The 113,202-nt window shown below is 65.0% G+C and carries 102 protein-coding genes (1 of these 102 only partly in view); 47 read left to right on the forward strand and 55 right to left on the reverse strand.

What is annotated here, in order from left to right; all coding sequences use genetic code 11:
• Positions 1 to 283: 283 nt before the first annotated feature.
• From cysN to QOL82_RS12000, 3 genes are read right to left on the reverse strand one after another with little or no spacing between them, the layout of a single operon-like run.
• Positions 284 to 2,194: a sulfate adenylyltransferase subunit CysN gene (gene cysN / locus QOL82_RS11990; protein WP_283442674.1), complete on the reverse strand. Its 1,911-nt coding sequence runs from the start codon at positions 2,192 to 2,194 to the stop codon at positions 284 to 286.
• 11 nt (positions 2,195 to 2,205) lie between these two features.
• Positions 2,206 to 3,105: a sulfate adenylyltransferase subunit CysD gene (cysD, locus tag QOL82_RS11995; protein ID WP_283442506.1), complete on the reverse strand. Its 900-nt coding sequence runs from the start codon at positions 3,103 to 3,105 to the stop codon at positions 2,206 to 2,208.
• Positions 3,106 to 3,152: 47 nt separating this feature from the next.
• The gene (locus tag QOL82_RS12000; RefSeq protein WP_283442507.1) at positions 3,153 to 3,935 is read right to left on the reverse strand and encodes a sulfite exporter TauE/SafE family protein; all 783 of its coding nucleotides are present in this window, start codon (positions 3,933 to 3,935) and stop codon (positions 3,153 to 3,155) included.
• 544 nt (positions 3,936 to 4,479) lie between these two features.
• On the opposite strand from QOL82_RS12000, the gene QOL82_RS12005 reads away from it, so the two are divergent.
• The 3 genes from QOL82_RS12005 to QOL82_RS12015 are packed head-to-tail and all read left to right on the forward strand — an operon-like array spanning position 4,480 to position 7,395.
• Complete coding sequence (locus tag QOL82_RS12005) at positions 4,480 to 5,586, forward strand: 2-deoxy-scyllo-inosose synthase (protein WP_283442508.1); 1,107 nt, start codon at positions 4,480 to 4,482, stop codon at positions 5,584 to 5,586.
• A 54-nt stretch (positions 5,587 to 5,640) separates the two neighbouring features.
• Positions 5,641 to 6,558, forward strand: a complete 918-nt coding sequence (locus QOL82_RS12010; RefSeq protein ID WP_283442509.1) for a sugar phosphate isomerase/epimerase family protein — start codon at positions 5,641 to 5,643, stop codon at positions 6,556 to 6,558.
• A gap of 9 nt (positions 6,559 to 6,567) precedes the next feature.
• Positions 6,568 to 7,395: a hypothetical protein gene (locus QOL82_RS12015; RefSeq protein WP_283442510.1), complete on the forward strand. Its 828-nt coding sequence runs from the start codon at positions 6,568 to 6,570 to the stop codon at positions 7,393 to 7,395.
• Positions 7,396 to 7,470: 75 nt separating this feature from the next.
• Here QOL82_RS12015 and QOL82_RS12020 read toward each other — a convergent pair whose 3' ends face one another.
• Positions 7,471 to 9,891, reverse strand: a complete 2,421-nt coding sequence (locus tag QOL82_RS12020) for a bifunctional diguanylate cyclase/phosphodiesterase (protein WP_283442511.1) — start codon at positions 9,889 to 9,891, stop codon at positions 7,471 to 7,473.
• Between the two features lie 436 nt (positions 9,892 to 10,327).
• Here QOL82_RS12020 and QOL82_RS12025 point away from each other — a divergent pair, with 436 nt between their 5' ends.
• The 5 genes from QOL82_RS12025 to QOL82_RS12045 are packed head-to-tail and all read left to right on the forward strand — an operon-like array spanning position 10,328 to position 15,900.
• A complete protein-coding gene (locus tag QOL82_RS12025; RefSeq protein ID WP_283442512.1) occupies positions 10,328 to 11,938 on the forward strand; it encodes an ABC transporter substrate-binding protein in 1,611 nt (536 codons plus the stop codon).
• Positions 11,939 to 11,986: 48 nt separating this feature from the next.
• A complete protein-coding gene (locus QOL82_RS12030) occupies positions 11,987 to 12,940 on the forward strand; it encodes an ABC transporter permease (RefSeq protein WP_283442513.1) in 954 nt (317 codons plus the stop codon).
• Positions 12,941 to 12,953: 13 nt separating this feature from the next.
• The gene (locus QOL82_RS12035) at positions 12,954 to 13,844 is read left to right on the forward strand and encodes an ABC transporter permease (RefSeq protein WP_283442514.1); all 891 of its coding nucleotides are present in this window, start codon (positions 12,954 to 12,956) and stop codon (positions 13,842 to 13,844) included.
• On the forward strand, positions 13,841 to 14,923 hold the full coding sequence (locus QOL82_RS12040; RefSeq protein ID WP_283442515.1) for an ABC transporter ATP-binding protein: 1,083 nt from the start codon (positions 13,841 to 13,843) through the stop codon (positions 14,921 to 14,923). Before QOL82_RS12035 ends, QOL82_RS12040 begins: the two co-directional genes overlap by 4 nt.
• Complete coding sequence (locus tag QOL82_RS12045) at positions 14,920 to 15,900, forward strand: ABC transporter ATP-binding protein (RefSeq protein WP_283442516.1); 981 nt, start codon at positions 14,920 to 14,922, stop codon at positions 15,898 to 15,900. Before QOL82_RS12040 ends, QOL82_RS12045 begins: the two co-directional genes overlap by 4 nt.
• Before the next feature lie 39 nt (positions 15,901 to 15,939).
• Here QOL82_RS12045 and QOL82_RS12050 read toward each other — a convergent pair whose 3' ends face one another.
• Positions 15,940 to 16,644: an SDR family NAD(P)-dependent oxidoreductase gene (locus QOL82_RS12050; RefSeq protein WP_283442517.1), complete on the reverse strand. Its 705-nt coding sequence runs from the start codon at positions 16,642 to 16,644 to the stop codon at positions 15,940 to 15,942.
• 352 nt (positions 16,645 to 16,996) lie between these two features.
• Here QOL82_RS12050 and QOL82_RS12055 point away from each other — a divergent pair, with 352 nt between their 5' ends.
• Complete coding sequence (locus QOL82_RS12055; protein ID WP_283442518.1) at positions 16,997 to 18,697, forward strand: methyl-accepting chemotaxis protein; 1,701 nt, start codon at positions 16,997 to 16,999, stop codon at positions 18,695 to 18,697.
• Between the two features lie 55 nt (positions 18,698 to 18,752).
• Here QOL82_RS12055 and QOL82_RS12060 read toward each other — a convergent pair whose 3' ends face one another.
• Positions 18,753 to 19,451, reverse strand: coding sequence for a hypothetical protein (locus QOL82_RS12060; RefSeq protein ID WP_283442519.1), 699 nt, complete (start codon positions 19,449 to 19,451; stop codon positions 18,753 to 18,755).
• Positions 19,452 to 19,634: 183 nt separating this feature from the next.
• Between QOL82_RS12060 and QOL82_RS12065 the strand changes: the two genes are divergently transcribed.
• The 4 genes from QOL82_RS12065 to QOL82_RS12080 all read left to right on the forward strand — a co-directional run bounded on the left by QOL82_RS12065 (position 19,635) and on the right by QOL82_RS12080 (position 23,717).
• Positions 19,635 to 19,970, forward strand: a complete 336-nt coding sequence (locus QOL82_RS12065; RefSeq protein ID WP_283442520.1) for an ArsR/SmtB family transcription factor — start codon at positions 19,635 to 19,637, stop codon at positions 19,968 to 19,970.
• Positions 19,967 to 21,031 (forward strand): ACR3 family arsenite efflux transporter, encoded by a 1,065-nt coding sequence (arsB, locus tag QOL82_RS12070; protein ID WP_283442521.1) that lies wholly within the window; start codon positions 19,967 to 19,969, stop codon positions 21,029 to 21,031. The genes QOL82_RS12065 and arsB overlap by 4 nt, the downstream gene beginning before the upstream one ends.
• Positions 21,032 to 21,056: 25 nt before the next feature.
• A complete protein-coding gene (gene arsH / locus QOL82_RS12075) occupies positions 21,057 to 21,773 on the forward strand; it encodes an arsenical resistance protein ArsH (RefSeq protein ID WP_283442522.1) in 717 nt (238 codons plus the stop codon).
• Positions 21,774 to 22,046: 273 nt separating this feature from the next.
• Positions 22,047 to 23,717: an L-lactate permease gene (locus QOL82_RS12080; protein ID WP_283442523.1), complete on the forward strand. Its 1,671-nt coding sequence runs from the start codon at positions 22,047 to 22,049 to the stop codon at positions 23,715 to 23,717.
• Positions 23,718 to 24,036: 319 nt separating this feature from the next.
• Here QOL82_RS12080 and QOL82_RS12085 read toward each other — a convergent pair whose 3' ends face one another.
• Positions 24,037 to 26,592: a serine/threonine-protein kinase gene (locus QOL82_RS12085; protein ID WP_283442524.1), complete on the reverse strand. Its 2,556-nt coding sequence runs from the start codon at positions 26,590 to 26,592 to the stop codon at positions 24,037 to 24,039.
• Positions 26,593 to 26,793: 201 nt separating this feature from the next.
• Between QOL82_RS12085 and QOL82_RS12090 the strand changes: the two genes are divergently transcribed.
• Entirely contained in the window at positions 26,794 to 27,681 is an 888-nt protein-coding gene (locus tag QOL82_RS12090; protein WP_283442525.1) for an apurinic/apyrimidinic endonuclease family protein, read from the forward strand.
• 81 nt (positions 27,682 to 27,762) lie between these two features.
• Positions 27,763 to 28,179: a secondary thiamine-phosphate synthase enzyme YjbQ gene (locus tag QOL82_RS12095; RefSeq protein WP_283442526.1), complete on the forward strand. Its 417-nt coding sequence runs from the start codon at positions 27,763 to 27,765 to the stop codon at positions 28,177 to 28,179.
• A 47-nt stretch (positions 28,180 to 28,226) separates the two neighbouring features.
• On the opposite strand, the gene QOL82_RS12100 is transcribed toward QOL82_RS12095, so the two are convergent.
• Both QOL82_RS12100 and QOL82_RS12105 read right to left on the reverse strand, forming a co-directional pair.
• Positions 28,227 to 28,835, reverse strand: coding sequence for a c-type cytochrome (locus QOL82_RS12100; protein ID WP_430438475.1), 609 nt, complete (start codon positions 28,833 to 28,835; stop codon positions 28,227 to 28,229).
• Between the two features lie 25 nt (positions 28,836 to 28,860).
• Positions 28,861 to 30,549, reverse strand: a complete 1,689-nt coding sequence (locus QOL82_RS12105) for a pyrroloquinoline quinone-dependent dehydrogenase (RefSeq protein WP_430438476.1) — start codon at positions 30,547 to 30,549, stop codon at positions 28,861 to 28,863.
• Positions 30,550 to 30,757: 208 nt separating this feature from the next.
• Here QOL82_RS12105 and QOL82_RS12110 point away from each other — a divergent pair, with 208 nt between their 5' ends.
• The gene (locus QOL82_RS12110; RefSeq protein WP_283442528.1) at positions 30,758 to 31,435 is read left to right on the forward strand and encodes an ankyrin repeat domain-containing protein; all 678 of its coding nucleotides are present in this window, start codon (positions 30,758 to 30,760) and stop codon (positions 31,433 to 31,435) included.
• 13 nt (positions 31,436 to 31,448) lie between these two features.
• Here QOL82_RS12110 and QOL82_RS12115 read toward each other — a convergent pair whose 3' ends face one another.
• From QOL82_RS12115 to QOL82_RS12140, 6 genes are all read right to left on the reverse strand, one after another.
• Positions 31,449 to 32,270, reverse strand: a complete 822-nt coding sequence (locus tag QOL82_RS12115; RefSeq protein WP_283442676.1) for an alpha/beta hydrolase — start codon at positions 32,268 to 32,270, stop codon at positions 31,449 to 31,451.
• Positions 32,271 to 32,302: 32 nt separating this feature from the next.
• Entirely contained in the window at positions 32,303 to 33,019 is a 717-nt protein-coding gene (locus QOL82_RS12120) for an ABC transporter ATP-binding protein (RefSeq protein ID WP_283442529.1), read from the reverse strand.
• Positions 33,009 to 33,749 (reverse strand): ABC transporter ATP-binding protein, encoded by a 741-nt coding sequence (locus QOL82_RS12125; RefSeq protein WP_283442530.1) that lies wholly within the window; start codon positions 33,747 to 33,749, stop codon positions 33,009 to 33,011. Before QOL82_RS12125 ends, QOL82_RS12120 begins: the two co-directional genes overlap by 11 nt.
• A complete protein-coding gene (locus QOL82_RS12130) occupies positions 33,746 to 34,744 on the reverse strand; it encodes a branched-chain amino acid ABC transporter permease (protein WP_283442531.1) in 999 nt (332 codons plus the stop codon). The genes QOL82_RS12125 and QOL82_RS12130 overlap by 4 nt, the downstream gene beginning before the upstream one ends.
• A complete protein-coding gene (locus tag QOL82_RS12135) occupies positions 34,741 to 35,601 on the reverse strand; it encodes a branched-chain amino acid ABC transporter permease (protein ID WP_283442532.1) in 861 nt (286 codons plus the stop codon). Before QOL82_RS12135 ends, QOL82_RS12130 begins: the two co-directional genes overlap by 4 nt.
• A gap of 69 nt (positions 35,602 to 35,670) precedes the next feature.
• Entirely contained in the window at positions 35,671 to 36,912 is a 1,242-nt protein-coding gene (locus QOL82_RS12140; protein ID WP_283442533.1) for an ABC transporter substrate-binding protein, read from the reverse strand.
• A gap of 240 nt (positions 36,913 to 37,152) precedes the next feature.
• On the opposite strand from QOL82_RS12140, the gene QOL82_RS12145 reads away from it, so the two are divergent.
• Positions 37,153 to 37,839: a GntR family transcriptional regulator gene (locus tag QOL82_RS12145; protein ID WP_283442534.1), complete on the forward strand. Its 687-nt coding sequence runs from the start codon at positions 37,153 to 37,155 to the stop codon at positions 37,837 to 37,839.
• A gap of 45 nt (positions 37,840 to 37,884) precedes the next feature.
• Positions 37,885 to 39,411 (forward strand): aldehyde dehydrogenase, encoded by a 1,527-nt coding sequence (locus QOL82_RS12150; RefSeq protein WP_283442535.1) that lies wholly within the window; start codon positions 37,885 to 37,887, stop codon positions 39,409 to 39,411.
• Positions 39,412 to 39,591: 180 nt separating this feature from the next.
• Here the strand turns inward: QOL82_RS12150 and QOL82_RS12155 are convergent, their stop codons facing one another.
• Positions 39,592 to 39,777 carry a hypothetical protein gene (locus QOL82_RS12155; RefSeq protein ID WP_283442536.1) on the reverse strand — a complete coding sequence of 62 codons (186 nt, stop codon included), beginning with the start codon at positions 39,775 to 39,777 and terminating at the stop codon, positions 39,592 to 39,594.
• Between QOL82_RS12155 and QOL82_RS12160 the strand changes: the two genes are divergently transcribed.
• Complete coding sequence (locus QOL82_RS12160; protein WP_283442537.1) at positions 39,764 to 40,567, forward strand: alpha/beta fold hydrolase; 804 nt, start codon at positions 39,764 to 39,766, stop codon at positions 40,565 to 40,567. The genes QOL82_RS12155 and QOL82_RS12160 overlap by 14 nt on opposite strands.
• Before the next feature lie 209 nt (positions 40,568 to 40,776).
• Here the strand turns inward: QOL82_RS12160 and QOL82_RS12165 are convergent, their stop codons facing one another.
• The 3 genes from QOL82_RS12165 to QOL82_RS12175 form a co-directional block, all read right to left on the reverse strand.
• Positions 40,777 to 41,064, reverse strand: coding sequence for an antibiotic biosynthesis monooxygenase family protein (locus QOL82_RS12165; protein WP_283442538.1), 288 nt, complete (start codon positions 41,062 to 41,064; stop codon positions 40,777 to 40,779).
• Positions 41,065 to 41,211: 147 nt separating this feature from the next.
• Positions 41,212 to 42,006, reverse strand: a complete 795-nt coding sequence (locus tag QOL82_RS12170; RefSeq protein ID WP_283442539.1) for an ornithine carbamoyltransferase — start codon at positions 42,004 to 42,006, stop codon at positions 41,212 to 41,214.
• A 42-nt stretch (positions 42,007 to 42,048) separates the two neighbouring features.
• Positions 42,049 to 42,342, reverse strand: coding sequence for a YciI family protein (locus tag QOL82_RS12175; protein WP_283442540.1), 294 nt, complete (start codon positions 42,340 to 42,342; stop codon positions 42,049 to 42,051).
• A gap of 131 nt (positions 42,343 to 42,473) precedes the next feature.
• Here QOL82_RS12175 and QOL82_RS12180 point away from each other — a divergent pair, with 131 nt between their 5' ends.
• Positions 42,474 to 43,199 carry an HAD hydrolase-like protein gene (locus tag QOL82_RS12180; protein ID WP_283442541.1) on the forward strand — a complete coding sequence of 242 codons (726 nt, stop codon included), beginning with the start codon at positions 42,474 to 42,476 and terminating at the stop codon, positions 43,197 to 43,199.
• 34 nt (positions 43,200 to 43,233) lie between these two features.
• Here the strand turns inward: QOL82_RS12180 and QOL82_RS12185 are convergent, their stop codons facing one another.
• Complete coding sequence (locus QOL82_RS12185) at positions 43,234 to 44,058, reverse strand: helix-turn-helix transcriptional regulator (RefSeq protein ID WP_283442542.1); 825 nt, start codon at positions 44,056 to 44,058, stop codon at positions 43,234 to 43,236.
• 126 nt (positions 44,059 to 44,184) lie between these two features.
• Here QOL82_RS12185 and QOL82_RS12190 point away from each other — a divergent pair, with 126 nt between their 5' ends.
• A complete protein-coding gene (locus QOL82_RS12190; RefSeq protein WP_283442543.1) occupies positions 44,185 to 44,910 on the forward strand; it encodes a class I SAM-dependent methyltransferase in 726 nt (241 codons plus the stop codon).
• A 210-nt stretch (positions 44,911 to 45,120) separates the two neighbouring features.
• On the opposite strand, the gene QOL82_RS12195 is transcribed toward QOL82_RS12190, so the two are convergent.
• Positions 45,121 to 45,531 (reverse strand): hypothetical protein, encoded by a 411-nt coding sequence (locus QOL82_RS12195; protein WP_283442544.1) that lies wholly within the window; start codon positions 45,529 to 45,531, stop codon positions 45,121 to 45,123.
• Between the two features lie 211 nt (positions 45,532 to 45,742).
• Positions 45,743 to 46,210 (reverse strand): hypothetical protein, encoded by a 468-nt coding sequence (locus QOL82_RS12200; protein ID WP_283442545.1) that lies wholly within the window; start codon positions 46,208 to 46,210, stop codon positions 45,743 to 45,745.
• 459 nt (positions 46,211 to 46,669) lie between these two features.
• Here QOL82_RS12200 and QOL82_RS12205 point away from each other — a divergent pair, with 459 nt between their 5' ends.
• Positions 46,670 to 47,383, forward strand: coding sequence for a hypothetical protein (locus QOL82_RS12205; RefSeq protein WP_283442546.1), 714 nt, complete (start codon positions 46,670 to 46,672; stop codon positions 47,381 to 47,383).
• 200 nt (positions 47,384 to 47,583) lie between these two features.
• A complete protein-coding gene (locus QOL82_RS12210; RefSeq protein ID WP_283442547.1) occupies positions 47,584 to 47,931 on the forward strand; it encodes a hypothetical protein in 348 nt (115 codons plus the stop codon).
• A 42-nt stretch (positions 47,932 to 47,973) separates the two neighbouring features.
• Here QOL82_RS12210 and QOL82_RS12215 read toward each other — a convergent pair whose 3' ends face one another.
• Positions 47,974 to 48,165: a YjfB family protein gene (locus tag QOL82_RS12215; RefSeq protein WP_283442548.1), complete on the reverse strand. Its 192-nt coding sequence runs from the start codon at positions 48,163 to 48,165 to the stop codon at positions 47,974 to 47,976.
• A 103-nt stretch (positions 48,166 to 48,268) separates the two neighbouring features.
• Positions 48,269 to 48,694 carry a hypothetical protein gene (locus QOL82_RS12220; protein WP_283442549.1) on the reverse strand — a complete coding sequence of 142 codons (426 nt, stop codon included), beginning with the start codon at positions 48,692 to 48,694 and terminating at the stop codon, positions 48,269 to 48,271.
• A 199-nt stretch (positions 48,695 to 48,893) separates the two neighbouring features.
• Here QOL82_RS12220 and QOL82_RS12225 point away from each other — a divergent pair, with 199 nt between their 5' ends.
• The gene (locus QOL82_RS12225) at positions 48,894 to 49,049 is read left to right on the forward strand and encodes a hypothetical protein (RefSeq protein WP_283442550.1); all 156 of its coding nucleotides are present in this window, start codon (positions 48,894 to 48,896) and stop codon (positions 49,047 to 49,049) included.
• A gap of 312 nt (positions 49,050 to 49,361) precedes the next feature.
• Here the strand turns inward: QOL82_RS12225 and QOL82_RS12230 are convergent, their stop codons facing one another.
• On the reverse strand, positions 49,362 to 49,544 hold the full coding sequence (locus QOL82_RS12230; protein ID WP_283442551.1) for a hypothetical protein: 183 nt from the start codon (positions 49,542 to 49,544) through the stop codon (positions 49,362 to 49,364).
• On the opposite strand from QOL82_RS12230, the gene QOL82_RS12235 reads away from it, so the two are divergent.
• Complete coding sequence (locus QOL82_RS12235; protein ID WP_283442552.1) at positions 49,543 to 49,782, forward strand: hypothetical protein; 240 nt, start codon at positions 49,543 to 49,545, stop codon at positions 49,780 to 49,782. The genes QOL82_RS12230 and QOL82_RS12235 overlap by 2 nt on opposite strands.
• Before the next feature lie 61 nt (positions 49,783 to 49,843).
• The gene (locus tag QOL82_RS12240) at positions 49,844 to 51,826 is read left to right on the forward strand and encodes a PhoX family protein (protein ID WP_283442553.1); all 1,983 of its coding nucleotides are present in this window, start codon (positions 49,844 to 49,846) and stop codon (positions 51,824 to 51,826) included.
• Between the two features lie 103 nt (positions 51,827 to 51,929).
• Here the strand turns inward: QOL82_RS12240 and QOL82_RS12245 are convergent, their stop codons facing one another.
• From QOL82_RS12245 to QOL82_RS12255, 3 genes are all read right to left on the reverse strand, one after another.
• A complete protein-coding gene (locus tag QOL82_RS12245; RefSeq protein ID WP_283442554.1) occupies positions 51,930 to 53,066 on the reverse strand; it encodes a hypothetical protein in 1,137 nt (378 codons plus the stop codon).
• Between the two features lie 7 nt (positions 53,067 to 53,073).
• The gene (locus QOL82_RS12250) at positions 53,074 to 53,649 is read right to left on the reverse strand and encodes a DUF4337 domain-containing protein (RefSeq protein ID WP_283442555.1); all 576 of its coding nucleotides are present in this window, start codon (positions 53,647 to 53,649) and stop codon (positions 53,074 to 53,076) included.
• Between the two features lie 126 nt (positions 53,650 to 53,775).
• Positions 53,776 to 55,149 (reverse strand): glycerophosphodiester phosphodiesterase family protein, encoded by a 1,374-nt coding sequence (locus QOL82_RS12255; RefSeq protein WP_283442556.1) that lies wholly within the window; start codon positions 55,147 to 55,149, stop codon positions 53,776 to 53,778.
• Positions 55,150 to 55,462: 313 nt separating this feature from the next.
• On the opposite strand from QOL82_RS12255, the gene QOL82_RS12260 reads away from it, so the two are divergent.
• From QOL82_RS12260 to QOL82_RS12275, 4 genes are all read left to right on the forward strand, one after another.
• Positions 55,463 to 56,683, forward strand: coding sequence for an MFS transporter (locus QOL82_RS12260; RefSeq protein WP_283442557.1), 1,221 nt, complete (start codon positions 55,463 to 55,465; stop codon positions 56,681 to 56,683).
• A 230-nt stretch (positions 56,684 to 56,913) separates the two neighbouring features.
• Positions 56,914 to 58,149, forward strand: coding sequence for an AI-2E family transporter (locus QOL82_RS12265; RefSeq protein WP_283442558.1), 1,236 nt, complete (start codon positions 56,914 to 56,916; stop codon positions 58,147 to 58,149).
• Positions 58,150 to 58,238: 89 nt separating this feature from the next.
• Complete coding sequence (locus QOL82_RS12270) at positions 58,239 to 59,213, forward strand: Bug family tripartite tricarboxylate transporter substrate binding protein (protein WP_283442559.1); 975 nt, start codon at positions 58,239 to 58,241, stop codon at positions 59,211 to 59,213.
• Between the two features lie 31 nt (positions 59,214 to 59,244).
• The gene (locus QOL82_RS12275; protein ID WP_283442560.1) at positions 59,245 to 60,609 is read left to right on the forward strand and encodes an FAD-dependent oxidoreductase; all 1,365 of its coding nucleotides are present in this window, start codon (positions 59,245 to 59,247) and stop codon (positions 60,607 to 60,609) included.
• A gap of 34 nt (positions 60,610 to 60,643) precedes the next feature.
• Here the strand turns inward: QOL82_RS12275 and QOL82_RS12280 are convergent, their stop codons facing one another.
• From QOL82_RS12280 to QOL82_RS12290, 3 genes are all read right to left on the reverse strand, one after another.
• Positions 60,644 to 60,970, reverse strand: coding sequence for a hypothetical protein (locus QOL82_RS12280; protein ID WP_283442561.1), 327 nt, complete (start codon positions 60,968 to 60,970; stop codon positions 60,644 to 60,646).
• A gap of 200 nt (positions 60,971 to 61,170) precedes the next feature.
• Entirely contained in the window at positions 61,171 to 61,440 is a 270-nt protein-coding gene (locus tag QOL82_RS12285; protein WP_283442562.1) for a hypothetical protein, read from the reverse strand.
• A 183-nt stretch (positions 61,441 to 61,623) separates the two neighbouring features.
• Positions 61,624 to 62,046 carry a PACE efflux transporter gene (locus QOL82_RS12290; RefSeq protein WP_283442563.1) on the reverse strand — a complete coding sequence of 141 codons (423 nt, stop codon included), beginning with the start codon at positions 62,044 to 62,046 and terminating at the stop codon, positions 61,624 to 61,626.
• Between the two features lie 236 nt (positions 62,047 to 62,282).
• Between QOL82_RS12290 and gstA the strand changes: the two genes are divergently transcribed.
• A complete protein-coding gene (gene gstA, locus QOL82_RS12295; protein WP_283442564.1) occupies positions 62,283 to 62,891 on the forward strand; it encodes a glutathione transferase GstA in 609 nt (202 codons plus the stop codon).
• 251 nt (positions 62,892 to 63,142) lie between these two features.
• Here gstA and QOL82_RS12300 read toward each other — a convergent pair whose 3' ends face one another.
• Positions 63,143 to 65,845: a DUF6351 family protein gene (locus QOL82_RS12300; protein ID WP_283442565.1), complete on the reverse strand. Its 2,703-nt coding sequence runs from the start codon at positions 65,843 to 65,845 to the stop codon at positions 63,143 to 63,145.
• Positions 65,846 to 65,948: 103 nt separating this feature from the next.
• A complete protein-coding gene (locus QOL82_RS12305) occupies positions 65,949 to 66,527 on the reverse strand; it encodes an NnrU family protein (RefSeq protein WP_283442566.1) in 579 nt (192 codons plus the stop codon).
• A 177-nt stretch (positions 66,528 to 66,704) separates the two neighbouring features.
• On the opposite strand from QOL82_RS12305, the gene QOL82_RS12310 reads away from it, so the two are divergent.
• Both QOL82_RS12310 and arsC read left to right on the forward strand, forming a co-directional pair.
• A complete protein-coding gene (locus tag QOL82_RS12310) occupies positions 66,705 to 67,211 on the forward strand; it encodes a C40 family peptidase (protein ID WP_283442567.1) in 507 nt (168 codons plus the stop codon).
• 40 nt (positions 67,212 to 67,251) lie between these two features.
• Entirely contained in the window at positions 67,252 to 67,692 is a 441-nt protein-coding gene (arsC, locus tag QOL82_RS12315) for an arsenate reductase (glutaredoxin) (protein WP_283442568.1), read from the forward strand.
• Positions 67,693 to 67,728: 36 nt separating this feature from the next.
• On the opposite strand, the gene QOL82_RS12320 is transcribed toward arsC, so the two are convergent.
• Both QOL82_RS12320 and QOL82_RS12325 read right to left on the reverse strand, forming a co-directional pair.
• Positions 67,729 to 68,421: an SOS response-associated peptidase gene (locus QOL82_RS12320; RefSeq protein WP_283442569.1), complete on the reverse strand. Its 693-nt coding sequence runs from the start codon at positions 68,419 to 68,421 to the stop codon at positions 67,729 to 67,731.
• A 52-nt stretch (positions 68,422 to 68,473) separates the two neighbouring features.
• Positions 68,474 to 68,731: a hypothetical protein gene (locus QOL82_RS12325; RefSeq protein WP_283442570.1), complete on the reverse strand. Its 258-nt coding sequence runs from the start codon at positions 68,729 to 68,731 to the stop codon at positions 68,474 to 68,476.
• Positions 68,732 to 68,937: 206 nt separating this feature from the next.
• Between QOL82_RS12325 and QOL82_RS12330 the strand changes: the two genes are divergently transcribed.
• The 5 genes from QOL82_RS12330 to QOL82_RS12350 all read left to right on the forward strand — a co-directional run bounded on the left by QOL82_RS12330 (position 68,938) and on the right by QOL82_RS12350 (position 73,416).
• Positions 68,938 to 69,270, forward strand: a complete 333-nt coding sequence (locus tag QOL82_RS12330) for a hypothetical protein (RefSeq protein WP_283442571.1) — start codon at positions 68,938 to 68,940, stop codon at positions 69,268 to 69,270.
• 78 nt (positions 69,271 to 69,348) lie between these two features.
• The gene (locus QOL82_RS12335; protein WP_283442572.1) at positions 69,349 to 69,927 is read left to right on the forward strand and encodes a TetR/AcrR family transcriptional regulator; all 579 of its coding nucleotides are present in this window, start codon (positions 69,349 to 69,351) and stop codon (positions 69,925 to 69,927) included.
• A 133-nt stretch (positions 69,928 to 70,060) separates the two neighbouring features.
• The gene (locus QOL82_RS12340; RefSeq protein WP_283442573.1) at positions 70,061 to 71,458 is read left to right on the forward strand and encodes an MFS transporter; all 1,398 of its coding nucleotides are present in this window, start codon (positions 70,061 to 70,063) and stop codon (positions 71,456 to 71,458) included.
• A gap of 175 nt (positions 71,459 to 71,633) precedes the next feature.
• Positions 71,634 to 71,921: a hypothetical protein gene (locus tag QOL82_RS12345; protein WP_283442574.1), complete on the forward strand. Its 288-nt coding sequence runs from the start codon at positions 71,634 to 71,636 to the stop codon at positions 71,919 to 71,921.
• A 718-nt stretch (positions 71,922 to 72,639) separates the two neighbouring features.
• A complete protein-coding gene (locus tag QOL82_RS12350; RefSeq protein ID WP_283442575.1) occupies positions 72,640 to 73,416 on the forward strand; it encodes an SDR family NAD(P)-dependent oxidoreductase in 777 nt (258 codons plus the stop codon).
• A 79-nt stretch (positions 73,417 to 73,495) separates the two neighbouring features.
• Here the strand turns inward: QOL82_RS12350 and QOL82_RS12355 are convergent, their stop codons facing one another.
• Positions 73,496 to 75,448: a diguanylate cyclase gene (locus QOL82_RS12355; protein ID WP_283442576.1), complete on the reverse strand. Its 1,953-nt coding sequence runs from the start codon at positions 75,446 to 75,448 to the stop codon at positions 73,496 to 73,498.
• 365 nt (positions 75,449 to 75,813) lie between these two features.
• Between QOL82_RS12355 and QOL82_RS12360 the strand changes: the two genes are divergently transcribed.
• The 4 genes from QOL82_RS12360 to QOL82_RS12375 all read left to right on the forward strand — a co-directional run bounded on the left by QOL82_RS12360 (position 75,814) and on the right by QOL82_RS12375 (position 83,637).
• On the forward strand, positions 75,814 to 79,788 hold the full coding sequence (locus tag QOL82_RS12360) for a YDG domain-containing protein (RefSeq protein WP_283442577.1): 3,975 nt from the start codon (positions 75,814 to 75,816) through the stop codon (positions 79,786 to 79,788).
• A 328-nt stretch (positions 79,789 to 80,116) separates the two neighbouring features.
• Entirely contained in the window at positions 80,117 to 81,817 is a 1,701-nt protein-coding gene (locus QOL82_RS12365; RefSeq protein WP_283442578.1) for a ShlB/FhaC/HecB family hemolysin secretion/activation protein, read from the forward strand.
• A 553-nt stretch (positions 81,818 to 82,370) separates the two neighbouring features.
• The gene (locus QOL82_RS12370) at positions 82,371 to 82,739 is read left to right on the forward strand and encodes a nuclear transport factor 2 family protein (RefSeq protein WP_283442579.1); all 369 of its coding nucleotides are present in this window, start codon (positions 82,371 to 82,373) and stop codon (positions 82,737 to 82,739) included.
• Positions 82,740 to 82,779: 40 nt separating this feature from the next.
• Positions 82,780 to 83,637, forward strand: coding sequence for a helix-turn-helix domain-containing protein (locus tag QOL82_RS12375; protein WP_283442580.1), 858 nt, complete (start codon positions 82,780 to 82,782; stop codon positions 83,635 to 83,637).
• Between the two features lie 75 nt (positions 83,638 to 83,712).
• On the opposite strand, the gene QOL82_RS12380 is transcribed toward QOL82_RS12375, so the two are convergent.
• From QOL82_RS12380 to QOL82_RS12410, 7 genes are all read right to left on the reverse strand, one after another.
• Positions 83,713 to 84,543 carry a phytanoyl-CoA dioxygenase family protein gene (locus tag QOL82_RS12380; protein WP_283442581.1) on the reverse strand — a complete coding sequence of 277 codons (831 nt, stop codon included), beginning with the start codon at positions 84,541 to 84,543 and terminating at the stop codon, positions 83,713 to 83,715.
• Between the two features lie 124 nt (positions 84,544 to 84,667).
• Positions 84,668 to 86,041 carry a beta-barrel domain-containing protein gene (locus tag QOL82_RS12385; RefSeq protein ID WP_283442582.1) on the reverse strand — a complete coding sequence of 458 codons (1,374 nt, stop codon included), beginning with the start codon at positions 86,039 to 86,041 and terminating at the stop codon, positions 84,668 to 84,670.
• Positions 86,007 to 88,646: an FHA domain-containing protein gene (locus tag QOL82_RS12390; RefSeq protein ID WP_283442583.1), complete on the reverse strand. Its 2,640-nt coding sequence runs from the start codon at positions 88,644 to 88,646 to the stop codon at positions 86,007 to 86,009. Before QOL82_RS12390 ends, QOL82_RS12385 begins: the two co-directional genes overlap by 35 nt.
• A 12-nt stretch (positions 88,647 to 88,658) precedes the next feature.
• On the reverse strand, positions 88,659 to 90,092 hold the full coding sequence (locus QOL82_RS12395; RefSeq protein WP_283442584.1) for an efflux transporter outer membrane subunit: 1,434 nt from the start codon (positions 90,090 to 90,092) through the stop codon (positions 88,659 to 88,661).
• Positions 90,089 to 92,032, reverse strand: coding sequence for an HD domain-containing phosphohydrolase (locus QOL82_RS12400; protein WP_283442585.1), 1,944 nt, complete (start codon positions 92,030 to 92,032; stop codon positions 90,089 to 90,091). Before QOL82_RS12400 ends, QOL82_RS12395 begins: the two co-directional genes overlap by 4 nt.
• An 18-nt stretch (positions 92,033 to 92,050) precedes the next feature.
• Positions 92,051 to 92,476, reverse strand: a complete 426-nt coding sequence (locus tag QOL82_RS12405) for a DUF4399 domain-containing protein (RefSeq protein ID WP_283442586.1) — start codon at positions 92,474 to 92,476, stop codon at positions 92,051 to 92,053.
• A 56-nt stretch (positions 92,477 to 92,532) separates the two neighbouring features.
• Positions 92,533 to 92,964, reverse strand: a complete 432-nt coding sequence (locus QOL82_RS12410; protein WP_283442587.1) for a DUF4399 domain-containing protein — start codon at positions 92,962 to 92,964, stop codon at positions 92,533 to 92,535.
• Between the two features lie 160 nt (positions 92,965 to 93,124).
• On the opposite strand from QOL82_RS12410, the gene QOL82_RS12415 reads away from it, so the two are divergent.
• Positions 93,125 to 94,954, forward strand: a complete 1,830-nt coding sequence (locus QOL82_RS12415; RefSeq protein WP_283442588.1) for an SUMF1/EgtB/PvdO family nonheme iron enzyme — start codon at positions 93,125 to 93,127, stop codon at positions 94,952 to 94,954.
• A gap of 94 nt (positions 94,955 to 95,048) precedes the next feature.
• Here the strand turns inward: QOL82_RS12415 and QOL82_RS12420 are convergent, their stop codons facing one another.
• Positions 95,049 to 97,088, reverse strand: coding sequence for a serine/threonine-protein kinase (locus QOL82_RS12420; RefSeq protein WP_283442589.1), 2,040 nt, complete (start codon positions 97,086 to 97,088; stop codon positions 95,049 to 95,051).
• Between the two features lie 449 nt (positions 97,089 to 97,537).
• Between QOL82_RS12420 and QOL82_RS12425 the strand changes: the two genes are divergently transcribed.
• Positions 97,538 to 97,774, forward strand: coding sequence for a hypothetical protein (locus QOL82_RS12425; protein WP_283442590.1), 237 nt, complete (start codon positions 97,538 to 97,540; stop codon positions 97,772 to 97,774).
• 84 nt (positions 97,775 to 97,858) lie between these two features.
• Here QOL82_RS12425 and QOL82_RS12430 read toward each other — a convergent pair whose 3' ends face one another.
• The 6 genes from QOL82_RS12430 to gtdA form a co-directional block, all read right to left on the reverse strand.
• On the reverse strand, positions 97,859 to 98,494 hold the full coding sequence (locus QOL82_RS12430; protein WP_283442591.1) for an FMN-binding negative transcriptional regulator: 636 nt from the start codon (positions 98,492 to 98,494) through the stop codon (positions 97,859 to 97,861).
• Positions 98,445 to 98,813 carry a hypothetical protein gene (locus QOL82_RS12435; RefSeq protein ID WP_283442592.1) on the reverse strand — a complete coding sequence of 123 codons (369 nt, stop codon included), beginning with the start codon at positions 98,811 to 98,813 and terminating at the stop codon, positions 98,445 to 98,447. The genes QOL82_RS12430 and QOL82_RS12435 overlap by 50 nt, the downstream gene beginning before the upstream one ends.
• Positions 98,814 to 98,994: 181 nt before the next feature.
• Positions 98,995 to 99,312: a non-heme iron oxygenase ferredoxin subunit gene (locus QOL82_RS12440; RefSeq protein WP_283442593.1), complete on the reverse strand. Its 318-nt coding sequence runs from the start codon at positions 99,310 to 99,312 to the stop codon at positions 98,995 to 98,997.
• Between the two features lie 7 nt (positions 99,313 to 99,319).
• The gene (locus QOL82_RS12445; protein ID WP_283442594.1) at positions 99,320 to 99,790 is read right to left on the reverse strand and encodes an aromatic-ring-hydroxylating dioxygenase subunit beta; all 471 of its coding nucleotides are present in this window, start codon (positions 99,788 to 99,790) and stop codon (positions 99,320 to 99,322) included.
• Between the two features lie 2 nt (positions 99,791 to 99,792).
• Positions 99,793 to 101,058: an aromatic ring-hydroxylating dioxygenase subunit alpha gene (locus QOL82_RS12450; protein WP_283442595.1), complete on the reverse strand. Its 1,266-nt coding sequence runs from the start codon at positions 101,056 to 101,058 to the stop codon at positions 99,793 to 99,795.
• A 135-nt stretch (positions 101,059 to 101,193) separates the two neighbouring features.
• The gene (gtdA, locus tag QOL82_RS12455) at positions 101,194 to 102,240 is read right to left on the reverse strand and encodes a gentisate 1,2-dioxygenase (RefSeq protein WP_283442596.1); all 1,047 of its coding nucleotides are present in this window, start codon (positions 102,238 to 102,240) and stop codon (positions 101,194 to 101,196) included.
• A 277-nt stretch (positions 102,241 to 102,517) separates the two neighbouring features.
• On the opposite strand from gtdA, the gene QOL82_RS12460 reads away from it, so the two are divergent.
• A complete protein-coding gene (locus tag QOL82_RS12460; RefSeq protein WP_283442677.1) occupies positions 102,518 to 103,471 on the forward strand; it encodes a LysR family transcriptional regulator in 954 nt (317 codons plus the stop codon).
• 201 nt (positions 103,472 to 103,672) lie between these two features.
• Here QOL82_RS12460 and QOL82_RS12465 read toward each other — a convergent pair whose 3' ends face one another.
• Positions 103,673 to 104,458: a dioxygenase family protein gene (locus tag QOL82_RS12465; protein ID WP_283442597.1), complete on the reverse strand. Its 786-nt coding sequence runs from the start codon at positions 104,456 to 104,458 to the stop codon at positions 103,673 to 103,675.
• Between the two features lie 161 nt (positions 104,459 to 104,619).
• On the opposite strand from QOL82_RS12465, the gene QOL82_RS12470 reads away from it, so the two are divergent.
• On the forward strand, positions 104,620 to 105,534 hold the full coding sequence (locus QOL82_RS12470) for a LysR family transcriptional regulator (RefSeq protein WP_283442598.1): 915 nt from the start codon (positions 104,620 to 104,622) through the stop codon (positions 105,532 to 105,534).
• 361 nt (positions 105,535 to 105,895) lie between these two features.
• Complete coding sequence (locus tag QOL82_RS12475; protein ID WP_283442599.1) at positions 105,896 to 107,704, forward strand: tannase/feruloyl esterase family alpha/beta hydrolase; 1,809 nt, start codon at positions 105,896 to 105,898, stop codon at positions 107,702 to 107,704.
• Positions 107,705 to 108,191: 487 nt separating this feature from the next.
• On the opposite strand, the gene QOL82_RS12480 is transcribed toward QOL82_RS12475, so the two are convergent.
• The 4 genes from QOL82_RS12480 to QOL82_RS12495 form a co-directional block, all read right to left on the reverse strand.
• Positions 108,192 to 109,400 carry an ABC transporter substrate-binding protein gene (locus QOL82_RS12480; RefSeq protein ID WP_283442600.1) on the reverse strand — a complete coding sequence of 403 codons (1,209 nt, stop codon included), beginning with the start codon at positions 109,398 to 109,400 and terminating at the stop codon, positions 108,192 to 108,194.
• A gap of 567 nt (positions 109,401 to 109,967) precedes the next feature.
• On the reverse strand, positions 109,968 to 112,409 hold the full coding sequence (locus tag QOL82_RS12485; RefSeq protein WP_283442601.1) for an AAA family ATPase: 2,442 nt from the start codon (positions 112,407 to 112,409) through the stop codon (positions 109,968 to 109,970).
• Positions 112,406 to 112,993, reverse strand: coding sequence for a hypothetical protein (locus QOL82_RS12490; RefSeq protein WP_283442602.1), 588 nt, complete (start codon positions 112,991 to 112,993; stop codon positions 112,406 to 112,408). The genes QOL82_RS12485 and QOL82_RS12490 overlap by 4 nt, the downstream gene beginning before the upstream one ends.
• Positions 112,990 to 113,202, reverse strand: partial view of an SIR2 family protein gene (locus QOL82_RS12495; protein ID WP_283442603.1) — the 3' end only. Its footprint extends 1,476 nt past the window's final position; 213 of the gene's 1,689 nt are visible here — the last part of the coding sequence; its start codon lies off the right edge, out of view; its stop codon occupies positions 112,990 to 112,992. Before QOL82_RS12495 ends, QOL82_RS12490 begins: the two co-directional genes overlap by 4 nt.

The raw sequence follows: 113,202 nt of genomic DNA on the forward strand, positions 1-113,202 counted from the left end.
ACCATCAACTACTTGTTGAATTACTTTAAGCTGATCCAGCGCGCGCATCGTCATCGTGATACTCCCAGCTTTGTTCATCGCGATCTCCCTGTGAGAAGCAAGAATGCGCTGCCTCAGGGAAAACCGGACATTTCAACTTTGCTAAAAGCGGACACTACTACTTTGCCGTAATAGCCAAATTGTCCATAATGTTCGTTATGTAAAATAAAAAATCAAGTCAAGCAATCGGACGGCAACCGGGCAAATCAGCCGGGCGCCGTCAGGAACGCAACGCCTGCGCTCCTTACTTGGCGGCGGCATTGTCACTGGCGGTCTGCCGTCCGACGACAAATGCGTACAGACGTTCCACTGCGTCCTCGACCGATGCATCCTGCATGCCGACGCGTATGTCCGGTGACTCGGGAGCCACATAGGGCGAGTCCAGCCCGGTGAAATTCCGGATTTGACCAGCCCTGGCTTTCTTGTAGAGGCCCTTGGGGTCGCGCGCCTCGCAGACCTCCAGCGGGGTGTCGATGTAGACCTCGTAGAATTCGCCCGGGCTGAAACGGCCGCGCGCCGCGTCGCGGTCGGCGCGGAACGGCGAGATTAGGGTCGTTATGACGATCAGCCCGGCATCGACCATCATCCGCCCTACTTCCGCCACCCGCCGGACATTCTCGATGCGATCCGCCTCGGTGAATCCGAGGTCGCGATTGAGGCCTCCGCGCAGGTTGTCGCCGTCGAGCAGGTATGTCCGATAGCCTTCATGGTGCAGCCGTTGCTCAAGCAGGTTGGCGATCGTCGATTTGCCCGAACCGGACAATCCCGTGAACCAGAGCAGGCACGGCTTCTGCGCATTGAGGGCCGCCCTCGCGGCCTTGTCGACCGTAAAGCGCTGGGGATGTACGTGCTGGGCGCGTCCCAGGCCGAAGCTGATCATGCCTGCCCCGACCGTAGCATTGGTCAGGCGATCGATCAGGATAAAGCAGCCGGTCGCCGCGTTTTCTTCGTAGGGGTCGAAGCTCAGCGGCTGGTCGGTGCCGATATTGCACAGGCCGACCGCATTGAGTTCCAGCCGGGTAGCCGGGACGCTGGCCATGGTGTTGATGTCGATGCGGTGCTTAATGCGCGTAACCCTGGCATTGACCGTGCGACGCCCGGACTTCAGCCAGTACGGCCGCGACGGATACAGGGGATCGTCGCTCATCCACACGACCCTGGCTTCGAACTGGTCGGCGACCGTCGCCGGTGCGTCCAGCGCACTCAAGAAATCGCCGCGGGAAACGTCGACCTCGTCGCCCAATACGACCGTCACTGCGTCGCCCGCGAATGCGGCGGGCATGTCGCCGCCTTTTCTGACGATGCGTTTGATGAACGTCTCGGCGCCGGATGGCTGTATGCGCACCCGGTCGCCCGGGCGCATGCAGCCGGACGCCACGGTGCCGGCGAAGCCGCGGAAGTCGGGCGACGGCCGGTTGACCCACTGCACGGGAAAGCGCAGCGGCAGCATGCGCAACCTTTCGTCGTGGACCGGGACGGTCTCCAGCCAATCGAGCAGCGTCGGCCCCTGATACCAGTGCATGCTAGCCGAGCGGGTATGGACATTGTCGCCGTCGAGCGCGCTAAGGGGTATGGCTGCCAGGCTGTCGAACCCGAGATGGGCCGCGAAACCGGCGTATTGGCTGGCGATATCCCTGAACAGTTCATGACTGTAGCCGGCGAGGTCCATCTTGTTGACCGCCAAAACGATGTTCCTGATGCCGACCAGCGACACCAGGAAGCTATGGCGGCGCGTCTGCTTCAGCATGCCCTTGGTGGCGTCGATCAGTACGACGGCGGCGTCCGCAGTGGATGCCCCGGTGATCATGTTGCGTGTGTACTGCTCGTGCCCCGGCGTGTCGGCCGCAATGAATGTCCGGCGCTTCGTGGCAAAGAATCGGTAGGCGACATCGATCGTGATGCCCTGCTCCCGTTCCGCCGCAAGCCCATCCACCAGCAGCGCGAAGTCCAGCCTGCTTCCCTGCGTGCCGATGCGGCTCGAGTCAGCCGCCAGGACGGCGAGCTGGTCCTCCTTCAATGTCGATGCGTCGTACAGCAGGCGTCCGAGCAAGGTGCTCTTGCCATCGTCCACGCTGCCGCAGGTGATGAAACGCAGCAGCCCGCCGCCATGGGCCGACGCTTCCGGCGCTTCTGCGGCGCCCTGCACCGCGTCCATCCGCTTGTTCATCAGAAATAGCCCTCCTGTTTTTTCCGTTCCATCGACGCCGCCGCATCGCTGTCGATGAGCCGCCCTCCCCGCTCGGACGTCCTGGCCAGGCGCATTTCATGAATGACATCCGGCAGCGTGGCTGCATCGGACAGGACGGCCCCGGTCAGCGGATAGCAGCCCAGCGTCCTGAAGCGCACGTTTTTCATCTGCGGCGCTTCGTGGAGGCGCAGCGGCATGCGCTCATCGTCGACAACGATAAGCTGTCCGTCACGCTCCACGACCGGCCTCGGCGCTGAAAAATACAGGGGCACGGTCGGTATGCGTTCCGCCCCGATGTAATGCCAGATGTCCAGCTCGGTCCAGTTCGACAGCGGGAAGACGCGGATGCTTTCACCCCGGTGCTTGCGGGCGTTATAGAGATTCCATAACTCTGGCCTCTGCTGCTTCGGGTCCCAGCGATGCTCGGCATTGCGGAACGAGAAAATCCGTTCCTTGGCCCGCGACTTTTCTTCATCGCGCCGCGCGCCGCCAAAAGCAAGGTCGAATCTGTAAAGCGCCAGCGCCTGCCTCAGCGCCTCCGTCTTCATGACGGCAGTGTGCACGCTGGAACCGTGCGTGAATGGATTGATCCCTCTTGCGACGCCATCGGCATTCGAATACACGATCATGCGCAGCCGATGCGCGGCTGCGATGGCGTCGCGAAAGGCGATCATTTCCCGGAACTTCCATCCGGTGTCGACATGCAGAAGCGGAAATGGCAAGGGAGCAGGATAGAAGGCCTTGATCGCGAGATGGAGCATGACCGAGCTGTCCTTGCCGATCGAGTACAGCATGACCGGTTTTTCCGCCTCGGCATAAGCCTCGCGCAGGATATCGATGCTCTGCGCCTCCAGCGCATCCAGATGCTTGTCTGACATCGGCTTGCCCTCCATGGCAATCAGCGCTGTGGCTGGCGACGACATTTTCATCCCTGACCCAGGCTGTAAAGCAGTCTCAGCGCGATGATGGCGAGCACGGTGGCCAGTGCGACGCGCAGGATGTATTGCGGCAGGCGCGACGACAGGCCGGCGCCGATCAGCACGCCCGGCAGCGAACCGCACAGCAGCCAGCCCAGCAGCACGAAGTCGACGTGCCCGACCAGGACATGTCCGGCGCCTGCGAGCGCGGTCAGCGGGATGGCATGGGCAATGTCGGTTGCGATCAGGCGTGCCGGCGTCAGCCTGAATGGATAAAGGCAGGCGAGCACGACCGCGCCGACCGCGCCGGCGCCGATGGATGTATAGGTCACCATCAGCCCCAGCGCGGCGCCGAGCAGCACCGTGAGGAATGCCTGCGTACGCAGGAAACGCTCAATATCGCCGCCTATGCGGTCCGACATGAAACGATGCAGCCGCGACTGAAACACGATGCCCACGGTGGTCAGGAGCAAAGCGGCGGCGACTGCCGCCTTCAGGGTGTTTTCCTGGAAGCGATGCTGACCCATGCCGAGGCTGAGGAGCGCGAGCAGGGTGGCGGGTATGCTCCCCCACCATAGCCGTTTCAGGACCTGCCATTCGATTAGACCGGCATGGTGGTGCAGGCGCATCGCGCCGATTTTCGTCAGCGCCGCAAAGCATAGATCCGTGCTTATGACCGTGGCGGGCGCGACGCCGAAAACCAGCATCAGCAGCGGCGTCATCAGCGAACCGGCGCCCACGCCGGTCAGGCCTATCAGTATCCCGGTAGCGAATCCAGCGATTAGTAGCAATGGCTGTCTCCTTGAATGAAACGATTGCTTTACGAGTGCAAAACCGTCGAATCGCGAGGCCGGTTCAACCAGGATTTGCCCTGGCAACGCCGCCATAAGGACCTGCCGGGTAACGCAAAACCTGACGGTTTGGCATTTCAACGCCGCCGCGCCGCGCTTTCTGAGGCGGACGGATCGAGGCCAATGTGGAATTGCGGCCCATGATCATTTAGCCTGGACGAACACCGGGGTCAGGATAAGTCGTTGATTTTATGTGGAACTGATTTCGCTGCGGCGCCGGCCCATTGGACTCGGCGCAGAAAGTAAACAGCGTAAGTTACGGTTCGGCTTCCAAAATTCCCGAAATTTTAAAAAGTTAGTTTTTTAAAAGAATTATTAACAACTGTAAGGTCGATTAGCGGACGTCAGTACTATTCCAGCCAGCAAAAAAACACGCATTCCTCTTTACCCTTAATGCTCTTCCCGGGAGATTTGCATGCGCTTGCACGCCCACTGCTCTGAGCTTCGGCCTGGGGTTGTAACGACGCTCAGCACCGAATTAAAGGTGCCGTCGCCGCTGCTGATAGGCCACGACATCCTCGCCTCCCTTCCAGCGGCGTTGGGCCTGCATGCCTTCGATCACCTGTTCATCTACATCGACCAGGGCATCATGCAGCACCATGGCGCGGAGTTGCACGCGGTCTGCGTCGCCGCGTTTGGCGACAAGGTGAGACTGGATGTTCTGCCGCAAGGCGAAGCCTGCAAGACCTTCTGGATGCTGGAAGCGCTGCTGGAGCAATTGATTGCCGCAGGCGCATCCAAACGCTCGGTCGTGCTGGCCATGGGCGGAGGCGCCGCCTGCAACCTGGTCGGGCTGGCGGCCGGCATGCTGTACCGGGGAATCCGCCACATCGAGGTGCCGACGACCATGACGGGACAGACCGACTCATGCCTGAGCAACAAGCAGGCAATCAACAGCAGGCAGGGCAAGAACCACTTCGGCATTTATCATGCGCCGCTGATGATCTGGGTGGATACGAAATACCTGCTGAGCGAGCCGGCCCGCCTGAAGCGCAGCGGCCTCGTCGAGGGGATCAAGAACGGCTTTATCTTCAACCCGACATTCCTCGATTACCTTGCAGGCAAGCTGAAGCCGGAGCTAACCTACAGCGCCGGCGAACTGCATGAACTGGTGCTGAACATCATCCGGTCCAAGCTCGAAATCCTGAAGGCCGACCCTTCTGAAAGAGAATTTGGCATTGTGCTGGAATATGGGCATACCTTCGGCCATGGCATCGAGTGGTTGGCGAAAAAGCATGGCGTCTCGCTGATACATGGAGAGGCGGTGTCCTTCGGCATGTGTATCGCCGCGCGGCTTAGTCGAAGGCTGGGCCTGATTTCGGATGACACCGTGGCGCTGCATCACCACATGATTACTGAAAAGCTGGGCGTGACGACGGAATTTCCGGCAAGCGTCACCACGGACGGATTGATCGATGCAATGGTCTCCGACAACAAGAAAACCGGGAAGCAGATCCGCTTCGTGCTGCTGGAAAAAGTGGGCGCATGTTTCAATCCCGAAGGCGATTACCTGATCGGCGTCGACCTGAACATCGTGCGCAGCGTGCTCGATGACTATATCGCCTCCGAGCGTAGCCGGGCCTGCGCATAATCGCATGTCGGCGGCGCTTACGCTTAAGGCGGGCATCTTCAGCGGAGCATAGCCATGTACACGGTATTGAATGTGACAGACGACCTGACGCATTGCGGGCACATCGGGCACGTGGTCAATGACTTTTCCCGGATGTGCGAGCTTGCGGCAACGCACGGTTTCGATGCGGTGAATGTCGACTTCCGTGCCGACAGCCACATGTCGACGTCGACCAGGCGGTCCATTCTCCGCGATCATGGCTTGCGGCTGGCGGCGTTCGGGCTGCCGGTTCCGCTCTACAGCGAGCATGGCGACGCGGCTTTCAAGGCTGGGCTGCTCGACTTCGCCCAACAGGCGCAATGGGCCAGCCTGCTCGGCTGCGGCGTGGTGAATGCCTACCTGCCTCCCTATTCCAACTGCATCGGATTCGACAAGCATTTTCAGTTGCTCGCAAAACGGCTTTCGATGCTGAAGCCGATACTCGAATGCTACGACCTGCGGCTCGCGCTGGAATTTATCGGTCCGACGGAAACGCGCAGGCATGCGCGCCATGACTTCATCCATACGATGGACGGCGTGCGATGCCTGATCGCAGCGTCAAATCTGCATGGACATGCTGGATTCAAGCTCGACATCCATCACTGGCAGTACAGTGGCGCCAGCCTGCTGGACCTGCGACACCTCGATCCGGACTACTTCCTGTACGTGGAACTCAACGATGCGCTGACGGGCTACGACCTGTTCTCGATGCCGGAATTCCGGCGTACCCTGCCGCTGGAAACGGGCGTCACCGACGTCGCCGGCTTCATGCAGGTGCTGCGGGAGAAAGACTACGCAGGGCCTGTCGCGGTCGAGCCCTGGAGCGAAGCGATCAAGGCATTGCCTATCTCCGACGCGATACGCGCAGTCAAGGACGCCCTCGACAGGTCGCTTGCCTGCGAAGGCTGCCTCCCCGCAAACGCTTCCCGCGGCGCGAGCGCGCGACCGGCTTGAGGACCACACATGCTCGTGACCGACAAGTTCGTATTTGTCCACATGCACAAATGCGGAGGCACATTTATCAACATGTTCATCAAAACGTTTTTCCCGTCAGCGAAGGAAATTGGATACCACTACCCGATCGGCCTGCTGCCTGCGCAGTACCGGCATTTGCCGGTGCTTGGAACGGTCCGCAATCCGTGGGAGTTCTATGTGTCATATTACGTGTTCCAGCAGACGGTGCTGCGCCGCGCCCGCGCCGCGATGCCGGCGGCCGCCACCCGGGAAGGCGCCAGTGCTGACGCCGGCGATGTCGATCCCCTGAACGGCGTGGACGCGCTGTTTTCCTATCTGTCCGACGATGGCGCACTCGACTTTGCCGCCACGATCAATCGCTTCCTGGATTTGTCCATTTCGGACACGTTGCTGCAGGGCGCCTTGGCCCGCATGCCGACAAGATATGGCCAACGTGGCCCGGATACCCCGACGCAGCAATCCGGCTTTCGCGGCATGGACCTGCTGCGGGACGAGCTTGCCGATATTTCCGGGAGCGGCCTAGGCTTCTACACTTTCTTATTCAGGCGAATGATGGGCGAAGACGATGTCTATGTCGTGCCGACCACACGGCTGCGTACGGGGCTGCTCGAATTCCTACGCAGGGCGTCGGTCCCGATCACGTCGGAGATGGAACAGTACGCGATGGAGCACCGCCCGGAAAACAGGAGCGAGCATGCGCACTACGCCACGTATTATTCCGACGGGTTGAAGCAGCGGGTGGCCGACCAGGATTCGCTGTTGATCCGGCGCCATGGTTTCCAGTTCGAGCCAGCGCCCCGAAATGCGGGCTGTTGAGCACGGAATCCGCAATTCAACTGGCGTCCGACGCATTCCGGTGCGCCCAGTTGCACGGAGAATCTGCAGAGCCGGTCAGAATGTCTCCGGCGCCCTGCTCCCCCGCCGCGTCCGCAGGAATGCCGGCAGATGGTCGGGCGCGAATGGGCGGCTCACCAGGTAGCCCTGCATCTCGTCGCAACCGGCGCGGGCCAGGAAGGCGACCTGCTGCTCCGTTTCCACGCCTTCGGCGATCACGTTCAGGTGCAGGCTGTGTCCCAGCGCAATGACGCCGCGGACGATGGCCCGGTCCTCGGCGTCGGTTTCCAGGTCGCGCGTGAATGACTGGTCGATCTTCAGGTCGTTGATTGGGAACTGCTTCAGGTAGCTCAGGCTGGAATAGCCGGTGCCGAAGTCGTCGATGGAAATGTGCACGCCGAGGCGCCGCAGCTCTTCCATGGTCTGGATGCCGGCCTCGACGTCGGTCATCAGCGTGCTCTCGGTGATCTCCAGCTTGATGCTGTCCGGCTCCAGCGCATTGCGCGCCAGCGCTTCGGACACCAGGTGGACCAGGTTGCCGCTGTCGAACTGCTGCGCCGACACATTGATGCTGACGCGCAGCCGCGGCAGTCCCTGGTCCCGCCAGCGGCGGGCCTGGCTGCAGGCTTCCATCAGCACCCAGTCGCCTATCTGGCCCATCAGCCCGCTCGCCTCGGCGGCCGGAAGGAACAGGCCCGGCGACACCAGCCCGCGGCTGGGATGGCGCCAGCGCAGCAGCGCTTCGAGCCCCACTACCGCGCCGCCGGCAAGCGCAACCTGCGGCTGGTAGACCAGCTCGAACTGCCGCAGCGCGCAGGCCTGCTGCAGCTCGCGCTCCAGCATGACACGCTCCGCCGCGGCCGCATTGGCGCCGGTATGGAAGAACTCGATCCGGTTGCCGCCCTTCGCCTTGGCCTGGTGCATGGCGAACATGCTGTGTCCCAGCAGTGTGTCGGCGTCGCGGCCGTCCCTGGGGGAAAACGAAATGCCGATGCTGCTGGTGACCACGAGCCGCGTGTTCTCGATCTCGACCGGCTCGGCAATCGCCTGCCCGGCCTGGGCCGCCAGGGTCTCGGTCTGGAACAGCTTCTGGTCCTGGTTTTCCAGGACGATCACGAATTCGTCCTTGGCCAGGTGTCCCAGCATGCCATGCGTGCCGACGCATGACGCTAGCCGCGTCGCCATGGTCCGCAGCACTGCGTCGCCTGCCGCATAGCCTAGGGTCTCGTTGATGACCTTGAAGCGGTCGAGGTCGATGGTCAGGATGGCAAGCTGGCGGCTGTCCGCGCCGGAGCGCGAAGCCAGCTGGCCGAGCATCGCCCTGACCAGCGCGCGGTTGGGCAGCCCGGTCAGCGCATGGTGGGTTGCCTGGTGCTCGAGCTGCGCTTCGCGCTCGCCCAGGTTGTGGATCAGCCCGGCCAGCGTGCGGCTCAGCACCATGACTTCGCGGTAACCCTGGTCCAGCGGGATGCGCAGGCCACGCTCGCCCTTGCCGATCAGCTCGGCCGTTCGGGTAATCGCATTGAGCGGGCGGGAAATCCGGTTGGCGACGAACCAGCCGATCAGCATGAACAGGCCCGCGATCAGCGCCCCGGACAGGAAGACCTGGCGCCGCAGGCTGGTCACCGGCGCGAAGGCGGCGTCGACTTCCTGCCGTTCGAGGACGACCCAGGCCAGGCCGGGATAGCTTTGATAGCCGCTGCTGCGGCCATAGCCGGTCAGGTAATGGCGGCCGTCCGGCCAGCGCTCGGTCAGGTAGCCGGATTCGCCGAGCCGCGCGCGGCGCACGCTTTCGAGCGGCAGCGTCGCATCCTGCACGCCGGGCGGCCCCATCAGCGCGATGTCTTCGGCGCCGACGATCACCGCCTCGTAGGCCTGCGCGGACACCATGCGCCTTGCCAGCTGCGTGATCCAGCGCCAGTCGATGTGCGTGCCGAGCACGCCGGTGAAGTTGCCGTCACGGTCGCGCACCGGCGTCGCGATATCCAGGAAGCGCAGGGGTTCCGCATTGCCCGCATTGAGTTTCTGCTCCAGCATGACCGCGCGATGCAGGTCGCCGACGAAGGCCGCCTTCGACGCGGCGCTGAACCAGGGGCGCTGCGACACGTCCTGCTGTTCGAGGATGCCGCCGGTCGCCGCCAGCACCCTGCCCGCCGGGTCGGCATAGCCTATCCAGGCAAATCCTTCCCGGGCCGCCAACAACTCGTCGAGCCGCGACCGGACCGCGGCCGGCTGCCCGGTCAGGTCGAACGCGCTGAGCGATGCCGCGTACAGCGCGATGTCCTGGTAGCGCTCGTACATGGCCCGGTCCAGCATGCCGGCCAGCTCGGCGGACGCCTGCGCCAGATGCTCGCCGATCCGTTGCTGGAGTTCCCGCGTCGCCGTCCGCTCAACGACGGCGCCGAGGGCGACGGTGATGGAAAGCGCAAGCGCGGTGGCGAAAAATGATTGCAGCGTACGTAGGCTGGTATTGCGCATCCGGTTATCCGATTATTTACGCAGTTCATATTTGTTTCCAAAGATACTAGATTCCGCGAAACTTATTTCCCGGAGGGACTCCCAATTCGCAGGACGATTGCTCACAATCAATGGCTGGAAACCAACAGGAATCGCCGCCCGATCGCGGGTGGTATTTTTGGTATCAACGGCCATTTGCCGGGGCCGGGATAAATGCAGCGCCCATACGACCCTGTTCCTTCAGGCCCTCGGGCTGGAAGGCGCTCCACGACGGTGCGTCAAACATCGCGCGCCGTCCGTCGCGGCATGCGGCCGGACTCCATGCAGCGAACGGCATCCGGCCATTGCCATTAAAAACCATTTGTAAACAATCACTTGCAAAAAAGCGCCATCCAACAATTCCGGATGGCACGATCCGTGCTGAGGTGACTGCGGTTTTCCTTACTCGGAGATATACATGCACCTCACGTCCACCGCGCTGCTACGCGGCCTGATGGCAATCCCTTTTGCGCTTTCACTGCAGGCTGCAGCGCAGGCCGAAACGGTCGCCCGTTACGGCATCTCGATGGCGGACATCCCGCTGACCACCGGCCAGCCGGACCGCGGCGCCGGCGCCTACCAGTTCACCGGGCATACCATCTATGACCCGCTGATCGCCTGGGAAGCGAATATCGGCAGCCGTCCCGGCAAGCTGGTGCCCGGCCTGGCCACCGAGTGGAAGCCGGACGCGAAGGACAACAAGAAATGGCTGTTCACGCTGCGCAAGGGCGTGAAGTTCCATGACGGCTCGGACCTCAGCGCCGATGCGGTGGTCTGGAACCTGGACAAGGTGCTGAACGACAAGGCGCCGCAGTTCGACGCCAAGCAGAGCGCGCAGGTACGTTCGCGCATCCCGTCGATCGCCAGCTACCGCAAGGTCGACGACAGCACGGTCGAGATCACGACCAAGGACATCGATGCGCTGTTCCCCTACCAGCTTCCGTGGTTCCTGATCTCCAGCCCGGCGCAGTGGGAAAAGCTGGGCCGCGACTGGAACAAGGTTGCCAGCCAGCCGTCGGGCACCGGTCCGTTCAGGCTCGACAAGCTGGTGCCGCGCGAGCGCGCCGAGCTGGTGAAGAATGCCGGCTACTGGGACAAGAACCGGCTGGCCAAGACCGACCGCGTGGTGCTGCTGCCGATACCGGACGCGCTGACCCGCGCCAATGCGCTGCTCAACGGCCAGGTCGACATCATCGAGACGCCGCCGCCCGACGTGCTGCCGCAGCTGCAGAGCTCGGGCTTCAAGCTGGTGAAGAACGTGACGCCGCATGTCTGGCCCTATCACTTCAGCACGCAGCCGGGTTCGCCGTGGGCCGATATCCGGGTCCGGAAGGCAGCCAACCTCGCGGTGGACCGCGAAGCCATCGTCAAGCTGCTGAACGGCCTGGCGACGCCGGCCAAGGGCCAGCTCGACGCGACCAGCCCCTGGTTCGGCAAGCCCACCTTCGACCTGAAATACGACCTGGCCGCGGCCAAGGCGCTGATGACGCAGGCCGGCTACGGCCCGAACAAGCCGCTCAAGGCCAAGGTCATCATCGCGCAGGGCGGCACCGGCCAGATGCTGTCGCTGCCGATGAACGAGTTCATCCAGCAGAGCCTGGCCGAGATCGGCATCCAGCTCGAGTTCGAGGTGGTCGAACTGGAAAACCTGTACCTGCACTGGCGCAGCGGCGCGAAGTCGGACATGAACGCCGGCAAGGGCATCAGCGCGATCAACCTCGGCTACGTGACCGCCGACCCGTTCTATGCGCTGACCCGCTTCGCCGACAGCCGCTACGTCGCGCCGAACGGCGTCAACTGGGGTGGCTATGCGAACCCGAAGGTGGACGCGGCGCTGGAAAAGATCCGCACCAGCTTCGACAGCAAGACGCAGGACGGGCTGCTGGCCTCGGTGCACCAGGCGATGGTCGACGATGCGCTGATGCTGTGGGTCGTGCATGACGTGAACCCGCATGTGATCTCGCCCAAGGTCAAGGAATTCGTCCAGGCGCAGCACTGGTTCCAGGACCTGACCACGATCCGGATGTAAGCCCAAGGCCGGGCGCCGCAGTCAGGCGCCCGGCCAGGAGAAATCACGATGTTCCTGTATATCCTGAGGCGCTGCCTGTACGCGGTGCCGATCGCGCTCGGCGTGACGCTGGTGTCCTTCATGCTGGTCTACCTGGCGCCGGGCGATCCGCTCAATGCGATCGCCCCGGCCGATGCGCCGATGGAAGTGATCACCGCGCTGAAGAGCGCGTACGGCCTGGACAAGCCGGTGCCGGTGCAATACGGCCTGTGGCTGCTGCGCGCGGTGCAGGGCGACCTCGGCGTGTCGATCGCCTCGGGCCGCGAGGTCCGGGCCGAGGTGACCAAGGCGGTGGGCAACACGCTGCTGCTGGCCGGGGCCGCCGGACTGCTCGGCGTGCTGACCGGCTGCGTGCTGGGCGCGCTGGCGGGCTACCGGCACGGCGGGTGGATAGACCGCATCGCCACCATGCTGTCGGTGGTCGGCGTGAGCGTGCCGCATTACTGGCTGGGCCTGGTGCTGACGATCATCTTTTCGACCTGGCTCGCGTGGCTGCCGGCGATGGGCGCGGGTCCCGGCGACTCGTCCGGCTGGGCCTGGGACATCGCGCACCTGCGCCACCTGGTGCTGCCGGCGCTGACGCTGGCGGTGATACCGATGGGCATCATCACCCGCACGGTGCGGGCGCTGGTGGCCGACATGCTGCAGCAGGAGTTCGTGGTGTCGCTGCGGGCGCGCGGCCTCGGCGGACGCCGCATCTTCATGCACGTGGCCCGCAACGTGGCGCCGACGGTGCTGGCGGTGGCCGGCCTCCAGATCGGTTACCTGATGGGCGGCTCCATCCTGGTCGAAACCGTGTTCGCCTGGCCCGGCACCGGCTTCCTGCTCAACACCGCGATCTTCCAGCGCGACATCCCGCTGCTGCAGGGCACGATACTCGTGCTCTGCATGTTCTTCGTCACGTTGAACCTGGCCGTCGACATCCTGCAACCCTTCCTCGACCCGCGCATCGGGCGGAATTGAAGAGAGCCATCCCATGTCAGCAAGCCTTGAAATGACGCTGCCCGCCCAACCGCGGTCCCAACCCGGCCGCGGCTACTGGGGCGCGGTGCTGCGCCAGCTGGGGCGCGAACCGGTCGCGCTGGCGAGCGCCGTCGTCCTCCTGATCATCATCGGCGCGGCGGTCTTCGCGCCCTGGCTGGCCCCGGCCGACCCGTACAAGGCCAGCATGCTGCGCCGGCTGCTGCATGTCGGCAGCCCGGGCTACCTGCTGGGCGCCGACGAGCTTGGCCGCGACATGCTGACGCGGCTGATGTACGGCGGCCGGCTGTCGCTGCTGATGGGCATCGTGCCGGTGCTGGCCGCGTTCGTGGTCGGCACCACGGTCGGCGTCGCCGCCGGCTATGTCGGCGGCCGCATCAACATGCTGGTGATGCGCACGCTCGACGTGTTCTATGCCTTCCCATCGGTGCTGCTGGCCGTGGCCGTCGCCGGCGCGCTCGGCCCCGGCATGAGCAACAGCCTGATCGCGCTGACCCTGGTGTTCGTGCCGCAGGTGGTGCGGGTCGCCGAGAGCGTCACCACCCAGGTGCGCAAGCTGGACTATATCGAGGCGGCCCGAATGAGCGGCGCCAGCGCATTCGCCATCATCCGCGTGCATGTGCTGGGCAATGTGCTCGGCCCGGTCTTCGTCTACGCGACCGGGCTGCTGAGCGTCAGCATGATCCTCGGGTCCGGCCTGTCCTTCCTCGGCCTGGGCGTCAAGCCGCCGGAGCCGGAATGGGGGCTGATGCTCAACACGCTGCGGTCGGCCATCTACAGCAACCCGCTGGTCGCGGCCCTGCCCGGCCTGCTGATCTTCGTGACCTCGATCGCCTTCAACCTGCTTGCCGACGGACTGCGTTCGGCGATGGACATCCGCAAATGACGACGACATCCCTGCCCGCCGCGCAAGCCGCGGACCGCGGCGGCCCGGCCCAGCCGCTGCTGACCGTGCGCGACCTGAAAAAACGCTTTCCAGTGCGCGGCCATCCGTTCGAGTGCGAAAAGAAATTCGTCCATGCGGTCGACGGCGTCAGCTTCTCGGTCGCCAAGGGCAAGACGCTGGGCATCGTCGGCGAGTCCGGCTGCGGCAAGTCGACCACCGCGCGGCTCATCGCCAGGCTGGTCGAGCCGGACAGCGGCGCGATGATCTTCGATGGCGACGGCGTCGGCGAGTTCGGCGGCCTGGCGCTCAAGGCCTTCCGCCGCGAACTGCAGATGGTGTTCCAGGACTCGTTCGCGTCGCTGAACCCGCGCCTGAGCATCGTCGACACGATTGCGTTCGGGCCGCGGGCGCATGGCGTGGCCGACGCCGACGCGCGCGCCCGCGCGCTGCTGGCGCGGGTCGGCCTGGAGCCGGGCCAGTTCGCCAGCCGTTATCCGCATGAGCTGTCGGGCGGCCAGCGCCAGCGCGTCAATATCGCCCGCGCGCTGGCCTTCGAGCCGCGCCTGCTGATCCTGGACGAAGCCGTCGCCGCGCTCGACAAGTCGGTGCAGGCGCAGGTGCTGAACCTGCTGCAGGAACTCAAGGCCGAGCGCGCGCTGACCTACCTGTTCATTTCCCACGACCTGCACGTGGTCCATTACCTGAGCGACGACGTGATGGTGATGTACCTCGGCAAGGTGGTCGAGATCGGGCCGGTCGAGCGGATCTACGGCCAGGCCGCGCATCCCTATACCCGCGCGCTGCTGTCCGCCGTGCCGTCGATGGACCCGGCGCGCCGCACCGAGAAGTCGCCGCTGTCCGGCGACCCGCCCAACCCGATCAACCCGCCGCCCGGCTGCCGCTTCCGCGAGCGCTGCCCGTCGGCGGAAGCCGTCTGCGCCGGCAGGGAGCCGGCGCTGCTGCCAACCATCTTGCCAACGATGATGCAGGCCGCCGCAGGCGATGCGCACCAGGTCGCCTGCCACATGAACGACCCGCTGTCGGGCCATACCCAGGCAATCGCCAGGGTGGCGGCATGAGCGAACCCCTGCTGTCGATCCGCGGCCTGCGCGTCGCCTTCCATGGCGCGCGGCATGCCAGCGCGCTCAACGACATCGACCTCGACCTGATGCCGGGCCAGGTGCTGGGCCTTCTGGGCGAGTCTGGTTCCGGCAAGAGCGTGACGCTGCGCACGCTGCTGCGGCTGCATCCGGAACGCACCACCCGGATCGGCGGCAGCATCCGCGTCGCCGGGCAGGAAGTGCTGTCGCTCAGGGGCCGGGCGCTGGACGCCTACCGCGGCAAGGTCGCGTCGATGGTGTTCCAGGAGCCGGGCCTGGCATTCGACCCGGTCTATACGATAGGCCAGCAGATCACCGAATGCATCCGCGTCCACGAGCGCAGCGACCGCCGCGCCGCGCAGGCCGAGGCGCTGCGCATGCTGGAGCGAGTGCAGATCCCGCAGGCCCGGCGCCGCTTCGACGCCTATCCGCACGAGCTGTCCGGCGGCATGCGGCAGCGCGCGATGATTGCGCTGGCGCTGGCCTGCAAGCCGCGGCTGCTGCTGGCGGACGAGCCGACCACCGCGCTCGACGCCACCGTGCAGATCCAGATCCTGCTGCTGCTGCGCGAGCTGCAGCGCGAGACCGGCATGGCGCTGATCTTCGTCACGCATGACATCGGCGCGGCGGTGGAAGTGGCCGACCGGGTCGCGGTGATGTACGGCGGGCGCATCGTGGAGGAAGGCTCGGTGGCCGACATCGTGCACCGTCCGCGCCATCCTTATACCGCCGGCCTGCTGGCGGCCACCGTCGGCGCGGCCGACCGCGGCAAGCCGCTGGCCGCGGTGCCCGGCTCGCCGCCCGACCTGTCCTGCCTGCCGCCCGGCTGCAGCTTCGCCCCGCGCTGCCGCAATGCCGGCAGCCGCTGCCGCAGCGAACAGCCGCCGATGGCCGCGGACGGCGCGGCGCGGCTGGCCTGCTGGCACCCGGTCGGACTGGTCGAAGCCGCCGCATGACGGCGACACGCCGCGCCGCCCGGGCGCAGGCGGGGCCTCTCAGCTCAAGCCGGTGACCGGGATCGCGGCGCCGTGGATCGCTGCCGCGTCGTCGGACGCCAGGAACGCAATCACCTTCGCCAGCGCTTCGGGCGCGACCCAGCGCGACGGGTCCGAGGCCGGCATCGCCGCCCGGTTCTCGGGCGTGTCGATAATGCTCGGCAGCACGCAGTTCACGTTGATGCCCTTGTCCCTCAGTTCGGCCGACATCGCCTCGGTGATCCGGATCACCACGTCCTTGGAAGCGCAGTAGGCGCCCATTCCGGCCGCGCCCTTCAAGGCCGCGCTGGCGGCGACATTGACGATCGCGCCGCGTCCGGCTGCGATCATCTGCGGCACGACCGCATGCACCGCGTGCAGCACGCTGCGGGCATTCAGGTCGAACAGGAAATTCCAGTCCTGGTCCGTCGTTTCATGCACCGGCGGCCCCATCCGGAATCCGCCGGCGAGATTGCACAGCACGTCGATGCGGCCGAAGCGGTCCGTCGCCGCCTTGAACGCCGCCGCCACTTCGGCGCGGTCCAGCAGGTCGGCCGCGGCAAAGGTCTGCCGGTCGTCCTCGCTGCCGTATTGGGCTTCCAGCCGCTGGCGGTCGAGGTCCAGCAGCACCAGGCTCGCGCCGGCCTGCCTGAACAGGGCGGCGACCGCCTGCCCCAGGTTGCCGCAGGCCCCCGTCACGACGACTACCTTGTTTTCCCAGTTCATTCCGCTACTCCTCGTTCCTGTTATCCGGCCGGGCCGGCGGCGCCGCGCTGGGCGCGGCGGTCTTCGATGCGCAAGGAGAAGGAGGTTAGCAAAAATCCCCGCCCCGGTGAGAGCCGGATGCCGGCAGTCGGCCCGGATCGCGCGCTTCTTCGGCCGGCGATCTCGGGACCGGACTGTCGTATTTTTCAGAAGGCAAACAGCGAAAACGCTCGCATTACCCGTCGCTTAGTTTCCTCATAGAAACAAGTGTGCGTATAATCCGTGCAGCGAATTCCTCCGGGATATGCCGCTGCTGTGTGAAGTTTTCCGTTCGATCGTTTGCTGCAAGCCTAATTATCCGCAAGAACCTTTCATGAATTCTCTCAAAAATCTAAAAATCGGAAAGCGCATGGGCCTTGGTTTCGCCGCGCTTTTTCTGCTGTCGGCGCTGATTACGGCCGTGGGCCTGGTCAAGCTGAATGCGGTGTCCAAGGCGTCGCATGAAATGGTCGAAGTGACCATCGCCAAGGAGCGCATGATCAGCGACTGGACCACCCAGATGGGCATCGCGGTGGTTCGCATCGTTGCGATCGCGAAGAGCAGCGACACGTCACTGGCCACTTTCTTTGCGGCCGATACCGAGGCTTCGGCGAAGCAGTCGGCCGAGTTGCTGAAACGGATAGAACCGCTGATGGGCACCGCCGAGGAGATCGCGGCTTTCCGGAAGATCGCGGACCAGCGAGCGCTGTACACCGCGGCGCGTGTCGAGGTCATGAAGCTCAAGGTGGCCGGCAACACTGTGGAAGCCGCAAAGGTCCTCGAAGAGAAGTTCATTCCCACCGCGGCGCGCTTCGTCGCCGCGGCGAACGAGTTGCTGAAGCTTGAGCGCGACTACCTGGATGGCAAGGGCCGCCAGATCGTCGCGGTCGAGGCGTCCAGCCGCGTCGAGATGATCGCGCTTTCCGGCCTGGCGCTCGCGCTGAGCATCCTGTGCGGCTGGGCGCTGAGCGCCAGCATCACCGGGCCGATACGGCGGGCTGTCGCGGCGGCGCGGCGGGTGGCCGACGGCGACCTGACCGGCAAGATAGACGTGACATCGAAAGACGAAATCGGCGACCTGCAGCATGCGCTGCGGGATATGAACGGCAACCTGCTGCGCATCGTTTCCCAGGTCCGCGCCGGCACCGAGACCATTGCCACCGCCTCGGGCGAGATCGCGTCCGGGAACCAGGACCTGTCGTCCCGCACCGAGCAGCAGGCCAGTTCGCTGGAGGAAACCGCGTCCTCGATGGAAGAGCTGACCGCCACCGTGAAGCAGAATGCGAGCAATGCGCAGCAGGCCAACCAGCTTGCCATCGCGGCGGCCGATGTCGCCGTGCGCGGCGGCGAAGTGGTGGCGCAGGCGGTGAGCACGATGGGCGAGATCGATGCGTCGTCGAAAAAGATCGTCGACATCATCGCGGTGATCGACGGCATTGCGTTCCAGACCAATATCCTCGCGCTCAATGCCGCGGTCGAGGCTGCGCGGGCCGGCGAACAGGGACGCGGCTTCGCCGTGGTGGCAACCGAAGTGCGCAGCCTTGCCCAGCGTTCGGCCGCGGCGGCGCGGGAAATCAAGGACCTGATCGGCGACTCGGTGTCCAAGGTCGACACCGGCACCGCGCTGGTCGGCCAGGCCGGCAGGACGATGGGCGACGTGGTGGCCAGCATCCGCCGGGTGACCGATATCGTCGCGGAAATCAGCGCGGCCAGCGCCGAGCAGAGCGCCGGCATCGCGCAGGTCAACCAGGCGATCGCGCAGATGGACCAGGTCACGCAGCAGAACGCGGCGCTGGTGGAAGAAGCGGCGGCCGCGTCGGAGTCCATGCAGGACCAGTCGCAGCAGCTCAAGCGCGCGGTCGGCGAATTCAGGGTGGACAGCGAACCGGCGCTGTCTGCGGCATCTGCCGCGATCCCGCGCGCGCTGGTGCAGGCCGTGCGGCGCGCACCGTCCGCGGCCGTGCCGGCGGCGGTATCCCGTCCGAGGCAGGCCGCCGTCCCGGCAGCGACCGGCTCGGACTGGGAAGAGTTCTAGCGGCTGCCTGGCGCCCGCCGTTCCAGCGCAGGCGCCGCGTTACCCCTCCAGTCCGCTACTGTTTGAACCGCTTCGCCGCGGATTTCCCGAGGTCGTCCAGCACCTTCAGCGCGGCGGCGCGGTCGCGCTGCGGCAGTTCGGCCGATCCAAGCGAGATCGTGCGTTGGCCGTCGCGCATGATCAGCAATGCCCCATCCCCGAGTATGCTGCGCGCCGGGTCCGCCTTTTCGACGAATCCCATTGCCGGATAGCCGAGGCCGCTGAAGGACTCGAACCGGACGTTGCTGGTCGAATTCGCTTTCAGCGGATCGGTGAAACCCATCGCCATGCCCATCACGTCATCCTTGACCGTGCCCTCGGACATGGACTCCTGGACGGCCAGCACCACCTGCCCCGCCGGTCCCTTCCACGAACATTCGGTGATGCCATATTGTTCCAGCCGCGTGCTGCGTTCGCCGGCCTTCGCGCCTGGAAACGCCTTCTGCACATCGGAGGACGACAGGATTGCGCACGGGTTGCCGGACGGGACCGGCTTGGCTGCCGGCTTGCCGCCGGTCGCTTCCCGGATCTTGTTGGCGGTATCGGTCGCCGACTTCAGGGTGTCTTCCGGCCTGGCCTTCTGCGCGATCGCGTCCGGTGCGCTGCCCGCGATGACGATGGCCAGCATGCCCGCCACCCGGAGGACACGGCGCTGCGCCGACGGACCGGGCCGGCATGCCCTCATGGATGCCGATGCCGTTCGCTCAGTGTTCACGATGATTCCTTGTCTGGCGCGCCGTGCCGGCGGGCGCATGGTCGGGTCTTGGTGCGGGCATTCCATTGTTGACCCTGGGCCGGCCGCATGCTTGATCCACGCCAACCGGGGCCAAGGCGATCAGAGGCGCTTTTTATTTCAAGTATCGTTGAAATAAATGAGAAGTGTCGTACAATCGGCGGCATGGATGCGAAAACGATTGTCACGGCACTAAATGCGCTGGCCCACGAGAGCCGCCTGGAAGTATTCCGGCAGCTGGTCCAGGCCGGCCCCGAGGGCCTCACCGCCGGCACGCTGTCTGGCCGGCTGGCGGTGACGCCCTCTTCCCTCAGCTTCCACCTGAAAGACCTGGTGCGCGCCGGCCTGATCGACGCGCGGCATGCGGGCCGGCAGATCTTCTATTCCGCCCGGTTCGAGGCGATGAACGGCGTGATTGCCTACCTGACCGAAAACTGCTGCGGCGGCAATCCGTGCTCGCCCGTCACGGCGGCCGCCTGCGCGCCGGGAAGCGCCGAATGACGGCCGCGTCCCCGGCCGTCGCCGCGCCGGCCATCGGCTTCTTCGAGCGCTACCTGACGGTCTGGGTCGCGCTGTGCATCGTCGCCGGCATCCTGCTCGGGCAGGCATATCCGGCCGCCTTCCAGGCGCTCGCCCGCGTCGAATTCGCCCGGGTCAATATTCCGGTCGGCATTCTGATCTGGGTGATGATCATCCCGATGCTGCTCAGGATAGACTTCGGCGCGCTGAACAAGGTGGGCGGCCACTGGCGCGGCATCGGCGTCACGCTGTTCATCAACTGGCTGGTCAAGCCGTTCAGCATGGCGTTCCTGGGCTGGCTCTTCATCCGCCATGTGTTCGCGGACTGGCTGCCTCCCGGCCAGCTCGACAGCTATATCGCCGGCCTGATCCTGCTGGCGGCCGCGCCATGCACCGCGATGGTGTTCGTCTGGAGCCAGCTCTGCAAGGGCGACCCCTATTTCACGCTGTCGCAGGTCGCGCTCAATGACGCGATCATGATCGTCGCCTTCGCGCCGCTGGTGGCGCTGCTGCTGGGCCTGTCCGCGATCGCCGTGCCGTGGGACACGCTGATGGCCTCGGTGGCGCTGTACATCGTGATCCCGGTCGTGCTGGCACAGGGGTTGCGCAGGCGGCTGCTGTCGCGCGGCGCAGGCCGGCTGGAACGCGCGGTCGCGGCGCTGGGGCCGTATTCGATCTCGGCGCTGCTGCTGACGCTGGTGCTGCTGTTCGCGTTCCAGGGCGAGGCGCTTGCCAGCCAGCCGGTGGTGATCGCCATCCTGGCCGTGCCCATCCTGATCCAGGTGTTTTTCAACGCCGGGCTGGCCTACCTGCTGAACCGCAAGCTTGGCGTCGCGCATTGCGTGGCCGGGCCGTCCAGCCTGATCGGCGCCTCCAACTTCTTCGAACTGGCCGTGGCGACCGCCATCAGCCTGTTCGGCTTCCAGTCCGGCGCGGCGCTGGCGACCGTGGTCGGCGTGCTGATCGAAGTGCCGGTGATGCTGCTGGTGGTCGCGGTTGTGAACCGGACGCAGCGCTGGTATGAAGCAGACAACCCAACCTGAAACCCCAACAATAATGACTGCCGCGATGCCCGACAACGCCCTTCCCAATCTCGTCGACGACCTGTTTGTCGTTCCCACCCGTTCCGATTTCGCCGCCGTTGGCAACGCGACGCATGCGCCGCGCTTCCTGCTGCTGTACGGCTCGCTGCGGGCGCGGTCGTTCAGCCGCCTGCTCACGCACGAGGCGGCGCGGCTGCTCGAAGCGATGGGCGGGGAAGTCCGCGTCTTCGACCCGAGCGGCCTGCCGCTGCCGGACGATGCGCCCGACACCCACCCGAAGGTGCAGGAGCTGCGCAGCCTCGCGCAGTGGGCGGAAGGCATGGTCTGGTGCTCGCCGGAACGGCATGGCGCGATGACGGGCATCATGAAGGCGCAGATCGACTGGATACCGCTGGCCATCGGCGCGGTCCGGCCGACCCAGGGCAAGACGCTGGCCGTCATGGAAGTCTCGGGCGGCTCGCAATCCTTCAACGCGGTCAACCAGATGCGCGTGCTGGGACGCTGGATGCGCATGATCACCATTCCCAACCAGTCTTCGGTCGCCAAGGCCTTCATGGAGTTCGACGAGCATGACCGGATGAAGCCGTCGCCTTACTACGACCGCGTGGTCGACGTGATGGAGGAGCTGTACAAGTTCACGCTGCTGACCCGCGATGTCGCGCCCTACCTGGTGGACCGCTACAGCGAACGCAAGGAAAACGCCGAAGAACTGTCGCGCCGCGTGAACCAGCGGTCGATCTGAGCGGTTGACCGGGCGGTCCTGCAAAAGGGAAGTGATTATTTTTCATCAAGACCTTTAGCAGAAATCATCTACGCCTGTTCGAGTTCGGGACACAATCCCGGCGTTTGGCATTCAAGAGGCTTTTCGCGGCGGAAGCAGGCCCGGCTGTGCCCGCGCCATCGGCGCGGCGCGGCGGTCCTGCTTTCCGGCATGCGCATGGCCCGGCCGCGGCGCGCGCCGCGGGCTTCTTCGAATGCCAGTCCTCAGTAAATGACGAATCCAGGAGACAACAACATGTGGCAGCAGGTGTACGACCCATTGGGAAGCTTCGCGCTTTCGACCCTAGCAGCCGGCATTCCGGTGGCGGTGCTGCTGGCCGCGCTGGCTTTCTTCCATATGAAGGCGCACCTCGCCGCGGGCCTGGCCCTGCTGGTGGGCATAGGCATCGCCTCGCTCGTCTTCGGCATGCCGGTGGAAATGGCCGGCAAGGCGGCGGGCTACGGTATCGCCGCCGGCCTGTTCCCGATCGGCTGGATCGTGCTGAACATTATTTTCCTGCACCGACTGACCACGCTCAACGGCTACTTCAAGGTGCTGCAGAACAGCATCAGCGGCATCACTGAAGACCGCCGGCTGCAGCTGCTGCTCGTCGCCTTCTGCTTCGGCGCATTCTTCGAGGGCGCCGCCGGCTTCGGCACGCCGGTCGCGGTCACCGGCGCCATCCTCATCGGCCTCGGCTTCTCGCCGCTGGCGGCATCCGGCCTGGCGCTGATCGCCAACACCGCGCCGGTCGCCTATGGCGCGCTGGGCGCGCCGGTCATTGCGCTGTCCGCGGTCACCGGCCTCGACCTGCTGAGCCTGTCGGCCATGATCGGCCGCCAGCTGCCGTTCTTTTCCCTGCTGGTGCCGTTCTGGCTGATCTGGGCCTTCGCCGGCTTCCGCGGCATGCGCGAGATCTGGCCGGCGATCCTGGTGGCCGGCGTCTCCTTCGCCGTGCCGCAGTTCCTGGTGTCGAACTACCATGGCCCGTGGCTGGTGGACGTGATCGCGTCCATCGTCTCGATGGGCTCGCTGACCCTGTTCCTGAAAGTCTGGAAGCCGAAGAAAATCTGGACCTCGACCGCGCTGGTCAACCGCCATGACACCTCGATGAACGACATCCCGCCGGGTGCGCTCGCCGCCGCCGGCAATGACACGGCCGGCATCAGCATGGTCCGCGCCTGGGCGCCTTGGGTCATCCTGTCGGTGTTCGTATTCATCTGGGGCATCCCGGTGTTCAAGAAGATGCTCGATGCGCTGTGGGCCTTCACCTACGCGGTGCCTGGCCTGGACAAGATGGTCGTGAAGATGCCGCCGGTCGTCGGCAAGCCGTCGCCCGAGGCCGCGGTGTTCAACTTCAACGTGCTGTCGATGGCCGGCACCGGCATCCTGGTCTCGGCCATCACGGCCGGCCTGATGATGGGCTACTCGATCCCGCGCATGATCAGGGAATATTGGGAGACCATCAAGCTGGTGCGCTATTCCCTGCTGACCATCTGCGCCATGTTCGGCGTCGGCTACCTGACCAAGTACTCGGGGCTGGACGCGACGCTGGGCCTGGCATTCGCGCACACCGGAGTGTTCTACCCGATGTTCGGCACGCTGCTGGGCTGGCTGGGCGTCGCGCTGACGGGTTCGGACACGGCGGCCAACGTTCTGTTCGGCAGCCTGCAGCGCACGACCGCCGAGCAGCTTGGCCTGCCGCCGGTGCTGATGGCGGCCGCCAACAGTTCGGGCGGCGTGATGGGCAAGATGATCGACGCCCAGTCCATCGTCGTGGCGTCCACCGCGACCAAGTGGTACGGGCACGAGGGCGACATCCTGCGCTACGTGTTCTTCCACTCGATCGCGCTGGCGGTGCTGGTCGGCCTGCTGATCACGCTGCAGGCCTACGTGTCGCCGTTCACGCACATGGTGGTCCGCTGATGCGGTGAGCCGGCGCGACGGCTTCTGGCCGTCGCGCCGGGCAATGCAATAAAGAGACGCCGCGTGTCCGATGACACGCGGCGTCTTTATTTGCGGCCTTGATTCCAACGCGGTTCATAAGGTGCGACGAACCCCTGTAGGGTCTAATAAGTGCAAGCGCATTACACACTACGAACCGCGAACCACGGTGACGAATCGGACCTATCGATCTCGTTCGGTACGGGATGAATCGGGACTGGCACGAATCGGCGTGCAAGCCGACGGCCAGGGCCCCGGCCGCAATGCGCGCCGGCAGCGCCGCCCTTTTAACCAGGCGGCGCTACCTTGCCGTGGCGCTCGCGCCGCGTTCCTCGTCGATGCCGCCGTTGGCCGTGCTGCCGCGCGGCGCGTCCACGGCGCCGTTGGGCGCATCGGACGCGAGCGACATCCTGCCGTTGGCGGTCTTCGCGTCGTCCCGGAACTCGCCTTCCCAGTAATTGCCGTTGGCCCAGGTATAGCGGCCCTGGCCTTCGCTCTTGCCCCGGCGCCATGAGCCGGTATAGACGTCGCCGTTGGCATAGCGGTTGGTCCCGGTGCCATTCGGCAGGCCGTCCTTCACCTCGCCCCGGTAGCGGTTGCCGTTGCCGAAGGTCAGCACGCCGCTGCCGTTCGGCTGCCCGTCCCGGACGTCGCCCTGGTAGCGGTTGCCGTTGGCGAAGACCAGGGTGCCGGTGCCGTTGGGCAGGCCGTTGCGCACGTCGCCGGTGTAGCGGTCGCCGTTCGGGAATCGGATGCTGCCCTTGCCGTTGGGCTGGTCCCTGGACCAGTCTCCCTGGTAGCGCTGCCCGTTGGACCAGCGGAATTCGCCCCTGCCTTCCTTCTGGCCGCGCACCATGGTGCCGTCGAACTGGTCGCCGTTGTCCCAGACGATGCGTCCGGTGCCGGAGATCAGGCCGGACACCGGGTCCGGCGAGAAATTCCCCGTCATCACCTGGTTGGCCAGCCGCAGCGTGCGCCGCTCCCGCGCCGGTACGCTTGCGCTCGGTGATTCCTGTTCGGCCTCGACATCCGCCGCAGCGTCCGCTGCCTGCGGCGCGGCGGCGGGCGCGGGCGTCGACTGGGGCCGGGCTGCCGCCACCCGTTCCTGGGCCGCCGGCGCGCTGGCCGGCGGCGTGGCCGCAGGCGTCGGCGCGGCCGCGGCGGGAAGGCCCGGCTGCCGCGTTGCGGGGACGCCAACGTCGGGGCGGCGGCTGGCGTCGACCACCGGCGGCTCGAACGCCGGGCGCGTCTCCGGCAGGGCCGGCCGCAGCCGCGCCAGGCTGCTGCGCGCCGCGGATGCATAGCGGCCGCTCGGGTATTTCCTCAGGAAGGATTCATAGGCCAGCGGCTTGTCGATCTTGCGCACCGCGTTCCACAGCGACTCTTCCTGCAGCGCCGGGTCGGCGATCGATTGCCCCTGGTTCGCGGCGGCGCGCAGGTTTTCCAGCGTCGCGCGCGCAAGGGGCGCATAGCGGCCATTCGGATACTCGGCCAGGTAGTTCTCGTAGGCGGAAGCGTTGTTCAGGCTCGATGCGACATTCCAGCGGCTTTCTTCCGCCGCGGAGGCCGGGCGTTCGGCGGTGCGGCCCGCGGTCGGCGCCGGCGCCGGGGATGGCGCCGGCGCTGCCGCCGGGGCCGGGGCCGGCGAAGGCATCTCCGCCGCCTTGCCGGCGGCCGCCACCGGCGGGGCCGCGGACTGGATGCCGGCCGCAGGCGGCTCGGCGCGGCGCACGCCCCAGAAACCTGCCGCCGCCACCAGCGCGAATACGGCCAGCCCGAGCGCCGCGGTCTTCATGCCCGGCCGGCGGCTGGTCCGCCACGGACTGACGCCGCCGCCATGGGCCGGGTGCGCATGGTGCGCATGGCCCGCCTGCGTTTCCGGCGCGCGCACGGTGGAAAAGTCGGCGTTGTCGGCCCAGTCGCCCTGCGCGGTCAGGCCCAGCGCCCGGCGCAGGTCGGCGATCGACTGCGTCCGCTGCTGCGGCATCACGGCCAGCGCCTGGTCCAGCCCGGCCAGGAAGGACTCGCTGTAGCGGGCGGCGCCGGCCTGCCGGGCTGGTGTCATCCGGTCGTCCGCCATCCGCGCCGTCGCCGGCGGCGGCGCCTTGCCGGTCATCAGGAAATAGCCGACCGCGCCGAGCGCATAGACGTCGGTCCACGGGCCGCGCTTGAGATTGGGGATGTCCTCGTAGTCCTCGACCGGCGCGAAGCCCGGCCGTAGCGCCGCCGCGGCGCCTTCGGCATGGCCGCGCACCACCCGCCGCGCCGCGCCGAAGTCGAGCAGCAGCGGGCGGCCGTCCGGCAGCAGCAGGATATTGCACGGCGATATGTCGGGGTGATAGCAGTGGACGCGATGCAGCGGCTCGACCGCGTCGCACAGCGCGGCCAGCACCTGCCGGACGCGCTTCTCGTTGGCGTCGAAACGTCCGCTGCCGACCGCATCCTCCAGCTTGACGCCGTCATAGAACGGCATCGAGATATAGGCGGTTCCATTGGCTTGCCAGAAGCGCAGGATACGAACGAGCGATGCGGCATTGAATCCGGCCAGCAGCCGGGCTTCGCTGAGGAAGCTGCGCAGGCCGAGGTCGAACAGCGCGCGGTCGGCCGGCGCGGGGACCGTGACCTGGCCGTTCGCGCCCCGCGTCGCGATGCTGGCGGGCAGGTATTCCTTCACGGCGACCTGCCGCGCCAGCGCATAGTCGTAGGCAAGATAAACGATGCTGAAGTCGCCGGCCCCGATCAGGCCGATGATTTCGCAGCCTTCGAGGCGGGTGTGTTCCGCCAGCGCGTGGCGGCCGGCGCGCTCGAGCGCGGACTTGTAGGAAGCGGGCGCTGCATGTGGATCGGTGTTGTTCATGGTGAAACGTCGCCGGGGATGGGGACGACAAGAAAGCAGGTCAGCAAACCAGCATACGCCATGCGTCGCCGTTACTGAACAGGCGTCGTCAGCAAATTTGTAAGCAGATTTTGATGGATTTCCTGCATTGCAACAGTGACGGGCGAACCATTGCGCCAACATTGCCGTCGAACAGTCTTCTACAGCGACCATTTGCCCGCCATGCCCTCACAGCTCGGACTCGTCTGCATCACCCATTCCCAGGAAGTGCGCTACCGCACGATCACCCGCACCCGCCTTTTGCAAAACGACGAGGCGCAGCAGCAGGCGCTGCTCGACGCGCTGTACCGCGACAACCTGGCGCGCCTGGACACCGCGCTGGCCTACTGCGCGGCCAGGAACATCGCGCTGTACCGGATGCCGTCCTCGCTCTTCCCGTTCTACGACACGCCGGTCGGGCGACAGGCGATGACGGCGCTGGCCGACCAGGTCGGGCAGACCGGCGCGCGCGCCACCGAGCTGAATATCCGGCTCGTCATGCACCCGGACCAGTTCGTCGTCCTCAATTCGGACTCGCAAACGGTGGTGGCCAACAGCATCGGCATCCTGCAGATGCATGCGGACATCATGGACCTGCTGCGCCAGCCGCGTTCGCCGTGGGCGCTGATCGAGATCCACGGCGGCAAGTCGGCGCGCAGCCAGCAGCTGGTCGAGGCGATCGCGCGGCTGCCGGACCCGATACGGCTGCGGCTGGGCCTGGAGAACGATGAATACGCCTACAGCGGCGACGAGATCCACGCGATCTGCATGGCGGCCGGCGTGCCGATGGTGTTCGACGCCCATCATCACATCGTCCACGAGGGCCTGCCGGACTACGAGCATCCGGACGTCGCGGCGATGCTGGCGAAGGCGCGCGCGACCTGGCCCGACCCGTCGCTGCAGCTGGTCCACATCTCCAACGGCCGCGCCGCCTTCAACGACCGCGGCCACGCCGACCTGATCGACGTGATGCCCTCGTCCTTCGAGCAGGCGCCGTGGATCGAGGTCGAAGCGAAATTCAAGGAAGACGCGATCGAGAAGCTGCGGCAGGCGTCGGCGGCGTATGCCTGACCGGCCGGCCAGGCGGGATGGCCGCGCGACGGCCGCCTGCCGCGCATGCCATCATCCACTTTCCCACCCAGGACAAAGCCCATGCCCCACCAGTCCGTACTGACGATTTCCACCACCGGGCGCGGCACGCGCGACATTACGTCCGCCATTGCCTGCGCTGTCGCCGGGTCGGGCGTGCAATGCGGCATCGCGCATGTCTTCGTCCAGCACACCAGCTGCTCGCTGACGATCACGGAAAACGCCGACCCGGACGTGCGGCGCGACCTGGAGACCATCGTCGGGCGGCTGGCGCCCGACGGCGATCCCGGCTACCGGCACGACCTGGAAGGGCCGGACGACATGGCCGCGCATGCGCGCAGCGTGCTGACCGACACCGCGCTGACGCTGCCGGTAGGCGGCGGGCGGCTGCTGCTGGGCACCTGGCAGGGCGTGTTCCTGTGGGAGCACCGCGCCGCGCCGCAGCGCCGCAGCGTGGTGGTCACGGTGCTCGGTTCCTGACCGGGCAACGGGCGCCGACGCCGGGCGTCGGATAGGGTGCTGCCATATCAGTAGAGGCTGGCGATGTAGTGCGCCAGGTTCGCGATGTCGTCATCGCTCAGGTTCTTCGACACGCTGGTCATGTTGCCGGCGTCGTTGGTGCGGTTGCGCTCCCGGAAATCCTTCAGCTGCTTGATCACGTAGTCGGGCTGCTGCCCGGCCAGGCGCGGGATCTCGTTCTGTCCCTTCAGCTCGCCGAGATGGCACATCGCGCACAATGTTTCGCTTGCCTTCGCCGCCCCGGCCTTCACCTTGGCCGGGTCGGGCTTGAACCCGTTCCCCGCCTGTTTCTGGGCGCTGAAATAGGCGGCCAGGTCCTGCATGTCTTCCTTCGACAGGGCGGCCGCCACCGGCGACATGGACGGGTCCTTGCGCCGCCCTTCCTTGAAGTCGCGCAGCTGCAGGTAGAGGTAGCGGGACGTCTGGCCGGCCAGCGTCGGGAATGCGCCGCCGCTGGAATTGCCGGCGGGGCCGTGGCAGGCGACGCAGGCTTCCGCCTTGCGCTTGCCGGCGTCGGCATCCGGGTCGGCGGCGGCGCAGAGAGCGGGCAGGAATAGCGACAGCATCAGCGCAAGCGGGATTTTCTTCATGGTATGGAAAGTGGATAGGCGCGGCATCCTTGCCGCGCCTGCTGTCTGCCGGCTACAGCGCGAAGACGAACACGCTGTTGCCGCGCTTGAAGTCGAGCTGGGTGTTGCCGCCCGCCGCCACCGCGATGTACTGCTTTCCCTTCACCGTGTACGACACCGCCGGCGCATTGACGCCCGCGCCGCACTGGTACTTCCACAGCATCTTGCCGTTCATCGCGTCATAGGCCTTGAACCAGCCGTTGCCTTCGCCGGCGAACACCAGGTTGCCGGCGGTGGCCAGCGCGCCGCCTATCATCGGCTGCTCGGTCTTGGCCTGCCAGGCGATCTTGCCGGTGTCGATGTTCACCGCGGTGACATTGCCGGCCTGCTCCTCGCCCGGGACGTTCTTGAACGCGCCGCCCAGCCACAGCTTGCCGCCGGGATAAGGCGAGGCCTCGACCTGGTAGGTCATCGGCTGGTGCAGGTTGACCGCGTACGCCAGCCGGGCCTTCGGATGCACCGCCATCGGCGACCATTCGACGCCGCCGTTCGCGCCGGGCAGCATGCGCACGCCATTTGCGGTCGGCAGCGTCCACATGTTTTCCTGCGGCACCATGGCTTCGGAAAAGCGGATCAGGCGGCCGTCCTTGCGGTCATGCACGTAGATATGGCCGGTCTTCCCGCCATGGATCACGCCCGGGATCATCCGGCCCTTTTCATCCTTCACGTCGACCAGGATCGGCGGGCTGACCGCGTCCAGGTCCCAGACGTCATGCGCGATGTATTGCGAATGCCACTTGTATTTGCCGGTGGTCGCGTCGATCGCGATCATCGAGTTCGTGTACAGGTTGTCGCCTGGCCGCTCGGCGCCGTACAGGTCGGGCGACGGATTGCCGGCGACGAAGAACAGCGTATTGGTCGCCCGGTCGAAGGCCGGCGCCATCCAGACGCCGCCGCCCAGCGTCTCGTAGAACTTGCTGTTCTTGGCCAGCGCCGCCTTTTCCGCGGCGATATCGCGGTGCATGTCGCGCCCGGTCGCATCCTTCTCGGCCCAGACGCCTTCATGGCCCTGCTCCGGTATCGTGTAGAAGGTCCACATTTCCTTGCCGGTCTCGGCATCGAAGGCTTTCACGAAGCCGCGGATGCCGTATTCGCCGCCATTGGTGCCGATCAGCACCTTGCCGTCCACGACCACCGGCGCCATCGTCTCGCTATAGCCTTTTTCCGGGTCGGCGATTTCCGTTTCCCACAGCTTCTTGCCGGTCTTCGCGTCCAGCGCGACCAGCTTGGCGTCCAGCGTGCCCATGTAGAGCTTGTCGCCGGCGATGGCGACGCCGCGGTTGTTCGGCCCGCAGCAGAAGGTCGTCACCGGCCCGGGCTTGTGCTTGTAGTGCCAGAATTCCTCGCCGGTGACCGCGTCGATCGCATAGACATGATTGAAGGAGGTGGTCAGGAACATCACGCCGTTGAGCACGATGGGCGCGGTTTCCATCGACTCCACCACGGCGGTCTGGAATACGAAGGCCGGCCTGAGCTTGCCGACGTTCTTGACGTTGATCTGCTGCGACGGGTAATACCGGGTCTGCGCGTAGTCGCCGTTGGAAATGAGCCAGTTGCTGCTGTCTTTCGAGGCCGCGTCCAGCATCTGCTGGCTCGCCGTTCCCAGCGTGGCCGGCATCGGCCGGGGCTTGATGCCGGCGCCGGCCTGGGTTTCCTGCCCGGCCGCAAGCTGCGACCAGAGCGCGCATCCGCCGGCAATCATCGTCAACGCGACCAGCTTGCTCCTGTTCATCGTCTCTCCTCCTCGTTGTGGCGCCTTTCAGCATTCATTCCGGCCCAGCGGATTCCGCTGCCCCGGCAGGCGAGCTTTAATAATGGGATGGCGGTAAAACGATGGTTTGGCGCATGTCATTACCGGTATCACTAGGAAAGCGATCCAATATCACTATCTTCATTACCCGGGTGGCTGCATGAAAAAACGACTGGCTGGCATGGTCCTGGCGCTCGCGTCCATCGTTGCCGCCGGCGCGGCGCAGGCCGGCGCGGACGCGGAAACGGACGTGAGCGAACTCAACCGGCAGGCGCTGATCGCCGTGCGCGGCGGCAACCTGCCGAAATTACGGGACTTGCTGGAGCACGGCGCGTCGGTCGACACCCGCAACCGTTTCGGCGACAGCCTGCTGATGACGGCCATCAAGTCCGGCTCGCCGGACGCGGTGAACGCGCTGATGGCGCGCCGGCCCGACGTCAACCTGGCCAACACCAGCCAGGTGACGCCGCTGATGGCCGCCGCCTTTACCGGCAATGTCGATGCGGCGAGGATGCTGCTGGAACGGCGCGCCGACCCGGCCGCGGCCGACCGGCTGCACAAGACCGCGATGGTGTACGCGGCCGCCACCGGCCATGCCGCCATCGTCGCGCTGCTGCTCGATGCCGGCGTCGATGTCAACGCCCGCTATGAAAACGACCTGACGGCGCTGATGTGGGCCGCGGGCGGCGGCCACGCGGACACGGTGCGCCTGCTGCTGGCGCGCGGCGCCGACGGCGCGCTGGCCGACAACCGCGGCAAGACCGCGCTGCAGATCGCGACGGACAACCGGCATGCCGAGGCAGACGAACTGCTGCGGACGGGCGGCGCGATGAAATGAAGGCCCGCCGGGCTTATTGATTTGTGCGGCGCTCGCCGCCCTGCCCGTCCAGCCATCCGCCGAGCAGCGCCATGAATTTTTCCGGCTGCTCCATCAGGAAGAAATGGCTGGCCTGGCTGAAGATCTCGGTCCGCACGTTGGGCAAGCCCTCCGACAGCATCGCGGTCGCGGCGAGCGAGCAGATCGGGTCGCTGTCGCCGGCCATCACCAGCGCCGGCTGCGTGATGGCCGGCAGGTCCGGCAGCGTGTCATGCGACTGGCAGGCCGCGTTCTGCCGGATGTAGCAGGCCGGCAGCCGGGTCTCGCCGCCGATCAGCTGCTCGATCTTCGCGACCCGCTCCGGGTAGCGGTTGAAGAAGCCGGCCGACACGAAGTTCTGCACCGAGTGCCGCGCATGGTCGGCCCAGGACATCCGCCATTCGAGCGCCTCGCGCATGTTCGACAGCACCCGCCGGCCCAGCGGGTCGAGCCGGGCGAACGATGCGCACAGCGCCAGCGACAGCACGCGCTCCGGCGCCTTCAGCGCCACGTGCTGCGCGACCGCGCCGCCCATCGAGCGGCCGACCACGTGCGCGCGTTCGACGCCGAGGCAGTCCATCAGCCGCAGCGTATCGTCGGCCAAATCGGCGGTGCTGACCGGCTCGTCGACCTGCGTGCTGGCGCCGGCGCCGCGGTTGTCGAAGGCGATCACGCGGTAGTTGGCGCGCAGCGCCTCCACCTGCGCCAGCCAGGCGCTGTGGTCGCCGGCGAGGCCGTGGATCAGCACCACCGGCGTGCCCTGGCCGACGTCGAGATAGCGCAGCGTGTAGCGGCCGATGTCGGCGTCCTTCAGCATGATGTCCAAGCGGATCTCCTCGTTATTGTTGCTCAGCTCACGCCGAGGTGCGACTGCAGCTGCGCCTGCTGCGCCTGGAAGTCGTCGCTGCTGCCGGAAAACACCACGCGCCCGGTATTGAGCAGCACCACGTCGTCCGCCACCTTCATCGCCAGGCCGAGGTTCTGCTCGACCAGCACGATGGCGATTTCCGACTTCAGCCGCTCCAGCACATTGCCCAGCTCGCGCACGATCTGCGGCGCCAGGCCTTCCGACGGTTCGTCCAGCAGCAGCACCCGCGGATTGGTCATCAGCGCGCGGCCGATGGCCAGCATCTGCTGTTCGCCGCCGGACAGGCTGGCGGCAAGCTGGTCGCGCCGCTCGTGCAGCCGCGGGAAGATCTGGTTGACGTCCTCGCGCGACCAGACGCGGCGTCCGGCCGGCGTCTGCCGCCGCGCGGCGACGTCCAGGTTCTCGCGCACGGTCAGGCTGCCGAACACGCGCCGGCCCTGCGGCACCAGGCCGATGCCGGCGCGGCTGATCTGCTCCGGGCTGCATTTTTCCAGCGCCGCGCCGTCCAGCATCACGCTGCCCGAGCGCGGCGGCAGGAAACCGACGATGGCATTGATGCAGGTCGACTTGCCGGCGCCGTTGCGGCCCAGCAGCGTCAGCAGCCGGCCCGGCTTCAGGCTGATCGACACGTCGTGCAGCACGTGGCTGTCGGCGTAATAGGCGTTGATCCTGCGCACCGCCAGCAGTTCAGTGTCCAAGGTAGATCTCCTTCGTGCGCGGGTCGTCCACCACCTGCTGGCGGGTGCCGGCGGTGATGACCTCGCCGTAATGCAGCAGCGTCACGCTGTCGGCGAAGGCCAGCGCCACTTCCATGTCATGCTCGATCATCACGATCGTCACGCTGCGCGGTATCGACTGCAGCAGGCCGAGGATGGTGTCGCGCTCCTCCGACGACAGCCCGGCCAGCGGCTCGTCGAGCAGCAGCACGTCCGGCGCCTGCGCCAGCGCCATCGCGATCTCCAGCCGGCGCTTCTCGCCGTAGGAAGTCTGCTCCAGCGGCAGTTCGCCCTTGCGCTCCAGCCCGACCGACGCCAGCACTTCCTGCGCCCGCCGCTTCAGCGCCTTTTCCGCGGTGAACACGCCGAAGTGCTTCCAGCGCAGCCGCGACTTCGCCAGCAGCGCCAGCATCACGTTGTGCAGCAGCGTGTCGCGGTTGAACAGCGTCAGGATCTGGTAGGTCCGCGCCAGGCCCTGCTGCGCCCGCTGGTGCGTGGTCAGGCCGGTGACGTTTTGGCCCAGCAGGGAAATGCTGCCGGCGTCGGCGCGGAGGTCGCCGGCGATCAGGTTGAACAGCGTGGTCTTGCCGGCGCCGTTCGGCCCGATCAGCAGGTGCCGCTCGCCGCGCGCGACCGACAGGTCGACGCCGCGCGTGACCTTGAGCCCGCCGAACGCCTTGGTCAGGCCGGAAACTTCGAGAACGGCGCTCATCGGGCCTCCTTCAGCGGACGTGCCGGCTGGTTGATGGCGGCGGCAGGCTGGCCGGGCGCGGAAGGCTTCCGGCGCATGCGCTGCACCGCGCGCCTGAAGCCGGGCACCAGGCCGCCCGGGACGAACATGACGATGAAGATGAAGACGAAGCCCAGCAGCATGATCCAGCGGTCGATATAGGCGCTGGCGACATTCTTCAGCAGCACCACCAGCGCCGCGCCGACGACCGGCCCGACCAGCGTGCCGGGGCCGCCGGCAATCACCATCAACAGCATCTCCGCCGAGTTCGCCAGCGACAGGCTGTGCGGGCTGATGAACTGGTGATAGTAGACATACATCAGGCCGGCGACGGCGCCGAGGAAACCGCTGACGATGAAGGTGATCCAGCGGATCAGCCAGACGTTGTAGCCCAGCGCGCTCATCCGGCGCGGCTGGTCCCGGGTGCCGCAGATGCTGGCGCCGAACGGCGAGCGCACCCACAGCGCGACCAGTCCCCAGACCAGCAGGAACACCGCCAGCGTGAAATAGTAGAACGTGCTCGCGTTGCCGAGGTCCAGCCCGAACGGCGCGGGCCGCGTGAGGCCGGACAGGCCGTTGTCGCCGCCGGTCACGCTGGCCCAGCGGTAGGCGATGCCCCACAGGATCTGGCCGAAGGCGAGCGTGATCATCAGGAAGCTGAGGCCGGTGGCGCGCAGCGCGACCAAGCCGAACAGCGCGGCCATGACCGTGGTCAGCGCCAGCGCCGCGATGCCGGAACTGAAATGGTCCCACTGCATGTTCAGCGCCAGCCAGCCCGACAGGTAGCCGGCCAGGCCGAGATAGCCGGCATGCCCAAGGGAAGTCAGGCCGGCGTAGCCGACCAGCAGGTTCAGGCTCAGCGCGAACAGCGCGGCGATCAGCACCTGGCTGGCGACGTTGATGAAATAGTCGCCGCCGGCGATGGCGGGCATGCAGGCCAGCACGGCCACGAAAAGTGCGAGGGCGATGCGTTTCATGCCGAGATCCTTCCGAACAGGCCGCGCGGCCGGATGGCGAGAATGACCACCATGGGCAGGAACAGGATGATGTAGGCCAGGTCGGGGAACAGCACCTGGCCGAAGGTATAGATCAGGCCGATCACGAAGCTGCCGATGAAGGCGCCGAGCAGGCTGCCGAGCCCGCCCAGGATGACCACCACCAGCGCCAGCGGCAGCATGTCGGCATCCATGCCCGGATAGACCGACAGGATGGGCGCCGCCAGCACGCCGCCGACGCCGGCGAGCGCCGCGCCCAGGCAGAACACGATGGTGAACAGCTTCGACGACGGAATGCCGATGCCGCGCGCCATCTGCATGTCGTCGACGCTGGCGCGGATCATCATGCCCAGCCGGGTCTTGTCGAGCAGCAGCCAGAGGCCGATGCCGATGACGATGGAGATCACCAGCATCGACAGCCGGTAGAGCGGGAACACGAGGCCGAACATGCGCACCGAGCCCGACAGGAAATCCGGGCCGGACACGGGCCGCGGGTCGCCGCCCCAGAACCACAGGCTGAAGTCGGCGATGACGAACGCCACGCCCAGCGTCGCCAGCACCTGCGACAGCGGGTTGCCGGCCAGCCGCCGCAGGATGAAGCGCTCGACGATGCCGCCCAGCAGCGCCACCGACACGCCGGCCGCCAGCATGGCGGTGAAAAAGCCGTGGCCGTTGGTGATGACCGACAGGCCGACATAGGCGCCGAGCATGAAGTAGGCGCCGTGCGACAGGTTGGCGATGCGCATCAGGCCGAAGATCAGCGAGAAGCCGGCCGCGAGCGTGAACAGCACGCCGCCGAGGGCGAGGCTGTTAAGCGTCTGGATAAGCCAGAAGGACATGGAATCTACCCTGGTAGGAAAATGCGGCGGCGCGCCGCCGCCCGGCTTCGGACGGCGGCGCGCCGGGAATCACTTCTCGATATTCCTGGCGACCGGGTAATCGCGCGAATACACCGGGTTGGCCAGGAAGTCCTTCTTCTCGTACGTCCAGAACTGGCTGACCGCCGGATAGGTCTTCACCACCGTGTTGACCAGCTTGCCGTTCTTGCGCTCGACCTTGCGGATGTAGACGTCCATCACCGGGTTGCCCAGCGCGTCGAGCTTGAACTCGCCGCGCGGGTCGTTCGGCACCTGCACGTTGCGCAGCGCGGCCATGAAGGCATTGCGGTCCTCGATCTTGCCGTTCACCGTCTTCAGCGCCTGCTCCATCATCAGCGCCGCGCCATAGGCGCCGACCGTGTAGTAGCCGGGATCGTCCTTGGTTTCCTTGTTGATCGCCTGCACGAAGCGCTTGTTGTTCGGGTTGTCGAGCGCGGCGGTGTACCAGCCGTTGGAGACCACGCCGAGCGCCTCGTCGCCCATCGACTTCAGGATGCCCTCGTCCACCGTGGTCATCGCGCCCATCAGCGGGATCTTGCCCTTCAGGCCATATTCGTTGTACTGCTTGGTGAACTTGATGCCGTTGCCGCCGGCGAACACCGCGTAGACCGCATCCACGTCGGGGCGGATCTGGCCGATGTAGCTGCCGTAGTCGGCAACGTTCAGCGGCGACCACAGCTTCTGCACCACCTTGCCGCCGTTCTCCTCGAACGTGCGCTGGAAGCCGGCCGCGATCTCGTGGCCGAAGGCGAAATCGTCGGCCACGATGGCGACCCGCTTGTACTTCAGTTCCTTGGCCGCGTATTCGCCCATTGCATGGCTGGGCTGGGCCGAGGTGCCGACCGCGCGCACGAACCACGGGTTGGGCTTGCGCTGCGTGAGGTCCTCGGCCGCGGCCGACGGCGAGATCACCGGCACCTGCGCGCGGCGGATGTAGTCGTCGATGGCCAGCGCCTCGAACGCGGCGAGCGGCCCGATGATGACGTCGACCTTGTCCTTTTCCACCAGTTCCTGCGCCCGGGTCTTGGTGATGGCGGGCTGGCCGGCGGTGTCGGCCACCACCAGCTCGACCTTGCGGCCGGCCACCATGTTGTTGCGCTCCTTCAGGAACAGCCGCAGCCCCTCCTCCATCTGCTTGCCGCCGGCGGCGAGCGCGCCGGACTTGACGGTGAGGAATCCCAGCCTGATCGGCCCGCCGGTTTCGGCATGGGCCGCCAGCGAGAACGAGACGGCAAGCGCGAGTGCGCCGAGCGACAGCAGTTTCTTGGTCATTTCCATGTCTCCTTGATATCCCACGTGAGGGTTTGTTTTTTGTTCATGATATATCAGACTGAGAAAATAAATCAAAATAAACTTCGAAAGAATTCGGGAGAGGCAGCCAGTTCCGCTGGGAAAACCCCGTTGTCTACTAGGAGACGTTCGAGAAAATTCTCCCGGAAATGCGTATCACGCACGGCCATCTGATGTATTATTCGTTCCATTAATGATCTTCGTGATATATCAGGAATAGGTATGAGCAATGTAGAAGTCGCGGTTCCCGTCGCTGCCGGGCGGCTGTTGCGGGAAACGGTGTATGAACAGATACGGGCGGACATCCTGAGCCTGCGCCTGGCGCCCGGCGCCGAGATGCGCGAGGCGGAACTGGCCGCGCGTTTCGAAGTGAGCAAGTCGCCGGTGCGCGACGCGCTGATGCGGCTGGAGCGCGAGAACCTGGTCATCACGCTGCCGCGCCAGGGCTATCGGGTCGCGCCGGTGTCGCTGTCCGACGTGCAGGACATGTTCCACCTGCGCATTGCGCTGGAGCGCGCCTGCATGGAGCGCATCGTGCGCCAGGCCAGCGACGAGCAGCTGGCGTCGCTGGAGCCGTTCCGCCGCTTCGAGCGCGACGACTGGAGCGCCGGCTTCATCGAGTACAACCGCGCCTTCCACCGCAAGCTGGCGGAAATCGCCGGCAACCCGCGGATGCGCGACCAGTTGAACAACCTGATCGACCAGATGGAGCGCGCGGTGCTGATGAGCGTGAACCGGGCCACGCAGGGCAGCGGCAACACCAGCGGCCTGGTCGAGGAACACAGCAGGATGATCGATTCGCTGCAGCAGCGGCAGGCCAAGCGCGCCGAGCGGCAGGCCGAGCAGCATATCGCCGCCGCCGGCAAGCGGGTCACCGAAGCCATTTCAAGAAGCATCATCGCCGCCTAGCGCAAGCCGGCCGCGGCATCCAACTTCACTATAAAAGGAGACACCATGTCAGAGGTCAATAACAAAACCGACGTCCGCCTGCGCGGGCTGTTCATCGATGGCCGTGAAGTGCCGGCCAGCCGGCCCGATGTGCTGGACGTGCTCAATCCGGCCACCGGCGAACTGCTGGCGCAGATCGGCCACGCCAGCGACGAGGACGTCGACCGCGCGGTGAAGAGCGCCGCGGCGGCGTTCGAGAGCCCGGAATGGTCGGGCATTTCCAACCGCACCCGCGCCCGGCTGGTCAACAAGCTGGCCGACGTGTTCGAGGCTAACCTCGAGGAGATCTACCATCTGGAGACCCTGAACAACGGCCGCTCGCTCAACGAGACCCGGGCCCAGGTGTCGCGGCTGCCGGACTTCCTACGCTACAACGCCGGCCTGGCGATTGCCCGCCGCGACGACGTGATCCCGGTCGACGGCAACTACCTGAACTACACGATACGCACGCCGGTCGGCGTGGTCGGCAATTCGACGCCGTTCAACCATCCGCTGATGATCATGATCAAGAGCCTGGGGCCGACGCTGGCGTCCGGCTGCACCACGGTCGTCAAGCCGTCCGAATACACGCCGCTGACCACGCTGCGCCTGGCCCAGCTGTTTGTCGAAGCCGGCCTGCCGCCGGGCGTGTTCAACGTGATCACCGGCCTCGGCCCGACCACCGGCCGCGCGCTGGCCGAGCATCCGGGCCTGGCCAAATGGGTGCTGACCGGCGGCACCGAGGCCGGCCGCATCACCGGCGCGCTGGCCGGCAACAACTTCGCGCACCAGACCCTGGAACTGGGCGGCAAGACGCCGGTGCTGGTGTTCGACGATTTCGACGTCGACCAGGCAGTCAACTATGCGGCCTTCGGCGGCTTCATCGGCGCCGGTCAGACCTGCATCTGCGGCAGCCGCCAGATCGTCCAGGAAAAGGTCTATGACGAATTCGTCGAGAAGCTCGCGGCCAAGGCCAAGTCCATCCGCATCGGCAACCCGATCGACCCGTCCGTGCAGCTCGGGCCGGTGGTGTCGGCGCGCCAGCAGCAGCGGGTGCTGAACTACATCCGCATCGGCCTGGAGGAAGACGGCGCGCGCCTGGTCGCGGGCGGCCGCGTGCCGGCCGACCCGGCGCTGAAGAACGGCTTCTTCGTCGAGCCGACCGTGTTCGCCGATGTCGGCCCCGACATGCGCATCTTCCAGGAAGAAGTGTTCGGCCCCTTCGTGTCGGTGACGAAGTTCGGCACCGAGGCGGAAGGCATCGCGCTGGCCAACAACTCGCCGTTCGGCCTGGCCGGCGCGATCCGCACCAACAACATCGTCCGCGCCCACCGCGTCGCGGCCAAGCTGAAATGCGGCATCGTCTGGATCAACGACCATCACCGGCTGGACCCTGCGTCGCCCTGGGGCGGCGTCAAGGATTCGGGCATCGGCCGCGAATGCGGCACCGAGTCCTTCGACCAGCATTTCGAGACCAAGAGCGTGATGGTGCGCCTGGATGACACGCCGTTCGACTGGTACAAGGACACCGCCAGCCAGCCGCGTCTGAACTGACCCGCCCGCTGCGACGATGACTCAATCCATGCCAAGTCATCGCGCAACGAACGACGCCGATGGTTCCGATCTCGTGGAGTGTAATAAGCGCAGCGCATTACACCACTCGCCAATCCGCCACCATCGCCTGTCTGCAGCGTACGGTGTAATGCGCTTGCGCCTATTACACCGTACGGATTTTCATGGCGCCGTATGCACGGAATGGGTACCGGCCAGGGCAATCGGCACGCCGCCGCCGATGGTCGCGGCCATGCCTTCCCGCGCGTCAAGCCGGGCAAACGCAGCCTGTAAGCAATCGAACAACAACCGATCAACAATGTCGCATTGAGAAAGGCCTGAAATGAGCGCTGTGATGAATGCCTCCACCCCCCAATTTACCGAGATGCGCCTGCAGGCGGATGGCGGCGTCGTGGCCGCCCGAAGCGGCGGCGAAGGCGCGCCGATGGTGCTGTTCCATTCGCTGCTGGCCGACGACACGAGCTTCGACCGGGTCGCGCCCGCGCTGGCCCGGACGCACAAGCTCTTCATCCTGAACCTGCCCGGCTTCGGCGCATCCGACCGGGTCGACGGCGGGCTGGAAGCGGTGGCCGACCGCGTCGCCGCGGCGATCAGGGCAATGGATCTGGAACAGCCGCCTGTCTTCCTGGGCAATGGCTACGGCGGCTTCGTCGCGCTGATGACGGCGATCCGCCATCCCGGCCTGGCGTCGAAGCTGGTGCTGGCCGACTGCGGCGCCGCCTTTTCCGAGCCGGGCCGGGCCGCTTTCCGCGGCATGTCGGCGGGCGCGAAGGAAAAGGGGCTGGCCGGCATATCCGATTTGGCAATGCGCCGCCTGTTCGCGCCGTCCTACCAGGCCGCGCACCCCGAGCTGATCGAGGAACGGCGCGCACGCTTCGTCGCCGTCGATCCCCAGACCTTCCACGCCGCCTGCGCCGCATTGTCGACGCTCGACGTGCGGGATCAACTGGCAAAGGTGGCCGTGCCGGCGCTGGTGCTGGTCGGCGAGCATGACGAGGCGACGCCGCCCGCCATGTCGACCGAGCTCGCGGCCGGCCTGCCCGACGCTAAGCTGGTCGTCCTCCCCGGCTGCGCGCATGTGCCGCAGCTGCAGGAACCGGAACAGTTCCTGGAGGCGATCAGGGAGTTCGTCGGCTGACTGTGAGTTGGCCCGCTCCGTCGGGATTCCTGCATGAAGGAAGGACCGCGCTGTGGCGGCGGTTTCTTTCCTTCATTTTTGTATGAAGGCGGGTTAATCAGCCGGCACGCTCACGCCAGGAATTAAGGCTCCGGCTTCGCTGGCGGAATCGTCCGGCGTCATCTGCTGGTTCTTCGGCTTGGACCAGAACGAAAATCCAAATAAAACATTCAGACGACTTCGTAGTGCTCGACTGTTGGAAACGGATCGTAAAAGTGATGAAGAAGTTTCTTCCACTCCTGGTATTCTTCAGAGCCTCGGAAGCCGAGCGTGTGATCCTCCAGCGTCTGCCAATTCACGAGCAATATATATCGATTCCTTTTTTCCAGGCATCGCTGAAGCTGGTGCGAGACATAACCGTTCATCGACGAAATGATTGCCGATGCTTGTTCGAAGGCAGCCTCGAAAGACGCCTCCCGACCAGTCCGCACATCGAGTACTGCGACCTCAAGAATCATCGAATTTCCCCAATTGATCGAATGTGACATCTTGCCATCGAAAGCCGTTTCCCAAAATTGCCGGGGCGCTTTCCAAAGCCGGAAATGTATGTCGTGTTCAAACAAGGCTGCAAATAATCGCCGTCCGTTGGAAGATTCCAGACCCGGCTAGCTTCCCAATGCATATTGCACGATTGCCCTTTGCACAGGCAAAAGAAGGTTCTTCTGCTGGTATCCGACAAAGTTTGGATAGGAAAGCGGGTCGAAAGAAAGTTCTCGGCCAATTAAGAAAGGCGGCGTTGGTAAAAGCCTGGGATAGCCCATGTGGGCGAGAGCGTCCTCGGTCAATGGGCGGGATGGAGCGTCTCCCGCAGCGGGACCGTTATCGGTGATAACGATATCTATCGCAGTCGGCAATGCTTCCGTGAATCGGACGTTCCGCTTTTTCTGGTGAAATTGCCGATCACGGACGTGGACGACGCAAAAATCGAGCACGTCCGCGAGTTCGTGCCAGGAATGAAATACATTCGTTGGCGGTCCCCAGAGACATACTTTCGCACTTGCAATCGGACGCAGCTTCGTTTCGACATAGTAGGCATCTGTCAGCACCTCGCAAGGATGCCCTCGACTCGACATCGCGTTGATGACCGGTCGCCTCGTCGAGGCCGCAAATTCTGTCAGGCGCTCATGGTCCGACTCGCGGATGACATAGAGATCATAGAAGTCGTCAAGATATCCGGCGAGGTCAGCAGTCCGCTCGTTTGTTTTCAAAAGGTTCGGCAACTCCGTGAATGCCAGGCCGAGATCACGGAATGCCTGGATAAACGTCGTACGCGTGCGGATGCCATGACCCTGGAAAGACCACGCGACCGTGCCGGTCATAGTCTTTGGCTGAGTCTTTGCAATATTCCAGATTTCGCACACATCTGCGCTGCCAAGATCTGTGATTTGGAGAAGGTGCATTTGAAGCGAAAAAACAATAATCGGGGCAATAAAACCGAACGCTCACAGCGTCACTGAAATTTCCGGCAACGCTTTTCCCCATTGGAGAAGCTTGTAATTTCGTTTGCTATGCACGAAATACGGATCCTGCTCCACTAGCCGGATTGCACATTCTCTCGGCATGGGCGCCAATATCCACAGGCCGCCACCGAATGGTGAATCAGGACTTTCACGCAGTCCGCCTGCAAGCAGGATTTCGGCCTGGTTTTCCCTGAGGTAGGCGAAATGATGCGCCTCATAATCTAGCCGGACCTTGGTCATAACAGGTAAATCTTCAAAGATAACGACCCAGCGCATTCTGCAGCCTTTTCAACTCCACGTAAGCGATGAAGTGTAGGCTTGTATTATTTTTCCGGCAACAAGATAATCGACCCAGAACGCCAATCAATTAATTCTCGGAATCAGCTTATTTAGAGGTGTGCTTTATTGTGACGGATTTCACCGCGCTCAAAGGAGCAAGCATCCTTTTCGATCTAGACGGAACCTTGGTGGAGTCAGCTCCGGATTTGATCGCAGCGCTAAACTCGGTCCTTATTGCAGAAGAACTGAAACCGTTACTACTCGAAGAAGCCCGGCCATTTATTAGCCGTGGCGCCTGGTGGTTGTTGGAGTGGAGTATCGCGAGAGCCGCTATGCCAGTGCCGGCGACTTTCGCAGCAACGCTTTTCGAGCGCTTTATTGTCTATTACAGCGCCCATATAGCGGATAACAGCCATCCGTTTGCCGGTGTGATTGCCGCGCTAGCTGTTCTGAAGGCAGCAGGCGCGAAGCTCGTCGTTTGCACCAACAAACCGACCGCCCTTTCGCGCAGCCTGCTGACCAAGCTTGGCATGGTCGACATGTTCGATGACATCCTGGGCATTGACGCCGTGACGGCGGCAAAGCCGGATGCAGCACACCTGATTGAAGCTGTCCGGGCCGTAGGCGGAAATTTAAACAGGGCGATCATGGTGGGCGATGCCGGGCCGGATGCAGGCGCCGCACGTGCCGCAGGAATTCCCCTCATCCTGGTTGACTTCGGCTATTCGGAAATTCCCGCCATTCAACTCGCGCCGGACATACTCCTGCGCCATTTCGGTGACCTGGTGGATGCGTGCCTGACGCTGCTGGACAGCGCGCGTGTTGATTCCAGCACTGCCGGAATTTCAGCCTGAAGGATTTTTTCAATATCTATTTCCGTCTGAAACGTCACTCCGGCGTTAGCTCAATCGCGCCTGCCGGGCTCGTGTTTCGATCGGATACCGGCGGCAGTATCGTCAGCTTGAGATCGGGTCGGCCCTGGAGCTGGAGCGTTATCTGCTCGTACACCACGCGTCCCGCGGTTGGATGCATGAAGGCCCTGATGCCGCCTTCTCTGGCTACTACCTCCTGCGCATTCCAGAACTGCGAGAACTCTTCGCTCGTTCGCTGCAGCATGGCGATCAGGTCCCTGACAGGCGGGTCATCTTTTCCCTTTCCGCATTCCGCCCGGAATTCGGCGACCAGCCGCCTTGCGCGTTCGTGCCAGTCCATGACGAATGTTTTGGCGGAATCCTGCAGGAACATGAATTGCAGCAGATTGCGGGTGGCGTCGGGGACATCATGTCCGAGCCAGACCGCGAACAGCTGAGCCGCCTGGTCATTCCATGCGACGGCATTCCACTGGCGGTCCAGCACGTATGCCGGCGCCGCTATCACGCCGACGAGCGTTGAAATTTCTCCGGCCTTTGCATCTGCCAGGGTTTTCACACGCGCAGCCGGATCGAGCTTGTCGGCGAGTCCGAAGAGATAACTGCGCTCGGCTTCCGACAGCCGGAGCGCGGTGGCGAGGCGGGCAAGCGTCTTTGCCGACGCCGATACGGGCCGACCCTGCTCCAGCCAGGTAATCCAGGTCGCGCTTACGCCGCAGAGAACTGCGAGTTCTTCACGCCTCAGCCCGGGTGTTCGGCGACGTTCGCCGGCCGGAAGTCCGATGGAATCCGGGGTAATTCGCTCGCGGTGAACGCGAACGAATACGCCAAGTTCGCTGGTCATTGATGGGTCTGCCTGATGGTGAACTGGTGGCTTTTATACCAGGATAAGTTGTCATATTGTAATAGCATAAAGCCACGGATAAGCTGTTGCCGGCAAGATGTTCAAACCGATTGACAGGAGCAGCTTATGGCAGCAACGACCAATGACAGCGCGAGCAAGTTCGATCTTTCACGCGCAGGCGAATACGAGCTGCAAAGCCGCATTGCCCTTGCCGGCTATGACGCATGCCACGAACTGAGCGCCTGCATGCTCTCTGCGCACCTTGGAACGCAAGGCGCTGCGAACGTGCTGGTTGTCGGTGCCGGCGGTCCGGCGCAGGAGATCACGAAGGCCGGCTTGCTGCAGCCGGACTGGCGCTTTACGGCCGTCGACCCGTCCGAGCCTATGCTGGAAATCGCCCGTGCCCGGGTTGCCGGCGCGGGGATGGCGGAGCGCACGCAGCTCATCCTGGGCAGGGTCGAAGACTTGCCCGATGGGCCCGCGTTTGACGCGGCGACCCTGGTCGGCGTTCTCCACCACTTGCCGGGCAGTGAACCAAAGCGCGGAATACTCCAGGCGATCTCGTCCCGTCTCAAGCCCGGCGCGCCGCTGATCCTGGCTGGCAATCATCGCGCTTACGCCAGCGAGCCGCTGATGTTGAAGGCCTGGGGCGAACGCTGGCGCATGCAGGGCGCGACAGCGGACGAGGTGAAGGCCAAGCTCGGCAGGATCCTGCAGGGCGCCGATCCGCCGCATTCCGAAGCAGCCGTGTTCGCTTTGTTGAGCGATAGCGGATTCGAAGCGCCGCAGCGATTCTTTTCCAGCTTGTTCTGGGGCGCCTGGATTGCGTTCCGGGCAGGCCGGCCGAACTGAAATCTTCAGCCAACGCCGGTCGCCGGGGATCGGCAGGAATGGCGGGTGGGGGCAGGCAGCGGCCCGGTGAAACCGGGCACGGTTGATTCGCCACCCCGCTCGCCACTCCACTGCTCCCACGCATCGAAGCATCAACGGTTTTTTAAAAGCCCGGCGCCCGGGACCGAAACGGATTGCCATTGGCATTCCGGTTAAAAGTTCCGTAATCACTCAGTGCTGCACCAAGAGCACTCTTTCAATCCTGTCCTCCGCATCGAAATGCACATCCAGGCTGTCCAGATCGATACGCAGACCACTGCACATGCCGAGCGCGTATCCATACACATGCATTCGTTTAATGTCGGGAGCGCCCAGCAATGCCTCGACACGCGATTTCGGCAGACCGACGCGGAGGATATTGACCCGCATGTCTGCCGCCATGCCTCCCCGATAACAGGAGACGTCGCCAGTCCGCAGGTTCAGCTTCTTCCATGCCGCCTCATTGAAACCGGACGTCCGGAAAATGCCGCCGCTATAGAGCCAGTATTGCCAGCCTGCGTAAAGGACGGCAAACAGCGCGATGCAGACGATGATGGCTGCTGCCCGCTGCGGCCAAGTTTTTGAGCGTGAGGATACATGCATCAGCGTGGAGGTTTTATCGTGACAGCAACGCTTTCGGAAATCGGATCGGTCGCCGGGGTACGGTCGCTGCCTGGCGTCGACTGCTAGACTCGTCGCAGTTGTCCCTATGGCGGCGAGAATATGCCAGGCGCAAGCAGCCTGTTCCTTCTTGGCTCATGGCCTGCCGGGGGAATGGGCTCGATGCAAAACGGACCGATGCGTTTCGCGAAGGTTATGACAATCGGGTGCCTTGGCGATTTGCATAAAGGTCCCTGACGATCGCGTGAGACGGCCGGAGTCTGTCGACAAGCACATCGACGATTTGATTTTCAGCCAGCGACAGGACCGCCGAATTCTTATGCACGTAACTCCAGGCATCCCATCGGCGGCCATTGAATTCGTAAGCGTATTCCAGCCTTCCCCGGTCCTTCACGATCCATATCCCGGTGATGATCCCCTTCGTCGCCTGACCCTGCTGGAAAAAATAGCGTATCCGGTCGATTCGCCAAAGCAGAATGCCGGCCAGCAGGGTCATCGCGGCAATGGGTACGAACAGTGGAAGCGGCTCATAGGGTCGCGAGCCCCTGAATGCATAAACGTAGGGCACGCCCAAAGATGCGATCAGGGACAGCGGAATGCCCCAAGCGGCCGCCAGCGCCGGCCAGTCCGTCCAGATGATTTGACGAACGGATGGTTTCATACCGAAGTTTGAACTGGCTGCGTATTCAACATACCCCTCTTACATGAAGACAGACATGGCAGCATGCTCCCATTGGAATGTTCGAAAAGCAATACTCGATTTATGCGATCACGGTACGGGGATATAACGACCAAGATGAAGTCAGCCTCGGTTTTGTGTCCCAGTGCCATCACCCCTATCTATGCACATCCATAAATAATTAATTCCGCAATGGGAACAGGCACCCCAGACGGCTGCATTTTCCATTTGCATAAATCGTTCATTTTCGCCGTTTCATGTGATGCCGCACCCTTTCACTCATGGTCGGAATCGTCAAGCATTCCAATGCAGGCACACGGAGGAACTGGGGGGCTAGATGCCGGACCATTCAGCCGTCATCAACTTGGCTTGATCGTAATTATGAGGCGACTGCCGGAATTCAATAATAATCAGGACGATAATTCGACGGCTGGTGAACCTATGAAAACTCGATTTAATGCATTCTACGATCGAAATGCATCGCTTCTTCTTTTGACGCTTTTACTGGCTGACTTGACGTTCCTGGCGATTTACCTTTTTCATGGCCTGACGCCTTACTTTGCGAATCCATTATTTAATCTTGAAGCGGATAACGGCTATGCCGAGAGGTACCAGTACCTGAAATATGTCGGCATCATGGTTCTGCTTTCTTGCCTCTGCGTTAAAAGGAAGCGCTTGTCATTTCTGCCGTGGATACTGCTGTTTGCTTATTTTCTGGCAGACGACGCCTGGCAGCTGCACGAAGAACTGGGCGCCTGGATTGCCGAGAGGATTCCCTACCAGCCGCCTTTCCGGCTGCGTACGCAAGATCTGGGCGAATTGCTCGTTTCGGCGATGGCTGGCCTGATCCTGCTTCCGTCGTTCCTGGCGACGTACTACTTCGGTCCGCCTTCAGTCCGGAAGATTTTCCATGACTTGTTATTGTTCCTGGCCTTGCTCCTGGCATTTGCCGTCGGCGTGGACATGGTTCACGCAACGTTCATTGGCAGTCCCAGGATCGAGCTGGTTCTGGGGGTAATCGAAGACGGCGGCGAATTGATCGCGATAAGCCTGTTCGGATGGTACGTCTTCCTGTTGACAAGGCTTTCTTCCGGCAGGGAGGCCTATCTGCTGCCCGTGTTCCTGACGCCGATGAAGGTTGTTCAGACCGGATAAGCAAGTGCGACGTGGTTCCCTGATGTTTTGACGAGTGGCCCGACTGCCGGGCTGCGTCGGCGAACAGGCCGCAACCGTTTCGCCGGCCGCAGGTCCCTCGTCTCATCCCTATTTCATCAATAGTGCGTCAGTTTCTCGACTTAGCTACGGGCAACTTGTTGTACTGTTCCTCCGCTTTTAAAACTAACCTGAGGTTTCCCATGAAAAAATTATCCGCACTCATCGCAATGGCCCTGATTTCCGGCGTTGTTTACGCCCAAGCCCCCATGAAGGCCACGACCACCCCGGAAGGCACGACGGTCGAGCCGGCAACCAAGGGCGACATCAAGGCTGCGGCCAAGGTCGAAAAGGCGGAGATCAAGGCGAATGAAAAAATCGAGAAGGCTGCCGCCGACGCCGCGGTGACCAGCACGAAGGCCGATGCGAAAGCCGCCAAGACCAAGGCCGGCGCGCAAGCGAAAGCCGAGAAGAAGATCCTGGCTGCGAAGAAAGACGTGGCGGATGCGCAGGTCGAAGCCAGCGAAAAAGTGACGCGCGAGAAGAAGTAAGTTCTACCGGCTTCATTGCCGGCGCACCCCTGGCGCCGGTCGTCAGGCGGTGGTATTGACGCTGTTTCCCAGGTGCGATGGCAGCCCGGGAGCAGCTGGCACGCTGGCAATCAGCGCGGCCGCGCTGGACGATGCCAGGTCCAGCGTTTTCTTCAGCATGGTCGTCCCGATCTCCTGGCTTTGCCGGGTCTCGGATAACGTGGTCGACAGCTTCGCGATGCTCGTGACATCCATGACATTGCTCCTTGCGTTTGATGATCGACGGCTGGATTGGCCGCCGTCCATCGTTAACGATTGAATTCCGCAAGTCTTTAATCTGCCGATCGCGGCGCGCCGTTCAGGCGAACAGGAACCACAACACGGTTATTGCCATCAGCGCCGCATAGGGAAAGGCGATGGTCGGCCGCAGCATGTTCCGGCCATACTCGGCCAGCAGGCCGCCAAGGCCGGGACGCGTCGCCAGCCACTCGGAGTGCAACTGGTAGGGCGCGGCCTGCACGGGCGTGCCCGATGCCAGCGCCTGCTCAATCCGCACGATGCGCTGGCCCAGCCGCGACTGGCTGGTCCGCACCATTGCTTCCTGCACCCACAGGACCAGCATCAGCAGCATCGCGATGATCACGTCCAGCGACAGCGCCAGGCAGGCGACAAACAGCACGACGCCGGTCAGCTTGATCAGCAGGCCGGCGTTTTCGTAGCGCTCATGATTGTTCTGCAGGATGGCCCATTCGTGGCCGAGGGCGTTGGTGTCGGGGAGTGCCAATTTTTTCCTTTTTGTGGTTGACCTTGGTGCCGCGTCGTCCGTGGCCGGCGCTGCGCATTGTACCGAAGCGGATCGGGCGCGCGGCCGGCGTTGCAAATTGGCCTTATTCCAACACTCGTTGACGACAAGTGCGAAAGCATTTCCAAAAATCAAGACCAAACGTCATAATACGCATACCCGTCCTGTTCACAATTGCCCCATGAAACGTATCATTCTCACTTCACTGCTGGCCGTTGTCAGTTGCGTAGCGCTCAGCATCGTCGTCGCGATGCTCGCTGCTCCCTCGAATCTGCAGAATGATGACTTCAAGGTGTCGTCGCCGCCGGACCTTCCCGGCGCCCGAATGGCCGGCTAAAGCCACCCGGGCCCACCGACTGACGCCTGTCCGGCGGTCGGCGCATCCAGCAGGCTTCGGCCGGCGTTCGACGTTCCTTTTCCAGCAGACTGCGCTGCTAGCGCGCCGCTGAGGCGTCCGTGCGTGAACGGGCATTGCCGCAGCCGGATGCCTGCCGCGTCGGACAGCGCATCGTTCATTGCTGACGCGGCTCAAGCGCTACACCCTGCCGCCGCCGCGGTCGACTTTCATTTCGGCCGCCGCGGCGACACGGGCTTCTTCATACGCGTGCTGGCAGCAGGCGATGCCAGCACGTCCGGCGATGCCGGCGACTTAGCTTGCCGCAGCCGCGGCCAGCAGTTCGCCGGCGTTGGCGCTCTCGGCGAAGCGCATCGCCGCCGACCAGGCCTGCTCGGCCTTGTCCCGGCCGATGATGGGTTCGCCCTGGTCGTTGAACTTGGCTTTCAGCTGCTCGTCGCTCGTGGAGAAGCTCTCCGGCGAGGCGCTGGAAACCATGCCGATGACGCCGGAGGAATTCGGCGCCTATATCAGGAACGACATCGCCAAGTGGTCGCAGCTGGCGAAGACACGCATACTAGAAATCGATAACCCCCCTTCAGGAATCAACCTATCGCACGCAATACCACCGTGCGGCCCGGCGCGTCGTCGCCGCAAATCGGTGATCGGTGATCGCTACTTGTGTCTTCCTGTCATCAAGCTGAAATACCGCTCCATTACCATCCGTTTCCGATAACCGCACGGCATCGTCCTGCTGCCGGCGGCCTACCGCTTACCTCAACCGTGGAGCCCAACGAATGACTCAGCCTGAAATGTCCCGCCGCCGCCTGTTGCAAATGCTTGCCGGCGCGCCCCTGCTGCCCCTGACCTCGCTTGCCGGCGCCAGCGCGCTGCTCTCCGGATGCGGCGGCGGCGACGGCGATAACGGCAATGGCGCTGCGCTGGCCGGCAGCGGCGCGGTCGCGCTGTCCGGCGTCACCTTCAGTTCGATGCCGGCGCCGACCCTGGCGACACCCGCGGCGATGGCGACGACCACCGCCGCGTCGGTAATGACGGCCACCTTCAGCGACGCCAGCAAGCTGGACTTCAAGCTGGCCTACCAGCCCTTCTTCATCACCGGCGACCTGGTCGCCGACGGCAAGGGCGGCAAGGTCGTCGCCGGCGGCTACTACAACATCGCCAATCAGCCCATCATCGACAACACGGCGCCGACCAGGCCGCGCCAGTTCTTTTCCGATTCGCCCGACGGCACCTCGCTGCTGACGGTGCCCAATGCCAAGGTCGACGGCGTCAAGGGCAATGCGATGTTCGCCGTGGTGCAGTTCGAGTACACGACGCTGGCGCAGGATGGCAAGACCGGCATGTACGGCCGCCTGCCGTCGCCGATCGCCGTGCTGACGCTGGACCAGGACCCGGCCACCGGCAAGCTGTCGCTGGTCAAGTACCATAACGTCGACACCTCGCCGGCCAATGGCCTGTGGATCACCTGCGGCGCCAGCCTGTCGCCGTGGGGCACGCACCTGTCGAGCGAGGAATACGAGCCGAACGCGTTCACCGCCGCCGGCGACGCGCAGTTCAAGGCATTCAGCCAGAACCTGTACGGCAGTGAGACCGCCGCGAATCCGTACAACTACGGCCACCTCCCGGAAGTCACCGTCAACCCGGACGGCACCGCATCCATCAAGAAACACTATTGCCTTGGCCGCATCTCGCATGAACTGGTGCAGGTGATGCCGGACAGGCGCACCGTGCTGATGGGCGACGATGCGACCAACAGCGGCTACTTCGTGTTCGTCGCCGACCGCGAGGCCGACCTGTCCGCCGGCACGCTGTATGTCGCGAGAGTGGGCGCCGGCTTCACGCTGGACCCGGCGGCCGCGGCCGCCCCGCTGAGCTGGATCAAGCTCGGCTCGGCGACCAGCGCCGAGATCAGCCGGCTGGCGGCGACGCTGAAGCCGACCGACATCATGAGCGTGAAGACCACCGACCCGCTCGACGCGAGCTACACCCGCGTCGCCGCCAACGGCAAGATCGAATGGATCAGGCTGGTGCCGGGCATGGAGAAGGCCGCCGCATTCCTGGAGACCCACCGCTATGCGAGCCTGATTGGCGCGTCGATGGGCTTCACCAAGATGGAAGGCACGACGGTCAACGCGAAGGACAAGATCGCCTATTCGGCGCTGCAGAACTGCCAGGGCTCGATGGTGGCCGGCAATGCGCTGAATGTGCCCGGCAATGGCGTGTCGATACCGAAGGCGCTGGACGCCGGCGCCGTGATGGCCCTGAACCTGAAGGGCGGGTTGCGGGACACGACCGGCGCGGCGATCAACAGCGATTGGATGCCGGCGGACACGAAGGCGCTGATCACCGGCGAGGACATCGCCGCCGACAGCCTCGGCAATACCGCCAACCCGAACCGGATCGCCAACCCCGACAACCTGAAGTTCTCTGAAAAGATGCGCACGCTGTTCATCGGCGAGGATAGCGGCCAGCATGTCAACAACTTCCTGTGGGCGTACAACGTGGACACCAAGGCGCTGTCGCGCATCATGTCCCTGCCCGCCGGCGCCGAGTCGACCGGCCTGCATGCGGTCGACGAGATCAATGGCTGGACCTACATCATGAGCAATTTCCAGCATGCCGGCGACTGGGGCAGCATCCACGGCGTCGTGAAGTCCACGCTCGATCCGCTGGTGAAGGCGAACTACAGGGACAACTTCGGCGCAGCGGTCGGCTACCTGACCGCCGACCTGATGCAGACGAGGCTCAGCAAGGCCTGATCCCGGCCGGGCCCGCATGCCCGCCAGGTGGCTGCGGCCATCTCGGCGGGTTTTTTTTATCGGTGTTGGGGCGGCGGGGCGTCGGGTCCGGGCGCTGCCTGCTTCAGCGCGGCTGCGGCCCGGCGGGCGTCCGGCCGTAACAGCTCGCCGTGTCGCTTGCATAGGCCGCCAGCCCGTCCTTCGCCAGGCGCGCCAGGTAGCAGCCATAGTTGTCCGCCCAGCGATAGGCCGTGTCGTCCGACAGCAGCCCCGGTATGTTGGTCAGGTCGACTTCGGCGACCTGCAGGTCCGACACGCCGCTGGCCGTCATCAGGCCGTCGACCAGCAGCATGTCCGACAGCAGGTACGCGGCATAGGCGGGCGCGATGCCGAGGCGCGTCGCCGTGTCCGCCAGCGTCATGCCGGCCAGCTGCGCAATCGCGCTGCCGAGTTCGGCTTGCGACAGCCTGCCCTGCCCGGCCGGCTTGCCCAGCAGCCGCTCGACCGCGGGTGCGACGCCGTGCGTCACCGGCCGGCTGATTGCCGTCAGCGTCACCGGGCCGCCGAGGCTGGCGCGGACCGACGCCAGCCGTGTGGCCAGCAGGGCGCGGACGGCGGCCAGCTCGTTATTCGTCATCGGCGACAGGCCGCATGGCAGGCCGCCCGGCCGGCCCAGGGCCTGGCACACCTGCTGGTGCCAGAGCTTCTGTCCGATCGCGTCGCCGAAGGTGCTTCGTTCGCCGGCGATCTGCAGGCTGCCGCCGCCGATGTCCAGCACATGGCTGGTCGCAAGCCGGTTGCCCAGCAGCCGGCGCGCGCCCCGGTAGCCGTAGGCGCCTTCGACATTCTGCGGCACCACGATGACGGCGACGCCGGTCGCCGCGCGGATCGCCGTGAGCGCGGGCATCAACTTGCCCACATCCTGCTGCAGCGCCAGCCGCCAGGCCGAGAACCCGCCGCCGGCACGCGCGCAGCGTGTGTCGAACAGCCGCTTGCGGAACGGCTCGTCGAGCGCGGCGATGGTTGGCGCGATGCTGGTCTCGAGGCTGCCGTGTTCGCGCAGCGCGGCGAGGTAATCGATGCCGGCCCGCGTCGTCATCGCGCTGTTGGAGGCGCCGGCGCGGATGCCGGACGAGCCGATGTCGTAGGCGACCCGGCACGGCGCTTCCGCGTGCGCCAGGCCGGCGGCCAGTGCGCAGGCAATCAGCGGAAGCAGCGAAGGCAGCGGCCGCAGCCGGCGGGCTGGCTTGAAGTCAGGCATGAAGCGCTTACAGATGCAGGTAGCCCATCAGGCCGAAGCCGGCGCCGATGGCGGTGGCGCCGTAGACGCCGGCCAGCATCCAGCGCTTGCGGGTCAGCAGCGTGATCGCGGAAAGCGCGATGGCGACCTGCATCAGCGTGGTTGCCAGCGCCCAGCGTTCATGCACGTGCATTTCGAGGTCGCTCTTCTGGTCCGCGGCCTTGGCCTTTTCCTCCAGCGCCTCGGCGGCCACCTTGATTTCTTCCTTTTCCTGCTTGTAGCGCTCGACCGCCTGCACGAAGTTTTTCTGCGAGTCGCCGCTAGTCAGGGTGACCGACAATTCGGCCAGGTTCTGCTTGTTGCTCTTGGCCTGGTAATAATTCCACTGGTTGGACGCCGACGTTTTCTGTATCGCCGCCTCGTTCTTGTAGAGCAGCGCGGCATTCTGGGAATGCCCGCCCATGTAGCCGAAGATGGCGCCGACCGTCGAGATGACGGCGGTCAGCACCGCGACGCGGGAGGTGAAGCTGTCGCCTCCGTGCTGCGCGACATGCTCGACTTCATGATCGTGTGGACCGTGTACGTGAAATGCGTGGCCGGACATAGGGTCTTGCTCCTGTGGATGCTGGGTGGCTGGCGTCGGTGAAACGCAGGGATTCTAACGTACGCGTAGCAAAGTCCGCACAATCTTCCCGCGTCACCGCGCCAGCCGCCGCAGAGCCTCCCGGCGCTATCGCCCGGTTTCCTTCAGATACGCGCTGCGCGCCGCCACCGCGGTCGGCGTGAAGTCGGTGAAAACACCGTCGACGCCGGCCCGGAAGAAGGCGAGGTATTCCTGCGCCGGATCGCCCTGGTAGAGGCCGGCCAGGTACTTCTTCTCGTTGCGGAACGTGAAGGTATGGACGAACAGCCCGGCCTTGTGCGCATCGGCGACCAGGCTGGTGGGCGTCACGCTGTTCACGTCGGCCAGCGAGCCGACATACGGGCTGCCGTCTGCATTCGCCTGCTTGAACGGCACGATTTTCAGCGACATCACCTGCGGCTTCCACGGACCGATGCCATCCGCATAGGTCTTGATCTCGGCCAGCCCGGCCGGCGTCAGCATCTCGCCGAAATAACGGCCGTCGCCGGCCAATGTCCAGCTGTAAGGGCGGCCGTCGACGAAGGTGTAGGCGTCGTCGGTCCTGTAGATCATCTCGCCGGTCCGGTAGTTCACGTCGTTGCCGTCGACCAGCTGCACCACGCGGGTGGCGAGCCCGGCCGAACGCAGGTACTTGAGGCTGGCCGGATCGAAGCCCTGCACCAGGACCGGCGCGGTCTTGCTGTTGAGGTCGTTGTCCTTCAACAGCTTCAGGATCGCGTCCTCGAACGGATGGCTGCCCGCGCCGCAGCCGTTGGCCCTGGCCTGCGCATTGTTCCAGTACGGATTCTTCACTTCCGGGTAGACCGTGATGGTCCGGCCCGACGCCGCGCTTTTCGCCTTCGCGATGTCGATGATTTCCTGCATCGTCAGGATGGGCGTCTTGCCGTTGAGGTCGGTCGGCCGCTCGTCCCGCGCGTCATAGGTCGTGCCGCCCAGCCACTGCTTGAGTTCGGCGACGGTGAAGTCGGAGATGGACCAGTCGCCGGTATGGTCCTCGCCATCGACCACCAGCGACTTGAGGACGGATTTCGGGTCGGCCGGGTCGGTCAGGTCGCTCAGGTACTGCGCCGGGCCGCCATAGGTCGCCAGCGAATAGGCAACGTCGACCTTCACGCCCGGCGTGTTGCGCTTGCGGGCCGCGACCGCCGCATTCGTCTTCGCCACCTCGGCGATGTTGGTGTTATCGCTGAGCCACGGGTTGTGCCGGGCGACCAGCACGCAGTCCTTCGTCAGGTGCAGGTCTTCCTCCAGCGAGTCGGCGCCGGCGTCGGCCGCAGCCAGGTAGGCAGGCCGGGTCTCTTCCGGGTACAGGCCCGGCAGGCCGCGATGCGCGATGACGGCCGCGACGCTTCCGTCCAGCGTCGGCAGCGGCGCCGCCGCGTTGTCGTTGCCGCCGCCGCAGGCGGACAGCGATGCGGCCACCGCTACCGCGATCGTCAGGGTCGAATGGATTGTCTTCATTGTTTGTCTCTCCAGGTTGGATGCCATGCTTTTAAATTATTGTCGTGACCGTGCGATGACATGCGGGCGGCCTTGGCGGCGCGCCGCAGGCCGAAGCGGCCCCGGCGCCGGTTCCCGGGTGTGGAACCCGTCAACAGGCTGGCCCGGGAATTACGGATAATGCCTGTTATACGCCGCATCGGCGCAATGCTGACCAGACGGCCATGCCACTTTCCCGCTTTCCGCAAGGTTCACGAATCCACAGCGCCGCAGTCATCGCACCGGCTCTTTCGGTGCCGGCGCCATCCGCCGCGCGCGTCGACGGGCAGGCCGGGTGAGGAAGACATTCCGGTCGCTGCGCAGCGTCAATTACCGGGTGTGGGCCGCCGGCGCGCTGGTATCGAATGTCGGCACCTGGATGCAGCGCACCGCCCAGGACTGGCTGGTGCTGACCGAGCTGACCGACAAGAATGCGACCGCGGTCGGCATCGTGATGTCGCTGCAGTTCGGGCCGTCGCTGCTGCTGCTGCCGCTGACCGGCTACGTCGCGGACCGGTTCGACCGGCGCAGGGTCCTGCAGGCGACGCAGAGCGCGATGGGCCTGCTGGCGCTGGGACTCGGGCTGCTGACCCTGTCGGGCGCGGTGCAGCTGTGGCATGTCTACCTGTTCGCCTTCCTGCTCGGCTGCGTCACCGCCTTCGATGCGCCGGCGCGCCAGACCTTCGTCTCCGAACTGGTCGGCGAGGAAGACCTGACCAATGCGGTGGCGCTGAACTCGACCTCGTTCAATGCCGCCCGCATGGTGGGGCCGGCGGTGGCCGGCCTGCTGATCGCGTCGGCCGGCACCGGCTGGGTGTTCGTGATCAATGCGCTGTCCTACCTGGGCGTGCTGCTGTCGCTGGCGATGCTCCGTGTGGCCGACCTTCACCGCCGCGGCAAGGCGCCGCGCGCCGAGGGCGGGCTGCTGGCGGGCCTGCGCTATGTCTGGAGCCGGCCCGACCTGAAGGCCGTGCTGTTCATGCTCTTCCTGCTCGGCACCTTCGGGCTCAACTTCCCCATCTTCATCTCGACCATGGCGGTCGGCCCGTTCCAGGCCGGCGCCGGCCACTACGGCGGCCTGACGTCGGCGATGGCGGTCGGCTCGGTGGCCGGCGCGCTGTTCACCGCGTCCCGGGCGCAGCCGCATATTGCGCGGCTGGTCAACGCGTCGCTGATCTTCGGGCTGGGCTGCGCCCTCGCGGCCATCACGCCCAGCTATGGCCTGTTCGGCGTGGTGCTGGTGTTCATCGGCATCGCGGCGCAGACCTTCACCACGTCGATCAACACGGTGGTCCAGCTGTCGACCGAGCCGGCGATGCGTGGCCGTGTGATGGCGATCCTGCTGGCGATCCTGATGGGCGCGACGCCGCTGGGCGCGCCGGCGGTCGGCTGGGTGGCCGACACCTTCGGGCCGCGCTGGGCGCTGGGCGTGGGCGCCGCGGCGGGATTCGCGTCGGCGCTGGTCGGGCTGATCTACCGGCGACGCTCGCGCAGGCGCGCGCGCGAGGCGGGCTGATCCCCGGTGGCATTCGGCCCCGCCGGATGGCGGGAATACATCGCAATGACGCTGGGAGCAAGCGGGAAAACGGCCGCCCTGCATGCCGACTGGAAACAAAGCTTGCGCGACCTCAATGCAATCACGTCCCGGCCGGAGGCGCCGCGTGCCGGCGCAGCCGTTTGGTGTCACCATCGCCGTACGGCAGGCCGCGGATCGCGGCACCGTCACCCGTAATGGACCTCCCCGACATGAGCACCAAGCCGCCCCTCCCCGCCGCCTCCGAACCGGGGCATCCGGTCGCCAGGTCGACGGTACGCATCGAGATCGCCCCGGCCACCATGCTGTTTGCGCTGTTCCTCGCCGGCGCGGTGTGGATGCTGGGCCAGCTGATCCCGGTGCTGCTGGTGCTGATCTGCGCGTTGATGGTGGTGGGCACCGTGAACCCGCTGGTGCAGGCGCTGGAGCGGCGCGGCATCGGCCGGGGCAAGGGCATCGCGATGGTGTTCGTGACGCTGCTGCTGCTGGTGGCCGCGGTGCTGCTGCTGACGGTGCCGGCGCTGATCTCGCAGGTCACCGACGTGATCGAGCACGAAAGCGTGCTGCGCGAACAGCTTGCCGCCTATTTCGCCAACTACCGTTTCACCGCGCCGCTGGCCGACGGCCTGCGCAATATCCATTACACCGAGCTGCTCAAGGAGTCGCGCAACGAGCTGCTGAGCGCGTCGAAGCACCTGATCGAGATCGTGGCCTATGGCGCGGCCGCATTCTTCCTGGCGCTCTACATCATGATCGACGGCGACCGGCTGCGCGGCGCGCTGTTCGCCGTCGTGCCCCGGGCCTACCATATACAGCTGTCGCGCATCCTGCTCAACCTGCAGACCATCGTCGGCGGCTACCTGCGCGGCCAGGCGCTGACCTGCCTGTTCATGGGGCTGTTCATCTTCATCCTGCTGACCGCCTGCAGCGTGCCGAACGCGCTGGCCTTCGCCGCCTTCGGCGCGATCGCCGACGTGCTGCCGTTCCTCGGCATCGTGCTGACCATGGTGCCCGCGGTGCTGGCCGCGCTGGTCAAGAGCCAGACCACCGCCATCGTGGTGTTCGCGATGCTGCTGGCGTACGAGGAATTCGAGAGCCGGGCCCTGATCCCGATGGTCTATGGCCGCGCGCTGCGCCTGCCTTCGTCGGTGGTGTTCTTCGCGCTGCTGGTCGGCGGCACGCTGTACGGCATCATGGGCGCGCTGCTGGCCCTGCCGATGGCGGCGACCATATTCATGGTCATCGACGAGTTGCGGGTGTCGCTGCCGGGCGAATCGCCCGACCTGGAAACGGTCGAAAAGCTGCAGAAGGATGCGCATGCCGAAGCCGAGTACGAGCGGCGCACCGAGGGCCTGCCGGCCGAGCAGGCCGCCGCGATCGCGCTGTCCATTTCCGATGACCGGAAGAAAGAGGAAGAAACCGGTTCGCCGGAGCCGGTGCCGCGCTAGAACTGCGCTGCGGACCACGGAAATGGCATTCGGCGCCGGATTTGCCTTACCATCTCGGACCGCAATGAATCTGGTTTCCGGAGATACGCATGATTCCTCAGAAAATCCTGGGCTGCCTGCTCGCCCTGTCGGCGATCGCGTCGGCGCCATCCGCCCGCGCCGACGACTGGCCTGCCAGGCCGGTCCATGTCATCGTCGCCTTCGCGCCGGGCTCGACCCCCGACCTGCTCGCGCGGATGGTGTCGGAAAGGCTGGCGCAGCGGCTCGGCAAGCCCGTCATCGTCGATAACAAGCCTGGCGCGTCCGGGAACATCGGCACCGACGCGGTCGCCAAGGCCGCGCCCGACGGCTACACGCTGGGCGTGACGATCTCCGGGCCGCTGGCCGCCAACACCCTGCTCTTCAAGCGCCTGCCGTACGACCCGCAGACCGATATCGCGCCGCTGACCATCGCCGCCACCCAGCCCAGCGTGCTGGTGGTGTCGCCGGCCATGGGCGCAGCCGACATGCCCGCACTGCTCGCCAGGCTGCGCGGCAACCAGGGCAGGTTCAACTATGCGTCGATGGGCACCGGCAGCATTTCCCACCTGGCCATGGCCGCGGTCGCCGCCCGCAGCGGCGCGGACATCGTGCACGTGCCTTATCCGGGCTCCGGCCAGGCGGTGACCTCGCTGCTTGCCGGCGACACGCAGGTGGCCGTGCTGCCGGCGGCGGCGGTCATGCCGCACGTGCGCGCCGGCAAGCTCAAGGCGCTCGCGGTGGCCACCGCGAAACGCTCCGCGATCCTCCCCGACTTGCCGACGCTGGCGGAATCCGGCCTGCCGGATATCCAGGCCGATGCATGGATGGGCTTCATCGCGCCGGCCGGGACGCCCGAGGCGATCCTGGTCCGGCTGCAGGGCGACATCAGTCAGATCGTGAAGTCGGACGAGATCAGGCAGAAGCTGCAGGCGCAGCTGATGGAGCCGGTCGGCGGCACGGCGGCCGAGTTCCGCGCGACGCTGCAGTCGGACCTGGCGCGCTGGCAGCCGGTCATCCGGAAGAACGGCATCGCGCTGGACTGACGCACACAACGACACCATGGACTCATTCGACATGACGACTCCGGCTCCGCGTGCCGACGTACGGGAGCCGGCCCGCAGCATACCGGTGTTCGGCGCCTACGACGTCGTGGTGCTGGGCGGCGGGCCGGCGGGAATCGCCGCCGCGGCCAGCGCCGCCCGCAACGGCGCCAGCGTGCTGCTGGTCGAGCGCTACGGCTTCCTGGGCGGCATGGGCACGGCCGCCGGCGTGACGAATTTCTGCGGCCTGCATGCGAACGTGTTCGGCGACATCCGGCAGGTCGTGCATGGCGTCGCAGACGACCTGCTGGCGCGGATGCGCGCGCTGGACGGATTGAACGCGCCGCACCTGGTGCTGGGGAAGATCTGGGCGCAGGCCTATGACATGCCGGCGCTGAAATGCGCGGCCGATGCGCTGCTGCTCGACGCCGGCGTCGCGCTGCTGTTCCATGCGCTCGCCGCCGGCGCGACCAGGGACGCGGAGGGGAATATCGAATCGCTGCTGCTGGAGACCCGGTCGGGCCGGGTCGCGGTGCTGGCGCGGGTCTTCATCGACTGTTCCGGCGACGGCGACCTGGTCCACTGGACCGGCGTCGATTACGAAAAAGGCATGGGCGCGGGCGAGATGATGTATCCGACGCTGATGTTCAAGGTCGGCAACGTCGACGCGGCGGCTGCCGGAGACGCATGGCGCAGCATCCCCGAAAAAATGCTGGCCGCGCAGGCCAGCGGCGAATACCGGTTTCCGCGCCAGGGCGCAATCGTCAGGCCGATGAAGAATGCGTACGAATGGCGGGTCAACGTGACCCAGCTGGCCGCGGCCGACGGCGGCGCCGTCGACGGCACCGATGCGCGCGCGCTCAGCGCCGGCGAGATCGAGGGCAGGCGCCAGGCGGTCGACTACCTGCGCTTCCTGCGCGAGCAGATCCCCGGTTTCGGCGACGCCTACCTGCTCGACATTCCGCCGCAGCTCGGTATACGCGAGACCCGGCGGCTGGTCGCCGAATACATGCTGGGCGCGGAAGACGTGCTGCAATGCGCCCGCTTCGACGACAGCATCGGCGTCAACGGCTGGCCACTGGAAAAGCACGTGGCCGGCAACGTCGTCTGGGAATGGCCGCCGATCCCGGCGTCCTGCGGCTACAACCAGCTGCCCTACCGGATGCTGCTGCCGCGCCGCGCGCCCGGCGGTCCGTCCAACCTGCTGGTCGCGGGCCGCTGCGCCGGCATGACACACGAGGGCCAGTCCGCCGCGCGCGTCAGCGGCGCCTGCTTCGTGATGGGCGAGGCGGCCGGGACCGCCGCCGCGCTGGCGCTGGGCGGGAACGGCTCGGTCCACGAAGTCGACCCCGGCGGACTGCAGCAGGCGCTGCTGCGGCAGGGGGTATTCCTCGGCTAGCGTCGCCGCGGCCGGCAAGGCGCGCGGGGCGGGCTCAGCTCTGCGATACCTCGACCCGGTCGAGCACGTCGCTTACCTGCGCATGGGCAGTGTCGCTTTCGACGGCGACAGTCAGCTTGATGATGGCGCCCTGGCGAACGTCCTTGAAATTCTCGTCGTAGTCGCCGCTGTCGCCGATGCCCGAATGGTCGGAATGGTCGCTGCTGTTGCCGACGGCGAAGCTGCCCGCCACCGGCCCGGCTTCGCTGTTCATGGCCTCGACCTGTACCTGGTCGGCGCCGTAACCCGCCGCGAGCAGGGCAGTACGCGCCACTTCGGCATGTTCCAGCGTGTCGTACATGCGCAGTACAAAGTCAGTCATCTCGTATCCCGTCGCTCAATGTGTGTATGTGTGTATGTGTGTGTGTTGTAGCCGGTCTGACTGTGGAAGCACTGATTTAGTGCCGCATCATTTGAAATGCCTGGCTGGCGGGCCGATGAAAGCAAAACGGCCCGCATCGTGGATGCAGGCCGCCGTGTTGCAGTAATGCATTCCGGGACTGGCGTCCCGGCGTCGCGGGATTACTTGGCTTTCATCGAGCCGCCGGACGATGCGGCTTCCTTCTTTGACGTGCCTGCGCTGGTGGTTTCGTTCTGGCCAGTCGGGCTCATCTTGTTTTCGCGGTTGGCTTCGGTCTTGCCGGTTGCGTCCTTGGTCGCGCTGCCTGCAGGCTGGGCGGCCGTCTTTTCTTCCTTGCTGGGCTTGGTGCTTGGCGCTGCGGTGTGGGCAGCGGCAAAAGCAGCCGAGGAAAATGCCAATGCGGAAATTGCGATCACGAGTGGTTTAATCATTTTGCTGTCTCCAGTTTGTAAGCAGGAAAGCCTGCTGTTGCCCAACGACCAGCAACCGGCTGCCGTTGACAGACTATCCTGTCCTCGATGGCGATTTCGCAAGAATGTTGATTGAAAACAAACCCGGCCGGGTCGCCGGGCGAGAAAGGCCAAGGCGGTCCGGCTCTGCCTGCCCACGCCGGCCTACTTCCGCGCGGATGCCGGCAGCCCGAAAACCCGGTCGAAGCCCCAGTTGAAAAGGAAGGTATAGACCAGGAAAAAGGCGGCGAAGCCGATGTTCATCAGCAGCGCATGCGGCAGCGTGATGTCGAGCCACACCGCGCTCAGCGGCACCAGCAGCAGAAGCAGCCCGGCCTCGAAGAAGGTCGCATGCGCGATCCGCCGCCGGACGCTGCGCCCGCCGACCTGCTGCCGCGCTTCCCACGCCTCGAACAGGCTGGTAAAGAGCAGGTTCCACAACACCGCGATGACCGAGTTGGCCACCGACAGCGCGCCGGCATGCGCCAGGCTCTTTCCGGATTGCAATGCGAAACCGACCGTGCAGATGGCGATGGCGATGGTCTCGAAAATACAAACGTACACCAGTTTTCTTTTGATTCCCTGCACCGCATCCCCGTTTGCTGTCCTGATGGCGCGTCATTTTAGCCGCGACCGGCAGACTTTGCCGGCTTTGCCGAACGCGGCCTGCATTATGGACAAGCTTGGCCTGAGGCGATTTCCGCCGTTTGGCGGGCGGGCCCGCGTGTCCAGCATGGCGTCACGTTTAGCTAATCAGGCTCATCCGGAAGACTTCCGAAGCTTCTGCTACGATGACATCCCGTCAACTTCTTAGCAGGGAATCCATGAAACTCTATTACTCTCCTGGCGCCTGTTCGATGGCGCCGCACATCGTGGCACGGGAGGCTGGCATTCCGATCGACCTCGTCAAGGTCGACATCCCGAACAAGAAAACCGAGGACGGCGGCGACTTCTGGCAGGTCAATGCCAAGGGCTACGTGCCGGCGCTGCAACTCGACGACGGCAGCGTGCTGACCGAGGTCGGCGTGATCTGCCAGTACCTGGCCGACCAGGCGCCGCAGTCGGGCCTGGTGCCGGCATTCGGCGGCATGGCGCGCTACGAGCAGATGGCCGCGCTGAATTTCGCGTCGTCCGAAGTCCACAAGCAGCTTGGCGCGCTGTTCAACCCGAAGATGACGCCGGAAATGCGGGAAGTCCAGCTCGGCACCATCGGCCGCAGGCTGGACACTCTGGAGCAGATGCTCGCCGGTAAAAGCTTCATCGCCGGCGACGCGTTCACCGCCGCCGACGCCTACCTGTTCACCGTGCTGAACTGGACCAAGCCGCTGAAGGTCGATGTCTCGAAGTGGCCCAATATCCAGGCCTACATGGCGCGCGTCGGCAGCCGTCCGAAAGTGCAGGAAACGCTGAAGGCCGAAGGACTGGTCAGCTAGCGTTCGAAGTCATCCGGTCCTGGGCCTGGGCGGCTAGACCGGCAGGGGTAATGCGGCAAGCGCATTACTCCCCTTGAGCCAATCGAGTCATCGCGACCGGATGACATCGATGGCTCGAATTCGCAGGGTGTGATGCGCTTGCGCTTATTACACCCTACGGACTTCGATGGCACCTCGTGAGCGCGTACCGGTACTGGACCGGGTAGCCATCTTCAGGGATGCGCCGGTGTCGCCGGCGCATCCTTTTCCCCTTATTGCCCCAGCGGCTGGCCTGCCACGATCTGGCCCTGGCCGGTGACCTTCAGCCAGGTGCCGGCCAGCGGCTGCTCGGCCACGCCCGGCTTGCTGTAATCGCAGACGCCGCCGGTGAAGACCTGCTTCAGCTTCGCGAGATCGGCATCGCGCGCGGCGCCGGTCCAGGCCGTGTTGAGCGCCGCATAGCCGGCATAGTCGGCCGGGTTCACCGGCTTCAGCTGGCATTGGACGACCCGGCCCGTCAGCGGTTCGCCAGCCTCGAAGCGCGGATAGGACGACGCCGGGAACATCGCATTGCAGCGCGACGGCGTCGCGCCCGCGCCGACCGTGCCGGCCGGCTGAGTTGTGCCATTCCCTTTCAGGAACACGGTGTTGAAGCCGCCGAAGGTCTGCGGCTCGGCGATGAAGTCGTTCGCCGCACCCGGCGTGCTCGCGCCGAAGCAGCCGTCGACCATGTCGGCCGGCTTGTTGCGCAGCACGGCGGCCGCGCGCGTGGTGGAGGTCTTGTCATTCACCGTCGCGGTCAGCCAGCGGTCCATGCCATCGAGCGCCCTCTCCATCACGATATCGCGGCGGCCGCTGTAGGCCGGACGCGGCGGCAGGACCGGGCTGGCCGCATTCGCATGCGCATCCTGGACGAAGGCCGGCACGTTGGCCTGGCCATTCCACATCACGTGATTGTCGAAATGCCCATTGGCCGCCTTCAGCCTTGCGCGCACCATGTAATGGAAGAACTTCAGGTGCAGGTCGCCGCCGCCGCTGGCTTCATTGTTCAGGCCGTCCATGTCCAGCATCGCGGTCTGCGCCAGGCCGCCGCCGCCGTACATGATCATGCCCGAGCGGTACGCGTTCCTCAGTCCTTCGAGGTCCGGCTGGATGCGCGCCGCGGTATGGCTGCCGTCGATGTCGACGCCGCCGATCTTGTCGTTCAGGTTGATGAACTGGGCCATCGTGATCTGGCCGTTATTGAGCGCGTTCAGCCCGTACTGGACGCCGACGTTGGCGTTGTAGCTGCGGCCGAAGCCGGTGGCCGGGTCGGTGCCGAGCGTGCTCTTGTTATGGTCGGAGACGTTCGGCCGGAGCCCGGCCGGATTCGCCGGCAGGGCCGTGACCGGCGGCGGGGTGAAGCCGGCGGTCGGCATCGTGCCCATCGGCGCGCTGGTGACCGCATTGGCCGGGCTGTACTTGCGTGCGTTGCCGATCACGGCGCGGAACACCGAGCTGTTGCCGGCGCCCGCGGTGACATTGTCTCGGTCGCCGGCGTTCGGCACGCGCTGCACCGAGTCCAGCCGTCCGGCCCAGAAGCTCGCCTGCTGGCGCACGCTGTGATAGGTCGTGAAGCCCGAGACGGCCGCGATGTCGCTGTTGCTCCAGTCGAGCAGGCTGGCGTCGGCGGCGCGCCGCGCAGCGGTCGCATTGTCGTAGGTCGGGTCGTACGCCGAATTCGGCACCGGCGCGAAGGTGCCGTTCTCGGTCGTGCCGCCCCGGGTGTGATTGAGCTGGAAGTTGTAGAACAGCCGGCCTTCGAGGCTGGCGATATTGGTGTTGTCCGGGAAGCCGTTGAGCATGACGACGCCGTCGAGCAGGCCGGGGTAGACGTCGGCGATCATGCTCTGCTGCATGGCCGAACCGGAATTGCCCCAGCCCATCGTGTAGAGGACCGGTCCATAGTTTTCAACGACCCGCTCCTTCACCATCATCATCGTCTCGGCCGAGATGATGTGATTGCAGTTCTGGCCGAAGTAGTTCAGCGTCGAATTGGCAACCGCGTAGCCCTTGCGAAGCACGAGGTCGTTCAGCACGTTATAGTCGCCCGACGCGCCGTTGGCCGAGGCGGTCGACCCGCCCACCGGGCCCATCGCCGTGCCCTGCGCATACCAGCCGCCGCCGCAGCTCTGGCCGAACGGGTAGACGAGCTTGCCGTTCCAGGACTTGGCCGGCGTCAGCGGCGTCGGGTTGGGATTCGCGACCGGGTCGCCCAGCACCGCGGTCTGGTAGATGCCGCGGTTGATCACGCCGGTTTCGAGCCGGACGATATACGGCACCCTGGAGCCGTCGGCCAGCGTGGCCTGCTCGACGCTGGCCGGCGGGCTGGCCGGGTCATAGCGCTGCCAGACCGCGGTGCCCGCCTTGCCGGCGTCGTGGTAGACCCAGTCGACGCGGGTCGGCACCGTGCAGTCGGCATTCGTCACCGGCGCATCGGACAGCCTGGGGCCGCCCGGATAAATGACGAAGTTGTGGGATTCGCAGGCCAGCGGCTGCTCCTGCGGCGCGTACAGGATCGGTCCCTGCAGCGGGTAGTTCGTCAGCGTCAGGCTGGCCCGCACGAGGGACGGGTTGGCCGCGTCCACGACCTCGATCCTGTTTTCACCGGTATTCATGCCGGTGACCGTGCCGAGCAGCGCGTTGCCGTTCGGCGCTTTCTTGAAGGCCGTCGTCACGTCGGCGCCGTTCAGGCGCACCAGCACCTTGTCGACCGTGCCGCCGGCCGCATCGCTGACCTGTATCAGGCTGTCGCCGCCGCTCGCCATGCCTTGCGGCGACGACACGCTGGTCACCTTGAGCGACGCCTGCGCCGGCGTGCCGCCGTTGCCGTTGTTGTTGTCCGAATTGCTGCTGCCGCAGCCCGCCAGCAGGGCCAGCGTCAAGGCCGAAAGATGTCGCGGCAGCTTGATGCTGCCGGATAAAGGGTGTTGCATTGATTGTCTCCTGGGTTGCGTTGTTTTATTGGACTCCCGCCGGGCATTGCCCGACTCCCTGCATGCTGCCGGCTGATGCGCGCGGCTTTTTATAATCTGTTTTTTATCCGAAAGGCCGCACGCCTATCCAGCGCTCGTGCAGCCAGAAGGCGAATGCGGCCCAGGCCACGATACCGATCGCGACGGCTGCCAGCGTGCCGCCCATGGCGCCTGCCGGATAGCGGGTGCCGGCGATGCGGTCCCTGCGCCGCGCAGCCATCAGCGACGCGACGGACCATGCGAGAAAGCCGCCGAAGAGAAGCGCGTCCGCGAGCGTCCTGTTGGCCAGCAGATGTGCGAGCGCCCACAGCGCCACGCCGATCACCATCGGATGATGCAGCCGCGCCTTGAAGCTGTTGCGCGGCACATAGGTCGCGGCCAGCAGCACGAAGGCCGCAAGGATAAGCAGGGCGGACAGGTGGCGTAGCGCGGCTGGCGGATTCCACAGCGCGGTGGTGTCGAGCCGGGCCTGGCCGAAGCCACGGAGCAGCAGCACGAAGCCGGCGATCGACAGCACGGCGTAGCCGATTTTCCAGGCCAGTTCGCCATGCTTGCCGATCTGCGCGCTTCGCCAGTCGTCGGCGAAGATGCGGATGGAGTGGACACCGAGAAAAATCACCAGGCCGAGTATCAGGATCGCCATTTGCAGCTCCTTCGTTGGAAACCGTTCCTACCGCGAGACGGGTATTGTAGGGCCCGGCGGCGCAAACCGTGCAGGTTTGACGGCGCAGGGCAATTCGGGGCATGCTACGTGCATCCGAAGCCGGCCAGCCGCAATAAGCTGCACCCGGCTTCACCGATTTCCAACATCCCCGACCGCATGCGACATCGACTCCTCACTGCCCTGCTGCCTGCCGCCCTTGCCGCCCTTGTCGGCTGCAGCAGCATGCCGCCCGCGCCATCCGGCCGGATCTCGGCGACGTCCTTCCGGGCGGAGCAGATCGCTTCGCCGGCCGCGCGCGAGGTCGGCATGTATTCGCTGATGATGCTCCGGACCGGCTACCAGTTCGGCGGCAAGAATCCTTCCGCCGGCCTGGACTGCTCGGGCCTGGTCACGCATGTCTACCGCGAGGCCGCCGACATGCGCCTGGCGGGCAACGCGGCATCGCTGGCGAGGGAGGGGCGCGAGGTGGCGGTCGACCAGTTGAGAACCGGCGACCTGGTATTCTTCAACACGCTGGGCCGGCCGTTCTCGCATGTCGGCATTTACTTGGGCAACGGTGAGTTCGTCCATGCACCCAACTCGCGCGGGCAGGTGCGCGTCGAGAAGCTGACGACGCTGTACTGGTCTCAGCGTTTCGAGATGGCCAGGACATTATTGAACTGAGCCGGCGCCAGGCTTATCTTCCCGACATGGAGACTTACCGATGGACATCCGCATCTACCACAACCCGAACTGCGGCACGTCGCGCAACACGCTGGCGCTGATCCGCAACACCGGCGTCGAGCCGCAAGTGATCGAGTACCTGAAAACGCCGCCCAGCCGGGACGAGCTGAAGGACATGATTGCCAAGGCGGGGCTGACCGTGCGCCAGGCCATCCGCGAGAAAGGCACGCCCTATGCCGAGCTTGGCCTGGACAACCCGGCGCTGGACGACGAGGCATTGCTCGACGCGATGCTTGCGCAGCCGGTGCTGATCAACCGGCCCTTCGTCGTCACGCCGCGTGGCGTGCGGCTGTGCCGGCCGTCGGAAGCGGTGCTGGATATCCTCCCGCTGCCGCAGCGCGGCCCGTTTGCGAAGGAAGACGGGGAAGTCGTGATCGATCGCGACGGCAGGCGCGTGAGCGGCAAGCCGCCGTCGCCCTAGGCGGCGCCCCGGTCGGCCGGGATGCAGGCCAGCGGACTAGAACAGCTCGCCCGTCGCCGGGCCGTCCGCGGCGCTGGCTTTCTTGCGCGCAGCCGGCTTCGGCTCCGGCCTTGCCTCCATCAGATCCGCCGGGAACAGCCGCAGGAAGGAGCGCGCCGCTTCCGGGTCGCGGCAGGCCAGCCAGTCGTCGTAGTCGTCGGCCGGGACGATGACCAGCGACCGTTTCTCGTCATCCGGGCGGTGCATCCGTTTCATCAGCGGATGCACGTCCGCATTCACCGTCAGCTGCGTGAATGAAAACGACGCCTGGCCGTCGGCCTCCTGCCATTGGCGGTAAAGGCCGGCCACCGCGAACGGCGACTTGTCCGCCATGCCGATGCGATAGCGAATGTGCTTGCCGGTTTCCCAGTTCGGCTCGTAGAACGCTTCCATCGGCAGCAGGCAAAGCTGCCCGCGCTTCCACGCGCCGGAGTAGCTGCGCAGTTGGCCGACCGTTTCGGCGCGCGCATTGAGCGTCGAGAAGCGCTTTACGCCTTCCGGCATATGCTGCTTCGGCACCATGCCGTAGGAGGCGACCAGCGACTCCCGCTGGCCCTCTTCATCGTGCCGGATCAGGGGCGCAAGATAGTCCTGGTAGGCTTCGTCCGGCCAGGATGCATCGGTCGCCGGCGGCGCATGAAAGGTGTTGACCAGGGTCTTTCGCGACACCGGCAGGTAATTGACGCACATGGGTATTCCGTTCAGTGAATCAGGCGCGGGGCGGGGCCGGGATGTCCCGGCGTCAGTCCGTTCCCGGCGCCATTGTTATATGGATCAGGTAGGCGCGGCCGCCGTAATAGGCCGCCGTGCTGCGTTCCACGCCGTGGCCATACCGGATGATGCTGACTTCCAGCTTGTCCGGCATGCCGCGCGGCAGCGCCTTGCACAGGCTGAGATACCCGCGGCCTGGCGTCGGGACAGGCGACGTTATCGTGCAGACGATAGCGGCCCGTGCGCCGGTGGAAGGAAAGCCTGGTGTGCGCGGCACGATGCCTGACATGAAAATCCCGGATGGAAAAAGCCGATGCCGGTTTGGCAATGAACCGGCCGCTTTGTTCCGCTGCAACCGCATCCGATTGCTGCTGCATTCCCGCTCGGAGGCCGAAGCTTGCGCGAATTCAAGTCCGCCCTGAAAAATTCGGTGGGCCTTGCGCCGATCCCTTATGTTGGGTATAGACCCAACCCCACTGATCGAAAGGACATCCGATGCGCACCCCCTTCGCCGACCCTGCCCAATTCGAGGAAAAAGCCGGCGCGCTTTCCGCGGCGCTTCAGATCGGCGCCGACCAGGCCCGTGCACTGCTCGCGCACCTTGCCGGCTATACGGACGTCACCGGCGTCGAGTATGGCAATGACGATGTCGACAGGACGGCCTGGTCATCCCGCGAGGAACTGATCGCCAGGCTGCTCGCCAGCCGGCCCGACATGGGCAGCGACACGGCGGCGAATGTCATCGACCGGCTTGGGCTGCGAGTGCGGGACGCCGACATCGACCATGTCGTGACATCGCCCGACGCGGTGCCCAACATGGGCGGCTGAGACCCGGGGAAAACGCGGTTGACAAACCTGCGTTTTCGCCAATAATATGATGGTCATCATATTTAATGGATGGACGCCATGCCTGCCGCATCGAGCCCCAGCAAGCGGGAACTGACGCACGAACGCATACTCGACGCCGCATCCCGCGCCATTCGTCGCGCCGGCCACACCGGCGCCAGCGTGTCGGAGGTGATGAAGGAAGCCGGCCTGACGCACGGCGGCTTCTATGCTCATTTCGACTCGCGTGAAAAAATGGTCGCCAGCGCGATCGCCTACGCCGGAGCGCAGAGCGCGCAGAACCTGAAGCAAAGCATGGCGGTGCTGGAGAAAAAAGGCCAGTCGCCGTTCCGGGCGCTGGTGGAATCCTATTTGTCGCCAGCCCACATGGCCGCGCTGGAAACCGGCTGCGTCGTCGCCGCGCTGGGGTCGGAGATACCGCGCCAGGCGGAAGAAGTACGGCAGGCGGCGAACCAGAGGGTAAGCGCGCTGATCCGCCTGGTCGAGTCGGTGCTCCCCGCGGGCGCCGGCAGCGATCTAGCCGCGCATGTCGCCAGCACGATGGTCGGTGCGCTGCAGCTCGCACGTGCGTTGGGAAGCGCGGAAGGCGAGGCGCTGCTCGCCGCGAATCGCCGCCTGCTGAGCGAACGGTACGATTGATCGACGGCGCGAGCCGGCCTGAAGACCCCGAAGCCAACTTGCCAACGGGCTTCGACGATTAGAAATATGACGATCATCATATTTCAAACCCACCCCTTGCCGCCGAGGCGCACGGGATCTTTCTGGAGCAACCATGAGCACGCAAGCCGCCGTCACCGCAGCCGACCTTCCGCAAACCTCCCCCTGGCCCACGTTCTGGATCGCCAGCATCGCCGTGCTGCTGGTGTCGATCGACACCACGGTGCTGTATGCGGCGTTCGGAGCACTGCGGCAAGGCTTTCCCGACGGATCGGCAGCCGACCTGTCCTGGGTGCTCAACGCCTACACGGTGACCTATGCGGCGATGCTGATTCCCGCTGGCGGACTGGCGGACGTCCACGGCCGCAAGCGCATGTTCTTGCTCGGCGCCGCCATCTTCATCGCCGGCTCGGCTGCCTGCGGCGCGGCCGGCTCGATCGGCCTGCTGATCGCGGCCCGGGTCGTGCAGGCCGCCGGCGCCGCCCTGCTGACGCCCGCTTCCCTGTCGCTGATCCTCGACGCCTTCCCCCAGAACAAGCGCGCGGTAGCGGTCAGCCTGTGGGGCGCGGTCGGCGGCATGGCGGCGGCGATCGGTCCGAGCCTCGGCTCGCTCATCGTCGACAGCATGGGCTGGCGCTGGGCGTTCTACATCAACCTGCCGATCGGCGCCGTGTCGCTGATACTCGGATATGTCCGGCTGCAGGAATCCCGTATCGCGGGCAAGGTGCAGCATGTCGACCTGGTCGGCATGCTGCTGCTGGTGATCAGCGTCGGCGCCGCGGCGCTGGCACTGACCCAATCCGAATCGCCGGACTGGTCGCGCCAGACCATACAACTCATCGCGGGAACCGCCGCGCTGTGCCTGATCGCCTTCATCGCCTGGGCTGCGAACGCGCGGCACCCGCTGGTCGACCTGAATCTATTCCGCAGTCCGACTTACAGCGCGGTCAACCTGGCGACGCTGAGCTTCGCGATAGCGTTTTCGATGATGTTTTTTGCGTTCTTTTCGTACATGACCATCATCTGGGGCTACAGCCTGCCGCTTGCCGGCATAGCGGTCACGCCCGGTCCGCTGCTGGTGGTGCCGACCGCGATCATCAGCGGGCGCATCGCAGCACGCATCGGCCATCGCCCCGGCTTGGTGATCGGGTCTATCGTCTACGCATCAAGCGGACTGTGGCTGGCGCTGGTGCCGGGAACCGCGCCCGCCTACTGGACGCAGTGGTTTCCCGGGCTGCTGCTCAGCGGCATAGGCGTCGGCATGGTGCTGCCGTCGCTGTCCGGCGCCGCAACCGCGCGTCTGCCGCAAAACCAGTATGGCGTCGGCAGTGCGGTCAACCAGGCCGTCAGGCAGATCGGCTCGGTGCTCGGGGTCGCGCTGACGGTGGTGCTGATCGGCCAGGAAAGCGTGGTCCGCGCAGACTTCACGACGCTCTACAGCCTGCATGCGATGCTGGCGCTCGTCACCGGCGTGTTCTGTTTGCTGGTGAACACGCGGCCCAAAGTGCAATAGCCGGGCGGTTGCGCCGGGAGGATTGCGTTGCCCGGCACCGGCCATGACATCGCCCTTCAAGGAACCATTGCCTCGGCACGGTAACGCAAGCCATGCAACTGATTCTCTTAAACGCCGCCGGCCGGTTTAATACTGCGCCGGCCGCCGACCATGATCAATTAAAGGAGCTGGCAAGATGGCAACTACGAATGACGAGCAGGCAACGCAACCGGCACTCCCACCCGTAACGCCGCCAGCCGCCCTGCTGACCGAGGACGATATGGACGCAGTATCAGCCGGCGATGGCGGCCCAGCCTCGGTGCCCTTCTGCGGGATCAAACCGAGCAGGAGGGCGACAACGCAGAAACTGGTGGACGACATCTACGCGGACGGCGGCACGGTAAATTCCGTCGACTACGAAACCGGAAAAATTAATTTCACCCTGGGCCCGGGAATTCCGGCGCCCGAAATACCGCGGGATTAAGGCGATCGCTGCATTCCGGGGAAAACCCAGCACCCTCCACACTTAATCTCGCGGCCAACACCATTTCCATACGGGGCAGGCAACAAGCCCCGCTTCCCTCTCGTCAGGCTGCCGCCGCCGACGCATTCCCATTTCCATCCGACCAATTTCGGTAGTTCAAGAACGCGTAGCCCTAACCAAAGTGAAGCTGCCTGCATCGTTCCAAAGCCCCAGGCTTGAACCATTCGTCATTTCCCCTAAGACCGCCACGCAGTTTTCGACGCCCAACATCCCCTAACCCGATCTAAACCCACAATCCGAATTAACGCCAAACGACGTTACGATCCCGCGGGCAAAGGAAATCCTCTTACTAAACTGCGCAACGAACTCGAACTTTGATGCCAACAAATTAGAAGCCATTCAATCTTCAAAAAATTGGCTCGTTCACAGATACCGACACACGTCGTACACAAAAATGGACAAAGACAACCTCCAGAAAATAACGGCGTTTGCCGTTAGTACGAAATTTGTGCTTTGGCCTTACGTTCAGGCGGCGGTTCAAGTCAGTTCAATTAGGGAAGCTGGTACTGGCCTTTAAGTACTGGCTTTACTGTGCCGGCCTTTGTGTCCTGCCCTCCTCTCCTCGCGCGGCTCGCCTTGGCTATAATCGCCACGGGAAAACCTCCTTCGACAACGGCAGGACGCCGGTTCACGGTGTAATTACAAAAAGGAACAAGAAATGGAACGCAAAGTCGCAGTCGTCACAGGCTCATCCTCGGGAATCGGGGCGGCAACGGTCAGGCTGTTTGCCGGGAATGGCTATAACGTCGTGATCAATTATTCCCGCAATCCAGATCCGGCGAATGCGGTTGCCGACGAATGCCGTGCGCTTGGCGCCGATGTGCTGGTGATCCAGGCCAACGTCGCGGACGATGCGCAGTGCCGCGCGCTGGCGCAGGCGGTGGAGGAAAAATGGGGACGCTGCGATGCGCTCGTCAACAATGCCGGCACCACGAAATTTGTCGCTGCCGGTAATCTCGAGGGCCTCTCCGGGCAGGATTTCCACGATATCTACTCGGTCAACGTGGTCGGCGCCTACCAGATGATTCGCGCGCTGGCGCCGCTGATGAAGAAGAATCCCGGCGCGGGCATCGTCAATATCTCGTCCGTTGCCGCGGTGATGGGCGTCGGCTCCAGCGTCGCGTACATGGCGTCGAAAGGCGCGCTCAATGCAATGACATTTGGCCTCGCCCGTGCGCTGGGCCCGGAGATCCGGGTCAATGCGATCGGCCCCGGCATGGTGGAAACGCCATGGCTGCAGAACGGTCTCGGGGCCGAGCAATATGACGCAAGGCGGCAGGCTTACCGGTCCGCGACGCCGCTGGCAGAAACCATACAGCCGGAAGATGTGGCCGACGCCGCTTACTGGCTCTGCGCCGGCGCCCGCAAGACCACCGGCGAGTTCATGCTGGTGGACAGCGGCTTCGTCAAGTATTCCACCCTGCCCCGCTCCTGACGCCCGGCGCAATCATGGCGAGGGACGATGGAAAGAGGTCACGGCAGGCAATCGCGTTCCAAGGACCCACGGCCAGCGTTCAGGCGCTGACGGCCAGGTCGATTTCCTGCGCGTCGCAAACCATGTTGCGCCCGCCCGCCTTGGCGGCGTACAGGGCCTGGTCGGCACGCCCGACCAAACTGGCGCCGACCGGCTGCCTGTCGTCCGCGTCCATCGCATGCAGGCCGATGCTGACGGTTACCACCCCGGCCGGATTGCCCTGGTGCGGCAGCGCAGTGGCGACCAGCGCCGCGCGCACTTCCTCGGCCAGCATCCGTGCGCCGGCATAACCGGTATTCCCGAGCAGGATCGCGAATTCCTCGCCGCCATAGCGCGCCACCAGGTCGCCCGGACGTTTGGCATGGCGCTGCAGCAGGCGCGCAACCTGGCGCAGGCATTCGTCTCCGGCGGGATGGCCATAACGGTCGTTGTAGCTCTTGAAGTAATCGACATCGATCATCAGCAGTGAAAGCGCCATGCCGCCGCGTACCAGCCGCGCGCTTTCCTGCGCCAGCGCCTGGTCGAAACGGCGACGGTTCGCGACGCCGGTCAGTGCATCCTGGCCGCTGAGCGCGAGCAGTTGCGCGTTGCTTTCCTGGAGTACGGTCTTCGCATTCCGCAAATGTTGTTCGGCTTCCTTCTGGACGGTAATGTCGGTGCGTATCGCGACATACTGGTACGGCCTGCCGTCGGCGTCGAGGAAAGGCACCACGGTGGAACTGGTCCAGTACAGGCTGCCGCCCTTTGCCCGGTTGCAGGTGTCGCCGCGCCAGACCTGGCCGGCGGCGATCGTGTCGCGGATGTTCTGCATGAAGTCCGGCGAATGGAAGCCCGACGCCACGATGCCCGCGTCCTGTCCAAGCAGTTCGGCGCGGCTGTAGCGGGATATGCTGCAGAAGCGGTCATTGACATAGACGATCTTGTGATCCGTGTCGGTGATCGCCAGGATCGCATGCTCGTCGAGCGCAAGCTCCAGGTTCTTCACCTTCGCATACGACTCCTTCAGCTGCTTTTTCGCCCTCGTCTGCGCGCGCACCTGGCGCACCAGCGTCGCGCCGCCCAACGCGACCAGGCAGATCAGCCCGAACACGAACCCGGCCTGGACCATCATCCGCATCCGCCATCCGGCCAGGGAGTCCGTTACCGGAACCGCGGCGAGCACCACCAGCGGATAGCCCGCCAGCCGCCGATACGCGTACTGACGCTCGATGCCATCGAGGGGCGACACCTCCGTGACCGTGCCATTGGAAAATCGTGCCAGATAGGTGCGGAACAACTCGGTCTCGGCAAGGCTGCTGCCGATCAGCCGCGAGACGTCCGGGCGGCGCGCCACCAGTTCGCCGGACATCAGGTTCATGCCGATCAGGCCGCGCTCGCCCACGCTGAATTGTTGATGGTAGAGACTGAAATGGGTGATCCTGATGTTCGCCACCACCACGCCGCCGAAACGGCCGTCGGCTGTTTGAATACGGCGCGAAAGCGGGATGACCCAGTCCCCCGCTGCCCGGCTCTGCTCGGGTGGACCGACATGCGCAACCCGGCCGGCCCGGTCCCTGTGATAGAGGAAGGCGCTCCGCGATGCCGGATCGAGGCGGCCCGGCGCCGACGAGTTGGCCACTTCGCTCCCATGGGCATCGAACACCAGCAGGCTGTCCAGCTGTTTTTGCTGCGCCACTTTCTGGAGCAGAACGCCACGCAAACGGCTGGGCGCAACAACCACCGGCCATGCGTCTTCGATGCGCTCCACGATGTCCAGCACCACGGTGTCGGTCTGGCTGAAGGTCGCATCGGCCTGCTGGGCCAGCGAATACGCCAGGTTTTCCATCGCCTTCCGGTCGTTTTCCAGCCACTGGCGGCGCGCGCTCCACCCAAGCAGCGCGGTTGAAACGACCAGTGCGACGCAGACCAGGATGATCAGCAGGGTCAGCGAGCGGGCCAGGGACATCGGGCTGCTCTCAGAGAGGCGTGACGGGAGGAATTGGAGACGGGGCATTCGGTATCCGTACGTGAATTCCGGCAAGGGTAGCAAAAATGCCCGGCGAGAATTCGTTGATCAGAGGCAATTTCATGGCCTATCTCCCGCGTTAGGCCGGTCAGGGACGGAGCGCTGCATGGCCGGCGGCCCGGCTGTGGTTCACACCGAGTCTCGGCTGGCAGTAAAGGATCCGGCTTCCAGTTCCGGACAATCGATAAAAGGACTGCGGGGCCAAGTATTTTGGTCGGCCTGGAACCATTATTAGGTTTCATTTACTTAGTTAGCCCATTCGACTTGCAGGTTTTGTCATGCCGTAACTGGCGGGTTGGCAGCAGCCACAGATACCGCCGATTTCCATTTTTTCCAGGAAAGGCCATCAACGCATGAACCGGATCCACCGCCACGGAGGCCGAATCGCCAGCGGTCGCAGCAGCCGCAGCCGCCACGCCGCATATGCGCTGATATTCCTGACCATTGCCGCCGGATCACTGCTTTCGCCGCTGCCGGCGCGCGCCGCGCCGGATGGCGGCGTCATCAAGGCTGGCACAGGCAGCATCGCCCAGCAGGGCAACACCACCATCATCACCCAGACCACCGCCCAGCAGCCCGCCCGCATGATCATCGACTGGAACGGCTTTTCTTCGACGGCTGGCGAATCCATCGTATTCCAGCAGCCCAACGCGGCGGCGATTGCGCTGAACCGCATCACCGGCGCCAGCCCCAGCCAGTTGCTGGGCAGCCTCACCGCCAATGGCCAGGTATTCATCCTCAACCCGAACGGCATCTTTTTCGGTGCCGGCGCGCAGGTCAATGTGCGCGGCCTGCTCGCCTCGACGCTCGACATCGACAACACCGCTTTCCTGGGCGGCATAAACATGCTGCAGCCACCAAGCTCCGGCAAGATCGTCAACCAGGGCATGCTCAAGGCCAGCGACGGCGGCTACGTGGCCCTTGTTGCCGAGAGAGTGACGAACGACGCTTTCATCTCGGCCCGCAAGGGCGATGTGCTGCTCGCGTCCGGCAACAAGGTCACGCTGCGTATCGATGGCGGCAGCCTGCTTGGCTACAGCGTGGACGTCGGCACCGCGGCGGCGCTGATCGAGAACACGCCGCGGGGCTTCATCAGCGCCAGCGGCGGACGGGTGGTGCTGGAAAGCAGGGCGGAAGACGCCCTCAGCAAGGCCGCCGTCAACCAGCTCGGCGTAATCGAGGCGCAGACGCTCGAAGGCAGCGCGGGCAGCATCAGGCTGGTCGGCGACCGGATCGTGGGCGACGTGCTGTTGACCGGAACGCTCGACGCCTCCGCCCCGGGCGGCGGAGATGGCGGAGCCATCTCGATCAGCGGGGCTCGGGTCAACATCGCCGACAGCGCGCGTATCAGCATGGCTGCAGGCGGCCAGCCCGGCGCGCTGGCGATTGACGCGAACGACGTCGACATCATCGCGCCTCAAGCGGCGCTCCCGGAGGGAACCGGCTCGTCGATCTCCGCCCCGGCACTGGCCGCAGCGCTGGGCACCGGCAACGTGTCTGTCATTTCGACAGCCGACACCGCCCGCGCCAGCCCGGGTGACCTCAATGTGAATGGCGAAGTCGCCTGGTTTGGCAACCGCCTGGTCTTGCAGGCGGACCAGAACATCAACCTGAACGCGTCGATGAAAGGAAATAAGCTAATTCTCAATTATGGCCAGGCCAGCGCCGAAGGCGGCGGCGCGGACTATAACCTGAACAATGGCGCCAAGGTCGACCTGTATCCCTCCATCGATGACGCCAACGGCTTCTTCATGACGCAGAAAGGCAGCAATCGCGCCAACCTCCGGCACTACGACATCATCTCCAGCCTGGGCCCGGATGCCAGCAGCCCGTCTCCCGGCAACCTGCAGGGCGCACTTCCCACGACCGCCACGGGCTATTACGTGCTTGGCACGGATATCGATGCCAGCGCGACGAAAGGCTGGGACGGAAACGCCGGTTTCAGGCCGCTCGGACAGTTGAATGGCGTATTCGACGGATTGGGACACAAGATCACCGACCTCACGATCAACCGGCCGTCGAATTCAACGCAGGGGCTGTTCACCAGCCTTGGCGCGGGCGCGGCGGTCCGCAACCTGGGCATGACAAACGTATCGATTAGCGGCGGCGACGCTGTCGGCGCCGTGGCCGGGAACAGCGCGGGGACGATCCGCAACGTCTATGTGACAGGAAAAATCAGCGGGCGGCGCCAGGCCGGTGGACTTGTCGGCATCAACGCAGGCAGCCTGGCCAACGTGTATTCACGTGCGGCCGTGGCCGGCACCGAAATCATCGGTGGACTGGTCGGAGCAAACACCGGCGGCATCCGCGACAGTTATGCGCAGGGGAGCGTAAACGGGCAGTCATCGGTCGGCGGCCTGGTCGGCGCGTCGGCATCCGGTTCGACCCTGCAAAATTCCTATGCTACCGGCGCGGTCACAGGCGCGGACGCCGCCACGACCCATGGCCTGGTCGGGACCGCCACTGCCGGCACGGTATCCGACAGTTATTGGAATAGCGACAGCATTGCCGACGGCGGCACCGACCAGAAGGCGCCGGGCGTCGGCGAAGGCAGGACCGGCGCGCAGATGCGCCAGGCCGCGACATTCAGCAACTGGAACCTCGCCGCCACGGGTGGCGCAGGCAAGGTCTGGCGCATCTACGAAGGCGACGGCATGCCGCTGCTGCGCAGCTTCCTTGCGCCGCTCGCGCTGGCCCCGGCAAGCACCGTCGAATATTCGGGGAAGGTCCAGAAGAACCCCGACGTCCCCACCGAAGCCGGCCGCAGCGGCACGGCTGCCTCCGGGCGCGATGCCGGCACCTACCGGCCCGTATCCGACCAGCAGGGATACGACATCAGCAACGGCGAACTGGTCATCACGCCGAAGCCGCTCGACATCGGCGCGTCGATCGGGACGAAGGTCTATGACGGCACGACGACCGCGACAGCCACTTTTACGGACAACCGGGTAGCCGATGACAATTTCACCATCGACCACACCTCGGCCGACTTCGACAACAAGAATGTCGGGAATGGAAAGAACGTGTCTGTCGGCGGCATCAGGCTCGCCGGCAAAGATGCCGCTAATTACCGCTACCGGTCGGCGGTGGACGCAAAGGGCAACATCACGCCGCGCGGACTGGCATTGACGTTCAGCGCGGCGGACAAGGACTACGACGGCACGACGACCGCGGCCGCGTCGGTTTCGGGCAACCAGATCCGCACGGACGACCTGTCCATCAAGGCGACCGCGCGCTTCGACGACAGGAATGCCGGCGTCGGGAAAACGGTCAGGGTGACGGGCCTGCAGCTCGGCGGCGCGGATGCCGGCAATTACACGTATATCCAGCCCGGCACGACGACGGCCGGCATCAGGCCGCGCCTGCTCGAGCTGAGCGCAACAGCCGCCGACAAGGTCTACGACGGCACTGCTTCCGCAGTCGCGGTTGTGAAGGACAACCGCATCGCCGGCGATGCGCTGGTCATCGATCAGGTGGCGCGCTTCAGCGACAAGAATGCCGGTGAAGGGAAAAAGGTAACCGTGTCCGGCATCGCGGTGACTGGCGCCGATGCGGCCAACTATCGCTACGCGGCGCAGACCTTGCAGGCCACGGCCGGCATCGCGCGCCGAGCGCTTGCCATCACGGCGACGGCCGCCGACAAGGCCTACGACGGCACGACCCGGGCGTCCGCCGCGCTTGCGGACAACCGGCTGGCCGGCGATGCGGTCAACCCCACCTTCGCGAGCGCGGGCTTCGTCGACAAGAATGCCGGTCGCCTGAAGACCGTCACTGTCTCGGGCATCGCCCTCGACGGCGCCGACGCCGGGAATTACCAGGCGAACGCAAGCGCAACGGCCAGCGCGAGCATATCGCCGCTCGGGCTCGTGATCAGCGCGAACCCGGACGTCCGGAATGCCGGCGGCCCGCCCTACCAGGGCGGCAACGGCGTCAGCTACGCCGGCTTCCTGCCCGGCGAAACCGCCGCAGTGCTGGGCGGGCGATTGCAGTACGGCGGAACTGCCCAGGGCGCGGTCCGGCAAGGCAGCTACCGCATCACCCCGGGCGGGCTGAGCAGCGTTAACTATGCGCTGACATTTGTGGACGGCATGCTGACCCTGCAGCCTGCGCCGCCGGTACCCGTGACACCCCCGGCGCCTTCAGCGCCGTCGCTGCCCACTGCACTGTCGAACGCCAGCCTCGCCGCCGCCGAAATACATCGGACGATGCCGCTGCCCGCGGTGCATGCCGGCCGCGCCGACCCGTTGCGCGTTACCGACTGCGGCCTCCGGATGCCGGAAAACATGCTGACTGGCGGCTGCCAGTCCGATGAGCAGCCATCCGAATAAAGTCGGCGGCGAGCCTGGCCCGGTCCGCGGACGGGGTCGGATCCGCAGCAGGGTGTGAATCGGAAGCGAACACTTGTCTAACTGGAACTTGCTCGATGCTTTTTCTACTTAACACTTCGTTCCATTCAAAGCGGCTCAGCGCCATCCCCCACGATGCAATTCCCAGTCCGCGAACCCGCCTCACCCCTCTTCCATGCCCGGCCCTCCTCCGCGGGTTCCACGCTTTCGCTGCCGCCCGATCTGCCCCATCCGCTTTATTCGCCCCATTCGCCCCCATTGCGCCGGAACCCCAGTCGCTGTCCCTGCTGTTCCACCCTGCCCAGACACCATGATAAAAAACTCGTCTTCCCGCCGGATGCGCGGCGCTCGTCCCCGCCTGGTTGCCGCCCTTGCCTTGCTCATCGGCCATTCGCTGGCAGTCCACGCGCAAGTCATTCCGAACGCCGGCCAGATACTGCGTGAACTCCAGCAGCCGGCCGCGCCCGGCATGCTGCCGCAGCCAGCCGCCACGCCGCCGGACAGCGCGGTGGAAGTGCCGGTGAACGAGATAAAGATCGTCATCACGGAATTCGTCATCAGTGGCAACACCGTGATTTCCAGCGACGAATTGCAGGAACGGCTGACCGACCAGCTGGGCCAGCGGCTCGGCCTGAGCGACCTGAAGAACGCCGCGGCGCGCCTTACCGCGCTGTACCGGGAACGCGGCTACCCGGTGGCGCGGGCGTATCTGCCGGCGCAGGACATCAAGGGCGGCAAGGTGTCGATCAGCATCCTGGAGGGCAATATCGGCAAGGTCGAGCTGCGCAATGCATCGAGCCTGTCCGACGATCGGGCAATTGCCTTTTTCAAGGAAGCCGCCGCGGGTGCGGTGATACGTTCCGACCAGGTCGACCGCGGCCTGCTGCTGCTCAACGACGTGCCGGGCGTCGGCGCGGTGCGGGCGACGCTGCAGCCCGGCGCGGCGGTCGGCGCGTCCGACCTGCTGCTGGAAATCGACCCGGGGCCGCGCTATGCCGGCTACGTGGCGCTCGACAACCACGGGAACCGCTACACCGGCGCCGCCAGGATGTCCGGGTCGGTCGCGCTGAACAACCTGAGCGGCATCGGCGACCAGCTGACCGCGTCCGGGCTGCTAAGCAATCACAAGCTGGGATATGGCCGCGTGGCCTATTCGCTGCCGGTGGGCAGCGACGGCATGCGCGCGGCGGTGGCCGTTTCGTCGACCACCTACCAGCTAGCCCGCGAATTCGCCGCGCTGGACGCGCATGGCCGGGCCAACAGCTTCGGCCTGACGCTGGCCTATCCGTTCATCCGCCGCCAGCGCGCATTGCTCAGCGGCTCGCTGGGCCTGGAGAGCAAGCGCCTGACCGACCGCATCGGCGCGACCGAGACCATCAACGAGAAACGGGTGCGCGTGCTCAACCTCGGCCTCGCCGGCAATTTCCAGGATGCGCTCGGCGGCGGCGCGGCCAGCAGCGCCGAGCTTTCGGCCAGCTTCGGCCGGCTGGAGATCGAGTCGCCGTCCGCGCTGGCGTTCGACGACGCGACGGTGCGCACCAGCGGTTCCTATCGCAAGATCTACTTCGCGGGCAACCGGCTGCAGCGGCTGACCGAACAGGACCAGTTGTGGCTCGCCGTTTCGGCCCAGTGGGCGCAGAAGAACCTGGATTCGTCGGAAAAATTCCTGCTTGGCGGCGCCAGCGGGGTCCGTGCCTATCCGCAGGGCGAGGGCATCGGCGACGACGGCTACCTGGCCACCGTCGAACTGCGGCACAACTTCACCGACGCGCTGCAGGGCACGGTGTTCTACGACGCCGGCTCGGTCAAGCTCAACCACACCGCTTACGACCTCAGCGCGCCTAACCGTCGGACGCTGGCCGGCGCGGGCCTGGGCTTCAACGCGGTCATCGCCGGGACCGACCTGCGCGCCTCGCTTGCATGGCGCACCGTCGGTGGCGAACCGCTTTCGGTGCCGCCCGGCGCAAGCAAGGCGCCCACGTTATGGATGCGCGCCAGCCGGCCGTTCTGACGGGCGGCAAGCGGTTCCGGCGGTTCCGGCGGATGCGGCGGTTCCGGCGGATGCGGCGGTTCCGGCGGATGCGGCGGATGCGGCGGATGCGGCGGTTCCGGTGGATGCGACGGATGCAGGCAGCTTCGCCTGCTGCCGGCTTGCATGCGCATGGCAGCGTCAAGTGCTGACATGCCGATTGCTGCACGCGCCGCCATCTCCTGTCATCCTTCCTCCCCTTTTCTCTTTCTATTTTATTTCCCTTCCTGCTCGCCCCCAGCTTGCCCCGCCCTACCCCAGGCGTCTTTGAACTGCTTCCCGCCTATTTCGCGGCTGCGTCCTGACATCTCTCGTTGTTTCCCCCTGCGTTCCTTCCCTCGTTTCCAATTATTCGGCGTAAATTCCCTCCCCCGACTAGCCGTCCCGATTAGCCGTCCCGACTATCCGCCTCGACCATCCGCCTCGACCATCCGTCCCGACTATCCATCCGGATTACCCGCCAGGTAATCGCCACGCGTCCGCACCATCGCCAGAATGGTTCCGTCAATCCGACGTCAACCAGATGGAGAACATGATGAAATCCGCTGCAGAATTCGCAAATCAATACCTGGCCGCGTGGAACGAGACCGACGACGCGCGGCGCCGGCAACTGGTCGAGCAAACCTTTTCGCCGGCGGCCAGCTACCAGGACCCGCTGATGGAGGGCCACGGCCATGACGGCATCGCCGCGATGATCGCCGCGGCGCAGTCGCACTTTCCGGGACACCGCTTCACGCTGCGCGGCACGCCGGACGGGTACAAGCAGGTCGTCCGGTTCTCGTGGGCGCTGGGCATTCCCGGGCAGGAGCCGGTGGCATATGGCACCGACGTGGCGACGACGTCCGATGGGCGTTTTGACAACGTTGCCGGTTTCCTCGACACTGCGCAGGCGCAGCCGGCCTGAGTGCCGAGCCACGCGACCAGCCTGGGGAAGGGAACATTGCATGCAAGTGGCCAGCAGCGCGGCGAGCCTGTCGCGGGAGCAGTATTTCAGTGATTTTTCCGCTGCGCTGCGCTACTGGCGGCGCAAGCGCGGCTACAGCCAGCTGGAGCTGTCCAGCCTGGGCGTGGTCTCGCAGCGGCATATCAGCTTCCTCGAAAGCGGGCGTTCCCGGCCCAGCCGCGAACTCATCCTCAGGCTCGGCGTGCTGCTGGAGATTCCCTTGCGCCAACGTAACGTCATGCTGCTGGCAGCCGGCTTCGCCCCTGCCTACCAGGAGCGCCGGCTGTCGGACCCGGAACTCGACACGGTGCGCCAGGCGCTGGAACTGATGCTGGCGCAGCAAGCGCCCTACCCGGCGCTGGTGGTCGACCGGCTCTGGAACCTGCACATGAGCAACGGCCCGGCCGCGTCGCTGATCGGCTGGCTGCTGGACCTGCCGGCCGGGCATTCGCTGCCCGGCGACGGCGCGGTCAATGTGATCCGCCTGATGCTCGAGCCGTCCGGCCTGCGCCCGCATCTGGTCAACTGGCGCGAGGTCGGCGCCGACATGCTGCACTGGATACAGCGCGAAGCCATGAGCGACGGGCCGGCCAGCCCGGCGACCAGGCTGCTGGCCGAACTGCTGCCATTGACGCGGGACGACACCCGCGACGAGCAGGCGGCCGTGGAGCGCCACGTGCTGCCCTTCCTGCCGGTCACATTGCGCAAGGATGGCGTCGAATTGAGACTGTTCACGACTATCGCCACGCTGGGAACGCCGCGCGACGTGACCGTGCACGAGCTGCGTGTCGAGTCTTTCTTTCCGGCGGACGAGGCGACTGCGCAGTGGTTCCGGGAACGCGCGGCGACCACAGGGTAACTTCGGCTCCCCGGCCACCAAGCGCTCGGCCAGCCGGACGATGCAAGCCGGCGCAATCCACCCGCGCCGCGCCGCTCAAACCCCCATCTTCAATCCTTCTATCGTATGCAGCTGGACGATAGGCTCCAGCGCATCGACCACGCGGCAGGTCATGTGCTCGCGGGCCTGGGGCGGCAGGGTTTCCCAGTAGGCGCGGGTCACCTGCAGGTCATGGCGGGCAGCATTGCCGGCGTCGGGCGCGTCGACGCCGAGCACGAATACCGGCCGCGACAGGGTCGAACGGTTGGCCGTGCCGCGATGGATGGTCAGCGCCGACCGGGCCGAGATATCGCCCATGACAGGCAGCTTGCGCTGCGCCAGCGCCTCGTAGCGCGGGTACAGGGACTTGTCGGGAAACATGCCGCTAGGGTCGCAGCGGCCGCTGAGGTCGTCCCACTGGGTGCCCGGCGCGATTTCCAGCGGACCCATGTCCTCGGTCACGTCGACGGTGGTCATGTTGAAGGCCAGCGAGTTGAGCCGGCGGCCGATCGACGTCGCTTCCGGCGTCGCGAAGTCGCGGTGCCAGGGCTGGTTGGCCGCGCCGGGGCCGGGAACGTCGAAGCCGGCCTCGACGATGCGATAGTCCGGCCCCAGCACCGCGCTGCAGACCGCGACCACCCACGGATGCGTGGCCAGGTCGGCGAAGCCGCGGATGCGCTCCGGGTGGACTTCCACGTAGAACCGGTTCGGGCCGCGGTTCAGCGCGCCGCCGGGGCGCTGCCAGGCTTCATCGAACAGGGTGTCGATGTCCTCCCGCATGCGCTGGACCCAGTCGCGGTCGAATGCGCCCTTGAGCCCGATGATGCCGTCGCCGTACAGCCCGCCGAGTATCTGCGCGGGCTCGAATTGCTGCGCCGATTTGTCCATGCTGCCTCCGTCTGTTTTTGTCCCCTTGCGTCGGGGCTTGCCTGCCGTGAAGCCTAGAGACCCAGGAGGCGCAGAAAAGTGCTGCAAATCAGCAAAAATACTTCCGCAGGCCAAGACGGCGCGGTCATCCGCCCACCTGCCGGAACGGGTCGATCGCCAGGTCGATCAGCCGGCGCTCCCGCACGACGATCTCGGCGGTCGCCATCATCCCGTAGTGCAGCGGATACCTGCGGCCGGCCACCTCGTAATAATCGCGGTCGAGCCGGATCCGCCCCTCGTAGATCAGCTGCTTGGTCTGGGCAGACGGCCGCGCCGCCGGCGAGATGAACTCCAGCGTGCCGTCGATCAGCCCGTAGCGCTGGTACGGAAAGGCGTTGAACTTCAGCTTCACCGCCAGCCCCTCGCGCAGGAAGCCGCGGTCGCTCTCGGCGATCTCGGCCTTCAGCACCGGCCGCGCGCCTTTGGGCGCAATGCCGCCCAGAGGCGTGTTGGCCTGCAGCTTGTCGCCGGGCTGGGTCGAGGTGACGTCGGTGATGACGCCGTCCACCGGCGCGACGATCAGCAGGAAATTGTCCTTGTCGATGTTCTCGAACTTGATGCGGGCCGCCGCCTCGGCCACCAGCCGCGCGGTCTGCACCTGCAGCCTCAGCTTGTCCTCGGTGTTGGCGACCTCGCGCGCGGCGGCTTCGTACTGGATGCGCAGCTTGCCCAGTTCCTGGCCGCTGGTCTCCAGCTGCGTGCGCGCCTGGTTCAGCTCGATGCCCTGGCGCGCGGTCAGTTCGTTCAGCCTCGACTGCGCGACCCGCAGCGCATTCTCGGCGGCCTGCAGCGCATTCCTCTTCGACTCGACCTGCAGCTGCGACACGCCGCCGCCGCCCGGCATCGCCAGCAGCCGGCCGAACTTCTCGGCTTCGTCGCGGGCGGCGTCGCGGGCGCGGCGGGCGTCCTCGATATTCGTCCGGGCTTCCTGCAGCTGCGCCCGCTGGCTTTCGCCCAGCCTGCCGGTGCCTTCCGCGACCCGCTGCTCATGCTGGTGCTCCTCCAGCTCCATCTGCTGCTTCAGCGTCGCCGCGCGCCGCTCCAGCAGCGCCTTGCGTTCGGGGAATTCGCGCCATTCGCGCTCGGCCGCTTCCAGCTTCAGCTGCGCGTCCAGCGCGCTGGTGGCCGCCTCGATCGCGCCGCGCGCATTGATGCGCGCCACCACGTCGCCGTTCGACACCGGCTGCCCCTCGGCGATATAGAGATTGGCCAGCTCGCCATCGACCGGCGTGTACATGCGGCGCACCTCGGACTCCGGCACCAGCGCGCCCTGCGTGCTGACGATCACGTCGGCATGCCCGAAGAAGGACCACAGCAGGCCCGAAAGCACCAGCGCCAGGATGGTGTAGAGCGTCAGGCGCGTGAAGCGCCACGGCTCGGCGGTCAGCACCGCGATGCCCTCCGCGCTATGGTCTTCCAGCGCTTCAGCGAGCCGTTTCTGTCCTTGCTGCGTTGCCATCGTCGGTTCCTCCCAGCAGTGCCTGCTTGGTCCTGGCCAGCGCCGGGTCGATCGCGCCGCGCGACTCCTGCAGCAGGCGGCGCTGCAGGCCGGCCTCCGCCTGGATTTCCTGCTGCAGCGCGGCCCACTTCGGCGGCACGTCGGTGCGCAGCTGCGCCGCCATCTTCATGCCCTGGCGCACCGCCTGCTGCGCGCCGGCCAGCAGCCGCGCCTGGCCGCGAAAACGTTCCGACACCACGGTCTCGAGCCGCTGCCGGCTTTCGATGCCGCCGCCGTCGCGGTACTGCCGCCAGAGGCTTTCCGCGCGGTCGATCTGTTCGCGCGCCTCCTTCTGCGCGGCGGCGCGGTCCAGCTTCAGGTCGCCCTCGGCGGCGCGGATGAACCAGGCGTCGTCGAGCGGGTCGAGCGTGCCGTAGAACGCCAGCAGCCGCTCGTTCTGACCGGGCGCGGCGCGCGACTTCTGCAGCGACGCGAACGTGTCCGCCACCGCCTTCTTGCGCGCTAGCTCCGCCGCCGCTTCCGCCGACCACGGGCCGGAGGCCGCCAGCGGCTGCAGCCGCGCCAGCGCCTGCGGCGCCTGGCCGGCCTGCCAGGCGGCGGCCACCGGCGCATATTTCTCCAGCAGCGCGGGAGGCGGCAGCGCGCCGCTGCCGGCGAGCGCGGTGTAGGCGGCCTGGAACGGCGGCGTCGCGAAGCGCGCTTGCGCAAGCAGCGCGGCCAGCGGCCCCAGCTGCCGCCTGCGCGCCGCGCCGTCGATCTCGCGGTACAGCGCAAGGTCGCGCCGCAGCGGCTCCAGCCCGGCCAGCCGCGGATACTTTTCCACGTTCTCCGCCAGCAGCGGCTCGATGGCGTCGAGCCGGCCGGCTTTCAGTTCGGCGGCAATGGCTGCCTTCAGGCGTTCGATGGCGGCCAGGTAGACGGCATCGTCGCCCTGCAGCCGCCGCAGGTGGCTCAGCGTGCCGGCATAGGTATCGCGGAAGTCGGGAACCAGGGAGGCGATGCGCGCGAGCATGCGCTGGTGCGCGCTGGTGTCGGTGTTCCACCAGTTCAGCAGCGCATGCATCTCGTCCTCGTCGGCATACAGCTTGATCGGCGTATCGGCGGCGGCCCGCGGCGCCATGAACTTTTCGACCCGGCCGACCCAGCCGAGCTCGCCCGCCAGCGCGGCAAGGTCGGCATTGGCGGGCGCGGCGGGCAACGCGGCCAGCGTCGCCTCCGCGCCGGCGAAGTCCCGCGCCTTCAGCTGCGCCAGCCAGCCCGGCAGGCGGGCCTTCAGCGCGGCCTCGGTCTGCAGGGTGCGGACCGGCTCGCTCTCGGGATGCGCCTCCAGGTACTGGGCCGCCATCGACGCCGCCTGCGCCGGTTTGCCGTCCGCCAGCAGCGCGCGTATCTCCGTCTCGCCGCCGCCGCGCGACAGCATCAGCGCGAACGCAGCCACCGCCAGCGCCACGGCCAGCGCGCCGGCGGCCAGCAGGCGGCCGGGCTTTTTCGGCTGGTCGTCGCGCAGCGCGCCGGCCATGCCCGACAGGAACAGCGCCGCGCGGCTGCGGCTGCGGCGGGCGTCGCCCGACTTCGCGGCGGCCGCCGGCCCCGGCGCGGCGGCGTCGGCGCCGCTGTCGTCGGCCACGGCCGCGGCGGGCGGCGCGCAGAAGATGTTGAGGAAGGATTCGGCGGCGGCGACGAAGGTGGTGCGGTCCGCATCGACTGCTGGCGGCGGCGCGGCAGTGGCCGAAGGCGAAGCGGCCGAACTAGGCGAAGCAGCCGAAGCAGGCAAAGCAGCCGCATCGGCCGGCGCGCGCGCCAGCACGGTCAGGGTCGGGTCGGCCGGCGGCGCCGGAGCGGGCGCCGGCGCGGCGGCCCGCTGCAGGCTGGCGACATAGACGAAGTACAGCCCGCCGAATGCCACCGTGTCGCCGTCTTCCAGCCGGCGCGCCTGCTCGTCGAGCCGCTTGCCGTTGACCAGCGTGCCGTTGGTGCTGCCCAGGTCCTCGACATAGGGCGCATCGCCCTTGAGGAAGATATGCGCATGCCGCCGCGACAGGTAGTCGACCTGGCGCGGATGCAGCTCGCGGTATTGCGCGAACGCGCTCTCCGCCTTGCCGACCAGGAAGGGAAACGCGGTGATGACGATGGGCCGCAGCCCGCCCTCGCTGCTTTCCGGCGTCAGCGTCAGGCTGGCCAGCGACGCGCCCTGCGCCGCCTGCGCGCTGCGGCGCAGCCGCACCCGGTAGCTCAGCGCGGGCCCCAGCGCGACGATGTCGCCTTCCTTCAGTTCGCAGGTCTTCTGGCGGATGTCGACGCCGTTGACGGACGTGCCGTTCTTGCTGCCCAGGTCGGCGATATAGGCGCCGCCGCCTTCGAGGAAGAGCCGGGCATGCCGCCGCGACAGCTCGCCCGACAGCGCCGGTGGATATTCGGCGAACGGCGCCTCGTTGCGCCCCACCGCGAACAGCGCATCGACGATGACGATCTCGCCCAGCTCGGGATGCGCGATCGGCTCTAGGACGATGGACAGCCCGCGCGCCTGCGCCGCCGGTGCCGCTGGTGCCGCCGGGGCCGCCGGTGCGTTGCCTGCATGCTGTGCGGCGGTGGAAGCGTCGGCCATGCAGTCACCCGCTCAGCGCTCGGCGCCGACGATGACGGACGGCCAGCCGCCGCCCATCGCCTTGTACAGCGTGACCGTGTCCGACAGCAGCTGCTGGTGGTTCGCCAGCAATGCCAGCTGCGCCGACAGCAGCGAGCGCTCGGACTCGAACACGTCGAGCTGCGACACCACGCCTTCGCGCAGCTGGCCGGCAAACTGCTGCGCCACCGTCTCCAGCTGCGCGACCTGCTGCTCCAGCTCGACCCGCTGCTTGCGGTGCGCGTCGAGGTTGACCAGCGCGTTCTCCACTTCCTCGAAGGCGCCGATCACCGTGCGCCGGTACTGCTGCTCCGCCACTTCGGTCTGCGCCTGGCTGGTCTTGATGCGGGCCTTGACGCTGGGGTCGAACATGGGCAGGTTGATGCTGGGCAGCAGGCCCACGGTGAAGCTCTTGAGCAGGTCGGTCAGCGCGAAGCTGGCGCTGCCGCCGCGGCCGGTGAGGCTGATCGACGGCAGCTGCGCCAGCTTGGCCTGGCCCACCAGGTCGTAGGCTTCGAGCACGCGGAATTCGGCCGCGACGATGTCGGGCCGGCGCTCAAGCAGCTGCGCCGGCAGCCCGGCCGGCACCGGCGGCAGCTGCACGGTCTGCTGCAGCCGGCCGGGCGGCACGGTGAATTCGCCGGCCGGCACGCCGAGCAGCGTGGCCAGCGCATTGCCGGCAAGGTCGCGCGCGCGGCGCAGTTCCAGCAGGTCGCTGGAAAGCCGGTTGACTTCGGCGCGCTGCTGCAGCACACGGGTGTTGGGCAGCAGCCCGTTCGCATGCATCGCCTCGTAGGTCGACAGGATCTGGCGGCCGCGCGCCAGCGCCTGCTGCTGGCGCAGCGACTGTTCGTCGAGCTGCAGGATCTGGAAATACGCGCTCGACACGTCCGCCACCATGCTCAGGTAGCCGGCCCGCCAGTCGGCTTCCGACGCCCGGAACTCAGCCTTCTGCGCCTCGACGCCCTTTTCCACCTTGCCCCAGATGTCGATGTCCCAGTTGACCTGGGTGCCGACATTGAACTGCTTGCTGAATTTCTGCCCGGTCACCTTCTCGAAGGTCGCGCCCGCGCCGGCGTCCAGCGTGGGCAGCGCGCCGGCGCGGGCCTCGCCGATCTGCGCGTCGGCCACGCGTATGCGGGCGGCCAGGATGCGGATGTCGATATTGCCCTGGATGGCCCGCGCCACCAGGCCGTCGAGATACGGGTCGCGGAAGCCCTTCCACCAGTCGGGCGCGATGGTTTCCGAGGCTGACACCGGCGCCGCCTCCTTCTGCGAGAACGCCGCCTTCTGCGGCGCGTCGGGCCGGCGGTAGGCCGGCATGCTGACATCGGCGCAGCCGCACAGCAGCGCCGCCGCCAGGGCCAGCGGGACAGCGGCGCCCGGACGATTCAAACCATGCAACCCATTCCTTGTCAGCGGCTTCATAACGGCTCCCACGCGCGGGATTGGACGAACACGTCGAACAGCTGCCCGTCGAGGTGGCCGGCGCGGCATTCCATCGCGATCAGGTCGAGCGCCCGGTCCGGCGGCATCGCCTTCTTGTACGGCCGGTCGCCGGCGGTCAGCGCGTCGTAGATGTCGCAGATGGTGAGGATGCGGGTCTGCGGGCTGATCTGCGGCGCGCGCAGGCCCATCGGGTAGCCGGAGCCATCCAGCTTCTCGTGATGGCCATGCGCGATCGACGGCACCCCGGCCAGGTCCCGCGTCCACGGGATCAGGATCAGGAAGGAATACGAGTCGGCCACGTGCGCCTCGATCTGCCGCCGTTCGTCCGGCGTAAGGCAGCCGCGCATCACGCCCAGCGCCGCATGCTCGTCCTCGGTCAGCAGCTTCAGCGGCGGGCCGTCCGGCTGCGGGCAGCACCATGCCATCGCGTCGCCGAGTTCGGGCGCGACCTCGCTCTTGCTGATCGCCGGCTCGTTGGCGCTGCGTATGGTCGCGAGGAAGCGGTCGAGCCGGTCGAACTCCAGACGCAGCGCCTGCCCGATGTCGCGCTGGCGCTGGCGGAAGTCGTCGGGCGGCAGCCCGTGCGCCGCATGCTGCTCGACCAGGCCGCGCCAGGCTTCCCGCTCCAGGCAGGCGCGCACGTGCAGGAAGCGCTGCTCAACCGCGTGCATCTCGGCGCGGTGCAGCTTCTTTTCCTTGCGCAGCACGTGTTCCCGCACGCCAACCTTGCCGAAGTCGTGCAGCAGCGCCGCATAGCGGATCTCCCGCATCTGCTCGCGCGAGAAGCGGCGTTCCGGCGGCAGGGCGCCGCTGCGGCCCACCGCCTCGGCCAGCCGCTCCGCATAGCCGGCGACCCGGAATGAATGGCCGGCGGTGACCGGGTCGCGTTCCTCGATGGCCTGCACCGAGGCCCGCACGAAACCGTCGAGCAGGCCTTCGATGTCGGAGTAGAGCTGGAAGTTTTTCAGCGCGACCGCGGCCTCGGCGCAGACGCCGGTCAGCATCTCCAGGTCCTGCTCGCGGAAGGCATACGGGTCGGACGAGGTGTCGACCTGTATCAGCCCCAGGCATTCGCCTTCCAGCAGCAGCGGCACGCACATCACGCTGCGGATCGCCTGCGAGACGATGGATTCCTGCGCGCCGAAATGGCGGTCGGACAGCGTGTCGACCGACAGCACCGAGTGCTTCCTGCCGACCACTTCGGCGAGGATGGTGCGCGACATCACGACCTTCGCCGGGTCGAGCACGGTGCCGTCGCGCCAGCGCGCCCCGACCGGCACCGGCGCCTCGCCTTCCTTCTTCTGCAGCAGGATGAACGCCCGTTCCGCCAGCGGGAACAGCTGGAAGATGAAGTTCATGATCTTTTCGGTCAGCGTCGCGCGGTCCGTCACCGCGCCCAGCGCAATGCCGACCTGCGCCATCGCCCGCAGCTTCAGCACCGTGCGCGCCATGTCGACGCCGGCGTCGTCGCCGGGCGGCGCAAACCGCGTCAGGTCGGCGGCCGCGACCGAGCGGGTGATGATGGTCGGCGTGCTGGCCGCCGCCGGCGTCACCAGCGAATGGAACACCAGCGGGATCGCGGCGATCGACAGCTCGTCGCCGTCGCGCAGCGGATGCCAGACGCCCGGCTCCAGCCGCACGCCGAGCACGAAGGTGCCGTTGAACGAATGCAGGTCCTCGACGAAGTAGCCGTCGCCGCGGCGCCGGATGCGCGCATGGCGCCGGCTCACCGTGTGGTTGGGAATGCGGATGAAGCGGTCCAGCGCCAGCGAGTCCTGCGGGCCGCGCCCGATCACGGCCTCGTCGAGCAGCGGGAACACCTGGGCCTTCTCGTCGCCGGCGCCCGCCAGTTCCAGATAGGCGCTGACGCCAGCCGGCGCGGACTGGGCCGGCGTCTGCGCGGTGTAGCCATGCGCCATCGTCCCGTCCTCCCGGCGCTACTTCGCCGTCACCGTGATCATCTTCGAATGCACCGGCGGCTTGTGCGGCACATGCCGGTCGTCGCCCATCAGCAGCTGCAGCGTGTGCCGCCCGGGCGGCAGCTCGATCATGGTCTCGGTCTCGCCGGCGCCGAAGTGCAGGTGGTTGCGGTCGCTCGGGATCTCCTGGTCCTCCGGCGGCAGCGGCGCGTCGATCAGCAGGTGATGGTGCCCGGTGTTCGGGTACTTCACGCCCTTGGGCGCGACGCCCATGTTGCGCAGGCCGAACCAGACCCGGAACGGCTTGTTGGCGGTGACCACCGCGCCGTCCTGCGGATAGCCGATATAGAGCCAGGTGCCGGGCGCCGACGGCGTCTCGCCTGCGCCGGCGCGGGCGGCGGCCAGCAACGATGCGGCCGCCACAAGGAACGAACGTCTTTGCATAGGGTGCTCCTCCAGGGTGCGCCTCGTTTCCCGGCCGCCAGCCGCCGACAGCCGCGTCAGCGCACGGTGACCGTGATCTTGCTCGAATACACAGGCGGCTGGTGCGGGATGTGGTTGTCGTCGCCCAGCAGCAGCTGCAGCGTGTGCTTGCCCGGCGGCAGCTCCAGCCTGGCCTCGGTTTCCCCGGCGCCGAAGTGCACGTGATTGCGGTCGTTCGGGATCTGCTGGTCCATTTCCGGCAGATCGGTGTCGATCAGCACATGATGATGGCCGACGTTGGCCATCTTCACGCCCTTGGGCGCCACGCCCATGTTGCGCAGGCCCATGCGCAGCCAGAAGCGTCCGCCGTTGATCACCGCGCCGTCCGGCGGCCAGACGATGTACACCACGGCATTCTCGGGAGCAGGCGTGCGCTGGGCTTCCGCCTGCCCAGACAGTGAAAGCGTCAGGGCCAGGGCCAGCGAAGCAAGCAGCAGTGGGTAGCGCATGTTGATCCTCCTCCGCGCTCGCCGTCAGCGACGGGAACTGCATTCCAAGGTACTCGCCGATACGCTGCATAACCTGAGATAAAGCAAAGTCTGCGCGATAAACGCTGGACACGCGGCCCGCGCTGGGCCAAGGTCGTTAAGGGAATGGCAAGGAGGGCCTGTGTGGCGACGACTTCTGATTCTGATTGCGGGCGCGTGCTGCGCGCTCTGCATGCCGGCCTATGCGGACCGGCCGCAGGCGCAGCCGGCGGCGCTGGTGGTAGGCAATGCCGGCTACCCCGGCCAGCCGCTGGCCTCGGCCGCCAATGACGCCCGCGCCATGGCCGACGCGCTCGGCCGGCGCGGCTACCGCGTCATGCTCCATGAAAACCTGACCCGCGACGGCATGCTGCAGGCGCTGCAGTCGTGGCGCGCCCGGATGCGTCCGGGCGGCGGCAATGTGTTCTATTTCGCCGGCCATGGACTGCAGGCCGGCGACAGCGCGCGGCTGCTCGGCGTCGACGCGAGCCTGTCCCGGCCGGCGACACTGATGACCCGCGCGGTCGACGTGAAACAGCTGCTGGCGATGGCAGGCTCGACTACGGATGGCGCGCCCAACCTGGTGCTGCTCGACGCCTGCCGCGACAATCCGTTCGGCGCAGCGACGGCCGACCTGCCATCGGCCGCGGGCGTGCTGCTCGTCCAGGCGACCGGCGCGGGCGGCGTCGCCTTCGACCGCGCGGGCCACGGCGCATGGACCGGCGCGCTGCTCCAGGCAATGGCCGACCGCGACACCGGGCTGGCCACGGCCCTTGCCGATCCCGCCGTCCGCGCAGCGCATGGCCGCAACCGGCATTGGCAGGCGCGGCATGAGGGACAGGAGCGGCAGGACAGCGGCCCGGCTGCGGCGGATCCAGTCCAGGCAATGACGGCCGCGGCAGGCATCGAGCACCCGCGCGGCGTGCTGCCCAAGGACAGCGCCGAGCAGGTCGAGCTGACCTTCTGGGACTCGGTCAAGGACAGCAGCCACGCCGGCGACTACGAAGCCTACCTGCAGGCCTATCCGCATGGCCGCTTCGCCGCGCTGGCGCGCGCCCGCATCGAGCGGCTGAAGGCGTCGACGCCCAAGGCCGAGACGCCGAAAGCGGCGCCGGCCCCGGCGCCCGCTCCCGAGAAACCCCGCGCGCCGGCAGCCAGGCGGCCGGCGGACGCGCCGCCCGTGGCGACGCCGGCAGCGCCCGCAGCGCCGGCCGAAGCGCCGCGCACCGCCAGCGCGCCTTCGCAGATGCAGAAGGCCGGCTCCGACATACGCGACTGCCCGGCCTGCCCGGTGCTCGCCGTGATCGCCCCGGGCGCGTTCACCATGGGCAGCAACACCAGCGACCCCAGCGAGAAGCCGCCGCACCGGGTGACGGTCGATGCGCCATTCGCCATCGGCCGCACCGAGGTCACGGTCGAGCAATGGAATGCCTGCGTCGACGCCGGCGCCTGCCCGAAGGTCACCGACGCGCCGCGCGCGCCCAACACGCCGGCGCGGGACATCAGCTGGGACGACGCCCAGCTGTACGTCAAGTGGCTGACCAAGGTCAGCGGCAAGCCATACCGGCTGCCGACCGAGGCCGAATGGGAATTCGCGGCCCGCGGCGGCACGTCGAGCCGCTACTGGTGGGGCGACGACATGCGCCGCGGCAGCGCCAACTGCAAGGACTGCGGCGAGCCGTGGCAGGCCGACGGCCCCGCGCCGGTCGCCTCCTTCGCCGCCAATGCCTATGGCCTGCACGACATGAGCGGCAGCGTCTGGGAATGGGTCGAGGACTGCTGGCATTCGTCGTACAAGAACGCGCCGGCCGACGCCCGCGCATGGAGCGAGCAGTTCTGCCGCGTCCATGTGATCCGCGGCGGCTCCTGGCGCGACGGCGCCAGCTACATGCCGGCCACCACCCGCTTCAAGTACGACGCCAGCGTCAGGCATTCGCAGAACGGCTTCCGGGTCGCGCGGGACATGAAGTAAGGCGGCGAACGCATCGGCCTGCGGCAGCGGGCCATGCTTCCCGACACCAGCCTCTCGCGTCATGCTCTTTGGCCAGCGCAGTGCGGCGCAAGGCTCAGCGCGCCCTGGTCGTCACCTGCAGCAGGTCCACCGCGATCTTTTCCCGGCCATGCTTCGCGGCCAGCTGCGACAGCCGCTGCTCCATCGCCTTCAGGTAGGCGGTTTTCGGCTCGGTCTCCTGCCGCGCCGCATCGAACAATGGCGCAGGCGTCACCACCAGTGCGATCATCTCGGTGCCGAAGGGCCGGGCGATGATCCAGTTGCCCAGGCCGCCGATGGTCGCCGAATAGTTTGCCGGCGCCTGGTTGGCGCGCGCGCGCGGGCCGGGCACCATGTGCAGCACGCTGCCGTCGAGCACGAAATAGTCGAGCGTGACGAATGCATCGAACGGCGGCGTGGTGATGTTCACCACCAGCGGCTCGCCCTCCACCAGCTGCGCATTGGCCGCTTTCGCGCTGAGGGTCGCGGGCCGGCCGGCCTTGCGGCTGGCGAGCCAGTACGGCCCCAGCACATTGAGCAGGCCGCACTTGTCCTCGGCCACCGCCTCGGTCTGCAGCTCCAGGTTCTTCAGGCCCGGCACCGCGGCAAGCTTTTCTCGCAGGCGGGCCGGGCCGATGCTGTCGGCCAGGTAGCCCTGCAGGCCCAATGCGTCGCCGCGCACCGTGGGGACCAGCGCCGTGCAGGGCAGCCCGGCCAGCGCCGACTCCACGGCGGACAGCGTGAGGACAGGCGCGGGCGGCGGCGCAGGCACGGCGGGCGCGGGGGTGACGGCCGGCGCAGGCTCGGACGCCGCCTGCTCGCCGCTGCCGCGCGGCCCGTTGCGGAATTCGAGGTAATAGCCCGCCCCGGCAACCACGAGCAGCAATGCCGCCATCCCGCCGGCGGCCAGCAGCATCGTTTCCCGCATCGGCCTTTCGCCGCGCAGCCCCTGCATGAAGGCGTCGATGCTGGGCGTGCGGGCGGCCCGGTCGAAGGACAGCGCCGCTTTCAGCGCGCGCCACTGCCGGTAGCCCAGCTGGCGCGGGCGCTCCAGCTTCATGCCCGCCGCGCGCGCTTCCGCGCCCGACAGCCGGTTGAACGGATGCCGGCCCGTCAGCATTTCCCAGGTGATGCAGGCCAGCCCGTAGATGTCGTCGCGCGGGTCCGGCTCCCGGTGCTCGACCATCTCGGGGCTGGCGTAGGCCGGCGTCAGCCCGCCCAGGCTGCCGGGGTCGAACACCGTGGCCTCGACATCGTCTTCCGGCTTGTGGAAGGCGCGGGCGATGCCGAAGTCGATGACCTTGACCTCGCCCCGGTCGGTCAGGAAGATGTTGCCGGGCTTCAGGTCGCAGTGGACGAATCCCTGCTGGTGCGCATAGCCGAGCGCGCGGCTGATGCCGCCGACGATGCGCAGCACGTCCGCATACGGCATGCCGTTGAATCCGGGCGCGCGCAGTATCTGGCTCAGCGGCCGCCCGACCAGGTATTCCATCGTCAGGTAGACGACCGAGCCGTCTCGGTCGAAGTCATAGACCGTCACGATGTTCGGGTGCGCCAGCGCCTGCGCTTTCTTGGCCTCGCGCTGCAGCGTGATCAGCGACTTCGGGTGCCCGCGGAACTGGACATTGAGCACCTTGATCGCGATATACGGCTTGCGGTCGGAGGCTTCGAGCTTGCGCAGGTCGAGCGCCCGGTACACCGTTCCCATGCCGCCGAAGCCGATGCATTCCTCCAGCACGAAGCGGCCGTTGAGCGTGTCGCCGACCGCCTTCATCCGGTCCGGGTCGTCATCCTGGATCGGACCGCGCGTGCCGGACGCGGCGCGCGGCGGCGGGACCGCCGACGTGGTCCGCAGGCGGGTCTCGGCATTGTCGCCATTGCCCGCGTTCTCCGCCTCCGGCGGCGGTTCCGGCGGCGGATGCTCGACCCGCCGCTGCAGCTCGGCATAGACGTCCGGCGGCAGCAGCCCGCGCGTGTCCTCCTCGCCCAGCAGCTCCTTGAGCCGCTGCCAGTTGCCGCGTTCGCTGGCTAGCGCGCGGTCGACCTGCGCAAGGAACTCATTGCGCGACAGGTCGCCCTTCTGGAATGTCTGTATCGCGTGCGCAAGACTGGCCATAGTGTCTTTTTCTGGCGATGCGTCGTCGGGTCGCGTCGATGGATCTAATTTGCACGGATTGCCCGGGATTGCCTTGATCTATTCGGCTTTGAATGGCGATGGACGGGGCCGTGCGGCATTTCTCCCGCCACTGCATGGGCGATGCCAGCGCGTTCCGTGATGCTGCAATACAGCTGCTGAAACGCCGCCCAGGGCCGCGGTTGCGAGCGCGTTGCCCCGGCGCGATGCCGGCAGCAGACAGTTGGCAGGATTGTGTCCGATCGCATCCAACACGCCGCCCGCCGCAAGCTTGCCGGCCTGCTATCGAAACCATGGAAATGTTATCCGTCCGGCAGCGTTTCGGCCGGTTTTCAGCTGATTCGCGGGCTGGCACGGTTGATGCGATATGTGCTGCGAGCCCAACGAAAGCTCGCCAACCAACCCAAACCACTTCACTTAGGAGAACTACCATGAAAGCACTGATGATCAAGGACCTCGCCGTCACCAAGCAACTCGGCGCAGCAGAAATGTCGGCCGTTCGCGGCGGCAGCAACTACAACGTCGGCAACGTCAACTATGCGAAGAGCGGCGGCTTCGCCAGCCCGTCGGCCGTGATCGCGCCTGTCACGCAAGTGGACGTCACCTCGCACACGACCAACCAGCTGCTCCAGAACTTCGGCGGCGAACAGTTTGCCGGACTGCGGTAAGCACGCGGCGACTGCCGGAGACCGCGACGCGGTTTCCGGCGCATGGCTGTCGCCACTCCGTTGAGTGCGCCGGCGGCGAACGCATTAATCCGACTTCCCCGCATGCCTTAACATCGCTTCGCCCAACGCGGTATCGCCCTGCGCCACCAGCGCTTCGCCCGCGCCGACGATATCGGCCACATCCCGGTTCTGGCTGAGCTTCGCCTTGCCGACCAGCCGCGTGATCCCGATTTCCAGCCCGACGATCGCCTTCAGTTTCGCATCGATAAATTCCCTGGGGCTGTCCGCCATTTTCCATGGCTCGGGCTGCGTGGCTTCATGGGTGCGCGTCAGCCGCCCGACGACGCCACGCACGAACCGTTCATCGTCCCGGATCGCGATGCGACCGTGCGCATGTGCCACCATGTAATTCCAGGTCGGCACCTGCATGTGATCCACATGCTTGCTCGGATACCAGTTCGGCGAGACATACGCATCGGCCGCCCGGAAGACCACCATCACCTCGTCGCCGTCCGCGACATCCTGCCACACCGGGTTGGCGCGCGCGACATGGGCGCGCAGCATGCCCAACTCTCCCTCCGCCGCATGCAGTTCGAACGGGATATGGTTGGCGTCCAGCCCGCCCGCGCCATGCGTGACCAGCAGGCCGAACGGATGCTGGCGGATGAGCTCATGCAGCACCTCGGTGCTGGTCACGTCGAAATGGGCGGGCACATACATAAAGGTCATTCCTCTGTTCAGGCGATAACGAACCGGCGCGGTTTTTAGGATTTCCGGTGTCGGCCCCAATTCTTGCATACGCCGCTTCCGGTGAAGCAGGCTTCAGCGCGTTTTTTAAGCTGCTGCCGAGATTCGGTAGACGTTCGAATAAAGGATTTCGCGATTCCATCTGGGGATAATTCAAACAAGCCGCCAGAGACCAGTCGTTTCTCGAATTGATGTTTCGCCCAAAGAAAGCGCGCCGCTGGGTGAAACGATTGAAGAAAGCAGGAATATCGCCATACGCCGCGAAAGACATACTGATGGCGATGGCGATCACGGCGGCAGGAATCTTTCCCCGTGCACGGTTGAAAAGGACATCAACGTCGCATTCGCTCCCAATGCCGAGCCGGCCTGACTGCCTTCGAATCGATTTATTCGCCTGCGGACAGGCGTGACCGCGCCGGCCCCGGCGCGAAGCGCCAAGGCCAGCTGCGGTCTGTCGTTATGGTGTCAGCGGATCAGTCGAGCGCGAGGAAGACCCGTCCGCCTTCTATCCTGATCGGGTAGCTCCGGATCGCTTCCGTCACCGGCGCGCACAGCGGCGCCCCGGTACGGATGTCGAACCTGCCCTGGTGCAGCGGGCATTCGATCTCATGCCCTTCCAGGAAGCCTTCGCACAGCCTGGCGTGGCCATGGGTGCAGATGTTGTCGGTGGCGTAGAACTCGCCGCCGGCGTTGTAGAGCGCGATGTCGCGGCCGCCGACGACGATGCCGATCACGTCGTCTTCCGGCACCTCGTCCACGGCGCTTGCGTCTGTCCATTGCTGCTTGTCCATGGCGGCCTCAGATCGGGTAGATGATGGAGTTGGGGATCATTTCGCTGTCGTAGATGACCTGACGCGAGCTGAACTTCAGTCCCTCGGGCGTGCGCACCACGACATCGATATAGCGACCGACGTTGAATACCGAGGACAGCTCGGAGAGCTTGGTGCGGAACACCGCGTAGTTCGCCTCGCATTCGAAGCGCTCGCCCTCGGCCTTGCGCACCACCGGCGCGCCGACGACATGCCGCTGGTAATACGGGTCGTGGAACAGCGTCTCGCGGATGCCGTAGACACGGTCCTTCAGCATGCCCTTGCTCTCGAAGGACAGGGTCGCCAGCGGGAAACCGCGGTCGTAGTTTTCCCGCGGCTGCAGCCGGTAGCTGCATTCCTCGGTGAAGAACTCCGGCCACAGTTCCCACTGCCCGGAACTGACGGCGCTCGCATAGTCGGCGTAGAGCTGCGTGAGCTCGAAATAGTCCTGGAAATCCATGATCAGTCCTCCATTTCGCGGCGCCAGTATTCGTACATGCCGCGGATCAGCGTCTCGGTCACCATGTGGTCGGTGTCGCCCACCTCGCGCCCGCCCAGTTCCGCGAGCGTGCGGTGGTAAGGCTTCTGCTCGAAACCCTTCTGCGACAGCTCGATCACCTCGCCGTCATCGGCCGAGACGAAGCCCGCCGGCCCGAACAGGTTTGCCTGGCGCAGCCGGCGCTGCGTCATTTCCCCGGTGTCGTCCTCGAAGCCGAAATGCGTCCAGACGAAGTCGAACGAGCCGTTGCCGTTCGGCTGGATATGCCGGGTCGAGACGCTGTTGACCTGCTGCTGCAGGATCACGCTGGGGAACAGCGTCATCATCACCGCGGTCGGCCCGCCCCACCAGGGTTCGGGCATGATGTCGAGAAAGCGCGGGTCGTTGAGCTGCATGCTTTCCTTGAAGCTCGACACCTGCGTGACCTGCCCGGCCTTGCCGCTGGCGCCGCGCGTGGAAATCATCGCGGCATGGCGATGGTGCGCATCCATCTTCAGTTCGGACTTGTTGTCGGCGCGCCAGAGCCCAAAGGTCACGAACCAAGTGTGCAATAAGCCCGGGTGGTACGGATCCTTGATGTTTTCCTGCATCAGCTTCCAGTTGCCGGGAATGCGCTGGCGGTTATAGCCGAGTATCGTCAGCTTGCGGCCGTTGAACAGGCGGTCGAAATAGCCGAGGATGGTCGGTCCCATGAAGTCCTCGAGCGACTCGATGTCCGGGTCGAACGAGGCGAACACCACGCCGCCCCGCGCTGCGACCCTCAGCCTGGTCAGCCCGTGCTCCGCGGTCTTGAAATCGGCCGGCATGCCGCCGTTGACCTTGCCGTCCTGCCTGACGCCGCGCCGGAACGGAACGCCCTGCAGGTCGCCCTGGAGCGAGTAATTCCACTGGTGGTAAGGGCAGGTAAAGCCGCTGTCCTTGCGGTTGCCGTGGCGTTCGCGGCAGAACTGCATGCCGCGGTGGGCGCACACGTTCTCGACCACGTTGATGCCGCCGTCGGCGTCGCGCACCATGATGACCGAGCGCTCGCCGACCACCGTGCGCTTGAAGTCGCCCGGATTCGGGATCTCGGCTTCCAGGCCCACGTAGCACCAGTGCTTGCGGTAGAAGAAGCGTTCGAGCTCCTTGCGATGCTGGTCGGCCCCGGTGTAGGCCATGAACGGGATGCGGCTGGTGCCGTCGGACTCCCAATGTATCTTATGCGGAAATACGGTGGATGCGTTGTCCATGTTTTGTCTCCTCGCAAATGCGGGTTCAGGATGCCACTGTAACGGTGATTTCTCCTAGGCCGGCGATTGCGCCCTTGCGCACATCGCCGCGCTCGACCGCGTTCACGCCGTCGGGCATGTCCTGGAGGCACCCGGCTAGATTCTATCTTCGCGCCACAGGCCCAGCGCCTGCTGGATAGGCCGATCCGAGTAGCTGAACAGCGTCGTGTCCTGCCTTGCACGCAGCCGCATCGTTTTCCACGACGGCACGACGAACACATCGTTTTCGGTGAAGTCATACTGCGCTTCGCCGATCTCCACGACGCCCTCGCCTTCGAGGCACACGTACACCGTTCCGTCCGTGCTGCGATAGGGACGCGTAACGAAGCCGGCTTCAAGCCGCTGGGCGAACGCGCCGATGGTCGGCATCGGCGACGCGCCGGTCGCCGGATTCACGAAGCGCAATTTGTGTCCGAAGTGGGCGTCGGCCGCGCCCCGCGCGATCCCGAGCAGGGACTCGCGGGTCTTGGCGTAGGGATAGACGAACACCTTGGTCGGCTCCCAGGATGCCTGGTGATAGTCGACCGGCAGCATGTTGTTGCCGTAGCGCGCGAGCGCATCGCCTTCCGGACGGACCGCGGCTTGGGACGCGCGTTCGCCATGTTCGGCAAAGCCGGCGTCCAGGAAGCGCACCGTCGGGATATCCAGCCCGTCGAGCCAGATCACCGGCTCGTCGCCCAGGTTGCCGTGATCATGCCAGGTCCAGGAAGGCGTGATGATGAAGTCGCCGCGCCGCATCGTGGTCCGTTCGCCGTCGACGGCGGTGTAGGCGCCCTCGCCGTCCAGCACCATGCGCAGCGCCGACTGGGTGTGCCGGTGCGCCGGCGCGACCTCGCCGGGCAGGATCAGCTGCAGCCCTGCGTACAGCGACTGCGTGATCGAGGACTGGCCGCGCAATGCCGGGTTTTCAAGTATCAGCACGCGGCGCTCCGCCTCGGCAGCCGAGATCAATCGTCCGGCCTCCAGCACCTGTTCGCGGATTTCCGCATACCGCCACAGCGCGGGAGCCGCCGGGCTGGTCGGCGTCCGTGGAACGAGCGCGCCCAGCACTTCCCACAGTGGCGTCAGGTTGTGATGGCTGATCGCTTCGTAGTATTGCCGGCGCTGTTCGCTAACGTCCTTCGGGATGGCTTGCGCCTGCATGGGTCTCACTCCTTTGCCTCTTTTAATTGGATGCCGCTTGTCCGGCTGCCGCGGTATCAGGCTGCTCTACCGGCGCCGCAGGCTTTCATTATCTATGCCGTGAAGCTTCGTTCATCGCGGACAAGATGCGTGCCGGGCTTGCCCGGCGAACCTCCTTGCGGGGAACGCTTATCCGGCGCATCGATTTCCGATGTGGATAAGGATAAAAACTAATCTAATATAAGGAAATAGCATCTCGTGAATGTATCCCATCACTCCCAGGAATATTGCTGCCGTCATGGAACTGAACGATGTCGACTTGAACCTGCTGCTGATCTTCCATCACCTGCTGCTGGAGCGGCGCGTCTCTGTCGTTGCGGACAAGCTGGGAATGACGCAGCCGGGCGTGAGCAATGCCCTCAGGCGCTTGCGGCTGCTGCTGGGAGACGAGCTGTTCCTGCGCACGTCGCGCGGCATGGAGCCGACGCCGTACGCAAGCCGGTTGGCGGAACCGATCGGCAATGCGCTGAGGACGATACACAGCTCGCTGAACGATGTCGCCAGGTTCGATCCGGCAAGCAGCACCCGGAAATTCACGCTGGGCATGAGCGACATCGGCGAAATACACCTGTTGCCGAAGCTGATGGAAGCGCTGGCGCTGCGCGCCTCCAGCGTATCGATCAGCACGGTGCGCAATACCACGGCCAATCTGCAGGATGAGATCGAAGCCGGGCGCGTCGATCTCGCGATCGGCCTGCTTCCCCAGCTCAAATCGGGCTACTTCCAGCGCCGCCTTTTCAAGCAGTGTTATGTATGCATGTTCCGCAAGGGGCACGAGCTGGACAAGCCGGGCCTGACCGCCGAAGAATTCGCGAAGGCCGACCATGTCACCGTGATTTCGGGCGGTACCGGGCATGCGATCGTGGAAGAGTCGATCGAACGCGCGGGAATCAGGCGCAATATCCGGCTGACGGTGCCGCACTTCGTCGCGGTAGGCCATATCCTCTCGACCAGCAACCTGATCGCGACTGTCCCCGAGCGTTATGCAATGGAGTGCGCCGTCCCCTTCGGACTCAAGTATGCGAAGCACCCGGTTGCCCTTCCCGAAGTCGATATCAATGTCTTCTGGCATGCCAAGTTCCACAAGGACCCGGCCAGCCAATGGCTGCGTGACGTCATTTTCGACACGTTTGCCGACGGCGCGAAAGCGTCCGAGCGTCATGTCGGCCGCGTCCGCGCATTGCAGAAATGAATAAGCACCTGGCGCGAAGAGACGGATTGTCGCGCCCGGTAATCGTCACGATGCCTCGCCAGTTTGCTGGCGCCTGTCCAATGCGGCAGCGGCAGGCACGATGCGCAGCGAAGCTGGCCGGACCGCCATGCACGGATGCGCCGGAATAACGGCCGGTGCGAATGAACGCCCGATGCACGCAAGCCATGCGGCATGGCTTCCCTACCCGAACGCATAGATGTCCATGGCCAGCACGCCGTACTCATAGCTGCCGTGCACCCGCTCGATGCCGGTGCCATCGCCGCCGGCGCCCATTGCGACGAACAGGGGCAAGAGATGCTCTTCCGTCGGGTGGTTGCGCACGGCGAACGGCGCCGCTTCCCTGTAGTCGAGCAATGCCTGTTCGTCATTACCGTGCAGCCGCTCCTTCATCCACAGGCCGAAGTCGCTGACCCAGGCGGGAACCGGGGCGTCGATGCCCTGCCCGCGGAACTCAGAAAGATTGTGCGTCAGCGACCCGGAGCCGATCACCAGAACGCCTTCATCCCGAAGGCTGCTCAATGCGCGGCCGATACGCCAGTGTTCCGCAGGCGTCGCGCCACGGACCACCGAGATCTGGGCGGTTGGAATGTCGGCGTCCGGATACATCAGGCGCAATGGCACCCATGCGCCATGATCCAGCCCGCGGCTGTCGCTTTTCGCGACCGCGATGCCTTCTTGCTCCAGCAGGGCCGCGGCGCGGGCGGCAAGGTCCGGTGCGCCGGGCGCCGGATACGTGATGTCGAACAGGGCGCGCGGGAAGCCGCCGAAGTCATGGATGGTCTCGGGCTCGGAAGCGAAGGACAATGCGGGCCTCCCCGCCGATTCCCAGTGCGCCGACGCCACCAGTATCGCCTTAGGCTTCGGCAGGCTCCTGCCCAGCTCCAGCAGGAATCGATGCGCGGGGCTTTCCTGGATCGCCAGCATCGGCGATCCGTGGGAAATGAATAAGGCGGGTAAGCGTGTCATGGCCGTTCTCCTGATGTAAGCGTGTTGGCTGATCCGGCGCTCTCCGCTGGCATCCTGCCTGCGATAGAAACCCGGCCGATTGCCGATAGAAACACTTTACTTGTTGAGCGCGATGGGATAAACAGTCTTCACCAAGACTATTTGTTTCACTTTTCGACACAATGGACAAGTTCCAGGAAATGCAGGCGTTCGTCGCGGTCGTCGACCAGGGCAGCTTCGTCCGCGCGGCGGAGGCGCTCGGCACCTCCAAGGCGGCGATCTCACGCCAGGTGGCCGACCTGGAGCACCGGCTGGGAATCAGGCTGCTCAACAGGACGACGCGCAGGCTTTCCATGACCGACGAGGGCCAGCTATTCCACCTGCGCTGCACCGACCTGCTCAATGGCCTGGAAGAAGCCGAGTCCGAACTCAGCCTGCGGCGGGGAACGCCCTCGGGGCGCCTGCGCATCAGTGCGCCGGTCACCTTCGGGATATCGTACCTCGCGCCGCTATGGGGGAAGTTCCTGCAGCAGCACCCGAAGATTTCCATGGAAGTGACGCTGTCGGACCACACCGTTGACCTAGTGGAAGACGGATTCGACCTGGCCGTTCGCATTTCACGCGCCCCGCACCCGACCTATATCGCTCGCAGGCTGGCGTCGACCACGATGGTGCTCTGCGCTTCCCCTGCCTACCTCGAACGGCATGGCACGCCGGAACACCCGCAGGACATCGCCGACCATAACGTTATTTCCTACACCTACTGGTCGTCGAAAGACGAATGGGAATTCACGCTGCCGACCGGAAAGATCGAGACCGTCATGACCCGGCCGCGGCTGCATGCCAATAGCGGCGACACCTGCGTCGCCGCCGCGCTGCAGGCCCAGGGCATCGTCCTGCAACCCGACTTCCTGGTGCATCAGCCGCTGAGGGACGGCCTGCTGGTACAGCTGCTGCCGCAGTACCAGACCGCCGAACTCGGCATCTATGCGGTCTACACCTCCCGCGAGCACCTGCCCCTGAAGCTGCGGTCCCTGATCGACTTCCTCGTCGACTCGTTCCGGCAGCCGGCTTGGACGGTGAATCAGGCTTCCTGAGCCTGTCAAGCGCAAGGGCTGGATGCCGCTAGTCCCTGGCGCGCTGCGAGGCAACAAAAGCGTAAAGCGCAGGGGATTTAACGGTGATTTCTCTATTCGATCCTGAGAGCCGTTAAAAAATATAGTGCATTTTTTCTTTCATTAAATGTGCAATATATTTAGTCGTTGCCTTCTCATGGAATTAAGCGCTAGATTACATCGGCGGCAAAGATGCAGAATACTTTTGTTTAATGCCGCCATTAATGCACTATGTTTCATGTTGCGCTCGTCTGTGTTAACGCCACCTGGGGACGCCCGAAATCCAGCGCGAAAAATTAAACTTACGGAGACACTTGTGAATAAACCTGACAAGAACTCATCCATGCGACGCCTGATTTTCGGCGTCCTGGCCGGCGGCGCGTTAATCGGCCTGACCGGCTGCGGCAGTAATAACGATGACGATGCTTCCCAGCCCCCACAGCAGGCAGCGCAATCCGCACTGGTGTGCGACGACAGCATAAAGACGGCATTCAAGCCCGATACGGACACTGCCGTGCTGACCGTCAAGTCGTTCAGGAAGGGCGATGCTCTTCTGCTGTCCGGCGCCGCAACGGCGACGACGCCCGTCGCGACGAACGATGTCTGCTTCGTCAAGCTCAACGTCGGGCCAGGCAACGCCGGCCCCGCCGGCGCGCCGTCCACATCGGCGGGCATCGGCATCGAGGTATGGCTGCCGACGGCAGCCAACTGGAACAACCGCATTCGCGTCAAGGGCGGCGGCGGGTGGGCCGGCGGCACGCATGCCCTTGCGACCGCGGTGGCCAGCGCCGGAACGAACACCACGACCGCTGCGGGCGTGGCAATGACGGAAGGCGCGGTGTCGGCCAGCACCGATACCGGGCACGCTGTCGGAAGCGGCGCCTTTGCGATGAATCCCGACGGCACCATCAATACCGTCCTGTGGCGCGACTTCTCCGAGCGCGGCATCCACGAAATGGCCGTCAAGACCAAGGCGCTCACCAGGGCCTATTACGGCCGCGACGCGCGTTACGCCTACTGGGACGGCTTCTCCACCGGCGGCCGCCAGGGCCACAAGGAAGCGCAGGCAAACCCGGCGGACTTCGACGGCATCCTGGCCGGCGCGCCAGCCTTCAACTGGACAAAGTTCATCACCGGCGAACTCTACCCGCAGACGGTGTTCCAGCGCAACCTGGCAGGCGTCAACCTGACCACCGGCCAGCTCAACCTGATGTCCAACGGCGCGATCGACGCCTGCGGCAGTGTCGGCGGCGTAAAGCTGGGCTACATTCCCGACCCGGCCCAGTGCATCTACGATCCCCGCCGGGACGTCGCGGTGCTGTGCCCAGGACAGGCGGGCATCGGCGTCACCGGCGCGAGCACGTCGGCGGACTGCGTCAATCTCGCGCAGGCCGCGGCCATGAACAAGATCTGGTACGGCCAGACTGGCGATGGCAGCGCGCCCGACCCTGCATCCGACAATGGCCACGGCGTCAGCCCGGCGCCCAACCAGAAATGGTATGGCCTGACCCGGGGCACCAGCATGCTGGGCCTGGCCGGCGCAAGTCCGTTTCCGATCGCGACCGACATGGTTGCGCTCGAACTGCAAAACCCCAGGCTCGCAACCCCCGCATTCCTGAACGCGACCGGCAACGGCGCGGATGGATGGAAGGGCCTGGGCTATGCGGACCTGGCCAACGCGTCCGACCGTGGCGTGGCGCTGCAACCGCGGTTTGCCGACATCAACACGGACGACCCGGACCTCTCCGCCTTCCGCGCTCGCGGCGGCAAGATGATCATGTACCACGGCCTGGCCGATACGCTTATCCCGCCGCAGGGCTCGATCAACTACTACAACCGCGTGGCTGTGCAGATGGGCGGCATCCAGTCCATACAGGGCTTCTACCGCTTCTACCTGGTGCCCGGCATGGCCCACGGGTTTTCAAACGGCACCGCCAACCCCGCCGCCAATCCGCCATTGCCGACGCTGGACCAGCTCTATGCCGCGTTGACCGACTGGGTTGAAAAGGGAACGGCGCCAGCGGCGCTGACTGCCACAGCGCCAGCCACGGCCACTTTCGGCCAGAAGACGCGCCCGCTTTGCGTTTATCCGCAAAAGGCCGTCTATACCAGTGGCGACCCGAACCTGGCGTCGAGCTACACCTGTTCCTGAACGTCCATGGCTGTGTTAACGCCCTCGCCTTGCGGGGGCGTTTTATTGGAAGCGTGCGGATGAGCCGATCGCGACCCTGCTCTTTCATGTTCTCGCTGTCGGGCGGCAGGGAGGCACACAGCGGGACGGCATTGACCCGCGTTGCAGGCGTCGCAACGCAGAATGAAGGCCGCCTAAAAAACGGCCCTATAGAACGGGTTAACGGAGCGAGCCGCCGCAGATGCCGTGCCGAGCGGTGCAGTCCTCGCGGATGCCTGGAAGCAGCGAGCAGTCCGCCGACCGGGACGGTGCCCACCAGCCGAATGCTTCGCTTGCCCAGCGGAAGCGCCAGACGTGGGATGCCGGCTTCGTGGTGGCGGCCGACGCGCGCCACAGGCAACATCCGCCATGCAAACGTGGATACGCCTTAATCAAGCCGCACGGCTTGGCTCTGGTGCAGGCAGCCCAAGCCGCCTTGCACCGGATACGCCCCTGCCGGCGAGACCGCTTACTTCTTCACCAGCGGGCAGCCCGATTGCGCCAGCGGCCGGAAAGCCTCGCTGGCCGGGACCACGTCCGCCACCTTGTAGTAATCCCACGGCGCCTTCGACTCGCTCGGCTTTTTCACCTGGAGCAGCAGCATGTCATGCACCACGCGGCCGTCGGCGCGCAGGGTGCCCTTCGGGATGACGACGTCGCTGATCGGCATTTCCTGCATCTTCTTCATCACCGCGCCGGTCTCGTCGGTGCCCGCCGCCTTCACCGCCTTCAGGTAATGCGTGACTGCGGAATACATGCCTGCCTGCGCCATGGTCGGCATCTTCTTCTGGATCGCAAAGAAACGCTTGGACCAGGCGCGCGTCGCATCGTTGTAGTCCCAGTAGAAGCCCTCGGTCAGGTACATGTCCTGCGCATACTTGAGGCCGATCGCATGGACGTCGCTGATGAACATCAGCAGCGGCGCAACCAGCTGGCCCTTGCCGGCAATGCCGAATTCGCCGGCCTGCTTGACCGCATTGACGGTATCGCCGCCGGCATTCGCCAGGCCGATGACCTTCGCCTTGGACGCCTGCGCCTGCAGCAGGAAGGACGAGAAGTCGCTGCTGTTCAGCGGATGCTTGACGGAGCCGGCGACCTTGCCGCCCGCCGCGGTGACGACATCGGTCACGTCTTTCTCGAGCGACTTGCCGAACGCATAATCCGCGGTCAGGAAGTACCAGCTGTCGCCGCCGCGCTTGACCAGCGCCTTGCCCGTGCCCACCGAACTCGAATAAGTGTCGTACATCCAGTGCGCGCTCGTGGCCGTGCACTTTTCATTCGAGATCGCGCTGGATGCGGAACCCACGACGATCGCCAGCTTGTTCTTCTGCTGCGCAATGTCCATGACAGCGAGCGCAACGTTGGTCGGCACCAGGTCCATCAGCACGTCGACATTCTGCTGGTCGATCCATTCGCGCGCCCGGGCCGCTGCCACGTCCGCCTTGTTCTGGCTATCCGCGCTGACCATCTCGATCGGCTTGCCCAGCACGGTCTTGCCGAAGTCGTCGATCGCCATGCGCGCAGCCACGATCGACCCCTGCCCGGACAGGTCGGAATACAGGCCCGACATATCGGTGATCACGCCTATCTTGACGACGTCGTTGCTCACCTGCGCAACAGCGGAATTCAGTCCGGCAACCAGGATGGCTGCAGCCAGGGATAGTTGTTTCATCTTCATCGATCTCGTCTCCGTTATGTTCACGTGGTCCACGTGGGTTTGGATTTACGTTTACGTCAACGTAAAAGTTTGGAGAAGACTAGCACTGGTTTGCGTGCGGGATTGTCGGTTTCGTGACAATTGGATGAATTTTGGTGGGAATGGGGGCTGGGGAGGATTTTCGTATGGCTGGGGAAGCATCGGCGGTTGAGAGGTGAGGTTGACCGATCTGGAGTCGGTTTCAATCGGGTTCGGCTATTTGGCAGTGGATACTTGATTTAGGTAACAGCAGTGAAGCTCCGTATGGGAGGCGTAGCATGGTCAAAAAACTTAAAACCTATTGCAAAATTTCTAAAACGGACCAACTGACGAGCTACAGTCAAAAAAGTTTTGAGTCGAGAAAAGTGCAGACGAAGTTACGTCCGCGGTACGGCGAAAGTGGACCTTAGTAGCTGGTTGGCGAAAGCAAACAATCGACCCGTAGCAGAAAATTAACGGGTCACGGCCAATGACTGCTTCGCAGCGGAAGCGGACATAAGCGATCAATAGACGAATTAGGAATTGCAAATGATAGGAAAGCAAGCTGATCTAGGTTACAACCGCCTTATCCACTTCAAATTCAAAAAAACGCGGATCGGCTATTGTTTCACCTTGAAAATTTCGGCTGATTTCAACAGTCACGAGGCTATCGCCGGCAAATGCAGGACTTAGTTCCAATGTTAGATAGTCAAATAGTGCGCGCTCATGTACAGCCACGATAAGTTGTTTGCCGAGACCTTTCGAAAGGGTCCGAAGCAAGGCTGCAAATTGAGCCACGTGCAGGTCGTCCATTGACTGAACAGGGTCATCCAGCACCAACCAGGGGAGCTGTGACGGTACAGAAAGATTTAAGGCCAGAAATAAGGTTAGTGCTGCCGTATTCAGATTGCCTTGGCTCAGCATTGTCCCAGGAGCACCACCGGCTAATCCGGATTTATGCAAAGTCTCCAATACAGCCTCGACCTTGCCATCATCATGAGGCGGGAGCTGAAATTGAGGAATAAACTGCTCACTCGGCGCCAATCGCACGAATAGGTCGCGCCAAATTGTGTTGAGAGAGCCGCTGAAAACGTCACGGACAATGCCCGAACGCACCCCTGAAGCTGCTGCTGCCACAAGCTTCGCAGTATCACGAACCTCTCCAACTTCCCTCATGGTTTTCTTAATGACATCCGACTTACTTCTAACTTTCTGCTGCTGTTCCTTCCGGTTTGTATGCAGTTCGAGTTCACGTTCATACTGGTCGAGTTCCGAGGCTAGCGAAACGCGAAGAGTTAAGCGCGCCTCAATTTCCGAAATGCGATTTAGAATTATGACTTCTGCTTCCCTAAGCCCTTCTTGCAATGTGGGAAAATTCGTTGTCGGTAGTTTGGTAATCCTTTCAACAATCATCTGAATTTCTGGAAGCAATGTAGCGGAGGAGTGAATTGCCTTACGAATTTCGCTGACTTCCCGTCTCGCATTAGCTAACGCGGTCCCAATCTGTCGGCCTTTAATCGATTCGATCTGAAGTTCGGCTAGCCTTCCATTTATGGAGGTTACAGTAGAGAGGCGTTGCCTCCATACAAGAACGGAATCAGAGTCCAGAGTGCCGCGCTCAGCTACGACCAAATCGCGCTGCGCAATAGTTAGCCTTTCATTTTCAGCTGCACGTTCAGCAGCTAATGATTGCAGACGGCCAGCTTCACTGGTCAGATTAGCGATTGTTGCAGCAATATGGGTAGTTAGAGGCTGTGTGTGCACTTCACTATAATCCCGGCTACAGACGGGACACAGGTTAGCCTCCACATGAGGCGCAATACCAGCCAAAGCATTCGCAAGAGTTCTAGCATCTATTGCTCCGGCGGCTAAGAGTTCGTTTATCTCTCTTATTCGCGTGGAAGCACGTTGCACCACACCTTGAGCGGTAATAAGCTTTTCGTTCGAGTCGGTATGTTGTTCCAATACTCTATTACATCGACTTATTTCGCTTTTACACCAATGGAGCGCCTCATCCATCACAGTCGCTAGGTCACTATCCGAAGTGGAAAGCTCGGAGTTATAAGGCCTTAGATCTGTAACTGCCTGACCAATCTGAGAACCGGGCCCGTTAAACCAAGATTCGAATTCGGCGGAAAGTTGGGCTTCGGCTCTCTCTTTCTCTGCGATATCGGCATCAGCGCTTTCCTCTCCTAATTTGGTGAGTCGAGTTATCAAAGAAGCGACTTGGGATTTATTCTGAACTGCCTCTGAGAGTTTTTTTTCATCACTCTGGCCGTCGGCCAACTGCTTCCTTAGGGTAATAACGGACAAACCCATTTCAAGCTTCGATGGCTGACCAGTAAGGCTAGACAGCATGTCATTAAGGCGAGTAAGTCTTGTGTTTATAGCCCCAAAAGCACTATCTATATTTTCTTGAAGGCGACTTGCCTGGCTCTCGTAATTCTCTAGAAGAGCCTCAAGTTGTTTGTATGCAGGTGCTATTTTTCTGACCCGCGTGATATTGAAAGCGTGGCTAAGGCCCTCCGCCAATGCGTCCAATGGATCTAGACGCAGTAATTCCTTTACAAACTGCGTAAGCCTGGAATTGGTGTTACTGCTTTGTTCATCATAGATCTCAAGCAAGCGTCCCAGCACTCCTTGTGGGAGAAAACAGCGCTCGGAGAAGAAGGACGCATAGGAACTAGAGAGTACGGGGTTTGATTCAAAGACTTCAGGAGAAAAAGTCAGGCTCCCTTTGCCATTGCCCTGGTATTGCGGCAAGTGCTCGGCCACTAACTCGATAGAGCCTGAATGAGCCGCAAAATTTGTAAGGAAGTCTCTATAACTCGACTTATTTTCAAGATGAGCAATCCTGCCAGTAAGACCGAGTTCCAATGCTGAAAGAATGCTCGTCTTACCCATACCATTGGCTCCGTGCACCAAGATTACTTGGGCATCGAGCGGTACAACTATCTGGCCGTGTATGCTACGGAAGTTTTTGATCGTTAGCGACTTAAGTTTGGGACTCACTGGTCTGTCTCCCCGTCTTCCAACGTTCGGTCTGCGCGCGACGCTATATCTTCCGCAAGAGCTTGTTCGACAGCATCCTTTCCGTTTTGGGCTTGTAGAATGAATTGTGTGATTAACGCTTGAGGCATAACCTGACTTAGGTTTTCCTCAAGCGCTGAACGCCAGTTAGCAAGATGTTCCACAGGTGGTGGGCTCTTTATCGGAAGCAATACGGCAAGCCAGTCCCGCACATGCTGGGTCGCATTTGCTCCAGAAGGAGCTCCAATTGGAAGGACTCGGCATACCCTATTTATAGCGTTCATCAGTTCCTTGTCCGCTTGGCCTGAGGTCAGCACAACCGTAACAGATCGTCGAGATCCAAAGACATCGAGGGCGCGTGTAAACGCAAGAATAGACCTCGCTACAGAAGTGTTGTCAGTGGCACCAGTCAACTCAACGACGAGAACAAGATCATTTCCTTTGTCTGTGGCAGATAGAATATGGGTAAAGTCGAATTCTTGAGACCCTATTTTTATCGGCTTTTGAAGTGATTTGTAATGTCCTTCTGTAGTTAGTATCTCGAATACGCGATCAGTTGTAGTCATAGACCAACCTCTGCTACAAAACGTTGACGAAAATCAGCCAGCGAGGTGCTGCTTCCAAGCAAATCCTCGACACCAATATATCTAGGTGTTAACCGCCCATTTCGAAGATTTGCAGATGGGCTTCGTTGCTGCCGCTGGCTAACGGTGCGCGAGCAGACGACCACAACATCTTGGTCATCTGGATCGAATGCACCAGACTTAATTAGTCC

Origin of the sequence: Noviherbaspirillum suwonense, from assembly GCF_900182955.1 — a bacterium.
GTDB lineage: Bacteria > Pseudomonadota > Gammaproteobacteria > Burkholderiales > Burkholderiaceae_D > Noviherbaspirillum_A > Noviherbaspirillum_A suwonense.

Excerpts from the sequence above, each read along its gene's own strand:
- QOL82_RS12360 (WP_283442577.1), top strand. The coding sequence starts at position 75,814 with ATGAACCGGATCCACCGCCACGGAGGCCGAATCGCCAGCGGTCGCAGC.
- QOL82_RS12250 (WP_283442555.1), bottom strand. The coding sequence starts at position 53,649 with ATGTCCGGCCACGCATTTCACGTACACGGTCCACACGATCATGAAGTC.
- QOL82_RS12395 (WP_283442584.1), bottom strand. The coding sequence starts at position 90,092 with ATGAAGCCGCTGACAAGGAATGGGTTGCATGGTTTGAATCGTCCGGGC.
- QOL82_RS12280 (WP_283442561.1), bottom strand. The coding sequence starts at position 60,970 with ATGACTGACTTTGTACTGCGCATGTACGACACGCTGGAACATGCCGAA.
- QOL82_RS12025 (WP_283442512.1), top strand. The coding sequence starts at position 10,328 with ATGCACCTCACGTCCACCGCGCTGCTACGCGGCCTGATGGCAATCCCT.
- QOL82_RS12145 (WP_283442534.1), top strand. The coding sequence starts at position 37,153 with ATGAGCAATGTAGAAGTCGCGGTTCCCGTCGCTGCCGGGCGGCTGTTG.
- QOL82_RS12490 (WP_283442602.1), bottom strand. The coding sequence starts at position 112,993 with ATGACTACAACTGATCGCGTATTCGAGATACTAACTACAGAAGGACAT.
- QOL82_RS12130 (WP_283442531.1), bottom strand. The coding sequence starts at position 34,744 with ATGAAACGCATCGCCCTCGCACTTTTCGTGGCCGTGCTGGCCTGCATG.
- QOL82_RS12170 (WP_283442539.1), bottom strand. The coding sequence starts at position 42,006 with ATGCACCTTCTCCAAATCACAGATCTTGGCAGCGCAGATGTGTGCGAA.
- QOL82_RS12175 (WP_283442540.1), bottom strand. The coding sequence starts at position 42,342 with ATGCGCTGGGTCGTTATCTTTGAAGATTTACCTGTTATGACCAAGGTC.
- QOL82_RS12340 (WP_283442573.1), top strand. The coding sequence starts at position 70,061 with ATGAGCACGCAAGCCGCCGTCACCGCAGCCGACCTTCCGCAAACCTCC.
- QOL82_RS12115 (WP_283442676.1), bottom strand. The coding sequence starts at position 32,270 with ATGCTGAAGGACGCCGACATCGGCCGCTACACGCTGCGCTATCTCGAC.
- QOL82_RS12480 (WP_283442600.1), bottom strand. The coding sequence starts at position 109,400 with ATGAAGATGAAACAACTATCCCTGGCTGCAGCCATCCTGGTTGCCGGA.
- QOL82_RS12225 (WP_283442550.1), top strand. The coding sequence starts at position 48,894 with ATGAAACGTATCATTCTCACTTCACTGCTGGCCGTTGTCAGTTGCGTA.
- QOL82_RS12035 (WP_283442514.1), top strand. The coding sequence starts at position 12,954 with ATGTCAGCAAGCCTTGAAATGACGCTGCCCGCCCAACCGCGGTCCCAA.
- QOL82_RS12080 (WP_283442523.1), top strand. The coding sequence starts at position 22,047 with ATGTGGCAGCAGGTGTACGACCCATTGGGAAGCTTCGCGCTTTCGACC.
- QOL82_RS12160 (WP_283442537.1), top strand. The coding sequence starts at position 39,764 with ATGAATGCCTCCACCCCCCAATTTACCGAGATGCGCCTGCAGGCGGAT.
- QOL82_RS12270 (WP_283442559.1), top strand. The coding sequence starts at position 58,239 with ATGATTCCTCAGAAAATCCTGGGCTGCCTGCTCGCCCTGTCGGCGATC.
- QOL82_RS12100 (WP_430438475.1), bottom strand. The coding sequence starts at position 28,835 with ATGCCGCGCCTATCCACTTTCCATACCATGAAGAAAATCCCGCTTGCG.
- QOL82_RS12365 (WP_283442578.1), top strand. The coding sequence starts at position 80,117 with ATGATAAAAAACTCGTCTTCCCGCCGGATGCGCGGCGCTCGTCCCCGC.
- QOL82_RS12405 (WP_283442586.1), bottom strand. The coding sequence starts at position 92,476 with ATGCAAAGACGTTCGTTCCTTGTGGCGGCCGCATCGTTGCTGGCCGCC.
- QOL82_RS12230 (WP_283442551.1), bottom strand. The coding sequence starts at position 49,544 with ATGGTTTCCAGCGCCTCGCCGGAGAGCTTCTCCACGAGCGACGAGCAG.
- QOL82_RS12430 (WP_283442591.1), bottom strand. The coding sequence starts at position 98,494 with ATGTATGTGCCCGCCCATTTCGACGTGACCAGCACCGAGGTGCTGCAT.
- QOL82_RS12470 (WP_283442598.1), top strand. The coding sequence starts at position 104,620 with ATGGACAAGTTCCAGGAAATGCAGGCGTTCGTCGCGGTCGTCGACCAG.
- QOL82_RS12235 (WP_283442552.1), top strand. The coding sequence starts at position 49,543 with ATGCCGATGACGCCGGAGGAATTCGGCGCCTATATCAGGAACGACATC.
- gtdA (WP_283442596.1), bottom strand. The coding sequence starts at position 102,240 with ATGCAGGCGCAAGCCATCCCGAAGGACGTTAGCGAACAGCGCCGGCAA.
- QOL82_RS12135 (WP_283442532.1), bottom strand. The coding sequence starts at position 35,601 with ATGTCCTTCTGGCTTATCCAGACGCTTAACAGCCTCGCCCTCGGCGGC.
- QOL82_RS12095 (WP_283442526.1), top strand. The coding sequence starts at position 27,763 with ATGCCCCACCAGTCCGTACTGACGATTTCCACCACCGGGCGCGGCACG.
- QOL82_RS12445 (WP_283442594.1), bottom strand. The coding sequence starts at position 99,790 with ATGGATTTCCAGGACTATTTCGAGCTCACGCAGCTCTACGCCGACTAT.
- QOL82_RS12015 (WP_283442510.1), top strand. The coding sequence starts at position 6,568 with ATGCTCGTGACCGACAAGTTCGTATTTGTCCACATGCACAAATGCGGA.
- QOL82_RS12065 (WP_283442520.1), top strand. The coding sequence starts at position 19,635 with ATGGATGCGAAAACGATTGTCACGGCACTAAATGCGCTGGCCCACGAG.
- QOL82_RS12090 (WP_283442525.1), top strand. The coding sequence starts at position 26,794 with ATGCCCTCACAGCTCGGACTCGTCTGCATCACCCATTCCCAGGAAGTG.
- QOL82_RS12030 (WP_283442513.1), top strand. The coding sequence starts at position 11,987 with ATGTTCCTGTATATCCTGAGGCGCTGCCTGTACGCGGTGCCGATCGCG.
- QOL82_RS12420 (WP_283442589.1), bottom strand. The coding sequence starts at position 97,088 with ATGGCCAGTCTTGCGCACGCGATACAGACATTCCAGAAGGGCGACCTG.
- QOL82_RS12385 (WP_283442582.1), bottom strand. The coding sequence starts at position 86,041 with ATGGCAACGCAGCAAGGACAGAAACGGCTCGCTGAAGCGCTGGAAGAC.
- QOL82_RS12195 (WP_283442544.1), bottom strand. The coding sequence starts at position 45,531 with ATGCATGTATCCTCACGCTCAAAAACTTGGCCGCAGCGGGCAGCAGCC.
- QOL82_RS12110 (WP_283442528.1), top strand. The coding sequence starts at position 30,758 with ATGAAAAAACGACTGGCTGGCATGGTCCTGGCGCTCGCGTCCATCGTT.
- QOL82_RS12040 (WP_283442515.1), top strand. The coding sequence starts at position 13,841 with ATGACGACGACATCCCTGCCCGCCGCGCAAGCCGCGGACCGCGGCGGC.
- QOL82_RS12200 (WP_283442545.1), bottom strand. The coding sequence starts at position 46,210 with ATGAAACCATCCGTTCGTCAAATCATCTGGACGGACTGGCCGGCGCTG.
- QOL82_RS12330 (WP_283442571.1), top strand. The coding sequence starts at position 68,938 with ATGCGCACCCCCTTCGCCGACCCTGCCCAATTCGAGGAAAAAGCCGGC.
- QOL82_RS12380 (WP_283442581.1), bottom strand. The coding sequence starts at position 84,543 with ATGGACAAATCGGCGCAGCAATTCGAGCCCGCGCAGATACTCGGCGGG.
- QOL82_RS12335 (WP_283442572.1), top strand. The coding sequence starts at position 69,349 with ATGCCTGCCGCATCGAGCCCCAGCAAGCGGGAACTGACGCACGAACGC.
- QOL82_RS12010 (WP_283442509.1), top strand. The coding sequence starts at position 5,641 with ATGTACACGGTATTGAATGTGACAGACGACCTGACGCATTGCGGGCAC.
- QOL82_RS12460 (WP_283442677.1), top strand. The coding sequence starts at position 102,518 with ATGGAACTGAACGATGTCGACTTGAACCTGCTGCTGATCTTCCATCAC.
- QOL82_RS12140 (WP_283442533.1), bottom strand. The coding sequence starts at position 36,912 with ATGACCAAGAAACTGCTGTCGCTCGGCGCACTCGCGCTTGCCGTCTCG.
- QOL82_RS12245 (WP_283442554.1), bottom strand. The coding sequence starts at position 53,066 with ATGCCTGACTTCAAGCCAGCCCGCCGGCTGCGGCCGCTGCCTTCGCTG.
- cysD (WP_283442506.1), bottom strand. The coding sequence starts at position 3,105 with ATGTCAGACAAGCATCTGGATGCGCTGGAGGCGCAGAGCATCGATATC.
- arsH (WP_283442522.1), top strand. The coding sequence starts at position 21,057 with ATGCCCGACAACGCCCTTCCCAATCTCGTCGACGACCTGTTTGTCGTT.
- QOL82_RS12150 (WP_283442535.1), top strand. The coding sequence starts at position 37,885 with ATGTCAGAGGTCAATAACAAAACCGACGTCCGCCTGCGCGGGCTGTTC.
- QOL82_RS12265 (WP_283442558.1), top strand. The coding sequence starts at position 56,914 with ATGAGCACCAAGCCGCCCCTCCCCGCCGCCTCCGAACCGGGGCATCCG.
- QOL82_RS12165 (WP_283442538.1), bottom strand. The coding sequence starts at position 41,064 with ATGATTCTTGAGGTCGCAGTACTCGATGTGCGGACTGGTCGGGAGGCG.
- QOL82_RS12400 (WP_283442585.1), bottom strand. The coding sequence starts at position 92,032 with ATGGCGCATGGCTACACCGCGCAGACGCCGGCCCAGTCCGCGCCGGCT.
- QOL82_RS12410 (WP_283442587.1), bottom strand. The coding sequence starts at position 92,964 with ATGCGCTACCCACTGCTGCTTGCTTCGCTGGCCCTGGCCCTGACGCTT.
- QOL82_RS12390 (WP_283442583.1), bottom strand. The coding sequence starts at position 88,646 with ATGGCCGACGCTTCCACCGCCGCACAGCATGCAGGCAACGCACCGGCG.
- QOL82_RS12285 (WP_283442562.1), bottom strand. The coding sequence starts at position 61,440 with ATGATTAAACCACTCGTGATCGCAATTTCCGCATTGGCATTTTCCTCG.
- QOL82_RS12305 (WP_283442566.1), bottom strand. The coding sequence starts at position 66,527 with ATGGCGATCCTGATACTCGGCCTGGTGATTTTTCTCGGTGTCCACTCC.
- QOL82_RS12370 (WP_283442579.1), top strand. The coding sequence starts at position 82,371 with ATGAAATCCGCTGCAGAATTCGCAAATCAATACCTGGCCGCGTGGAAC.
- QOL82_RS12350 (WP_283442575.1), top strand. The coding sequence starts at position 72,640 with ATGGAACGCAAAGTCGCAGTCGTCACAGGCTCATCCTCGGGAATCGGG.
- QOL82_RS12355 (WP_283442576.1), bottom strand. The coding sequence starts at position 75,448 with ATGCCCCGTCTCCAATTCCTCCCGTCACGCCTCTCTGAGAGCAGCCCG.
- QOL82_RS12450 (WP_283442595.1), bottom strand. The coding sequence starts at position 101,058 with ATGGACAACGCATCCACCGTATTTCCGCATAAGATACATTGGGAGTCC.
- QOL82_RS12055 (WP_283442518.1), top strand. The coding sequence starts at position 16,997 with ATGAATTCTCTCAAAAATCTAAAAATCGGAAAGCGCATGGGCCTTGGT.
- QOL82_RS12465 (WP_283442597.1), bottom strand. The coding sequence starts at position 104,458 with ATGACACGCTTACCCGCCTTATTCATTTCCCACGGATCGCCGATGCTG.
- QOL82_RS12125 (WP_283442530.1), bottom strand. The coding sequence starts at position 33,749 with ATGAGCGCCGTTCTCGAAGTTTCCGGCCTGACCAAGGCGTTCGGCGGG.
- QOL82_RS12105 (WP_430438476.1), bottom strand. The coding sequence starts at position 30,549 with ATGATTGCCGGCGGATGCGCGCTCTGGTCGCAGCTTGCGGCCGGGCAG.
- cysN (WP_283442674.1), bottom strand. The coding sequence starts at position 2,194 with ATGGACGCGGTGCAGGGCGCCGCAGAAGCGCCGGAAGCGTCGGCCCAT.
- QOL82_RS12300 (WP_283442565.1), bottom strand. The coding sequence starts at position 65,845 with ATGCAACACCCTTTATCCGGCAGCATCAAGCTGCCGCGACATCTTTCG.
- QOL82_RS12210 (WP_283442547.1), top strand. The coding sequence starts at position 47,584 with ATGAAAAAATTATCCGCACTCATCGCAATGGCCCTGATTTCCGGCGTT.
- QOL82_RS12425 (WP_283442590.1), top strand. The coding sequence starts at position 97,538 with ATGAAAGCACTGATGATCAAGGACCTCGCCGTCACCAAGCAACTCGGC.
- QOL82_RS12325 (WP_283442570.1), bottom strand. The coding sequence starts at position 68,731 with ATGTCAGGCATCGTGCCGCGCACACCAGGCTTTCCTTCCACCGGCGCA.
- QOL82_RS12375 (WP_283442580.1), top strand. The coding sequence starts at position 82,780 with ATGCAAGTGGCCAGCAGCGCGGCGAGCCTGTCGCGGGAGCAGTATTTC.
- QOL82_RS12190 (WP_283442543.1), top strand. The coding sequence starts at position 44,185 with ATGGCAGCAACGACCAATGACAGCGCGAGCAAGTTCGATCTTTCACGC.
- gstA (WP_283442564.1), top strand. The coding sequence starts at position 62,283 with ATGAAACTCTATTACTCTCCTGGCGCCTGTTCGATGGCGCCGCACATC.
- QOL82_RS12050 (WP_283442517.1), bottom strand. The coding sequence starts at position 16,644 with ATGAACTGGGAAAACAAGGTAGTCGTCGTGACGGGGGCCTGCGGCAAC.
- QOL82_RS12320 (WP_283442569.1), bottom strand. The coding sequence starts at position 68,421 with ATGTGCGTCAATTACCTGCCGGTGTCGCGAAAGACCCTGGTCAACACC.
- QOL82_RS12240 (WP_283442553.1), top strand. The coding sequence starts at position 49,844 with ATGACTCAGCCTGAAATGTCCCGCCGCCGCCTGTTGCAAATGCTTGCC.
- QOL82_RS12275 (WP_283442560.1), top strand. The coding sequence starts at position 59,245 with ATGACGACTCCGGCTCCGCGTGCCGACGTACGGGAGCCGGCCCGCAGC.
- QOL82_RS12205 (WP_283442546.1), top strand. The coding sequence starts at position 46,670 with ATGAAAACTCGATTTAATGCATTCTACGATCGAAATGCATCGCTTCTT.
- arsB (WP_283442521.1), top strand. The coding sequence starts at position 19,967 with ATGACGGCCGCGTCCCCGGCCGTCGCCGCGCCGGCCATCGGCTTCTTC.
- QOL82_RS12475 (WP_283442599.1), top strand. The coding sequence starts at position 105,896 with ATGCGACGCCTGATTTTCGGCGTCCTGGCCGGCGGCGCGTTAATCGGC.
- arsC (WP_283442568.1), top strand. The coding sequence starts at position 67,252 with ATGGACATCCGCATCTACCACAACCCGAACTGCGGCACGTCGCGCAAC.
- QOL82_RS12215 (WP_283442548.1), bottom strand. The coding sequence starts at position 48,165 with ATGGATGTCACGAGCATCGCGAAGCTGTCGACCACGTTATCCGAGACC.
- QOL82_RS12045 (WP_283442516.1), top strand. The coding sequence starts at position 14,920 with ATGAGCGAACCCCTGCTGTCGATCCGCGGCCTGCGCGTCGCCTTCCAT.
- QOL82_RS12310 (WP_283442567.1), top strand. The coding sequence starts at position 66,705 with ATGCGACATCGACTCCTCACTGCCCTGCTGCCTGCCGCCCTTGCCGCC.
- QOL82_RS12440 (WP_283442593.1), bottom strand. The coding sequence starts at position 99,312 with ATGGACAAGCAGCAATGGACAGACGCAAGCGCCGTGGACGAGGTGCCG.
- QOL82_RS12020 (WP_283442511.1), bottom strand. The coding sequence starts at position 9,891 with ATGCGCAATACCAGCCTACGTACGCTGCAATCATTTTTCGCCACCGCG.
- QOL82_RS12185 (WP_283442542.1), bottom strand. The coding sequence starts at position 44,058 with ATGACCAGCGAACTTGGCGTATTCGTTCGCGTTCACCGCGAGCGAATT.
- QOL82_RS12255 (WP_283442556.1), bottom strand. The coding sequence starts at position 55,149 with ATGAAGACAATCCATTCGACCCTGACGATCGCGGTAGCGGTGGCCGCA.
- QOL82_RS12345 (WP_283442574.1), top strand. The coding sequence starts at position 71,634 with ATGGCAACTACGAATGACGAGCAGGCAACGCAACCGGCACTCCCACCC.
- QOL82_RS12085 (WP_283442524.1), bottom strand. The coding sequence starts at position 26,592 with ATGAACAACACCGATCCACATGCAGCGCCCGCTTCCTACAAGTCCGCG.